The organism is Ruegeria sp. BG10, assembly GCF_056538575.1.
The window spans coordinates 1-84,224 of record NZ_JBQFTI010000009.1 but is presented as its reverse complement, the minus strand read 5'-3'; the positions used below and the strand labels follow the sequence as shown (position 1 = coordinate 84,224).

Here is an 84,224-nt window from a genome sequence, read left to right as displayed (position 1 = left end):
ACCCCGGATACTGGCACAACCACTCCGGACACCGGGACGACGACCCCGGATACCGGCACAACCACTCCTGACACCGGGACGACAACCCCGGACGCAGGGCAAGGCTTCGGCATGGTCTTTGATGACTACGTTCTCGATATCGCCAACCTGCCGGGCAGCGGCCAGGCCGCTCTGAAAGGGGATGCAACCGTTACCAATTCAGCGTCCGGTCCGGCGATTCAGTTGGACGGTCGGGATGACTTCGTGAAACTTGGCCGGCTGAAGGAATTCGAATCTTCAGAGCAGATCGCCTTTACGGTCGAATTCACCAGGGATGAGGCCGATGGCAGCGCCCAGCGTCTTGTTTGGAACCACACAAATATCGGCCTCACGCTTACGGGCGACGGGCTGATCGCGCATGTGGCCAACGAAGACGCCAAGTTCAACAAGGGCTTCAAGGCGTTTGACCTGGGTCTGAACGATACGGATACGCATGAAATCTCGCTTCTGGTGGACCAGAATGCGGACCGGCTTCAGGTGATCGTGGATGACGAAGTTGTCATCGATGAAAGTGGAGTTGATTTCGACTTTGTCGGCGGCCGTGAATACGGGTGGACACTCGGAACCCCATGGGGTCGTGACGTTGATGGCGAAATCAGCGCCTTTGCGATCGACGATGAGGTTCAGTTTGTCGATACGTCCCCGTTGTATGACGGGCTGATCGCTTGATGTTCAAATTCTGAACAATTTGGAATCTTCCACCTGAATTGTTTTTGCGGGGCGCACAAAGTGGCGCCCCGTTTGCGTTTGCCGGGCCATAGTGCTGGTCAAATCGGATTGCGTACCGCCAACTGCGCTGAGCAACGGTATTATCGAGCTCAGTCTGTGACGCGACAGGGGAGGCGCAAGCTTTGCACTCACCCGGGTATCAGGAAGCAAAACGCAGTGACCGATCCGCCAATTTGTGGCGCAGGCAGCAACGATATTGCATAGTAACAATTGTTTGCATTCGGAAAGGTACTGGATGAAGACCTTTGCAGTTAGTCTGATTTCTGAAAGCAATTTTTCTTTGCCGGGGCAGCAAGGGCTCTGGTCGCGCGGGGGAACCGGCCCCATGAATTCAGGCACAGGAGGCATGTAAGTTTCAGTGGTGGCATCGCCGGATATGACAAGAGTGGTGCAGACGACATCCAGGCCGTTTGTCATACCTCTGCTTATTTTCGGCTTCATTCTTCCGTTCTATTTCGGAATCGCCGGAATGCAGATCAGTATTTACCGCCTGGTATTACTGATCTTTTTTGTTCCGGCGATGATACGCTGGCTTGACGGTTCGGGGCGGTTCTATGCACCGGATTTTCTTATTATTGGCTTTGCATTGTGGGGTGGCCTGGCGATCCTGTTCCACCACGGTTTTGCCAGATGGGAATACATTGGAATTGCCTTTGTCGAGACGCTCGGCCCGTATTTTATCGCACGCTGGATGATACGGGACGCGTATGCCTTTCGCGTCTTTGCTGTCTGGATGCTTGTCGTGATCGCGATAATGCTGCCATTCAGCCTCCATCAGTTTGTTGCCGACAGATCTCTGATACTTGAGTTTTTCGCCAATATCGGCAGGGTGCCAAAGGTCATCCACGATGCGCCCCGACTGGGATTTTACAGGGCGCAGGGGTCGATGCCCCATCCTATCCTGTTTGGCATTTTCTGCAGCGTGGCGTTTTCCCTGACATGGTATGTTCTTGGATATGACAAAGGGCTGACCTACAAAGCCCCCCGGATTGGAATAGTGCTTGCTGCGACCTTTACGTCTCTCTCGTCGGGGGCGTGGCTCTCCATCGCGGTCCAATTCGCATTGATGACCTGGAAGGTCGTTCTTGCCTCTCTCAAGAAGAAGTGGAACCTTCTGCTCTATCTCTTCGCAGGGATGTATGTGCTTGTTGATATCGTTGCGACTAGGCCTCCGATTCAGATCTTTGTGGCCTATCTAACCCTCAGAAAATCCACCGCCTGGTATCGAATTCACATTTTTACGAATGCCACTGACGATGTTATGAGAAGCCCGATACTTGGGATCGGGCTGAACACCTGGACGCGGCCACGATGGATGTTCGGAGGAAGTATCGATAACTTTTGGTTGGTCGTGGCCATGCGCTATGGGTTGCCGGCGCTTGCCCTAATTCTTGCCGCGGTATTGTTGATCTACCTGAAGATAGGCCGGGCCCAGCTGTCCGGGCGACTGGCAAGCTACCGATTGGGGTATCTTTTTGCCTTGACCGGAATTTGTATTGCGGCCGTTACAGTCCACCTTTGGGAGTCAACATATTGCCTTTTGATGTTCATGCTGGGGGCGGGCCTTTGGATGGTTGATGCGCAGGACGAAAGCGATCAGCCGGAAACGGGTCAGAAACCGCGTAACCCGCGGCAGATAAGATATACTCGATTTGGGCCGACGAAAGCGCAGCCGGATAGCTGAAAACGGCAAGGCGCACGGCGCTGGGGAAACTGTACAAAGGGAATTCGACGGGTGTCAGCTCAGCCAGAAAAGATCATGACCGATGCCGGGATTGGCCGTAAGCCAAAGCGGTCGAACTTTCGAAAGGCCGTCACCCAGGTCCCCATCTCGTTCCGCAAGAACTATGGCCTTCTGACAAACCCCGAACTGTGGCGGATGCTGCCGTTGTTCCTGGCCTGCAGGCGCAGCGCCAAAGGTTCCGGGAAGCTTCAGCACAAGATTTTTGTCGGAACGCACCACAAGGCGATGACGACCTATTTCAAGGCGGTGCTCAGGCTGCTGGCCTTTGGTCTGGGGGAACGGTTCGAGGATATCTCGCGGCAGGCACCAAACCCGAAGGCACGGGTTTTTCTGTCGATACACAGCCAGACGCCGCTGTCCGGGATCGGACCATACCGGGGCATTCACATCATGCGCGATCCACGCGACATGATCGTGTCCTCTTATCATTACCATCTGTGGACGAACGAGCGGTGGGCCCATGTGCCCGATGAAAACGGGCAAACCTATCAGGAAAAGCTGCAGGCGGCGGACAAAACCGAAGGCTTGTTCATGGAGATCCGGCATTTCATCTTTTTCAGCCGCGAAACGCTTGAAAACTGGGATCTGGATGACCCCGATATCCTTGAGGTCCCATATGACGCCCTGATGGGTGATCAGCGCGATGCGCTTTATGCCGAGATGTTCACGTTCCTGGGGCTCAGCGGCACGGCGCATGAGCTGGGCGTTCGCCTGATGCGTCTGTTCGAGGCCGGAAAACGCACCAGGGTCTCGGCCACCAAAACCAACGAGCGCGCGCATATTCGCAGCGGGCGCAGCGGGCAGTGGAAAGACGAGCTGGAGCCCCAGCATCTGGCCTATATCGAACAGGAGCTGGGGCATATTCTGGATAAGTTCGGGTATGCCCGTTCATCTGCCGATGGGCCGAAGGACGTGGTGTAAACGGTACTCAGCGCAGTGGTAAGACGCGTTTCCTGATCATGCCCGCCGCGCGGCGCAAACGTCGGGCAGCCGGCATATGTCCGGCAAATATCGCGTCAATCTCAGCCTGGTTCATATCCCCGCGCAGGGATGTGCGGGGACGCAGAAAGGCGGTGTCGTCCATATAGCCCGCATCACTTGAAAACGCTGCCCTGTAACCGTTCCTGTGCAGGGCGCGCAGGACGCGGGCGTTGTATTTGCCGAACGGTATGCCGGCCTCGGTCACCGGGCGGCCGCATAGCGTCTGCAGCATATCGCGTGACCGGACAATCTCCCGCTCAAGCGCGGCCGCGTCCAGATCGCTCCAGGCGACATGCGCAATCCCATGGGTTCCAACCCCCATCCCGGCCGCCAGCAAGGCCGGAATGTGGTCGCGCGCCAGCGATCCGGGCGCATCCAGCCGCCCCGTCAGAACAAAAAACCGCGCGGTCAGGCCCCGCTGCGTCAGGGCGGGCAGGGCGATCTCATAATCTGACAGGTTGCCGTCATCGAAGGTCAGAACGAAAGCTGACGGATCAGGGCTGGCCGCCACCCGGTCCAGTATTTCCGTAAACTGCGCCTCTGACAGCCAATAGGGGGCCTCGCCATCCTCCAGCCCGCGCGCCGGAGGGCTTATGCCGTGAAAGTTGAGACCGATCCGCCGCGCCATATCAGGATTTCAGCTTTCTGTGCAGGGTTTCGGCCAGATTGACCAGATCAGCCCCAATCCCGTCTGGCCGGGCTTCGTAAGGGCCGGATGCGGTGGCCTCGGTGCCGCCTGTTCGCAGTTTGAAACGGGTGACGCTTGGATTTGCCTCGGCATCGATCCCGCCCAGATCGAAACATCGCGCCCCCCGCTCGCGGCAATACAGCATGGCCTGCCACATCAGGTAGTGCCCGGCATTGAGCCGCCGCCCGGCATCGGATGTGGCGCCAAACAGGTAGGTGGCGTTCGGCCCGGACACGCCGATCGTCATCGCGCCGATGTCTTCGCCGTCCTTGCGCGCAATCAGAACGTCATGGTCGAAATCCGGCCCCGTCAGCGCATAGTAGAATTCCGGGGGGATGTCGGGCTGAAACCCTTTAGCGTCCCGCACCTGTTCGTAAAGCCGTGAAAAGCGGTCCGACAGGTCCCGGAGAGGGCCGGTTTCAAGCTCAAGCCCCGCCTTCAGCGCGTTGCGCAGAGGATTGCGCCACTTGCCATGCAGGGCCCGCATCAGGTTGTCATCATCCCGATCCGGGTCGATCAGAACCGTCCGGTATGGGTCGGCCCGCCGGGTCGGCGAAAACCCTGCGCGGAGGATTGCGTCTTCGGAAGGCGACACCTGTACCGGAAACCGCAGGCGCAGGACATGGCCCGCGGCATGCATGTGATCGCGAAGCCCGGACAGGATGGCCTGGATTATGTCAGGGCCGGGTTCCGGCCGGTCTGTTGCCTGTGTCAGCGGCCCGGCTGCAATCCAGGCGATGCCCCGGTTCAGAACCGGGACCTTTTTGATCCTCAGACAGGCGGCGGCAACAGGTTCATCCTGCGCGTCGTACAGGGCCACGAATTCCGCCGATGCCCCGATGCGCCGTGCGGCCGCCTGCGCATAGGTCAGGCTCTGCTCGTAGGTCAGGTCATCGAACAGGCAGCTGATCCCGGGCCAGTCTTCAGGCGCGACCGGGCGCAGAGAAAGCGTGCCATGCGCCATCAGACAGTCACCCCGGTTGCCGGGCGCGCAAGCAAACCGGCCATGACGGCCTCATCCTCTGCGGAAAGCGGCCTGGACGGGTTCAGGGTGAATTTCATCGGAACAGGGTCTTGTTTCAGGGGCAGGGCGGGGACATTGCGATCGGCAAGAAACCGGGCGACGCCGGCCAGAATGTCCCGGGGATCGGCGCAGAGCGCTGCGTAATCGACCCTGAAATGGCGGTCCGCTCCGACATGGGCGCAGTCACGCCCGATGTCCTGGGCCACGCCCGTGACCTGCCGGCAGGCGCGTTCGATATCCGTATCACCCCCGGCGTTCGAAGGGCGCACGGACCACCAGTCCTGCTGATCCCGCTGCGGGCCCTTGTTGCGCCGCTGCGCCCGGATGATGGATCTGGCGGTGTCTCTGGCGTCGCGCTGGACCTCCAGAAACAGGCAGCCGGGGAACAGGGCATCCAGCAACCGTACGCGGTTCGAATGCATCACGTTCTTATTGACGAAGGGTGCGGCAGACAGGGCCGACATGCCAGCCAGCGTTGCCCGGATCTCATCAACCGGCAGCTCCGCAAGCCTGCTCTCATCCACCCAGGGGCCGTCTTCCAGCCAGCGTTGCCAGATCCACCCGCCTTCGTTCGGGGCGGCCCAGCCTGAAATATGGCCATAGTCGCTTTGATATGCCGGTTTATGCCGAGAGATGAAGGGTCGCCCAAGCTTTGTGGCGGCCAAAGGTGTCCTGAAAAACCGGTGCGCCAGATTGGTGAAATAGGCAAACCGGAACTGCGTGACCATGAGCTCGTAAAACAGTGAGGTTCCCGACCGCGGGGCGCCCAGAATGAAAATGTGGGGCCATTCCGCCTCGGTCTGCCGGGCAAGCATCTGCGCCTCAAGCGGAGACAGAACGGTATGCACCGTCGCGCGCAGGGCGGATTTGGCCAGTGCCTTCATGCCGCCATCCCGGTGTCAGGCTGTGGCGGGGTCTGCCCTTTTGGTTGACGGAACAGGGCCCCAAGCAAAAACGCAAACCGGGCGCGCCAGGCCTGCGCCCCCTTATGTCCGGGCCGGATCAGGCCGAGAGGCAAGAACCAGACCGCGCGCAACAGATCCGCCAATACCATCAGCCCGGTTCCCAGCCACGCAACCGCAGGCCCCCGCGTGAAACGCAGGAAAAGAATATGCCCTTTGGCGATTTCGACGGATTTCCAAGGGGATGTCTGACCGGTCGATACCGCCCCGTAATGCATGAGGCGAACCTCGGGGTTATAGCGCACTTTCAGACCGGCCTGCCGGACTCGCCAGCACCATTCGGATTCCTCGCTATACATGAAAAACCGGTCATCCATCATGCCGACCTTCCCGACGACCTCTCGCGCAATCATCATGAAACACCCGGCGACAACCTCGACATCCTGTGCGGTGTCGCGCGCCAGAGAGGCATAGCGCTGATCCCCGAACAGCCGGCTGCGCCGCAGGATGCGATTTGGTACGACAAGGCCCCAGAACAATTTGCTGAGCGACACCTCGCGAAACAAGGTCGGCTGCTGTGTTCCGTTTTCAAGCGACACATGCCCGCTCAGGATGCCAACATCCGGGTTGTCCTGCATATACGCCACCGCGCGCTCAAGCGTGCCGTCATACACCAGCGCATCGGGGTTGAGAACCAGCAGATAGCGCCCCCGGGCCCGCCTTATGCCGACATTGTTGCCCCAGGCGTATCCGCCGTTATGACCGGCCGCCAGAACCGTTATCTGTGGGAAGGCTGCGCGCAATGCCTCGACACTGCCGTCCCGTGAATCGTTGTCGACCACGATCACTTCGACATCCAGACGGCCCGGATGATCCAGAACCGACTGTATCGCCTTCGATGTCACGTCACATGTCTTGTAATTCACGATGATGACGCTGAGATCGGGTTGGGAAGGGGCTGAGATTACCATCGTCCGGCGACATTTCTTAAATGGACCCTCAACATTGCGCTACTGGCATCCCGATGTTTTGGGTTTGTACATTCGTTCTGGGTCTTTCAGGCATGACGGTGTTGAAATTGCGAAGAGCCTTAATCGGGACATACAACTTAGCCCTGTTAGATGTTTTCATTATTACGCTGCTGAGAGAAATGTCGACGCATTCGCCCAATCAGCCCTAAAACTGCGCTCTCTACGCCCTCGGGCTGTTTGCACAGGTACCAAAGCAACAGATGTGTGCCCAAATAGGCCCCGGCCCCTACCAGAACCTTCACGATGAACCGGAACCGCAACAGGGGCAGGTCATCAAAGGATGTATACGCCCAACCGATCACCTCGGTGCTGCCATAGGCGCTGCCGACAAACAGGACGGCGGCGATCATGACCAGCGTCGAGATAAAGGACCGCCAGGCAACGGTCAGAGGTCCGGCAAAGGTGCGTTTGCCATATCGTTTCGCCAGGAAAAGGGTGGTCATGATGGCGGCGGCGCTGCCGGCCCCGGCCCCTGCCAGTGCCCCGGTAAAGCCGTACTGAACCCCGATCCACATGAGCAGGCAGACAAGCGCCAGAAGGAAGGTGTTGCGCACAAGCAAAATCCTGGTCGACCCCTCGACATATGAGGCGGACTGGACATTCTCCTGCAGGGTTTCCAGCGCCTTCAGGGGGGCGAGAACCCATATGACCTGCGCCGCGCCCAGCCATTGCGGGCCCAGCACCACGATGACGACATGGTTGGCCACAAGCGCCATCCCGACCGAAACGGGCAATACGATTGCAAGCAGCAATTCGTTCAGCCGGTTAAAAGTCTCGTCCTGCCGGTTGGTGTTGCGCGAGATATCCGCAAGCCCGGGATACAGCACGCGTTGCAGCGGAGCGAACAGCTGCGTTGTGACTAGCGTGCTCAACCGGTTTCCCAGCCGGAAAACCCCGGCATCCGAAAGCCCCAGTGTCGCGCCAACGATAAGTTGCGGCATGTTTCTGGAAAAGAACTGGGCGACCAGGGCGCCGGTTGACCAGATCGAAAACGAAAAACAGTCCTTCCAGCGCGCCAGCGACAATCGCGGAACCATCGGGGCAAAGCTGAAGGTCCAGATGCAGCGCGTGGTCAGGGCGCAGAAATTGGCAACGACGATCGCCCAGAAATCCCCCCAGTACCAGGCCAGGCTGATCGCGATGATCGAATATATGACCCGGCTCAGGGTTTCTTCTCCGGCAGCGAAGCTGAAGCGCAGATTGCGTTCGTACAGAACGAAACGGGGGCTTTTTACGGCGATGACCAGAGACAGCACGCAAAGAAGCGGCGTCAGCGGTGCCAGCTCGGGCAGCCCGATGAAGGCAACAAAGGGTTGGGACGCATAAAACAACAATCCTGCGGCAACGCCGAGGATCACCTGAAAGGTGAATACCGTTTCGAGATGTTGGGGCGTGGCATCGTCGAGCCGTATGAGAACATTCGAGATCTGCCGCTGCATCATTTCAAGAAAGGCGGTGGCGACAAGGAAATAGGCGGCAATACCAAAATCCGTGGGCGTCAAAAGCCGTGCGGTCACTATCAATGTGATCAACCCGAGGACCTGCCGAAACAGACTGGACGCGAGCATTGTCGTTGCCCCCACCGCAAGAGCAGAGGTGCGGAAGGATGAACTTTTATTCGGAACAGGATTGGGCGGCTGCTTCAAAATGTTCTAACTTTCCATACTCATTACAAACAACGCTTTAGCGCATCAGAGGTTTCAATTCCACGTTCCTTGGAGTTGGTTCAAAGGCGGGAATCACCTCAGAAGCCGGAAAACTCTGCTTACCGCTGGTCCAAAAAACGGGCATCGCTCCAACCATCATACACCGACTCTCTCCGTGGTTGAGAAAACTTAAAGCCGAGTCGAACGCGCTGCTCGCCGCCAGTGCGGATGAGGGAATGGAAGCTGGAAAGGCGCGCTTTGCGCCTCATGGCCACCTGCCGGAGCGCGACGTCATGACCGGACTCGCTCTTCAACCATTTGACGCCTGCACCATTTGGCGACTTCAATTGCCAGCCCGCCGCTCCACTCTGCGTTCGAAGCCTGCGGTCGCTGTAATACCGCGTGGAAGGCGGACGTGGTCGTGGTGTATCTGTCCCATGGGGCGTCCGTTCATTCCACCGGTTAGAGCACGCCATCAAACCCAGGGATCAGCCATCCGGCGAAGGTTTCTCATGCTCTGCGGATTGCCATGATCGACTTGGTCATAAGCGCAAAACGCTCTTTTTCGATGCGCGCGTCGGGGAAGAGTTTGCACATAATGCCTTTGGAAATAATCTTAATATAGTCGCCTCGTCCCATTGCGCGCTCGAAATCGACCTTCGGTACGTAGCCAAGAGACGTGCGTTGGAAGAGCCCGACCCGGAGCGGGCCGGGGAGCCAATGAACGAAGGGTCGGCCATAATGTGGATCAACAGGAAACCAGAAGTTCGGTGTTTGAACAAAATACGCCCGGCCGACACGCCGGACCTCGTGGGCAAAGGAGATCATGTTCGTGTATGATCCGACATGTTCCACAACCGAGTTCGAGTGAACCAAGTCGAAAGACCCATCTTCAAACTCCGGCATGTTGCATGCGTCTCCGGTTGCGCACTCGACCAACAACCCGTCGACCGTGTTATCGAACTGAGCCAGATCCTTATCGAAATTCAGCACAGTGACAGATACCCGGCTGCGCAGTTCCATGGGGAGCAGCTTCCAGTAACGCGCGCGACCGCCCGCATCCAGAATCTTAATATTGGCGCGATCTGCAAGAAGTTCGCGTATCAGACGCTCCACATGTACAAATCGCTTTCCGCGAAAACGCTGTTGCGCAGCAAGAAACAATTGGCTTTTTTTCACCTAACTCTCCAAAAATTGCTTAAATAGTCCCGGTTTAAGGCGCGGTTCTGGAACCACAATCGTAAAATAATCCCGGCTTCCGCGCGACATTTCAATACGGGATTCCAGATACAGAAGACCAAGCGGCCTGACCCCCGTAATATGCCGCAAAATTCATGGCTTGATCCGCGTGAGATAGGCAATCCCGTTTCGGGACAATGTACCCGATATCACAGAGTGCGGAATGCAACGTATTCGCCGGTTCAACTCGCAAACAAAGAAGCCGCCTACGAGCCTGATCGGCGGCGCCGCTTTCCGCCGCGCTACAAAAGCCCGACAGCGGCAATCGTATACCTGAACTAATTCAGGACATTCTTTTCGTCGACGGGACCAAGCAACTTTACCGTGCCGCCCGATCAGCCCGTCACCAACTTTTGGACATATCTCTGTGCCCAGAGAAGCTACGTATCTCGTAGCGGTGCGTTGAATTCTGTTTAAAAGTGTATTCTCAATCGGTGTCATGAGTTGGACACTCAATACGCAAGGAAGCCAGGCGCACGGTGATTTGAATTTTCTACGGCTACGGCTGGAAATTGGTTCTGAGTTAATGATGGTGTAGCAGTATGAAGATTGCGATTTTCGGGTTGGGCTATGTGGGGTTCACGGCGGCGTGTTGCCTGACCCGCGAGGGACATGAAGTGATCGGCGTTGATGTGAATGCCGACAAGGTCGCAGAAATCAACTCCGGGCAACCTCCGATCAAGGAACCGAAAGTGGCCGGGCTGCTGACCGAAGCGCTCGGCAAGAACCTGATCCACGCCACTGTTGATATTCCGGACCCGTCCGATGTGGACCTGGCCATTGTCTGTGTTGGCACACCCAGTTCGACCGATGGCTCGCATAACATGAACTTCGTGGCCGAAGTGACCCGCCAGATCGCCGCGGCCGTTTCACCGGACCGGGGGCGGCCGCTGACGGTGGCCTATCGGTCGACCTTCCGGCCCGGCACGGTGCGGCAACTGATCGAGCCGATCTTCCGGAATTGTCTGGGGGACCGGACGGCGCAGGCGGTCGAGATTGTCTATAACCCCGAATTTCTGCGCGAGGCTTCGGCGGTGGATGATTTCTTCAACCCGCCCAAGATCGTTGTCGGTACCGCGGATGGCAGCCGGTCCGCGGTGATGGACGAGATGCACGAAGGTCTGGACGCCCCGGTGTTCTACACCGCCTATGAAGAGGCCGAGATCACCAAATTCGTCGACAACACCTGGCATGCGACCAAGGTGGCTTTCGCCAATGAGGTGGGCCGGATCTGTCACCGGATGGGCGTTTCGGCGAAAACCATGCACGAGATTTTCGTCTCGGACACCAAGCTGAACATCTCGCCTTATTACACCCGCCCGGGGGGCGCGTTCGGGGGATCGTGCCTGCCCAAGGATGTCCGCGCGCTGCAACATATCGCGGGTGAGGTGGGCGCGCATACGCATCTGATCGACAGCCTGTTGCGTACCAATGACGCGCATAAGACCTATCAGGTGCAGGACATCATGGCCCGGCTGCCCGAAGGGGGCAGGGTGCTGATGGCGGGGCTGGCCTTCAAGGCCGGAACCGATGATCTGCGCGAAAGCCCCAATGTCGATATCGCCCGGCGGCTGCTGGACGCAGGTCATCAATTGTCGGTCTATGATCCGGCGATCGAACCGGCCGATCTGCGCGGGCAGAACCTGGGCTATGCCTTTACCCATCTGCCCAATGTGGGCAGCCTGCTGGTGGATCGTGCCACGGCCGAAGCCGGGCCCTGGGATCTGGTGATCGGATCAAACCGGATCGTGAATGACTTGACCCTTGGGACTGCAGAGGTGGTGAGAACCTATGAATATGACTAGCGCACCCTCTGCCGTTCAGCCGGTCTCGTTCGAGGAGCTGCGTCAGAGCCAGCCCCTGAAGGGGCTGAAGGTTCTGATCGTGGTGGAGAACCTGCCCGTCCCCTTCGACCGCCGCGTCTGGATGGAGGCGCGCACGCTGGCCGCAGCCGGCGCGCTTGTGTCGGTCATCTGTCCCACCGGCAAGGGCCACGAGGAACGCGTCTGGGAAGATGAAGGCATCAGGGTCTATCGCCACCCTCTGCCTTTGGATGCCAGCGGGGCGCTGGGATATCTGCTGGAATATGGCGCGGCGCTGTTCTGGGAAAGCTGGCTGGCGCTGAAGATCAAGTTTTCGCGCGGCTTTCACGTCATCCATGGCTGCAACCCGCCCGATCTGATCTTTCTGGTGGCGCTGCCCTTCAAGCTGTTCGGCGTGCGTTATCTGTTCGATCACCACGACATCAACCCCGAGCTTTACGAGGCCAAGTTCGACAAGCGCGGCTTTTTCTGGAAGCTGATGAAGACATTCGAACGGCTGACCTTCGCCTCGGCGCGGGTGTCGATTGCGACCAATGAAAGCTATCGCAGGATCGCCATCGAGCGCGGAGGCATGGCGCCCGAGGATGTCTTTGTCGTCCGTTCCGGCCCCGATCTGAGCCGGTTGCAGCATCTGCCCCCCAACACGGGCTGGCGCAACGGGCGCAAGTATATGGTGGGCTATGTGGGTGTGATGGGCGATCAGGAAGGCATCGACCTGCTGCTGGAATCCGTGGCGCATCTGGTGCAGGTCCAGGGGCGCGAGGATATTCAGTTCTGTCTTGTGGGCGGCGGCCCCAGCCTGGACAAGCTGCGGGAACAATCCGCCGCGATGGGCCTGTCGGATTACGTCACCTTCACCGGCCGCGCACCGGATCATGATCTGTTCGAGGTCCTGTCGACCGCGGATGTCTGCGTGAACCCGGACCGGGTGAACGAGATGAACGACAAATCCACCATGAACAAGATCCTCGAATATATGGCCTTCGAAAGACCGATCGTTCAGTTCGACGTGACCGAAGGCCGCTATTCGGCACAGGAAGCCTCGCTTTACGCCAAGGCCAACGACCCGGTGGACATGGCCGACAAGATCACCGCGTTGCTGGCGGATGAAGAACGCCGCGCCGCCATGGGCCGCTATGGCCGGGCGCGGGTCGAGGCCGAGATGGCCTGGCCTCATCAGGTGCCGGCCCTGATCGCCGCCTATAAGCGGATCTGGAAAGGGTAGGGGCGCGCGGCCTCTATTTCACGGCCTGTTTGGTCTTGACCGGTTTCTGCCGTTTGTACCGGTGACGCAATTTCATCGCCGGTGCCTCAATCAGATGCCAGGACAGTACAGCGCAGATCAGGGTGAAGGGCAGGGAAACGGCAATATTGATGACGGGTGCCGTTACGCCGGATTGTGCGACCAATTGCTGGATCGGAAACGCATAGATATAGACGCCGTAAGAATAGTCGCCCAACCGGTTGTAGAGCAAAAGCCGGGGCGTTGGGGCATACCCGAAAAAGAACACGGCATAAGACAGGCTGACTGCAAACACGGGCATGAATACAGGGGTGAACCAGGCCGCGACCGTCACGGCCGTTGCCCCGGCAAGCACCGTCCAGGACAGCGGTATGCGGTGGCGGAAAAGATAGAAAATCATCCCGGTCAGGAACGGCAACCCAAGCCGCGCAAGCTGTTCGATGCGTGGGTTCAGCTCAAATATCATCGTCGCGGCGTAGGCGCACAGGAACACCAGGGTCACGCCGACAAAGGCTTTGCGGTTCCCAAGCAGCCCGAGCATTCCGCACAGGAAGACGCCGGCGTAACAGGTGACCTCGTATGACAGGGACCAGAGCGAACCATTGATCCCGCCGCCGCCGGGATTTCCGACGAAGACGCCGGGCAGCGGATATTTCAGATTGAACAGCAAGATATTGCGGATGAAATATTCGCCCGTCGCGGCCCAGTAGACGGAAGGGGCCGCTTCGGTCAGCAGCAGCCCGGCCACCAGAATGGTGATGATCAGCACCGTGGCAAGGGCAGGGAACAGGCGCAGGGCCCGGGCGATCAGGAATGATTTCGCCGACGGTGTCCGGTCAAAACTGCGGGTGATGAAGAACCCGGAAATGGCGAAGAAGATCCAGACGCATACGGTGCCCAGAGCCATGCCGTGCAACAGGGATTCCAGAGGTTGACTGGCGTCGATGCCCCGGCTCAGAGGATAGGCATGTGAGACCAGCACTCCGGTGGCGGCCAGAATGCGGATCAGATTGAAATTGTTGTCCCGTCCATCCGCCCGGTCCGAAATCCTGAGCGATGATTGTCCGGAAAGGGAATGTGAAACCTGATGTGTCATCGGCAACCCAAGATCAAAACGGCACAAATTGTGGCAGGCGGTTCAGGCTGGGTTCCATGAACCGCTGAAGCCGCGCATCTGCGTCGGCCTCGGTTTCTCCGGGCCGGATCGGGGTCACAAAGCGGACCAGCGCGCCATCGGTTCGGCCCATGGTGAACCCATCCTGAACGACGCTTATCTTGGCGCGGAAATCGTTGACGATGCGTTTGCCGCGCTGTTCGAACCAGTAATAGACCAACTGCTTCGACAGCTCTTTCTGGATCACCGCGCGGTTCACCGTGAAGCTGCCATATGGGGTGTTGCCCGGGTTGATCCCATAGGGTTCGAGGCTGAAGATTTCCCAACCGCCGACCGGCAGGCAGACCTCGGGCGAGTGGATGCCGTCGCCGTCAGTCTGCTTGTCGTAGAAGGCCACGAACATGTTCACGTAATCGCCGGACCCGGTGTCGATATAGGTGGCATTGAGATAATCGCTGGCCCCCAGCGTCTGTTCGACCTGCGGATCGAGGCTGGTTGTTGAGCCTGACCAGTCCCCGAGCTGTCGCGGGTAAAGGACAAACGGGTCCCGCTCGATGGGCCGCACCTCCGAGGCGGGCCGCAGGGCCCAGGCTGTTGACACCGCCAGCGTCAAAATGGCCGCCGTTGCCAGCGCCACCGAGGCGCGGATGCCAAAGAGGCGCAGCGCGACGGGGCCAAAACCTTCGGTATCCAGATCGATGGCCTCGGCAAAGGGCTTCGGCTCGGGGGCCAGCCGTTGCAGCCCGAGCGCCATGAGAAACAGAACGGCCACGCAGAGCAGAAAGATAATCCAGCCCTCGAAGAAATGCATGAACCCCTCGGCCTGTTCGATGCCGTTATGATTGACCAGAACGCCGATCACCCCGATGCGGATGGAATTCATCAGCACCGTCAGCGGCGCGGCAGAGACCAGCAGAACCACCTTGTGCCAGATCGGGCCACGATAGAGCAGGGCGAACAGGTACGAGAAGCTGAGGATCGGGAACAGATAGCGCAGCCCCGAACAGGCTTCGGCCACCTGCAGCTTGTAGACGCCGAGGTCGATGACATTGCCTTCGATGAAGACGGAAACGCCGGCAAGCTGGACAAACCAGACGCCCAGTTCCGACGACACCCATTGCAGGAAGATTGTGAGCTTCCAGTAGATGAACTGAGGCAGCGGCAGCATGAAGACCAGATGGATCACGGGCAGCTGGTGATGTATCCCGCGGTTCCAGCCGAATACGGTCAGCATGACGCCGCCGGTCCAGATGATCATCGCATAGGTGACGATATCCGGAATGCGGGTCAGATTGCCCAGGATGGCGATGGCCAGGGCCACGGCAATGACGGCGATGCCGGGCCAGCGATCACGGACAGCCGGGTTGGGCGGTGGCATGTCCCGCAATTCGCGCAGGAACAGGTACAGCGAAATGATCGGTATCAGCGGCCCGTGGCTGTATTCTGGCGTGCTCCAGGCCGCGCCCAGTGAGACGATTCCGATCCAGAAGACAGGGAGTGACCCCAACAGCAGAAGGGCAAACCAGAACAATCCGGCCGCATTGACGTTCGGCGTGGCAGTTCCGGCTGCCCCGAAGGGCTTACCGCGCTGGTTTTGCGAATCGAAACGAAACATTGGTGACAATCATGCACACAAAAACGGGTTATTCGGTATCACCGGGGCCGGCTCCGGGCATTTTGATCGGAGATCGACACAATATGTTTGTATGGGCGCCTTTGTTCACACCCTTCGGTTCCAATCAGGGCTTCAGGAAGAACTGCCGCCCCAGCGTGATGAAAAGCGAATTCGAGCTGGCCTTGAAGCCGCTCTGCTCATCCATCTCGTACTGATAGCCCATGGTCATGGCCCAGTCGTTGGTAATCGCACGGGTATAAGACGCATTGATCGTTCCGCGCTGACGGGGATTGGCGGCGTTGGATCCTTCGTTTTCCTGGTCGATAAAGTTGACGGCGAATGAGAGGGCAGAAACCGGATTGACGAAGTAGTCATAGGTAATGAACCCCAGCGTCTGGCGGGTTTCCTGGCTTTGGGTGCTGGTGCCGACCCGCCGCTGGATCGTTGCGCCGATCCGGGAGTTGACCCACTGCTGCGTATAGTTCAGCTGGCCGATCGGTGTTACTTCGTCAAATGGGCCGCGGGTTACGCCCACATTGAAATTCAGCGACGCGTTCGCCCGCTGGAAACGTCGCCCGGCCGTGGCATTCACCCGGCTGCCGTTTACCCCGAAGGACTGATTGATGCGAAAATTCGCAGCGCCGTCAGGAAGGTTTCTGGTCCAGTCGAAGCTCCAGACAAAGCTTTCGGTCACGTCGTTCGTGTTGTTGATCCGCTGTGTTTCATCGACCTGAGAGTAACCGACATTGGCGTTGACCGTGGTGATGGCGGATATGTCATAGGTCGCGCCGACGGATGCCGTGGTTGTCTGCCTGTCGGTCTGTACGTTGTCGTCGGCCACGAAATCCCGGTACTGAATACGTAGATTGCCCTGCAGGACAGGCGAAACCCTCACCAGGCCGACCGCCGTATAATCGCTGTATCTGTTGTCGAACAGAGACGGGTCGATCGTGTTCTGATATGTCCGCTCGCGGTAGGTATAATTGAAACGAAAACCCAGGGGATCGTTGATGCCTGTCTGAAAGTTCAGATTGGCGCGCTGGTTGACCTGATCGCCGGTGGTGCCGATGACATCCGCCGAGTCAATGATACCATCCAGATTGACATCGGTCAGGGACCGATTGAAGGCTAGGTCACGCTCACGATATTCCAGCAGCGCTCCGAGCTGGCTGTTGGTGCCGGCGCGTTGATACCGCAGCCGTGCAAGCGGATTGTCAAACTGGGTATCCGTGCCGATGATCGGCTCATTGGCGATCCGGTACAGGCCGGAAAGATCAAGCGCCAGAGTCGAAAGCTGCGTCTGGTTCACGATTCCAAGGGCAAGGGTGTTTTCCCACCAGGTCGTGGACCCGAACGAAGGGTCGGTCAGGCGGAGGTTGTCGTCATGTCTGAGCGATGAGAAATAATCGAGCGTAACGTTCAGCCCCGGGCTGACCCCGCTTTGCTGAGCCCCCAGCCCCAGCCGTCTTGCCGGATTTCGCTGGGCCTGCTGCTGGATCAGCTGCTGGCTGGACGTGATCGTCTGAACCGACGTTGACTGTATTGTCGTTTGTTGCGTGGTTGTCTGAGGTGTGTCGACCTGCTGCCCCACGGCCGGGGCGTTCAGTGCTGTGCAAGCTACCCCGCTCGCCAGGGCGAAGGATAACGTGTTCCGAATTTTCCCCACCAATATCCCCTACTCGAACAAGCGGCGAGATGGTACGACGATAACGTCTCCCGGAAGAAGCACTGTGTTGCCCTGAATGCCACCGCCCGAGGTTTTGTAATTGTAGAGAAATCTCTTCATCACGCCTGTGTTTTTGTCTACCCGACGCAATTCGATGCGTTTCTGGGCTGCGAATCTGTTCAGACCGCCGGCCTGTGCCAGTGCCTGAAGAATGGTTGTCCCCTCTGAAGCGAGCAGTTTGCCAGGAGCGCCAACTTCGCCCATTACGAAGACGTCAATTGTGGGCCCGACCGTTGCCGCTCCTGGTGCGACGGGGCCCGCAAGCGATGCGATGGAAACGAACACGGTCGGCGTCGTGTTGAAATTGCCGGACAATGCCGTCGCCAAAGAGGATTGCAGCCCGTTGATGGATTGGCCAGACGCTCTGATCGAACCCGCAAGAGGGAAGTTGATGGATCCATCCGGCAGCACCAGAACGGTCCTGTTGAGGCCCGGATCTTCCAGAACTTCGACACGCAGGGCATCGCCCGGCTGTATCTGATAGGAACTTTGCGCGAAAGCACCCGTTGTCAGCATCAAGGCTGTGACCAGGGCGACCAATGAACCAATAACTGTCCGCATATCCAAATCTTTCTTTTCTCTATTTATGCCTTCATTCAAAAAACGAGACAATCCACAGGATACCAAGTAGTTGCACCATGCGGCAGAAATGCAGCGCATTTCTACTGCCCCGTGTTCAGTTGCGCGTTGAGTCGCTCTATTTCCGCCTCCAGGGACGGCGTGACATCCAGATGCGGCATCAATGTCCCGGCGATCCGATAGGTACGCAAAGCGTCTTCCGGTCGCTCGGCTGCCGCATAGGCCCGCCCCAGATGATACAGAACCAAAGGATGGTCGGGCATGGCTTCGGCGGCTGATTCAAGATAGATCAGCGCCTCCCGATAGTTGCCCAGCCGATAAGCGACCCACCCATAGGTATCCTGAAACATGGGAATACGCGTGCCGCGTAGCCGCCGCGCCAGATGTTGAGCGCGCCGCAGGCTTTCGTCGTCATTGCGGTGGGTCGTCAGCAGGCTTGCGAGATTGTTGGCCACAACCAGAGACCGGTCGCTGAGTGGGAACAGCATTTCATAGACGCTGATTGCCGCGTCCAGTTCCCCGGCCCGTTCGTATTCTTCAGCCTGAACCATCAACAAATCCGGGTCTTCGGGCAGGGTTGCCAAAGCCTCGGTCAGAACGGTCCGGGCCGCTGCCGGGCCATTCCGTTCGGCCTCCAGCGCAAAAAGCGCGAGCCATACCCGGGGCGCATCCGGACGTTCCGTGAGGATTGTCCGATAGATGCGTTCGGCCGTGTCATATTCCCCTGCGCCGGTCAGGATGCGCGCCTTTACAAAACGCAGGATCACCGAATTGGGGTCGTCCTGCAGCAGCTCGTCCAGACGTCTGGTCGCGCCCGCCACGTCGTCCTGCGCCAGCATCAGGCGGATCAGGGCGATATCGGCCGGCAATCCAAACTCCGGATCATTCGCCAGCTCACCCAAAAAAGAGATCAGCTCATCGGTCTGCTGCCGGGCTGCCAGCATTTGCGCCCGAAGCTCCTTTGACTGGCGCACCGCGCCGGCGTCATCCTGCGCGTCAATGGTGTGCAGAACGGCCTCAAGGCGGGCCCAGTCCTGCAGGTTCAGATACACGTGCCCCAGTGCCGTCAGCAATTCCGCATTGTCAGGGTCCTGACGCAGGGCATCGACCAGGACGCGTTCGGCGATCTGCGCATCATCGCCTTCCAGCAGGAAGCGGGAATAATTCAGCGCTTCTTCCGGCGCGTTTTGGGACACCTCGGTCGCAAGCGCCAGCATTTCACCGACAAGTTCCCGGTCGCCGTTGCGCTCATGCGCCCTGGCCATCAACGTCATCAAATGCGAGTCGCGGGGCGTTTCATGAAGCGCCTCGCGCAGCAGGATGATCGCGTCCCCGGTCCGGTCGTCCTCGATCAGCCACGAAGCCTTCAGCTTCACGGCCTCCACCTGTGCGGGATCCTCGTTCAGCACTTGCTCGACCAGGACCCGTGCCGGCGCGGGCTGGCCGACCATGAACAGCATCCGCGCATATTCCACCTCGCTGGCCCGGATCTGGGTGGTCCGCTCGGCTCCGTCCAGCAATTCCCGCATCTCGGAAAGTGCCACATCCGTGTCGCCGGACTGGAATTTCAGCGCCGCGCGCATCGTCCTGAAGCGGGGGGTGTTGACCCCGCCCGCAGCGATGATCGCATCCATTTCCGCAATCGCCGCCTCTGCACCGCGATTTTCGTTGATGAACGCAATAAGCCTTTGCACCGAAGGGGAATCCTGCTCTAGCAGTTCCGCCTTTTCGCGCAGGATGGCCTCGGCCGCGTCCAGATTGCCATGGTCGACATGATGCTCGACAAGCATCTGCTCGACGCTCGGGTCGCCGGGGAAAATCTGCATCATTTGCGTAAGCTGCGCAGCGATGGCCTCAGGGTTTTGCAACTCCTGCAGCGCACGGAGCCGGATGGCATACAGTTCACCCAGTTTCGCATTCAGGGCCAGGGCTGCGTCGGTTTCGTCCAGAACGGCCGCCCAGTCCTGCGCGCGGATCAAATCATCGATGATGATCTGTCGGGCAGTCATCAGGCTGGGATCGGCGTCCAGCAATTCATGGGCGGAGTGGATGGCGAAATCCACCTGGCCCGCATCCCCGGTCCGGATGGCCTCGGTATAGGCCAGCGTGTTGTTGAGGGACTGGATGCCGATATCGTCGGGGGCAAGTTCGATGGCCGCCTGCGCATAGCGTTCCAGATCTTCCCAGTTTCCAAGCTGCAGCGCCATCTCGGCCATCGCGCGATGGCCTTCCAAATTGTCCGGATATTGTTCGATCAGCATCAGATACTGGTTGTAGGCGATCTGAACATTGCCGCGGTCGCGTTCCAGCCGGGCAAAGGTCAGGCGGGCCTCTTTGTGCTGGTCGTTCAGCTTGAAGACATTCCTGAATTCAATCAGGGCCCGCTCGACATCGCCCTTTTCCAGATGGGCCATCCCCGCCTGGAAATGTGCCTCGGCACGTTCTTCGGCCGAGTCACATGCGCTCAGCAACAGGGTCGCGGAAAAAAGCGCGACCGCCAGCCGTTTGCCGAGAGAGGGGCTTGTTCCGCTCAATGCCGCACCCCCGTAAGAATGACGAACAGCGCGCGACGTCCGGACATCCCGGTCTCAGCAGCCTGTGCCGCGCAGAACGACGAAAATGGTCCGGATCAGAATTGAGGCATCCAGTCTGAACGACATGCTTTTCCAGTACTCAGTATCGTGAAACGCGCGTTCGGCGAATGAAGACTGGTTGCGTTTGGACACCTGCCACGGCCCCGAAATACCGGGACGCATGGAATTGTAGAATTCGCCGGGATAAAGCTTTTTCTGGTTCACCATCATCGGGCGGGGGCCGACCATGGACATCTCGCCCACAAACACGTTCCAGAACTGCGGCAGCTCATCCATGGAGGATTTGCGCAGAAACGACCCGAACTTGATGATGCGCGGATCATTGCGGAGCTTCTGATTGCGGTTCCATTCTTCCCGCGCCTCGGGATTGGCCGCCAGATGTTCTTTAAGGACCGTCTCGGCATCATGCACCATGGTGCGCAGCTTGAGCATCCTGAAGGTTTTGCCGCTCTTGCCGACCCGATCCTGCCGGTAGAACGGGGTCACGCCCTGACAGGCCAGAAACACGGCCAGACAGAAAACCATCGGCACGACAAACGGCGCTGCAAGCAGAACAAAGGTGATATCAAAAACGCGTTTCCCGACGCCCCTGTAAAATCCCGGGTAGTTCACCGAGGCGGGCACAACAGGAATATTAGAGTAGCCGGTGTCGGCCACGTCCTTCGAATGAATTGTCACTATTTAAACCCCCAACACGCACAAAAACCCAAGAACCACCTACCAAACTCAGAAACTGACTACGCTCAACCTCAGTCTATATGTAATAAATTCTATATTTTTATGTCTTTTGCAGCCTTGCAATTTCACACACGCTGGCAGGCTGCTCTGCCTGCAATTCTTAACAAATTCCGGTCGGCTTGCAAAACATTAATCCTGACGGGCCTGTCCGCCTCGGTCGAAAAGGAAGGGCATACCGTGCTGTCAGGGCCTGGAATGCACATTGATCCGGTGGGGGATCCGAAGATTCTGTTGCGAAATTCGATACAGTGGTAAGCTTTGGGCTGATTTGGTTCTTGAAAGGGGTTTGTTGGAAGGCGTCAGGATTTTTCTCTGGGGTGTCGGTTTTTAACCTGCCTGCTACTTTTCCGGGCAGTTCTCTCAGGCATTTAACGGAAACAATCACTGATAATCACCCCAATTGAAAGGACAGCAAAGTCAAATCATTACGTGTGAAGTTTAATGCTGATCGCTACATTGGATTTGTGGCAATGTAGCACCCAAGTACTTTTAGATTATGTGATATGTACGTAGGTTAGGGATTTCTGGTGGTTAAGAGTATGAGTTTGGGTAATCTCCGGGGGGCCAGTACGAGGTTCGACAAGGCGGAAGGCAACCGTGGTGCAATGGCGTCCAGTGACGGGTTTTATCTAGAATTCTTCGGTCTTGACCGGCGGCCTTTCACGCTGCTTCCGGACCCCGGCTTCATCTATTGGTCCCCGCTGCACAGGCGCGGCTATTCCGTCCTGCAATTCGGCATCATGAGCTGCGCGCCGATCACGGTGCTGACGGGCGAGATCGGCGCCGGAAAGACAACCCTGGTTCAACAGCTTCTGAGCGAAATGGAGCAATCGATCACGGTTGGATTGATCTCGAATGCGCAGGGCGGGCGGGGCGAGCTGTTGCAGTGGGTTCTGCACGCCCTGGGCCTGACGATCGAAAAGGATGCAACCTATGTGCAGATGTTCCAGGCGCTGCAGGATTTTCTGATCTCGGAATATGCTGCGGGGCGGCGCGTGGTTCTGATTTTTGACGAAGCGCAGAATCTGACGGTCGAAGGACTGGAAGAAATCCGCATGCTGACCAACATCAACGCAAACACGGACGAGCTGCTTCAGCTTGTTCTGGTCGGACAGCCCGAGTTGCGGGATATGGTTCTGGATCCCAAGATGCGGCAACTGACGCAAAGGGTGGCAACAAGTTTTCATCTGGAACGGATGGATGAGGCCTCGGTTGAACATTATATTAATCACAGAATGAAGATCGCCGGCGGCTCGGGCGAGGAATTCACGGAAGACGCCTGCAAGCTGATCTTTCGGCAGACCCGCGGCGTTCCGCGGCTGGTGAACCAGTTCTGCGATTTTGCCCTGCTCTATGCCTGGACAAATGAATCGGACAAAGTCAGCGAAGATATCGTCAGCCAGGTGATCAAAGACGGTGTATTCTTTGGTGGCAATTCCCTTGAGAAGGAGCTGACAGTCTGAGATGGGTCCGGTTCGTTTCTATATCTCCATTTTTCTGCGGCGGTTCCCGTATTTCCTTGTCGTCGCCCTGATCGTGTCGGCCACGTCGATAATCATCGCCCGGGCTCTGCCGCCGACATATGTTTCGCTCATGCGGCTGATTGTTGAATCGCCTCAGATCCCGGGCAGCCTGGCGGCCAGTACGGTCAACACATCGGCGGCGGAACAGCTGCGGATTGTCGAACAGCGCTTGCTGACACGGCCGGTCTTGCTGGATATCGCCAAGAATTTTGATGTCCTGCCTGACCAGGAAAACGCCAGCCCTGACAAAATAGTCGACACCCTGCGCCGAAATACGCAGATCCGGACCAATACGGGCCGGAACCAGCCCAGCCTCATGACAATCACCTTCGAGGCGCAGTCAGGTCAGGTCGCGGCCGGCGTATTGAACGAATATCTGACGGAGATTCAAAAGCTCGACGTGTCCTACCGCAAGGAACGGGCCTCGGACACGCTGGAGTTCTTCGAACAGGAAGTAGACCGTCTGAGCGGAGAGCTCGACAAACGCAGCGCACGGATACTTGAGTTCCAGAACAGCAACTCGGATGCGCTGCCTGCCAGCCTGCAGTTCCGCATGGCGCAACAGGGATCGTTGCAAAGCAATCTGCAACAAACCGACCAGCAGATTTTTTCCCTTAAGAGCCAGCGGGAAAAGCTTTTGGAGGTTTACAGCACCACGGGGCAGATTGTCGGTACCGGACAGCAGCCGCAGACACAGTCGCAGCAACAGCTGAGCCAATTGCGCAATCAGCTGGACAATCAGCTGGTGATCTATTCTGAAAGCAATCCGCAAATCAAATTGCTCCGAGCCCGAATAGCACGGCTCGAAGATGTTGTGGCGGCAGAGCAGGCGACCAGTGCGGCGACAACCAATCCGCAAACGGGAAATTTGTCGCTTGATCTCCAGCTGGCTCAGCTGGATTCACAAATCGCCGCCCTGGAAGATCAGCGCCGTGTGACCGAAGAACGTCTTGAGAAAGTGACGCTGACAATCGATCAGACACCGGCCAACGCCATCATGCTGGCGGAACTGCAGCGCGACTACAACAACATCCAGGGTCAGTACAACAATGCGGTTGGCCGCCTTGCAAGGGCATCGACCGGGGAACGGATCGAGGTGACGTCTCAGGGACAGCGTATTTCGGTGATCGAATATCCGGTGGTGCCAAGCGCGCCGTCAAAGCCCAACCGTATGATGATCGCCGGAGGCGGAACGTTCTTTGGCATTGCACTGGGGATCGGTCTTGTCGTGCTCCTTGAGCTTTTGAACCGATCTGTGCGCCGCCCCGAGGATCTGGTCAAAAAGCTTGAGGTCTGGCCGATCTCGACCATACCTTATGTACGCTCCCGAAAAGAGGTGATCATGCAGCGCGTGGCTTGGATTTCGGTCATCCTGGCTATTCTGATCGGTGTTCCCGTCGCGGTTTGGGCGGTGCATACTTATTATCTGCCCCTCGATCTGATTGCCGAGCGCGTGGCCAATAAATTGGAGACTTTCTGGTGATTTCTGTTCTACAAATCTCAGGGTGGTTTTAATGGATCGTCTTCAACAGGCGATTCAGAAAGCCCGTGCAGAACGGGAAAGCCGCCGTCGCCCTCCGCACCCCGCACCCGCTTCGCCGCAACCCCAAATGCGCCTGGCTTCGGCAGAGGCGCCGGAGGTCGATATTTGGCGCAGCCTGCCTGAGATCGAGATCGATCCGCGTCTTATCTCCAAGAACCGCCTGATATCGTATGAGGGCGGTTCCGCAGCCTCCCCTTATGACATGTTGCGTACCAAGATGTTGCAGCAGACTTTGTCCAATGGCTGGCGGCGCGTGGCGCTGAGCTCACCCTATAGCGGATGCGGCAAGAGCACGGCCGCGGCCAATCTGGCATTTAGCCTTGGCAGACAGGCGGACCTTCGCACCATCGTTATCGATCTGGATATGCGGCGCAGAGGGCTGGCCGATATCCTGCAGCAGACCGGCAGTACCAGCATGGCGGACGTCCTGCAGGGAGAGCTGCCGTTTCATCAGCACGCTTTGCGCTATGGCAACAACGTTATTTTCGGGCTCAATTTTTCACAGACGCGGAAGCCGGCCGAGATTTTGCAAAGCCGGCAATCCATAGAAGTGCTGGAGCAAATCGAGGATGAGTTCAAACCGGATATCATTCTGTTTGATACGCCGCCTTTGTTGGTGAGTGACGACAGTCACGGGTTTCTCAAGAACGTTGATTGTGCGCTGCTATTGGCTGCGGCCGAGGAAACCAGCCTCGATCATATTGATGTGGCTGAGCGGCAATTGGCGGACCTCACGCAGGTTATGGGCATTGTGTTGAATAAGTGCCGCTATATCAGCGGAGCCTTTGGTAATGAGCATGGCTATTACTGAACAGCCTCCGGCCGATGCAGTTATCATTCCACATTACAATGACATCCCCAGGCTAGAGCGCTGTTTGAACGCGCTCAGTGAAAATGACATCGCCAATACGGAAGTCGTTGTGGTGGACAACGCTTCGCCGGTCTCGCTGGACGGGGTGAGCCGCGCGTTCCCCGGTTTCCGCTTTATCGTCGAAACCCAAAAGGGCGCGGCGCATGCCCGCAACAGGGGCGTGGCTGAAACCACGGCGCAACGGTTGTTCTTCATTGATGCCGATTGTGTGCCAGACCCGGACTGGCTGACGGTGGGTCGCGAAATCGCCGACCGGGCCGATCTGATTGGCGGGCGTGTGGACGTCTTTGACGAAACTCCGCCGCCGCGCAGTGGTGCCGAGGCGTTCGAGGCCGTCTTTGCGTTCAATTTCCGCAGATATATCGAAGTTCAGGGGTTTTCCGGGGCGGGCAATCTTCTGACCCGGCGCGATATATTTGATGCGATCGGCGGGTTTGTGAACGGCGTTTCGGAAGACCGGGAATGGACCATGCGCGCGGTGGCCCGGGGCTATAGCCTGATCTACGAGGACCGGCTCCGGGTCAGCCATCCATCCCGGCAGGACTGGCCCGCGCTCAAGGCGAAATGGCGCCGGACGACCCAGGAAGCCTATCAACTGAACGGCACGGACCCGGCCGCGCGCCTGCGTTGGGCCGTGCGGGGGCTGGCGATGCCCGCGAGCGCCGTGGTGCACACACCCAAAGTGCTGGCCAGCAAAAAGCTGGCGTCACCGGGCGAGACCTTGCGGGCGACGGCAACTCTGATCCGCCTCAGATGCATGCGCATGATATGGATGCTGCGCCAGGCGATCGGAAAACCCATCTGATCCAAACGCAAAACAAAAGGACCGGAAAACGGCCCTTTTACCATAACAACTCTTACTGGTTTTATTTATCCGCCCCGGCCGGGGCCGAAAGACAAATCCGGAATTGCGCTTTTACGCGGGTCTGAATTTGCGGCGGCGCACCATGAACAGACCGCCAAGGGCTGTCAGAAGCAGCACACCGCCCGCGGGCAGCGGAACCGCGGCCACGTCAAAGTCAAACGAGACGTTTGATGCGGAGGCCGACCAGGAAAACACAAGGTTCTGGCTCAGAATATTGGGATTCACGCTTCCGAAAATTGTTTTGAGTGTTGTCGTCACGCCGCCCAGAACAGATGTCGAGGCCAGAACATTGGAGGGGTTATTCGCATCAACCCATTTCACGGTCAGGCCAAGCGGGAAAGCGTTGGTCAGCAGGCGGATGCCAATGGTTGCCTCTGCGGATGCCGCCAGCGGATCAACAGGCGACGTGAAATTGACCGAGTAGAACCCTGCGCCACCTGCGCCCGTGTTCACGGCGCCGTAAAAGAGATTATCGGAAGTGATGTCGTAGCTGCCTCCGGCGGAAACATGTGTCAGAGCACTGGCCGAGCCGGCCATAAACACAGCGGCAACAAGCCCCGCGAACATCATTTTCAAAGATCTAAACACCAGAGGACCCACCTTACATCTTTACACATGGAGTCCATGCACACCCCGAGCACGGCACCTACTGAATAGATTAATAACCTATTTCCATTTGTTTGCTAAGGCTTTTTGGGAATTGTGTCATTTTTAAGGCAGCTAAGCGTGATCCGTGACACAATGCGGGTCTAGACTTTGGTTTGCTTCCTGAACGTGAACAAAGTGAAACCCGGCAGGGTTACCACCCCAACGAGATTTCGGCACCCCCCTGAGTGGTCATGCGCATTCCGGCCCCATGCAAACAGGAAACAATCCCGTCAAACGGGCTTTACTGCTTACGTTCAAATTCCCGCCGGTGGCTTGCGAACCTCGTTTGTCGGGAAAAAGGCGCGAAACCCGCAGCGCGCCATATTTCTCCTTAGACGAACCCGAAGTTTCGTGTAGCTTTGGGCTGTTGTTGTACCAAGTACAGGCACTTATTTTCGATCGGAATTTGCATTTTGGCCGTTTGTTAGAGTGCCTGCCTATGAGCAGGGAGATTATGCGAATGGGTGTTGTGCCAGAGATGGCGTTTATTGCCGAGACCGCCGATGAACGCGTCTGATTTTGATCCCAATGATATGAGCCTCAACGCCAAGCGGGTCCTGGTTACAGGGGGGGCCGGATTCCTGGGCTCGCACCTGTGCGCGGCGCTGTTGGAGCAGGGGCACGAGGTTCTGTGCGTCGATAATTTCTTTACCGGGCGGCGCGGCAACCTGCGCCACTTTCTGAACAATCCCCGGTTCGAGGTCATGCGCCATGACGTGACCTTTCCGCTCTATGTCGAGGTGGACGAGATCTACAATCTGGCCTGCCCGGCCTCGCCCTTCCACTATCAGCACGATCCGGTGCAGACGACCAAGACAGCGGTGCACGGGGCGATCAATATGCTGGGGCTGGCCAAACGCCTTGGCGCGCGGATTCTGCAGGCCTCGACCTCCGAGATCTACGGCGATCCGCAAATCCATCCGCAGACCGAAGAGTATGTGGGCCATGTCAATCCGATCGGACCGCGCTCGTGCTATGATGAGGGCAAGCGCTGTGCCGAGACGCTGTTCTTCGACTACTACCGTCAGCATAACCTGCCGATCAAAGTGGCGCGGATTTTCAACACCTACGGGCCGAACATGCATCCCGATGACGGGCGCGTGGTGTCCAACTTCATCATGCAGGCGCTGGCCGATGAACCGATTACGATCTACGGCGATGGCAGCCAGACCCGGTCCTTCTGTTTCGTGTCCGATCTGATCGACGGGCTGATCAAGCTGATGGAATCCCCCGAGGATGTGACCGGACCCATCAATCTGGGCAACCCGGTGGAACTGAGCATCCGGGAACTGGCCGAGGCCGTGATCCGCCTGACCGGCTCGAAATCCGAACTGGTGTTTCATCCGCTTCCGCAGGACGATCCGATCCAGCGCCAACCGGATATCACCCGCGCCCGGGACCAGCTGAACTGGGCGCCGCAGGTGGCGCTGGAAGACGGGCTGAAGGCAACGATCGGCTACTTTCAAAGGATTTCACCGATTTCGGCGCAATATGCGGCCGCACCGAAATGAGTCACGAGGACACAACAAAAGCACCGCGTTGGCTGGCCTCGCTTTTGTTACTGGGTGCAACCGTGGCCGCGTGTCTGCTTGTGCTGACGATCAATCGCGGCCCGCTCGTCTATTTCGACACGGGCAGCTATTTCCGGCAGGGCAATGTGGCCTTGTCGCTGATACTGCCTGAACCCGCACGGTCGGACGAGGGGGGTGCGCAAACCTCTGGCGCGGCCGAAAAAGCGGATGACGACCAGACCGCGGGCGGGTCGCGCTCGATTGTCTATGCATTGCTGGTCGCTGCGTTTTGGCGGGCTGATGCCCTTGGGGGCGTTGCCTTTGTGCAAACGGCGCTGCTGCTGCTGGCGGTCTGGCTTGCCATGCGAATACTTCAGCGCAGCGCACCGTCAGGGCGTCCGGTTCTGCAACTGGTCACTATTCCTCTGCTTGTGGCGGCCACGACCTCGCTGCCATTCTATGTCGCTTACATGATGCCGGATATCTTCACATCGGTAATGCTGATCCTGATTGCCGCGGTGGTTGCATCCGGCCGCAACATGCAGATGGCCGAGACGCTGGCCATATTGGCGCTTGGTGCCTTCTCGGTTGTGCTGCACCCGTCACATCTGGGCATCGCCGTTCTGATGGTTCCTCTGGTCGTGCTGGCCGCATTGCTGCGCGTCGGGCTGGGCCGCTGGATCGCAGCGGGATTTGCGGTGTTTCTGGTGATCATTGCGCTTGCCGAACGCAAGGCATTCGAGGTTGCCGTCGAAACCGTCACTGAAAAAGAAGTGGTCTATACACCGCATATCACGGCACGGTTGATCGTGGACGGTCCCGGAATGGCGTATCTGGATGATGTTTGTCCAACACCCGACCTGGCCACATGCGCCCTGCACGAAGCCCTGTCCTGGTCCGACGATCCCTACCGCTTTACCGCCTCGCATATCATTTTCGAGCGGTCCGAGAACCTTGGATCGTTCCGGTTGATGACACCCGAAGACCAGCGCGCCGTGGCCTTTGAGCAGCGCCAGTTCTTCCTGCGGGTTCTGTCCGCCCGGCCTTTTGGTACGGTTTTCGCGCTGGCGCAGAATGCGGCGGAACAGCTTGCCTCGAACAGCGTGGTAATGACGATCCCCTTTGACGCCAGCCTTCAGAACACAAAATCCCTGTCCGGATTGCCCGATGAGCGGCTTGCGTTTCTGGACAGAACCTTGCTGACCCGCGAGCAGCCGTGGCTTCCGGCGGCAAATATCATTCATCCGGCGATCTACGCGATATCCGCCCTGGTGGTGATCTGGCTGCTTGTCCGCCCGAAACAGGTTGCCCCGCCTTTCAAGGTGTTTGCGCTGTTTCTGCTGCTTGGGGTTGCCGTCAATGCCCTGGTTTGCGGAGGCGTGTCACAGCCGGCCCCACGATATGGCGCGCGGGTGATGTGGCTCTTGCCTTTTGCGGCCACCCTTCTTCTTCTTGTCAGGCGCTCCGGGGCGCTGCAATCCGCCAGCACAGAGGACCGATGATGCCGAACGACCCTTCCATCAGTGTGGTGATGCCGGCCTACAAGGCCGAGCACCTGCTGCCACGCGTCTTGCCGCCGCTGATCGAAATGCTGAAAACCGGTCAGGTGCAGGAGGTTCTGGTGGTGGACGACCAGTCCCCCGACGGCACGGCTGCGCTTGCGCGCGAGATGGGGGCGACGGTTCTGACCACGCCGGTCAATGGCGGACCCGGTGCGGCGCGCAACCTGGCCGCAGAACATGCCGCGGGCGATATTCTGTGGTTTGTGGATTCCGACGTCATCGCCTGGCCCGATGGCCCGGACCATATCCGCCGCGCCATGGCCGAAGACAATGTCGGGGCGGTGTTCGGATCCTATGACGACGCGCCGGACGGGCAATCGTGGTTTTCTCGCTACAAGAACCTTCTGCACCGTTATCACCATCAGCGCGCCCGGCGCGAGGCGCGCACCTTCTGGGCAGGCTGCGGCGCAATCCGGCGCAATGTGTTTCTTGAGGTCGGCGGGTTCGACGTGAAAACCTATGAGGTTCCGTCGATCGAGGATATTGAACTGGGCTACCGGATCGCCAATACCGGCCGCCGCATCCTTGTGGAACCACAGTTGCAGGGCAAACATCTGAAGGTCTGGACCATACGCAACAGCCTGAGCACGGACATCTATTGCCGCGCCCTGCCCTGGGCCCGGCTGATGATTTCGCGCGAGGGGCTGACGGACGATCTAAATACCTCGACGGCCGAACGTGCGCGGGCCGCAATCGCCGGGCTGCTGCTGTTGTCAATTCTGGCCCTGCCGTTCTGGCCAGGGGCATGGCCCCTGCCCTTGCTGCTGCTGGCTGCCGCCTTTGTCGCCAATTTCGACCTGGTGCGCACAATGGCGGGGCATGGCGGGGCGTGGTTTGCCTTCAAATGCCTGCTCTATCACCAGGTCTACTATGTCTATTCGGCCACCATCTATGTCTGGTGCCTGTTCGAATACCATGTGCTGGGGCAGAAGCAGAAACTCCATGTCAGCCGGAACTGAAACTGCGGATCAGACTGCCGGCGCGGCAAGGATGCCGGATTTCCTGATCCTCGGGGCCGCGCGGGCCGGTACGACCGCGCTTTACACTTATCTGCGGCAAAACCCGAGTATCTTCATGCCCTCGTCCAAAGAGCCTAATTTCTTTGCCTTCGAGGGTGAGGCCATGAACTTTTCAGGCCCGGGCGCAGATTACGTGAACAACTCGGTCACGCAGATCGGCGACTATCACACCCTGTTTGCCGATGCGCCGGCGGGCTCTGTCTGCGGTGAGGCTTCGCCGCTTTATCTCTACGCCCCCAAAGCGCCGGAGCGTATTCACCGCCGTATCCCGCAGGTACGAATGGTGGTTATTCTGCGCAATCCGATTGATCAGGCGCTGTCTCACTACCTCTATGCGGTGAAACAACGGATCGAGCCGCTGGAAGATTTCTCAGCGGCACTGGATGCCGAGGACGAACGGCTTGCCGCAGGCTGGCAGCCCCTGTTCGGATATTCGCGCTTTCCGCTTTATGCGCAGCAATTGTCGCGCTATTTCAACCTGTTCGACCGCAACCAGTTCCTGATCCGCACCTACGAGGAATTTCAGAACGACCCGGAAGACGTCATCGACAGCATCACCGCATTCATCGGCGCCGACACAAGTTTCCAGCCCGATCTGTCCTCGCGTGTGAACGCAGGCGGTGTGCCGCGCAGCCGTCTGTTTCAGGACTTTCTGATGAAACCCAACCCGATCACCGGCATGATCGCGCGCGTCATGTCGCAGGAACTGCGCTGGAAGATCAGGGACCGCCTGTCCCAGTTCAACCTCAAACGCGAGGTCGAGATGCCGGACCGCGCACGCGCGATCCTGCGCGAAAGGCTCCTGCCTGAAATCGGGGATCTGGAACACCTTCTGGATCGCGACCTGAGCGCCTGGCGGGGCTGATCTATGGTTTACGGTCCCAATTTGCCGCCGGATACCGTGCTACAGGCGCAAAACCGAATATTCATCGGCAACAGTTCTGCGAAAAGCCGGGGAATGTCTTTGCATAATTCAGGAGTCATTTTCCATCTCGCAGGCCCGGGCCGACAATACTTTGAAATTGAGCGATATGCTTTAGGATAGGGCCGAGTGTTTAGTGTTGCTTCCGTGGCAGGTGTTGAATTCTGTCGGAAGTGGTTTTGGGTGGTGATTTTTTATGAACAATTTTGACAGAGCAACTGTGTCGCCCGAACCGGTCCCGCGGCCCCATTCACCGGCATGGTGGGCCCCTGCCGTCGTGATGTGCGGGTTGCCGGCCAGAGATGGCATTGTTCTGCATCTGAACCGCCGAAACGCCGGTTCACCAATTTCCTGGTGACACATATGAATGTCTTCACAGCTTCAGGAACCGGACCTTTTCGGCGATGGCGGATCGCAATAGCCTTCTTTGCCGGTCTGTTGGCGATTTTATTGTTTGCCCTCTCCCTGCAGGACACCATGACCAGCCTCCGTGATCTGGCGCGCTGGTGGGTGCTGATCGTGGCATCGGCGCTGATCGTTTTTGTCGTCTTTGCGCTATTTGACCTGATGCTGAGCGGGTTTTTGGTGGTGGTGCTGTTTGTGGGGGGCGCATCGCAGCTTTATGTGACCCAGCCCCTCTGGTATCCCGAACTTTATTTGCCGCCGAGATCCACGATCGAAGCAGCAATGTTCGGCATGATATCCCTTCAGGCCGCGATCTCGGCTTTTGTGCTTATCCGGCAAGTGGGGCGAGCGTCACTCCGCCGGATTCTGGATGTCCTGGACGTCAAAAAAGCGGTGCTGCTTCTTGTGTTGAGCGGCGCGTTTACAGTGCCGATCCTCAACTATCTTCGCCTGAATGAAATCGACGCATATTTCGTGCAGCTCGCGGCCGGAACTGGCCTTGTGCTCACTAATTTCATGACAATGGCCGCAATATTGGCCACCTTGCCCAGGGGTCTGAAACTGCCCTCGGGCTGGCGATGGACATGCGGTCTGGCCATCGGATTTCTGATTGCGACACTCGTGCTGGAATGGTTCGCATTTGAGCGCGTCTTGCATGTTCAGGACGAGCTTGCCTACGTATTCCAGGCGCGGACCTATGCCGGCGGCGCCCTGTATGTTCCCCCCCTTCCGGAAGCCGCTCAGGGCGCTTTTGGCCACTATCTGCTCGACATACATGACGAGCGGTGGATATCCATTTTCACCCCCGGCTGGCCTGCGATACTGGCATTGGGCGTTCTTGCCGGAACCCCGTGGCTGGTGAATCCGATCCTGGGTGCCGCATCCATATTTCTTGTTCATGGTGTTGTCCGAAGACTGGCGAATGTCGGGCTGGCAGATATCAGCGCCCTGCTGTTGGCAACGTCGCCCTGGTTTATTGCGATGTCCGCATCGCTGATGGCGCACACGCTCACGCTGTTTCTGCTTTTGCTCGCCTGGTTTTTGATCCTGAAAGCCGAAGAGGCGGCGCTGAAAAAGGCTGCCTTGCTTGTATTTGGCGCAGGGCTGGCCATGGGGTGGATGTTTCTGTCAAGAAACCTCGATGGCCTGCTGCTGGGGATCATGACGGGTCTGTTTCTTTTGTGGCGCGGCGGCGTTTTACGCCACCCCGTTACAGTCATCAGCTTTTGCGCCGGATGTGTGGCCACCGGCGGCCTGATCTTCGTTTACAACTACTACTTCACCGGAGATCCGCTTCTGACAACATTGTCGGATTATTATCAGCGCACCTGGGGAGAAGGTGTAAACGCCTTCGGCTTTGGGCAGAACATTGGCCCCCCCGAGGGATGGGGTCATATGGAACTATATTCGAACGAACACTCTGTGTTCGAAGGTCTGGTGAATACGCTCACCAACATAAGTGCCCTGCATACGGACTTCATGGGATGGGGCGTCGGCTCGCTCATATTCTTTTGGGCGCTGCTGGTCTATGGCCGCACCGATGCGACGGACCGCATGATGCTTGCGGTCATTTTTGCGATTGCCGGTGTCCATGCGTTTTACTGGTTCGCGTCCAGTTTCTACATAGGTCCCAGATATTGGTACATGACAATAATTCCCCTGGTGTTTCTAAGTTCCAAGGGGTTTCTGGAAATCGGCAATCGGCTGGAGGCCGCAGGTCTTTCAGCTGCGAAAGACAGGTTGAATGTCGTGCTCCTGGTGCTTTGCCTGTTCTCGACTTTGGTTTTCCTGAGCTATCGCGGCGTCACAAGATATCACGACCACAGGGCCTATAACGACCATTACCGCGCGTTCAAATTGCCTGTAGCAGAGAGTTCCGCACAGCCGATAGTGCTGATCAAACCCGCAAAACAGATCGCTTCGGCCTATTTCTTCAATGACCCCTGGTTCCCGTCCGGCAAACCAATCTACGCTGCGGATCTTGGGACCCAAAGCAATCAGGCGGTGATGGATGCGTTTCCGGATCGGCCCGTACTTTATTACAACGAAAGTGAACGCGAGTTCCTTCAGAAGTAACCGCTGCGTTGGTCCCGAACCTGCGCCGAGCCGTTCCTGCAGGAGATGTGCGTGACGGTCTTACCAGGCTTCGTCGCGACAGGACGCGACCCAGGCCTGCGTGAACAGGATTATCGCGGCCACCAGGAACAGCATCGGCAAGCTGCGGGTGCCAGCGATGAGCAAGGGAAACCAGGTCTCATCCGAAACCGGCAGTTTCAGTAACTGCCGCAGGATCAAAAAGTTCTGAATGGGCGCGACAAGCACGGCTGCGACGATCATGGCCCATGAAATCGGCGGAAACGCGCGTCGGAATGCGATGATGTGTGCGATCGGAATGAAAAGCATCATCAGATAATGCCCCCAGACCACCGGTGAATAGACAAGCGAGGCGATCATGCACACCACGAAGATATGATTGCGCACCGCCCGGGTGTCTCCTTCGGCCCTTCGAAGGCGGATGGCCCCCAGTGCCAGAACGGCGATGACGGCAAGCCGCAGCGCAATACCCAAAAGCCGCAGGGATGGCGGCAGCGGGTCATCGGATGCGTAATAGCTCGGTGGCAGCAACAGCGGCTCAACCCAGGCGAACATGTTACTGTTGAAAACCGGCTGCGGCACCTTGGTGCTTTCTTCGCGCATCAGGTCCAGAAACGCCTGATGTGGTGACCAGCCCAGAAGCAGCAGCGACATTGCAAAAACGGTTGTCCCCAAAACCAGGGCACTGATCCGAAACCGCGACGGGGCAAAAAGAAACAGCAGCACCGCGCCCGACCCGAAGGCCGGTTTGATGCAGACGATCAACCCCATCAATACAGCCGTTGTAATGTAGTATTCCCGCTCAAAGGCAAGCAATCCCAGCACAAAAAGCAGGAACAGGAACGGTGTCGTCTGACCGCCAATCTGGAAAACTGTCCAAAATGGCTGAAAGAACATCGCAAATACCCAAAACAGCGCGAAATACAGGGCTTGAGCCCGGTCATCCTGCCCGGCAAATGCCCGGTAATGCCGGTACAGAAGCCCCAGCCCGGCAAAAATTGATCCGGCCGAGAAGACCTTGAAGGCAATCGCGGCATTGACCGGCCCCATCTGCGCCAGCGGCCAGTAGAAATAACTGGTGAACGGCAGGCTGAAAAACGTCATGTTGCCGAAAGGCGGTTCGCCGGCAATCGTTGCGAACGGGTCATAAAGGCTGCCGAACTCTCCGGCCTTTGCCTTGCGGCCGGCATCATAGAAATTGGCGAAATCAAGCCCCAGACCGCGATGCACAAGAATACCGTGCAGGGTTGCCGCAAGGATCACCGCGACCGCCACCCATCCTGTGATGCGTATTGCCCGGGGTGAAATCGAGCCCAAGGTCTTAATCCTTCCCTGCATTCGTTGAATATGCCCGGTAAGCTGCCAGCAGCAATTCGTTGTCGGAACTGGTCGGATGCCAGTGCAAATCGCGTTTGACGGCTGTGGTATCCAGGGCAACTTCCAGATCGGCGATCTCGTATTGTTCCGGGTCCATCGGAGCAATCTTGATCACGTTGAGCAACCGCAGGACACCTTTGACAAGCCACCCCGGCGTACGGATGAGCCGTGAAGACGACCCGGCTTCTTTCAGAAACCGATCCAGCAGGTCATAGGAACTGGGTGAATCGTCAGAGCCCAGATTATACACCCCGTTCGGACAACCGCGCCGGGCCGCCAGCAGTGACGCCGCCGCGCAATCGTGCACGGCGACGAACTGAAAGCAATTGCGCCCCGATCCGATCAGCGGGATCGGCCGGCCTGAATCCACGGCTCTGAAAAGCAGTTCGAAAATGCCTAGCCTTCCGGATCCCAGGATCAGCCGCGGGCGAAAAACCGTGGCCGAAACGTCTCCGGCGGCTACCGCATTGGCGATGATGTCTTCGGCCGCCACCTTCGAACGGCCATAAGGTCCGAACGGAAGCTTCGGATGGTCCTCGGTTCTGGGCTGTTCCAGCACCGGCCCATAAACCATGTCGGTGCTCCAGAAGACCAGGTTTCGATTGGCGTTGCGCTTCATCCAGGCCAGAATTTCGGCGGTCCCGTCCACCGCGCATTTGCGAAAGAACGCGTCCCGCCCAAAGCGCGGTTTGTTGGGCGTGATCAACTGCGTCGCCATATGATGAACGACGTCATCGGCGCCGAGGGTGATCGGATCCAGCGATCCGGGTTCGGACACATCTGCCGGATGCACGTCCACGCGCGGGTGATCAGTTGGAGGATTTGCGGCAAGAGAGCCGGGCAGATCCACCACCACAACCTCATCCGTCCCCTCTTCTATTATCCGGGCGACGGTTTCGCGTCCGACAAAGCCGTTCCCGCCGATAACAACATGTCTCATGCGCGCAATTCCAAATTTTGCAGCATCAGCTATAGGCCATGATAATCGTGCCCAGAATGATGGTTCCGATACCCACCAGCCGCACGGCGTTCACGTCCTCGCCCAGAAAGAAATAGCCCCAGCCCGCGACGATCACATAAGCGAGGCTGATGAACGGAAAGGCAAAGCTGGCATCAAAGCGTGACAGGGACAGAAGGTGGGTGCCCATCGAAATCGTCATCGTGATCAGCCCGAAGATGATCAGCGGATTGGTGATTGCGTCCGCTGCCATCGCCGTGATCCGCGATACAGAGAACTCGGCCTGCCCAACCCTGTTCATCCCGGCCTTCATCAGAATCTGCGATGCCGCGTTCAGGCACACCGTAACAATGATGAAGATGAAAAACTTGGACATGATCTGATCTCCGACCTCAGAAATACGCTATTTGATACGAACATCGCGAATGACACTGTGATCCATCAGATACTGAAGGGGTGGCAGCTCGATGAAAAACAACACACCGACGAGCAGGCAAAGGAAGATGACATAGGCCATGAACCGCGGTTCCTGATAGAGCTTCTCGGGGCTCACGGCGGTACTGTCCAGCGCATTGGCGATGCGCTGATACCAGACAAAAAGCAGCGCAAAGAACGGGAAGGTGACAAGGAATTCGATCTTGTACTTGATCAGGAATATGCCAAGGAAAAAGCTTGAAGTCAGCGCATAGAAGAACGCCGACAGAAACAGGCTTTCCTCAGTATAATGTATGAAAGAACGGCGATAGAGACCCGCGCGTTCGGGATCGTCAATCATCCGGTATTCCGCATACCGCTTAATCGCCATCAGATAGGCGCCGCCCATCCAGTAGGCGATCAGCATGCTTGAGGGCGGCAGGATGATTGTGGTTATCGCAGCCCACCCAAGAACCAGCCGAATTGGGTTGTTGAAGGACTCGGTCAGGACATCCACATAAGCCCTGTCTTTCGATCTTATCGGCTCGACATTGTAAATCAGCCCCATCACCAAAAGCAGAAGCGCGGCGTAAAAGAAGACCGAGTTGAGCAGCGTCGCCAGCCCCAGGCCAGCGGCGGCCAGCAATACATATTGCACGATCACAAATTGAGGGCGCAGCCGCCCCTGGGCGGATGGCCGGGCAGATTTGGTTGGATGAAACCGGTCAAATCGCCCGTCAAGGTATTCATTGATCGTGTAATTGGCCGAAGCGATCAGGCATGTGGCAATCAACCCGATCAGCAGGTTTGTCAGATCGGAAACATTGGCATCCTTGTCGATAGCAAAGGCCAGCGCCGCGCCGGGCAGCATGAACATGTTCTTGCCCCAGTGATCCGGCCGGGCAATTGAAACATAGTCACGCAAAGTGCCTTTTTGTGCTATCGAACTCATCACTTCCTACTCTCCGCAAAATACCCGGCAGAGGTCAAATCGCGCATCATGTGACCTGGGTGAAACCAGCTGACAGGGCACATACCCGCGATTTGACAGTCGGGAGTTTTGGAAAAGCGAACCTCGCCCAAAAGATGTGCGGCTTCCATGCGGACGAAAAGGCCCTGTTTCGCTTGCGACTCTGACACCGGAAGCCAAGCGTGACAGGGCACGCTTGCATCTCACTCGACCACAGCTCCCCTTTTGATCCGCTTGTTTGACGCGCTCTTTTTCTTTGGCTTGGTCTCGAACTCTTCGTGATAGGAGCGTTCGACATTCACGTCCCAGACGTCGTTTTTCTCACCCATGATGTTGCGCGCCGCATACATCGCCGACAGCATCGAATGGTCCTGATTGTTGTAACGATGCAGGCCGTTGCGGCCCACAGTCTGGAAATTTTCAAGCGTCTTCAGCCACGCGCTGACCGTGTCAAGCGCGTCCTTGTATTCCGTATCATAGACCGGATAGGCCTTGGGCTGCCGGATTACGGCGAAATCGACGACGTCGCTGGCCTTGGCCAATCCAAGCTGCTCCAGTTCTTCGCCGGCAAGTTTCCTGAGCTCTTCGTCTGAGGAAGACCACAGCCCGTCGCCCTTCTGGCAGAAATACTCCATCCCGATCGACGCGGTATTCTGGTCGGGCAACATCTCTGCGGACCAGGCGCGGAAGTTCTGAATGCGGCCGACCTTTACCTTCGGGCTGTGGATGTAAATCCAGTTGTCCGGGAACGGGTCGGCATGGTCGAGGATCAGGGTCACGATCAGGAAGTCGCGATACTTCAGACGGTCTGCGGCCTCGACGACCTCGGGCGGCGGCGGCGGATCGAAAGCGTGGATCAGATCGCGCACCGCCATCGAGTTGACGAACTCTTCGCCCTCGACCCGTTCGATGCGCTTTTCGCCGTCCTCATTCCAATGACGCACATCGATCGAGGTGACCCGGTTGCCCTCCCGGTTCACCCGCACAACCTCGGAACGGGTTTCGACCGTGCCGCCCTTTTCCTCGATCAGGTCGCGGGTCTTTTCCCACATCATGCCGGGCCCCAGGCGGGGATACTGAAACTCTTCGATCAGGCTGGCCGTATCATTGGCGCCGGAAATCGCATTCCAGACCGCTTTGGGCAAGGACAGGTTCTTGATCCGCTGCGCGGCCCAGTCGGCCTGAATTTCCGAAGGCGGAATGCCCCAGACCTTTTGGGTGTAGCTGCGGAAGAAGTGCATATAAAGCCGCCCGCCAAAGCGGTTGATCACCCACTCTTCAAATGTGTCTTCCTGCGGCTTGGGCCGGATCTTCCATTTGATGAAGCTGCCGACGATCTTGTAGGTCTCGTACGGCCCGATGTTACCGAGCGCGTTGAAGATGCGCAGCGGGTAGTCGTAGAACTTGTTGCGGTAGAAGATGCGGCTCAGGCGTTGCACGGTGATGAAATCATCGCCCATCACCTCATGCCACATGTCTTCGACTTCGCCCACTTTGGTAAAGAACCGGTGCCCGCCGATATCGAAGCGGTACCCCTTGTGGGTCTCGGTGCGAGAGATGCCTCCAACCATGTCCGAGGCCTCATAGACCTGCGGAACGTGTGTATCACTCAATTTCTGAAGTTCATAAGCGGCGGTCAAACCAGCCGGTCCACCACCAATGACGACGACTGGAACAGTATCTTTGGTCAAATCACTCACACCCACACTAAATTTCACACAAAATCTCTCAGGTCAGGCTACAAGAAATTACCCGAGATTCACAACAAATTCCCAACAATCATTCAGCATGAAGCTCAAATCCTGTAAATGACCTGCCGCTGTGTCCGAAAGATGAATATGGCGCCGGCGAAGCAACGGGGGAAAAGGTGCCAATGCCGGAAACGGCGCCCTGCTTCACGCAAACCCGGACCGGCGCGGCGCGCGACGGCACCCAAATTCCACGCGCGCAGGTGAGGCCGACATCGCATATCTGTTTGAATTAAATCCGTATTCCCGCAGGAAGCCCAGGCTTACAGCCACCCGGGCAAGGCGGCCAGCAACTGATGGCTTTGACGGATTTCCGTTCCGCCCCGCGCTCTGCCCTCTTTTGATCCCATGAATACCTCCGGGTTCATTTCAGCCGGATGCAATCACAGGCCTGCCACCCATTCCGCCGTATTCATCAACAATGTGGGCAAACTTCCAGCATTGTAAGCGCGCGGTGACTCTATCGGGCAGAATCTCGGGCCAGAAAAGCGGCCCCACCGACCCGTTGCGCCCGATACCAACCAGGCCACAATTCAAGGATGCGGGTCGGACGCATTCCGCCCTCGTGCAACCAGGGAAAGCTCAGAAACGATAAAACGAGATTCCGGCGACAAAACCATCCAGCCCGACAGACCGCGCGAAATTGTATAAATCGCTGGTTTTGTTAATGAAACCAGAGCGTTTGAAGTTCAGGGACGTGTTGCACAATACACCGACCCCGGACACCGCCTTAAACGCCGCGAGCAGTTCATAAAGCATGGCGTTCTGGGTTCTGGTCACCGTCTGTACGCGGGCCGACCCGTCGATATAGCTTACGGCTTTCAGCCTGGGGTCTGTTACCTGCTGAAAGTGAAGCATGTGCGGGGAAGGGCCGCTCCAATCGAAATGCATCGAAACATCTTCTTCCATGCAAACCGGCGATACCGGCGCAAGGCACGCGCGACCTTTGATATTGTTCAGCCGGTCACGTGTTTCGGTGTGGAACGGCGCCGCCAGGATCGAGCGGTTCCCAAGCGCTCGCGGGCCAATTTCACAATTTCCCATGACCCAGCCGATAACCATTCCGTCACGCAGGGCCGTTGCAACCTGGTCCAGGTTCAACTCGGATCTCCTGACATCCTGCATGTCGATCCAATTGTCGTTGAAAGGCTGGCCGGCATACACGGACCAGTCCAGCTTGGCCCGCCCCGTAAAGTGGCGCATGGCATCGACAGCGGTGCCGATCGCGCAACCTGAATCATTGGTGCATGGCGGGATAAACACATCGCGAAATAAGCCGCAGTCCCGCCAAAGCGTGTTCCAGCGATAATTCAGCCCGCATTCCCCGGCAATCAGCAACGGGTAGCGTTTGGGCAGGTTTCTTTTTGCAAAGTCATGAAAGCGGGAAAAGATTGCGTTGGAATATCTTGCCGCAAGGTTCTGAAACCTTTGGGATTCAACGCCAATATTGTAAAAAGGTGAGGTTTTGAAGGCGCTCTTTTTCAGGTCGCTGTGTCTGACGTCCGCGTCTAACAGCGTCTCGATGAGATCCTGCGCCGCGTCATCCACCGCGCTTGCGTCCCCGTAGGCGCTCGCCGATTGCAGCTTGCCGGGGTAGTCCTTTCTGAGATTGCCGGCCGTGCCCGAAAAACTGGAATCCGCAAGCGCGTAAAGAAACGAAAACCGGCGTCCGGGCGCGGTTAGAACCCGCCCCCTGTGATGTATCTTAAGATCACGGTCGATTTCATAGAAATCGCCCAGTTCATCTTCCCAGACCAGCACATAGCAGGGTTCCCCCTGTTCGAATGGCGACATCGCATAGGCCGCCCAGATGAGCGACCGTTCATGCGAGGAGGAATAGTAGTCCAGCCTCTTCCCGAAGAAATTCTTCGTCCCGACAATTTCAGAGCTTTCGTCGATGCCGATAGTTCCGGCGCCGGAGATGGCAGTGTGGTTTTCGCCCCGTGTTGACCAGCCGCTAAGCGCCAGAACGTCAGGGAGTTCATTGAACCAAAGCCCGGCGTCGATCAGCGTATTCGGATCGATCGGCGAATTTCGGGGCAAGCTGTCCTTCTCTGCTTCATAGGAAAACATCAGTTGCTGATTTGCCGCGTCGATTCCGGCAACTGATCCGTCATGCCCCGATTTGAAGGAAAGAATTTTCATACCAACACTCTAATCCAACCAGCCTTCTGTCGTCAGGTGATCGACAACCGTGCGCGCGACGATCTGGTGCCCTTCCGGGGTCCAATGTGCATCGTCCAGAAAGTAGACCAGGGTTCCTTCGGCGGCAGCCTGCTGCAATGCGGGCGTCAAATCCAGGTATTCCATGCCGTTCGCACCTGCCCAGACCTCAAGCGTGGCGGCCAGTTCCAACGGCTCCCAATCCGGAACAACGCTGTCATCCGGGAATGTCAGCAGATCCCGATAGACGTCGATTTTCATCGGGACATGCGCAACCAGAAGCCGCCCGCCATTTTCCCGGACAAGGGCATCCCCCTGCAACAAAAGCTCCTTCAGATAAGGCAGTCGCGCCTCGGCTCTTTCCGGGGGGGAAAAGTCAAAATACATCGCCGTTTCCGACGACCACGCCGCGTCAGGGAAATTGCCCGAGCGGGTGCGCGCATAGTTTTCCTGCTGCAAGGTGCGTATCGCCAGCGAACTCCACGAGGCCAGACTGACGGACAAATTGCCAAAGAACGACCTTTGGCTGAACCGGGCCGGACCGGCAAGAGACGCGCTCCGTGAAACAAACTCGTCATGGCTGATTGGAAAGAACGGCAGATCGTTGCCTTCGAAAAGGAACCAGACCACAACCTTTGGCCTGTAGTCATCCAGATAGCGAAGCATCGCGCTCAGCCCGTGATAAAGCGAGTAGTCGCTTTGGGCGAGGCTTATCGCCGTATATCCGGAGCCCTGCATGACCTGTTCGGTGACGGTCGCATCCTGGCCGACTTTGTATCCTTCGATAAAGCTGTCGCCGACCAGCAGCAGATCGGGGTTTGCGATCGGTGCGCTGTTGCGAAAACCGTTCTGATCATAGGTGTAGTCTGCCTCGTACAGGCGGTCCGTGCGCGCGCCCAGCGTCAGAACGGAATCCCCCGGCCGCACCTCGCTGTACTGGTCGTTTTCGGGGCGGTGAAAAAAGCCGCTGGGTTCGTGGACCCGATTGTGAGGCCCTAAAAGGCCAACCCCTTTGGGTATGAAAACCTGCCGGTAGTCGATGACGCCGATCAGGGCGGGCAGTTCGATCAACAGGGCAACAAACCCAAATGTCCCCACACACAACGCAACGTTCTGAGCTATGTCCCGGCGTCGGTCATTCCGGGTTGTGAAAACATATGCCAGCAGCGCTGCAATGCTGAGCAGGACATTGAGGTAAAAGCTCTGTGCCGGGTACACCAGAAAGAAATTGTCAAAACTTTCGGCAGGCTGGCGTGTTGCGACCCAGACATAAAGACCAAACCCGAGCAGGATCAGACCAAACCACAAACGCCTCTGCCCAAGCTTCAGGACGAACAGCCCCACAGATCCAAGCAGGATCTGAATCCCGATGATCGTGTAGGTGAACAGCTCTGATTCAATCTTTCCGTCCGACGCAACCAGCGCCTGCACCGACCATTTGTTGAAGGCCAGGCTGACGACCAGCAGGAAAACCCCAAGCAGTTTCCCATAGCCGGATTTGGGTCGTGTGAACGTCATTTTTGTCTCATGCAACTGGTAAAACCCCGCAATCAGGCAGGCAACATATTAAAGGCGTCAGCAACAACGCGATGAGAAATGCCTGCGCTAGTCAAGCTCAAACGCTTCTTTGTAATCCTGTTTCAGCGCCTGATCCTGATCGGGTTTTCGCAGAACGCACCGGCCGATCACCAGCATATCCAGATCCGTGCCCATGAAACAGCGGAACGCGTCCTCCGGCGTGCAGACGATCGGCTCCCCCCGGACGTTGAAGGATGTGTTGACCAGAACCGGACAACCGGTGCGCTGTTTGAATTCAGTGATCAGCGCATGATACAGGGGGTTGGTTTCGGCATGAACGGTCTGCACACGGGCGGAATAATCGACATGGGTCACCGCCGGAATCTCCGAGCGGACGACGTTGAGTTTCTCGATGCCGAAAAGCTGCTTTTCCTCTGCGGTCATCGCACGGCGCAGTTTTTCCTGAACGTCCGCCACCAGCAGCATATAGGGGCTGTCATAGTCCAGTTCGAACCAGTCGCTTACATCTTCGCGCAGGACTGACGGGGCGAACGGGCGAAAGCTTTCGCGGTATTTCACCTTGAGGTTCAGCGTCTTTTGCATCGACGGGGACCGCGGATCGCCGATAATGGACCGCCCCCCAAGGGCGCGGGGACCAAACTCCATCCGGCCCTGAAACCAGCCAAGCGCCTTTCCATCGACCAGGGCCGCCGCCGCCTCGGCGATCACGGCCTCGGTCTCGAATGTCTGGTATTTTGCCCCGATGGCGGTCAGGCGCTGTTCAATATCATCCTGCGCAAATTCCGGGCCCAGATAGGACCCTTGCATCTTGTCGGACGCGCTGTCGCTTTGACGCTCGTTTTGCAGTTCCGTGTGCCAGGCCGCCAGGGCGGCCCCAACCGCGCCGCCGGCATCCCCGGCGGCAGGCTGCACCCAGATATTCCTGAACGCGCCGTCGCGCAGGATATGACCGTTGGCCACGCAATTGAGCGCCACCCCCCCGGCCATACACAGATTGTCGATGCCGTATTCCTGCGCGGCCGAGCGGGTCAGCCGCAGAACGATCTCTTCGGTGACGGCCTGAACCGAGGCCGCGATGTCCATGTGGAACTGGGTCAGCGGGTCTTTGTCCGGTTGGCGCACGGGCTCGCCAAACAGGTCCGCGAAACGCTGGTTGGTCATCGTCAGACCAACGGCGTAGTTGAAATACTGCATATCCAGCCTGAACGACCCGTCCTCCTTCAGGTCGATCAGATTCTCCAGAATGACATCCTTGAAACGGGGCGTGCCATAGGGGGCCAGCCCCATGACCTTGTATTCACCGCTATTGACCCTGAAGCCCGTGTAATACGTGAACGCGGAATAAAGCAGGCCGATCGAATGGGGAAAATGGATTTCCTTTTCGATCTTCAGTTCCCTGCCGCGCCCGATCGCCAGTGTTGTTGTCGCCCATTCGCCGACCCCGTCCAGTGTCAGAACCACCGCTTCTTCGAAAGGAGACGGAAAGAACGCGCTGGCGGCGTGGCTAAAATGGTGCTCGCTGAACATCAACCGGTCGCCGGGACGATACCCGGGATCGTGCCGCCGCAGTTCCCGGCCAAGCAAGTCCTTCTGAAACAGCTTCTCACGCAGCCAGACCGGCATGGCCATCCGAAAGGATTTCAGCCCGCGCGGCGCGTAAGAGACATATGTTTCCAGCAGGCGCTCGAACTTGAGAAAGGGCTTGTCGTAAAAGGCGATGTGATCGACATCGCCAATTTTAAGGCCGGCCTCGCCCAGAACATATTCGATGGCGTGAAACGGATACCCCGCGTCGTGCTTCTTGCGCGTAAAGCGTTCTTCCTGTGCTGCGGCAACCAGAGAGCCGTCGACGACAATGGCCGCGGCGCTGTCGTGATAGAACGCGGAAAGTCCGAGAATTGCAGTCACGGGCCGAACCTAGAACAGTGTATAGATGAACGGGGCGATGGCCGAACCCTGGCTGAGCACAATCAGCCCGCCGAAAATCACCATCATGATGAGGATCGGAAGCAGCCAGAATTTCTTTCGAAATTTGAGAAATTGCCACATCTCTACCAGAAACGACATCCGATACTCCTAGAATTGATTTTTCATCGAGCCCACGTTTTCCGTGCGCTCAATCCAATATGTATTGGTATCTTTGTTTAGCTTTTGCCTTAATAGGTCTTTCCCCAAAGCTCTCATGATCAGCCCGGTTGGCGTCACGGTCAGAAAGTAGACCAGCGCCATGACGATGGGGGCGACAATCGCACCCAGAAGCAGGCCGAACCTTGTCCACAACCGGTTTGCGCCGGACAGCAGCGACGGGCGCAGCAGGGCGAACAGCAGAAATGCGGCCGCGATGGCCAGCGACCAATACCGCAGACCCCCGCCATGGATCAGCGGCCATAGCCCGACGATTGCGAAGACGAAGGCAAAGACAAATCCGAAATTGCGGTCGCTACCGCCCTTAACTTTGTGGCGAGCCTCAATATCGATCATGATAGGGTAATCTCGTCCAGGGAACTCTAAGAACTGTTACGTTACCTTGCACTTCTCACCAGAAAAAATCTATTTTTTTAGTCCGCCGCCCTGAACCGCCTCTCAATCGCTCGACAATCGCCCGTAAAGCGATGGATTGTCGCCGACCGGAAATCCGCAGATATGCACCGGATTTCCGGCAGAAATCCGGCTCTTGTTTCATTGGCCCGATATATGCGGTGTTCTTGCGTTTTACGTCCAAGTCGCCTTTAAATGCGGGGCGTCCCTTAGCTAGTATCCATTTCAAATGAACCGTGAACTTCGCAGACGTATATTCGTTCTCCACAATTGGCTGGGTCTGCACCTGTCGATCTTTTTTACGTTCATGTTTTTGACGGGTTCTCTGCTTGTCGTGGGCAATGAGCTTGAATCCATCGGGCGCCCTGAAATCTGGACCACGGCGGCCCAGAAAGACCGGACCGCCAGCTTCGGCATGATTTACGACGGCATCAAGAACACTTTCCCCGACAGCAAGATCGTCGTGATGGAAAAACGCCCCGCTCCGTGGTTTGTCGATCAGACCCTTGGCCGTACAGGCTGGGGTGAGCGGGTGAATTTCTGGACAGACCCGAACAGCGGCGCGGTTGTTGAAGTGACCGCCGATATGGGCTTCAAGAAAATCGTGCGCGAGTTGCACGACAATTTTCTGAGCGGCCAACTCATAATATATCTCGCGATATGCGCGACATCTGTCGTGCTTATGTATCAGGTTGTCAGCGGTCTCATTACCTACCGGCGGTTCTGGAAAGGGTTTTTTCGAGGGCCAAAAGGGTCGATCGGTTCCAGATCCTGGTCCGGCGCGGCCCATCGGCTGGTCGCTGTCTGGGCCACGCCCCTGCTTCTGATCACCGCCGTGACCGGGTTCATCTTCTTTCTGATTGCACTGGGGGTTGAGGGCAGCAGACCGACCCCCCAACCACCTGTTGAGCGTGACACCATACTGCCCAATGATTTTTCCATGGCCACACTGGACCTGGCCGAGGAACGCGCCCGTGCCGCTCTGCCGGGTTTCCAGCCGACCGTCCTGAGGGTTCCGGTACGCAAATCCGAAGGCTTCAAATTCTTCGGACACGTTCCGGGCGTCGCGGATATTCGGGGCATGAGTACAGTGGTCGTTGACCCCGAAACGCTTGAGGTCCTGGGGGCTTTCACCCCTGACGACAACACCGGCATGGCGCGCTGGATCCATGTCGCCGAAATGCTGCATTACGGGTTTTGGGGCGGTGCGTTCTCAAGAGCGATATGGTTCCTTCTGGGTTTGGCAGCAACGGGCGTCGCCCTTACAGGAGCGATGATCTTTGCCGCCCGCCTGACTCCGGATGCGCCGCGTTCTGGTCCCCTGAAACGCATCTGGCGTGGGCTGGGGCTGTTTCGATGGGCCTACTTCCTGGTGCTTCTGGGTATTCTTGCGGCCAGCTATGTGCGCTTTGGCCCCGACTCCTATCGCGCAACCCGGGTTTACACGACCGACATCGTTGAAGCGGGGGCCCACCTGCTGCTGCGTGACCCTCTCAGGCGGGACACGCCGATCGAAATCGAACTGCGCATTGATGAGCCGGAACTGCGTGCCGCAAGGGTTGAGTTCAATGGTGACGTAATCCTGACAGCCAATTTGCAGCAGGATGGTGGAAACACCCCGATACAGGTGGCGTTCGATCCGGCAAGCACGGCCAACGACCTCACGGCCCGGCTGGAGAAAACGGACGGAAGTGAAAAGACCTACACGTTCCGTCTGGGGCGCCTCATCTGGTAGGAGAGCCCGGCATTCGCCCGCGCTGCAGATCCGGGCTTTGCAACGGCATCGGGATCAAACCGGCGCTTTGGCCCCGATAAGTGCGAATCCGGAAACATTCGCACGGTGGCGCGCAGGGGCCAAAACGCCCGAACTTCCTGAAAAACCTGCCGTTACACCGGCACCCGTTTGCAAAGACCGTTGAAAGCATTGAAATACAAGGTGAGATTACGGACCCTCGGCGAGGTGTAAAACCTGACGCCAGAAAGATCGAATTTGGTCAAAATTATTGTCTATATTCAGCCAGTCTGTGTTTGAATACTATAAGCGGCAGAGTGAATTGAGCCTGTCGCGCTTTGAATATCGCGCATGCCATGCGGACGAGGCGGGCAGAATACATATTAAGTACGTAAAGGGTTTCCATTTTCATGAACAAGGTTGCCGAGCAGATCACCCCGGACAACACCACAACCGGTGCGCCGGACACATCGGGCATGAGCCTGAGCGTGGTCATCCCTGCCTATAACGAAGAAAACGCCGTCCGCCACACCGTCGAGGATGTGCGGACCCATCTCGAACCGCTGAACATTCCCTACGAGATCATCGTGGTGGACGACGCCAGCCAGGACAACACGCGCGCCGAGGCCGAGGCCAGCGGCGCCACCGTCACCTTCAACGACGTCAACTCCGGCTATGGCGCCAGCCTCAAGCGCGGGGTGCGGATGGCGCAGTATGAATATGTGGCCATTCTGGACGCCGACAGCACCTATCCCGCGCGCTATCTGCCGGGCATGCTGGCGATGTGCCGCGATCAGGACATGGTGGTGGGCGACCGGGGCGCGGCGATGAAAAACGTGCCGCTGCTGCGGAAACCGGCCAAGAAATTCCTGTTCGCCTTCGCCTCGTTTCTGGCCGAGCGCAAGATCAACGACCTCAACTCCGGCCTGCGGGTGTTCCGCAAATCCGAGCTGATCCCGTTCCTGCCGCTCTTGCCGCAGAATTTCTCGTTCACCACCACGATCACGCTGTGCATGACGTCGAATGGCAAGCGGATGATCTATACGCCGATCGAATACGGCAAGCGGGTGGGCAAATCGAAAATCCGGCCGATCGACTTTCTGAACTTCATCATTCTGATCCTGCGCATCAGCACGCTGTTCAATCCGCTGCGGGTGTTTATCCCGTTGGGGCTGGCGTTTTTCACGCTGGGAACGGTGAAGTTCATTGTGGACATGTTCTACTGGAACCTCAGCGAAACGGCAGTGTTCTCGTTCCTGGCGGCGATCATGATCTGGTCGCTGGGGCTGATTGCCGACATGATCTCGCGGCTGCACCTCAGACCCTGACAGGAGCGGCAGCATGCTTTCCGATCCAAGTCAAAGGCGCTGGCTGATCCGGGTTGCCGGGTCTGTTGTGGTTCTGGCGATCCTGTTCTGGCTGCTGCCTGCAGATGCGATCGTGGCGGCGCTGAAGGCGATCCCGATCTGGGTTTTCCTGTGCGTGCTGATCCTGTTCCTGCTGGCCCATGTGGTGGCGGCGCTGAAATGGTGGCTGCTGCTGGGGCGCGGGTTTCCGGCCCTGCTGGCGATCCGGGCGCATTATGCCGGTCTGGCCGCCAATCTGTGCCTGCCCGGAGCGATTGGTGGTGACACCGTGCGCGCCGGTCTGGCGCAGGCGGCCATGAAGGACGGGGCGCGGGTTGTCGCCGGCGCGACCGTTGACCGGCTGATCGACATGGTGGCCCTGCTGACCCTGTCCTGTCTGGGGCTGGTCCTGACATGGGAAAGTGCCGAGGGCGGGCATATGATCTGGCCTGTCGCGCTGATCCTGCTGGGGGCACTGGCGGGGATGGTGGCGCTGCCGCGCCTGCTGCCCCTGCCCTGGCGCTATGTCCCGTCCCTGCCCGGCAAGGGCTTTGCCCATCGTCTGGCCGATGCGCTGGCCGGGCTGGGCCGCAGGCCCGGCACGCTGGCGGTGGCATTCATCGCCTCGGTGCTGATCCAGCTTTTGCTGGTCCTGCTGGCCTGGTGGCTGGCCATCGCGGCAGGCGTCGATGTGGCGGCCGGGCCGTGGATATTCGCCTGGCCGCTGGCCAAGATCATCGCGGTTCTGCCGGTATCGCTGAACGGGCTGGGCCTGCGCGAGGCGACGCTGGCCGGATTTCTGGCCCCCTTTGGCGCCAGCGCGCCTGCGGTCGTGGCCGCCGGGCTGGTCTGGCAGGTTGTGTTGTTTACAGCGGGCGGGTTTGGCGCGCTGGTGCTGACAATGTCCGGGATGCGGTTCAGCGCCCCGGCAAGTTCCCAAAAGGAAGAGTGCAAGTGACGGATGTTTCCCGACCAACAGGCGACGAAAAGCCTGAAATCATCATACTCGGTGCCGGCCCCGCCGGTCTGGCAGCGGCCCATGCTCTGGCCGGACAGGCCAGGGTAACCGTGATTGAGAGGGCCCCGGTGGCAGGCGGCAACTCGGCCTCGTTCCCGGTGGAAGGCGTGATCTGCGACTATGGCTCGCACCGGTTTCACCCGGCGGCCGAACCCGAGGTTCTGCAGGATGTGAAAACCCTGCTGGGCGACGATCTGCTACTGCGCCCGCGCCATGGGCGCATCCGGCTGGGCGGTAAATGGATTCACTTCCCGCTGAAACTGACCGATGCGCTGATGCGCCTGCCCAAACCTTTTGCCGCGTCGCTGATCGGGGACATGGCACTGAAACCCTTCCGTAAGAAAAGCGCAGGGCCCGAGACATTCTCGACTGTGCTGTATGACGGGCTGGGGCCGACGATTTCGGACAATTTCTATTTCCCCTATGTGCGCAAGCTCTGGGGTCTGGATCCCGACAAGCTGGCCGTCAAACTGGCCGAACGGCGGGTCGGCAGCGGCTCGGTCGGCAAGATCCTGATGAAGATGCTGCGCCTGCTGCCGGGGCTGCGCAGTGAAACCGCCGGGCGGTTCTTTTATCCCCGAAGGGGCTTTGGGCAGATTTCCGATGCGATGCTGGACAGCGCCCGCGCCAATGGTGTCACGTTCCTGTTCGACACCGAAATCACCGGGATCGACCGGCAGGGCGACCGCATCACGGGGTTGACGATCCGCGACGGCGAAGACGAACGGCACATGACCGGCGATCTGATCCTGTCGACCATTCCGCTGACCGGGCTGACGCGCCTGATCGACGCCCCGCCGCCCGAGGTGGTCGAGGCCGCCCGCGCCATCCGGTTCCGGGGCATGATCCTGCTCTACCTGGTGCTCGAGACCGACCAGTTTACCGAGTTCGACGCGCATTATTTCCCCGAATTGTCGATCCCGATCAGCCGCATGTCGGAACCCAAGAACTATAACGCCAGCGGCGCGCCAAAGGGCGTCACCGTGCTGTGTGCCGAACTGCCCTGTGATCCGGACGAGACATGGTGGTCGATGTCCGACGAAGAACTGGGGCAGGAATTCACCAAATGGCTGGGCCAGCTGGGGCTGCCGGTCAATGTTCCGGTGCGCCGCTGCGAAACCCGGCGGCTGAGCCATGCCTATCCGGTTTACGATGTGGGCTACGAGGCGCGGTTCGATTCCGTCGACAACTGGCTCTCGGGTCTGGACGGGTTGCTGGTCTTCGGACGGCAGGGCCTGTTCGCCCATGACAATACGCACCACGCCTTTGCCATGGCCTATGGCGCCGCGGATTGCATCGACAGCAAGGGGCAGGTCGACCGCGCGAAATGGAACAAGTATCGCGAGGTCTTTGCCACGCATGTGGTGGAAGACTGACCATGCCCGCCTGGCAGGCCGATATCCTGATGTATCACTCGATCTCGGATGCGCCGGGGCCGACCTCGATTGCGCCCGACATCTTTGCCGCTCAGATGCAGGCGCTGGCCGCCTCAAACCTGCCGGTGGTGACCCCGGATGCCCTGGCCAACCCGCCCGCCCCCCGCGTGGTCATCATCAGTTTCGACGACGGGTTTGCCGATTTTGCCGATACCGCCTGGCCCATCCTGCGCGATCACGGGTTCTGCCCGATCGTCTATCTGCCCTCGGGCCAGATAGGCGGCAGCGACAGCTGGGCCGGGGGCAACATCCCGGCCCGCCCTCTGATGGATTGGGACAGGATCGTCTCTCTGGCGGGTGAAGGCGTCCGCTTTGGCGCGCACAGTATCACCCATCCCGACCTCACCACACTGAACCCGGAATCGCTGGAAGAGGAAGTAACCGGGTCCGGTCAGGACATTGCCGCCCGGCTCGGCCAGCCCATCCGGCATTTCGCACCGCCTTACGGTGCGTCGAACCCGGGCGTGCGGGCGCGTATCGCGCAGCATTACGACACTGCGGTCGGTACCCGGCTGGGCGTGGCCGGGCCGGGAGACGACACCCACGACCTGCCGCGGCTTGAAATGTTCTATTTCACCGATATCGCCCGCTGGCAGGCGCATCTTGCCGGGCGGGGCAAAACCTATCTGGCGGCGCGCAAGGCAATGCGCGGCGCCCGTGCGATGATGCGGGGAAAATCGTGGTAAAATTGATTCTTACACAGTGACTGGTACAAACAAATGCATATTCTGATTACCGGCGGCGCCGGGTTCATAGGCTCCCATTTAACGGAACGGCTGATCGGGGATGGCCATATCGTCACTGTTCTTGATGATCTGTCGACCGGGTTGATATCCAACCTTGGCGCTGTCGCGGATCACCCGGATTTCACCTTTGCCGAAGGCAGCATCCTTGACCGTCAGCTGGTCGCCGAACTGGTCGGCCCGGCGGATGTGGTGTTTCATCTGGCCGCCGCCGTGGGCGTCAAACTGATCATGGACGAGCCCAGCCGATCGATCCTGACCAATGTGGCAGGGACCGAGAATGTGCTGGATGCCGCGCTGGTGGACAAGACGCACACCTTCATCGCCTCCAGTTCCGAGGTCTATGGCAAAAGCACGAATTTCCCGTTTCAGGAAGAGGGCGATCTGACCATCGGCGCCACCCGCAACCTGCGTTGGTCCTATGCCTGCGCCAAGACGCTGGACGAGTTTCTGGCGCTGGCCCATGCGCGGGAATCCGGTCTGCCGGTCACGGTTCTGCGGTTCTTCAACACCACCGGCCCGCGGCAAACCGGGCGCTATGGCATGGTGCTGCCGAATTTCGTGAAAGCCGCGCTGGAAGGCGCGCCGCTGATGGTGCACGGCACCGGCGAGCAGTCACGCTGTTTCGGCCATGTGGCGGATGTGGTCGAAGCCATGTGCCGGCTGATGACCCTTCCGGACGCGCGTGGCGACGTCTTCAATGTCGGCACCGATCAGGAGGTCACGATCCGCGCACTGGCCGAGCAGGTCATCCGGACGACCGGCTCTGCCTCGGAAATCCAATGCGTGCCGTATGATACGGTCTATCCCGAAGGGTTCGAGGACATGCAGCGCCGCCTGCCCGATGTCTCAAAGCTGGAACGTGTCACCGGGTTCCGCCCGATGCGCCCGTTGCAGCAGATTATCGACGACATTGTCGCCGAGATGAAGCACCCGGTTTCCGCATGAGCGTCTGTCTTCCGGCGCAGCCAGGACCCTGAAACGTCGTCACGCAGACGAGGTCCCCGCCGCGCCGCTTTCAAACGCCCCCGCCTCCAGCGCCGTGGCCAGCTTGCGGTCGCCTTTGTCATGCGCCGCACGGGCCAGCGCGGCCCCATATGCCTCCAGCACCGCGGTCTCGTGCCAGATCTCCTGAAACGCCGTGCGCGCGGCGGCGCCCTGCCCTGCGCGCCGGTCGGGCTGATGTTGCAAATCGCGCATCGCCGCAATCAGATCGTCTTCGGTCTCAAACAGCGATCCGCCCCCGGCCCTTTCCACGATCTCGGGGAAGGGTCCCAGCCGGCGGGCGATCACCGGCGTGCCCAGCCGGAAGCTTTCGATCAGGATGATGCCGAAGGTTTCATAACAGACCGAGGGCACGATCAGCCCGATGGCCCCACGGTAATAGGCGTTGAGCTCTTCCAGCGTTTTGCGGCCCAGGAATTTGATCCGGTCATTGCCTGCGGCCTGATTCTTCAGCTCATCCGCGTAATCGCCATCGCCGAGGATCAGCAGATCGGCATCCGGATAACGGTCAAAGGCCGGGAACACGTCCTGCAACCCTTTGATCTTTTCCAACCGTCCGACAAACAGGAAATAAGGCCGCTCATGCGCGGCCGGTTCCGGCAGGGCCGTCTGATCGAGATCGGGCAGGAAATAGGGCAGCACCTGCATCTCCTGACGCAGGCCGAATTCGCGATGCTTGGCGCGGCTGAATTCACTTTTGGCGATGATCAGATCCATATGATCCAGCGCCCGGTCCAGCGCCCCCGTATAACGCCAGAGCTGCGGTGGACGCCTGTAGCTCAGCACGCAGCGCAGGCATTGGCGGTCATCGCACAGCTCGCGCCCGTGCCGCCACAGAACATGGGTGGGGCAGACCAGCCAGTGCTCATGCGCCTCATAAACCTTCAGCCCTTCGCCCATCGGCAGCAGGCCGGGCCCGCCGATCAGCGAGGTGTTGTTGTGCCAGATGATGTCCGGTTGCCGCTCGGCCAAAATCTCGCGGATGCGGGCGGCATGTACGACGGGTCGGCCCAGCTGTTGGGTCAGCAGGTTCGACATCATGCCATTGCGGCTGCGCAGCCCGATCCGCCGCACCCCGTCCGGTGCGCCTTCGGGCTGGGGCTTGCCGCCGAGGATCAGATAGCTGTCTTCGTCATGCACCACCGTCACGTCATGCCCCCGCGCCACCAGCGCCCGGGCCATGCGCTGAATGCCCACGGCGTCACCCCCAAAGGAATAAGGTGGATAAAATGTGGTGAACATCAAAATGCGCAAAGACTGCATGCGGATCGTACCGGCTACTAATGACTGTCCGGCATGAAATACGATCTCTGCAACAATCGAAAGACCGAAGCCACACGGCCCCCCGGTTCATACCCGGTGTTGCGGACATGCTGCAGATGCCGGCAGGCTGCGGTGGCCCGTCATCATGACATGGGCAAATACCAACCGCGTGTTATGATCGCGCGATTGTTGAGAAATTTGGCCCAAACCCACATAAGATGCAGAACGCCCCGCCTTCAAACCCCCTTCATGTCGTCGAGATGGGCACCCAGTTCGGCATGGGCGGCATCACCCGGCACATCCTGGGCCTGAGCGATTGGCTGCAGGCCCGAAATCATCGCGTCACCCTGGCCGGCACCGCCGATATCTGGGCCGGACCGGAGCAGCAACCGGATTTCCTGGATCTGCCCACCCGCTATGTCGCGGGTGACGGTGGCAGCATCGCCAATCGTTTGCGCCATACCGCCGGCGCCGTCTGGCGGTTGCGGCGCTGGATGGCGGCCAATCCCGCCGATCTGATCCATTGCCATGAATCCGCACCCGCTCTGGTCGCCAATCTGGCCCGCACCGGACGGCGCATTCCCGTCGCTGCCACCTATCACGGGTCCGAACCCGAACGGATTGCCGCCTTTGGCCGGATTGCCGCGAAATGCGATCTGGTGATCACGCCCAGCCATCGCTCGGCCGAGGATCTGGCCACGATTGGCAACGTGCCGCGGGACAAGCTGAAGGTCATCGGGCTGGGTGTATCCCCGCCGCCCGAAGACAGCGCAGAAGACATTGCCAAACTGCGGGCCGAACTGCTTGGGGGCGGTGACCGGCTGATTGTCACGCTGGCCCGCCTGCTGCCGCAGAAGGGGATCGACATCCTGATCGACTGCGTTGCACGGATGAAAGAGACGCATCCCGGCTATCGCTTTGTCGTTGCGGGCGACGGCCCGGACGAAGACCAATTGCACGCGCTGGCGCGGGACAAGGGGCTGGGCGAACATCTGCACTTCATGGGCCGCACCGACAAGCCGATCCGGTTGTTGCGGGCGGCGGACCTGTTCCTGTTGACCTCGCGGTGGGAGGCCCTGCCCTTCACCATCGCCGAGGCGTTTCAGGCCGGAACCCCCGCCGTTGCCACCGCCTGTTCCGGCGTGGTCGAACTGATTGATGACAGTGTCGGCGCGGTGGTCCCCATCGGCGACATCGATGCGATCTGCGCAGCGGTTGCGGATGTCCTGTCAGACGAAGACCGCCGTCAAACACTGGCGGAAAACGCCCTGAAACGCAGCCGTGAAGACCGGTTCGACCCGGATTGGGTGCACCGGCAATTCGAAAAGACCTATTACGATCTGGCGGGTCGCCAGCGGTGACGCGCTGCGTCAGGGGCGTTTGGTGATATAGCCCCAGACCTCGCCCAGCGTCCAAGCCGTCGACAGCAGCATGACATAGGGCAACGTCTTGAGATAGCGCATGCCGCGCCCCTTGCTGGCCTGCAGCTTGTAGTGGCGCACCCAGAGCAGCGGCGGGATCAGCGGACCGGCCAGGATCAGCATCAGGCGCTTTGCGTTGCTTTGATTGCGCACCCGGATTTCACCGAACAGGCGGCCCCAGTCGAACCGTTCGGGCAGCAATTCCCGGAAGGTCGCCTTGGGACGGTGGTGGTGCACGACCACTTCGTTCGACAGCCATAGGTCCTCGCCCTGTTCGATCAGGTGCCAGTGGACGATCGGTTCGTGATAGCGGTCCTTCCACAAGTGCTGCGTCTCATCCAGCGCCTTGCGGCTATAGGTCAGGTTCACGTCTGAAACCCAGTCGGCCGGGCCGGTCTCGAACGGTCGTCCGTAGCGGCCAAAATCGGTGACGTAAAAGGCCCAGTTCAGCGGGCTGACCGGCTCCATGCATTCAATCGCGCCGCCAATCACGTTCTTGCCGGTCTCCGCATAAAGCCGCACGATAGTGCGCGCCCAGTCGGATTGCGGCAGGCCGCGGTCTTCGAGAATGCCGATGATGTCGCCCGTGGCCGCAGCCAGACCCGCCGAACGGCGGCGGTCATAAAGCTCGTGCTTGCCCGCCTCAGACGTGATCGGGCGGATAGGGTCGATGACGCCCAGATCCAGAAACCGCACCTCGGGGTAATCTTCGGCATATTGCGCCACATCCGCGACGCTGGCGTCATAAGGAATGATCACATCCAGCGGCGGCGGATCATCGAAACTGCGCACCGCTTCGAGGAAATCCCGCACATAGCTGCCGCCTTGCACGATGGTCAGAACGATGGAAAGGGTCGGATCGCTGCTCATCAGATTGTCATGTCCCCAAGATTGTCCAGTTCGACCGGCTGGCCGCTGCGCGTGCTTTCCGGCACGGCCGCCGCGATCTCGACCGCGCGCAGGCCCGCATGGCCATCGGCGCAATTCAGACCGGTTTCACCCCGGGTCAGGCGGATGAAATCGGCCAGCTCCGCGCCAAAGGACAGAAGGGCCGTCGATTTCCAGGATTTCAGCTTCTCGCGCACCATGATTTCCGGGTAAAACTTGCGCACCTTCTTGGGCGCCCCACCCGGCTTGTCCATGGTGATGACAAGGTTCTGCATCGGCGCATAAGCCCCGCGCACCATACCGCGCGAGCCATAGACCTCGATCACGCTCTGATAGCCTTTCCAGTCATTCCAGCAGGCCTGATAGATCGCCGGAATGCCATCGGGGTTCTTGAAGATCGCCACCGCGTTATCCTCGGACCCCGGCACGTTCCAGACTTTGTTGGTGGCCACGCCGTAGACGCTGGTAATCTCGCCCAGAATAAAGCGCGTCATGTCGGTCATGTGGATGCCCACATCCCATAAGGCACCGCCGCCCGAAAACTCCGCCCTGTATTCCCAGTCATGGGTGAAATGACCCAGCCCGTCATGGCCACCATAGACGCGCACGTGGTCGATCTCTCCGATCTCACCAGATGCCGCCACCTCTTTCACATGCGCGAACGAGGGGTAGTAGCGCATGTTGAACCCGGCCCCCAGGGCCTTGCCCGCCTTTTTCGCGGCATCGACGATCCGCCTTGCGCCTTCGACCGTCGGGGCCAGCGGCTTTTCGGTCAGCACATGCAACCCTTCGTCAAAGGCGCGCAGGCACAGCGGTTCGCGCACATGCGCGGGGGTTGAGATCACCACCGCATCCATCGGGGTTGCAAAGAACCGGTCGAGATCGGTAAAGGCCGGTGCGCCGTCCGCCACGGCCACGGCGCGGTGAAACTCCAGATCCAGGGCCGCCGCCAATTCGGCGTCAGGAGACTCGTGAATGTTCTGAACCCGCATCTGGCCGATCTTTCCGGCCGCCCCAATCACGCCGATCTTCATTCAATTCCTCATTAACAATCGCGGGTGCGCAACAGGGCTACATCCGGCATCTCTAACAACAATTCACCTGCAAGCGGAGTAGCATAGGCTCTGCCGCCACGCTAGGTTTCTGAAAGACAACGCTTGCCGAAACGGCAGCTGCCTGCGCAACACGAGATGCATCCCGACCGCTATATGCCTGAGCTGTTCTCGGCCAAGGGGCACTGCCGGATTGATCATGCACATGCCCATCCGGGCTATGCCCCCAGCCACGGCCTGCAGGCCGGACTGGCCGCCACCCGTGCCTATTTACAAGCCCGCTATGGAAAATAATGGGGCTGTATATAAAGTTACTCCATCATTTCAGGGGTAAAGAGATTTGATCCATATCGCCGTTGACGCCACGCCTTGGGAAAACGAACGCGGCTTTGGCCGGTTCACCCGCAATCTGATCGCCGCACTGGCCGCCCGCGATACCGGGTTCCGCTATACGCTGTTGTTCGATCAGGAACCGACGCGGCCTGTGCCCGAGGGTGTCGAAACCCTCGTTGCAGGGTCTGAAATGTCGATGTCCGAGGCCTCGTCGGGGGCCAAGGTGCGCGGCGGGGCGGATCTGCTGACAATGGCCAAAGCGGCCCGGCGCATCGACTGCGACGTGTTCTTTTACCCGGCGGTCTACTCTTATTTCCCGCTGCCCGCGCGGCGCCCGACAGTGGTGTGTTATCACGACACGATCCCCGAGCGGTTTCCCGATCTGATCTTTCCCAAACGCCTGAATTTCCGGCTGTGGCAGGCGAAATGCTGGCTGGCCAAGATGCAGGCAACCCGGGTGATGACGATTTCGGATGCCTCGGCAAACGACCTGATGCGCATCCTGCGCATCCCCCGCGACCGGATCGACACGATCACCGAAGGGGCCGAAGGCGTCTTTCGGCCCCTTCACGAAAATCAGGCTCTAATTCAGGCCCGGCAGGCTTATGGCATCCCGGCCGACGCGCCGCTGCTGGTCTATCTGGGCGGGTTCAACCGGCACAAGAATGTGCTGCGCCTGATCGAGGCCATGCCTCAGATTCTGGCAAAAGTGCCGGATGCGCGTCTGGCCATCGTCGGGCGTACGACAGGCGCGCGGTTCTGGGACAATATCGAAGACCTCAAGGCCAGCGCCGCCGCTGACGCAGCCCGGTCCGAAAGCATCCTGTTCACCGGCGAAATCGACGACCCGGACCTGGCCGCCCTGCTCAATACGGCCGACGCGCTGGTCTTTCCCTCGCTCTGGGAAGGGTTCGGACTGCCGGCGCTTGAGGCGATGTCCTGCGGCACGCCCGTTCTGTCCTCGGATCGCGGCAGCCTGCCTGAGGTGGTGGGCGATGGAGGGCTTTATTTCGATCCACTGTCCAGCCAGGCGCTGGCGGATCAGACCATCCGCCTGCTGACCGAACCCGGTCTGCAAAAGGCGCTGGCGCAAAAGGCGCTGGCGCAGGCTTCGAAATTCAGCTGGGACAAAGGCGCGGACCTGGCCGAAACGTCGTTTCGGCGGGCTTTGGGCGCAAATTAGCAAAAATTCGGCCCGATCATCTTTTTAGCGATTTTCTCCACAATTCTGCGGACATCCGCAAATTGCACCCATTTGGGAAACATCGCACTGCGGCCTCGAACAGTGCTGACAAAATTGTTGGATTCGGACCCAATCCGCCCTATCCGTGGAAAGGGCCGGATTTTCCGGCCGCGGCACCGCGCGTTGTTTTCAGTGTGACTTTGTACCATCAGGATTGATTATGAACTACGAAATTTCACACCATCAGACCCTCAAACAGCTTATCGCGCAACGCGACGCACGGGTCGCTGTTGTGGGGCTGGGTTATGTTGGTCTGCCACTGGCGCTGACCGCCTATGACGAAGGCTTCGACACCATCGGCGTTGACCTCAACTCCGACCGGGTGGCGCGGATCAATCAGGGTGATCAGGTCATCTCTTACCTTGCACCGGACCGGATCGCGCAGGCGGTGGACAGCGGCAGATTCCGTGCGACAGAGGACGCCGCCGCGCTGGCCGAGGCCGATATCGTGCTGATCTGCGTGCCGACCCCGCTGACCGATGCACAAGATCCGGACATGCGCTTTGTAACCGCCGCGTCCGAAACCATCGCACAGCACCTGCGCCCCGGTCAGATGGTGGTACTGGAAAGCAGCGTCTGGCCCGGTGCCACGACGACGCTGGTGCAACCGATCCTCGAAGCGGGAGGCCTGCGCGCCGGCTTTGATTTCTTCCTGGCCTTTTCGCCCGAGCGCGAAGACCCCGGCAATGATAAGTTCGACACGCACAGTATCCCCAAGGTGGTGGGTGCCGACGATGCTCTGTCCCGGCAACTGGTCGAGGATTTCTATCGCGCCATCGTCACCCGCGCGGTGCCGGTCAGCTCGGCGGCCACGGCCGAGGCGGTGAAACTGGTCGAGAACAGCTTTCGCACCGTCAATATCGCGCTGGTCAACGAACTGAAAACCGCGCTTGAGGCGATGGATGTCGATGTCTGGGAGGTGATCGAGGCGGCGGCCACCAAGCCCTTTGGCTTCATGCCCTTCTATCCCGGTCCCGGCATTGGCGGGGCCTGCATCCCGGTGTCACCCGCCTATCTGGCCTGGCGCGCCGCGGATGCGGGGTCTGACACCCCGATCATCAATCTGGCCCGCTCCAGCAACGACGCCGTGCCGTCGATGCTGGCCGCGCGGATGGCGGCGGAACTGACCGCGCGCAACGGCTCGGCCATGGCGGACACCGGGCAGCCGCTGACCGGCCAGCGCATTTTGCTGATGGGCATTGCCTATAAGCGCGACGTCGAAGACACCCGCCGCAGCCCGGCCCTGGTGCTGCTGGATGAGCTGGAAAAGCTGGGCGCCGAGGTGGACTACCACGACCCGTATTTCCCCCGCCTGCCCGAAGGCGGCGAATTCCCGCAACTGGCCGGGCGCACGTCCGAACCGCTGACGGCGGAAAACCTGAAACGCTTTGCTGCGGTGGCCGTCATCACCGATCACAGCGCGCCGGATTACGATCTGGTCGCGCGCGAGGCGGCATTGATTTTCGACACACGCAATATCTTTGAAAAGCGCGGGATCCAGGTGGCGGACGGGCGACTGATGAAGATGTGAGCCATGCCACCCCTCTTCTCAGAACGGTGTCTCCCACTTTTACACGCCATGGCATAGCATCAACGGCAGGTTCGCTTCCAAGTGCGTGAAAATTGAAAGAAGAACACCTGTAATGAGTGACAAACCGGGAAAAATCTTTGTCGACCTAGACGGAACGTTGGTCAGAACGGACCTTTTTGTCGAAGCTATCCTGCAGTTTCTGAGACGAAATCCCTTCAACATCTTTCCCTTCTTCATGTGGCTGTTGCGGGGCATTCCCTTTGCGAAGGAACAGATTGCCAAACAGGTCGGGATCAGGGCCGAGGCGCTACCGTTCGAAGCTCCGCTGCTTGACTATCTGAAACTGCAAAAGGAACACGGCAGGCATCTGGTCCTGGCGACGGCTTCTCATCGCATATACGCCGAGAAAGTCGCCGCGCATCTGGGGATATTCGACTCTGTCCTGGCCACCGACACCGACCGAAACCTGAAAGGCTCCAACAAACTGGCTGCGATCCGCGACGAAAACGGCAGCGACGCGTTTACTTATGCCGGCGACAGCACGGCGGACAGCCCGATCTGGGCCGCCGCCGGGTCGGGCATATTCGTCAACGCTCCGGCGCCCGAAGTGGCAACCGCGCAAGCCGCCGGGACCGCTGAGAAGGTCATCCGCTCGCGCCCGCCCCAGTGGCGCGCCTTCCTCAGATCAATGCGCCCGCATCAATATGCCAAGAATGCGCTGATCTTCGTGCCGCTCTTCACGTCTCAGGAGGCTCTGCCGTTTTCAGGGCTTCTTTCGGCCCTGCTGGCTTTCGTCTGTTTCAGCCTCTGTGCATCGGGCGTGTACTTCCTGAACGATCTGGTAGACCTGCCTGCGGACCGCGAGCACGCAAGCAAGCGGTTTCGCCCTTTGCCCGCAGGGGACCTGTCATTGCATGCAGGTGTCGTGGGAGCTGTCGCACTGCCCATGGCGGCCTTTATCCCGTCCCTGATCTTTCTGCCGGCCGCTTTCACGATGGTGCTGATCGCATATCTCGTCATCACCATGAGCTATTCTTTTTGGCTGAAGCAGATTGCAACCGCGGATGTCATGGTACTGGCGTCGCTTTACACTCTGCGTGTCATTGCCGGGGCTACGGCCACGGGTATCGTTCTGTCCTCATGGCTTCTGGCCTTTTCAATGTTCGTCTTTGTCAGCCTCGGGTATCTCAAACGCTATATCGAAGTGGCCGCCGCGCCGGCAAATGATACCAATGTGCGGGGCCGCGACTATTCGCATGCTGACAGCGAAACCATGTTCAGCCTCGGCGTGTCCAACATCACGGCGGCCGTGGTCATTCTGGCGCTTTATATCAACAGCCCCGACGTGCGGAGCCTGTACAACTCACCGGATATCCTTTGGCTATTGTGCCTTCTGCTGCTCTACTGGGGAAACCGGATCTGGGTCGGAGCCCGGCGCGGCTACATTTCCGACGATCCGGTTCTGTTCGCATTGCGGGACCGGATAAGCCGTTTGATAGGCGCAGGCTTCATACTGACGACCATAGCCGCCAAATACCTGACCCTTTGATGAAGCCATGAAGCTGCTGCCAATATCACAACACAGGTGTTCCCCGCAGACCTGAAACGAAGGAGAGAAATATGTCATTCTACTGGTCCGCCCTGCTGTTCGCCGTGTGTGCGAATATTTGCACCAATGTGTCGTTCAAACTGGCGGTGCAGCAGTTTACGGGCGCGTTTGACATGCGCGCCTTCATGCTCTCGCCATGGGCATGGGCCGGGCTGGTGAGCGGCCTGCTGCTTCTGAGCAGCTTCACCGTGGCCATCCGCGGCATCGAGCTGAGCATCGCGTATCCGGCGGTCACGGGCCTGGCGATGGTCGGCATTCTGATCGTGGGCTATTTCCTGTTTTCCGAAACGCTCAGCTTTCAGAAAATTGCAGGAATCGGGCTGGTCATCGCTGGTGTGATCCTTCTTTCCCAGGTCAAACCAACCTGAAAAACGCCCCGGCAGGCGGCTCTTTGCACGTTTGCCACAGGGCTTGCCGTCCTTTATTGCTTTCGTGCGAAAATTGAAGAACACTGCGTTCAGGCTTTCTCAGGCTTCAAAACAAATGCAGTGTCGAACGAGTAGTGGGGCTAAAGCCCCGTCAGGTAAAAATAATCAAATTTTAACCTAAGGTGATCCAAAGTTTTGCCATGATTCCGCTACGGAATTGGTATTAGGCATCTAGCCATGGCATAGACTATCGCCTACCTTAGGTTGTATTCAGACCACGGCCAAAACCGGAGGACCGGAGAATATGATGGGAATTATCGGAGCAGCAATCCTGGTCGGCCTGAGCGCTGGCGGGATCACTTTGTATTCCGGTTCTTCCATCCTGACGGCACTGGGGGCTTATGTCCTGTTCGGCTGGATGTTCATTTTGGCGGCCATCACCGTTACCGTCGCGGTGAAAGTGATAAAGATACGGGCCGGGAAACAAAATCACGCCTATTCCAGCTGAGTGTCTGAAACGTTCCGGGTTTTGCCTGAGACCATTTCACCAAAATGCGTGTCCGACCGAAGGGAAAGGCTGCGCATTCCGATCATGATCTGATCAACCGCAATGCGCTTTAATCCCGTCCGGCGGCCCTCTTGGCCACATATCCAAGAAACGCCCGCTGCGGGTTCCTGATCTGTGGGCGGCCCGACGCCGCCCAATAGGCCAGCCAGTCCGCCTCCAGCGCATAGACGTCCCGCCCCGGCGCCATCGCCCTGGCCTCTTCCAGAGCGTCCGGCGGCAGGACCGGCTTGTCCGGCCCCTCGACCACCTGACCGCGGCGCGAGAACCGGATCAGGTCGCCCGCCTCTTCGGTCATCTCGTAATCGGGAAGGTGATCGGCTGCGATCATGTCGCGGATCATTTTCCGGAACACCCGCCGGGGTGAGGCCGAGCCCGATTTCTTCAGCAGCACCTCGACCGAAATCCGCCATTCAGGCTGACGCCCGCAATGTTTGCGCGCCAGCTCATAGATCCGCCGCTCCAGCGGCTTGCGCAGACGGAAATAGTCCCGGCTGAGGGTCAGCACCGATTTCGCCAGCACCGCACGGAACAGCCAGTCCGACAGTTTTACGCTGACGCTGACCATCCGGCCTGCCCGGGTGCGGCGCACAATCTCCCAGCTTTCGATCAGGCCGAATCCGGTGGTGGTCTCTTTCTCACCGGTGACGATGTTGGTGGTGATCCTTGTACCGGCCAGCCTCTCGAACGCCTCGCGCAGGCGCTTGTAGCCGTCGCCGCTGGTCTCACGGTTGGTGGCCACCATCAGATCATGGGCCGTCAGATGCAGCACCTGGCTGACGGTCCGGCCCGCGTTGATCGCCGCCATCAGCTGACTGATGCAGAAGATCAGGACGTCCTTGTCGTGGATCGTCGCCAGACCGCGCACCGACGGCGTCACCGTGATCTCGACCCCGTTATGTTCGTAATTCAGAATCCGCCGGTCCGGTCGGGTCGACAGCGAAAACATCGGATGCTCCATCGACCCAAGATCATTCTTGGGCAGCGCATCAAAAATATCGCAGACAAAAAAATCGCCCGTTGGATGCCGGTCAGGCAACAACGCCCCTGCCCCGCTCATACTGCCCTGCCCATATATCCTGCCCGAATCTTCGTTCGTGGTTTTATTGACGCCCACCGTAAAGTTATCCACAGGAGGCGTAAAGCCGCCGGAACGTGGGTTCAGAGTCAGTCCAACGTGGGTTCAGAGTCACCGTTTCGTGGGATCAGATTCACCCTGGAGATCAGAAATCGCAAAAACCTGTTTTTTTTCTTGAGCTTAGTAGGACCGATTGAATGCCGTAACTAATAAGATAACAGGATTCTAACAGAACAATTTTTTGCAGCGCGCCAAAATACCATCCCTCAACCTGCCCCTACCCATTATTTTTGCTTAGAAAATCCGGCTTTGTGCTCATAATGCTTTCACATGCTGCCTTTTGTGGTATATTGAGGAAAACACAGCACACGGGCAGCATTTCAATGCGAGCAGGCACATCAGAGGGGCTCCCTCCGTATTTCAATATAGACCCGGATCTGGCTTATGAAGAGCTGGGCGATCCCACCGGCACATATGATTTCTCAGAAATTGCGGATGCCTGTGCCCGGGGTCGCGCAGATCTGGCGAGCCGGGGTCTGGAAGAGAACGGTCAGAAAAAGCTGCGGCTGTTTTCGACCTGGGAAATCACCAAATATCTGATCCCCGTGGCCCCTGCCCATTTTCGCCGGGTCCTGAAAAGCAACCCGGATTTGCCACAAGGCCAGTCGGAAACCGAAGGCGGTGCCAAGTGGTTTACGCTGGACGAGGTTCTGCGCCTGCGTCTGCATTTCGCCTCGGAAGGGTCCAAGGCCAAGGAGTACCGCCCCTATCGCCCCAAGGGGCTGCCGGCCAAGATCGTCTCGGTGGCGAATTTCAAGGGCGGCGTTGGCAAGACCTCGACCTGTGCCCATCTGGCCATGTCAGCGGCATTGGACGGCTACAAGGTGCTGGTCATCGATCTGGACAGTCAGGGGTCGATGACCTCGATCTTCGGCGGCAAGGTGACGGATGAATGGCAGACGGTGTTCCCTCTGCTTGCCCGCCACTATGCCACGCATCTGCGCCGCGACAATCAGGGGCGGCTGGACCGGGGCGAGGCCCCTCACCCGATCGATGATACGCTTTCCGAAGCGCTGAAGGTGCGCAGCGGCGACCTGATCCAGACAACCCATTGGCCGAATATCGACCTGATCGGTGCCCAGCTGAACCTGTACTGGGCCGAGTTCCAGATCCCGGTCTGGCGCATGCAGGGGCGCAGCTGGAAGCTGTGGGATGCGCTGACGGACACGCTGGAAGAGGATGGCATGCTGGATCAGTATGACATCATCTTCATCGATACACCGCCCGCATTGGGATATCTGACAATCAACGGGTTGGCGGCTTCGGACATTCTGCTGGTGCCCATGGGCGCGTCGTTCCTGGAGTTCGATTCCACCGGCCGGTTCTTCGACATGCTGCATTCCACCTTCCAGTCGATCGAAGAGGGCGAGAACATGGCCGCCCGCGCGCTGGGACGCCCCGAGATGACCTTTCAGTGGGATGCGGTGCGCACGGTCATCACCCGCTATGACGGCAGCCAGCAGGCGGAACTTGCCGGGCTGATGCAGGCTTATCTGGGCCGCACCCTGTCGCCGCACTGGCAGGGATACACCGCGCTGATCGGGCAGGCCGGGGAACAGGTCAACGGCATCTACGAGGCGGATTACCGCGATTTCAACCGCGAAACCTATGTGCGCGGGCGGGAAACCTTTGATGCCACCTATGCCTCGTTCAAGCGCCTGCTGATCGGGGTTTGGCGGGGCGAAGAGCTGACCCAGCAGAACGAAAAGGCAGCGGCGCCGGAACTGACGGTCTGAGCGCGATGTTTCGCACGCGAAACACAACTGTTGCGCCCGTGAACAGAGTCTGATCCCCGCCGGAAAAGGAGAAAGTGATGGCAAAACGCAAACGACTGACCCCTGCCCGGCCGGATTACCTGGCGGATGGCGCCTCTGCCTCTGGGGTGAAATCCATGTTCCCGGCAGAGACGCTCCGGTCCGCGCCCCCGGTCGCACAGGTGGCCGGTGCCACGGCCGCTCAGGCCGCGCTTGAAGAATTGTCCGGGGAATTGCGTGCCGCCCGTGCCGAGGGGCGTCTGGTGCAGGACCTGCCGCTGGAAGTCATCGATGAGACCTATCTGGTGCGCGACCGGATCGCGGCCGATGATACGGAAATGGAGGCGCTGAGGGAAAGCCTGAAAGCGCGCGGGCAGCAAACCCCGATCGAGGTCGTGGAACTGGAGAACGGCCGTTATGGTCTGATCTCGGGGTGGCGGCGTATGACCGCGCTGCGGGCGCTGGTGCAGGAAACGGGCGAGACGCGCTTTGCAACCGTCCGCGCGTTTCTCAGGCAGCCGCAGAGCGCCTCGGACGCCTATGTGGCGATGGTCGAAGAAAACGAGATCCGCGTCGGGCTGAGCTATTACGAGCGCGCCCGGATCGTGGCGCGGGCGGCCGAGCAGGGCGTGTATCCGGATGAGGCCTCTGCCCTGCGTGGGCTGTTCGCGTCAGCCAGCCGGGCCAAGCGGTCAAAGATCGGCTCGTTCATCGCGATCTATCACGCGCTGGACGATCATCTGCGCTTTGCCTCCGCCATCCCCGAGCGGCTGGGCCTGTCGCTTGCAAAGCTGGTGAAAGACGACCCGAAGGCGGCCCGGAAGCTGGCCGGGAAACTGGCGCAAAATCCGGCCAGCGCCCCGGATCAGGAAAGCCAGGTTCTGACACATGCACTTATGGGGCTGAAGAACAACGATCCGGCATCCTCAAAGACAGAGCCTGCCGGGTCACAGTTGGAATCGATCGGTGGCATTCAGCTGAAACAGAGTCGAAACGGTGCACAGATCACATTGTCCGGAAAGGGCGTTTCGGATGCGTTCCTGGCGGAATTGCGGGGCTGGCTGACAGATCGGGCCGGGTAATGTTTCGCGCGCGAAACAGCGCGGATCTGCCGGTGCACAGGGATTTGGCCGGTGCCACCTGCCGCCCCGGGCCGGACCTTGGCAGAAACAGTCCACCTGGTATTACGGCACTGTGCTGGCCGTTATAAATATACGGCATCTCTGATCTATTTTTTTTGAGTTAATTGAGATGTGATGCTACATCTTGCGAAGGTTTTCAGACTGTCGTGCCATTGAAGGATCGTTGCAGCCGACTTTTACCAGTGAGGTGTTCATGCGTATTTGGATTAAAGCCGCCCTTTTGTTGCTTTTGGCAACACCAGCCCATGCCTATATCGGCCCGGGAGCTGGGCTAGGAGCTATTTTCACCCTGATTGCGATTCTTCTTGGGGGGCTTCTCCTCATTGTTGGTTTCGTGTGGTTTCCGATCAAACGGGCCCTTCGGAAAAAGCGGAACGGCGCGCTGAAAGGCGACGAGGCTGACGCTCAGCGATGATGATCGCTTTTGTCGTTTCGTTGCTGGCCGTTGCCGGTTTCGGATACGGGCTTTGGTACCTGAACATCCTAGCCGTTACGAAAAGCCTTGCTGATGATGCGATGCAGGGCATCTCGGCCATGCTTGACAGCGAACTGGATGACGATGCCAAGGAGGTTCTGGTCCGGCGGTCCGGCTGGTCCCTCATCGTGCACGGATGGCGGGTGTTCTGGCGGTTTGGGGCCGCGCTTCTTGCCGCGGCGCTTCCTGTCCTGATAGCCGAGGCATCGGGCCTTGCCAGCAGCGCACAAATCGTTTCGCTGATGCTGCGGCCTGACTACATCATCGGTGTTTCGGTGGCGGCCATTTTCGTCGGGCGGTTTTTGTTCCGGAAAGGGGATGACACGCCGCAGCAAACCAGCGCGCCCGGAACCTACGGGTCCGCCGACCGGTTCGCGCATATGCTGGCCTTTTCGGGCCCGCGATTTCACCGGACAACCGCCAGGGTCGACGATTTTGCTTTCAGAAAACGTGTCGGGGATTTCGATGTCGGGCCGCCGGTATTCATTACATCGCTGGCACGCGGCGGTACGACGTCGTTGCTGAATGCCCTGTCCGAAGTCGAGGGGCTGGCGACGCATCGCTACAGGGATATGCCGTTCATCTCGGCGCCCTATCTGTGGAACGGCATGGGCAACATACTGAACCGCAAGGTCACACAGGTTGAACGGGCGCATGGGGACGGGTTGCAGATCGGCCTCGACAGCCCGGAGGCGTTTGACGAGATCTTCTGGCACCTGTTCTGGCCGGAAAAATATGACGGAGGCCGCATAGATCTTTGGCATCAGTCGGATTTCCGGGAAGATGCGCAGGCGTTTTTTTACTCGCATTTCAGGAAGATATGCCATTTGCACGCGGCCGGTGCACCGGCAGGCAAACAGGTTTCGCGGCGCTACCTGTCGAAGAACAACGCCAATATTGCCCGGCTTCGGCTTTTGCCGGACTACTTTCGGGGATGTGAAATCGTTGTTCCATTAAGAAGCCCAGGCGCGCATGCCTGGTCGCTTCTGCGCCAGCACAGGAACTTTCTGAAGCGTCAGAGCGAGGATGAGTTTGTCCTTCGCTACATGCGCGATATCGGCCATCTGGAGTTTGGTCTGTTGCATCAGCCGATGGCATTTCCGCACCTGTCCGTGGACAGCTATGCGCTTGACGATCCCAACTACTGGCTGGCCTATTGGATCGCGGCTTTCCGGGATGTCGCCGAACATTGCGACAGCTGCCATATCGTGGTGCAGGACGACCTGCGCGCCCGCCCGAACGAGGTGCTTCCCGCACTTGCCGAGCGGCTGGATATCAGCACGGGCGACATGAATTTCAGGCCGTTTTTTCGCGCCGAACCCGATGTCAGCATCGAAGAGGGGTTTTCGGACGAACTGATAAGGGAAGCGACCGCGATCTACCGGGATTTAGCGACCCGAGCCGTGAGATGACTTATGTTTCAAACAATTTTGTCGCGGCTCGTGAAAATATGCGGTGTACCGGAATCTGTGTTTCATGATGGAAGTCTGTAGTGGAAAAGTTACTTTTTAAGAAAATTGAGTTGTGGGTTCTGGGGCTGGTTTTGGTCGCGGCCTTTCTGGGAATGGTGCTGTTTGGCGCCATCGTTCTTGATGAGGAGCGCCAAAAGGACGAAATAGATGGCGCCAATTTTGGCCCCCTCGGCAAAGCGGTGCTGGCGTTGGCCGAAGCCCCCGAAAACGCACGTCAGGCGCTGAAAAAGGTGGGGCGGCCGGATCCGACCATGATGATCTGGCCCAAATTGCCGGCTGATATGGATATGGCCGCCGGCTGGACCTGGCTTCAGCCTGCGGGATCAGGCGGGTTGGACGGGTATTTGCTGCTCAGCCGGTATGACGGCGATCTCACGCAGCACGTGGTTGAAATGGTGTCGCTTGCAACCGGCGAGGTTCTTCAGACCTGGGCCCCCGAGCCCGAAGCCCTGCTGTCTCAGGTCGCGCGGTTTCCGGAGGAGTTCAAGGAGCGGGCCCCGTATGATCAATGGAACAACGCCTATTTCCGCTATATCCATCCCTATCTGACCGAAAAGGGTGAAATGCTGCTGAAGGATCATGATTCACCCCTGTTCATGCTGTCGGCCTGTGGTGATGTCCAATGGGTGCAGGAGGGGCATCTGTTTCATCACTCAACGACATCCGATGGCGAAGGCGGCTTCTGGATTCCGAGCAATATCTGGAATGATCGCCCCGAAGATATGGGGCCGAAGTTTCGCCGCAACTCTGTTGCCCGGGTGAATGCAGATGGTGAGGTCATTTTCGAAGAAGCGCTGGATGTGGTTTTTGAAAACAGCGGTTTGGGCCACCTTCTCTTTATGGCGGGTGGATATGACAATGATCCCATGCACCTGAATGATATCGAACTGGCCCAGAGCGACGGACCGTATTGGCGCAAGGGTGATTTGTTTCTGAGTTTTCGCCACCAGTCTCTCGTTGCGCTCTACCGTCCCTCAACCGGGAAGATCGTATGGTCGAAAGCGGGCCCCTGGCTGTCGCAGCATGACGTAGACATCCTCGACGACCACAGGATTGCGATTTTTAACAACAATACTTTCAACCGGGGGCTTGGCCCGCGGGTGGATGGTATCAGCGAGACCGTGATTTATGACTTTGCCACCGATTCAGTGGAAAGCCCGTTTCGCGGGGCGCTGGAAAGCGTTGATGCATTGACGGCGACAGAGGGTTTGCAGGATTTCACAACGTCCGGGCATCTGGTTTTTGAAGAAACGAACCGGGGACGCGTTTTCGTCATCAGTGAAGCGGGCGAGCTCGTGGCCACCTTTGTGAACCAGGCAGAAAACGGTGAGTTCTATCGACTGGGGTGGTCGCGCTATGTGCCGCAGTCCCACGGTGAGAAGGCGCTGCAGGCAATCGCAGCCGGTGGTTGCTGAGGCCCGTATTGCGCTATGTACCGCAAGTGTCGCTGAAAGCCGTGCGCTTACGTCAAAGGCAAGCGTTGGGAAATGATGCCCGGTTCACTTGCGCCGGTAGATAAGAACCCTTCCATCGCCAAGGGTGCCCGGGAATTCATGAATAAGTTCCAGCGGCCCTTCGATATCGACCCCCAGATTGGGAATGGCGCGAAACATCCGGCCCGGAAACAAGACAACCAAAGTCACGGATCCGGGTTGGTTCATCGCTTTGGCGTAGCTTTCGCTGTCACCGATCGTTGGCCAGTCGGCGTTGAAATGGGTTTCAAAGACCGGGCCGCCGGGATTGATGGCATAGACCCGCTCGGAGGGGGTGCGTGTGCCCTCTACGAACTCAAAGGCTCCGGCCAGGTCCTGCTTTGGGGCAACGTAGTTTCGTTGCACGAGATATGCGGACACAATCACCATTGCCGCAACACAAACAGCGAACAGAGGCTGCGTAAGGCCGGGCCGCCTGACGACCTGTGCAATCAGCCCGGCCCCGTATCGACAGCCTGAAACGGCAAGGATGATGACCAGGCCGATATCGACGAAAAAGAACCGGGGCCAGATCCTCATATCAAGCGACATGAGAATGATCAGAACCACGCCAATATGCATCAGGATGGACAGGGAAAACAAAGGTTGTCTGGAGTGCACATCTGCTGCGCCAAACCCGATGGCGACCAGCCCGCACAGAGCAACGGCCAGAGAGAGCGTTCCGGTGTTTCCTATCGCCGTTCTCAGACCTTCCAGCACTGTCCAGACCGGGTTCTGATAGACCTGCATCGGATCAATGGCGGATGACGCCGAAACCTGACCTACGGTGCTTGCGATACTTGGCAGGATCGGCAGATAGGCCAGAAAGATCAGAACGGCCCCGATCGCGGCCCCGATCAGCGGCTGCAGCACCCATTGGCGGGTCAGGGGGGCACGGCCAATGCCCGTGGTCAGTGACATCAGCCAGATAAGGCCGAGGGCAACAAAGAAAAACGCGCCGGTCAGATGCGTGAAGACAGCGGCCGCTGCGGTCAGCCCGAAGGCAATCCAGACACCCATGGTGGGGCGGCGTATCCCGCGCAGAAAGAACACAAGCCCGAGCGTGCTCCAGAACGCAAGTTCGGTATATCCCCGGGCGTTCTGCGAGAACCAGACCTGATGGTAGGAAAGAGCCACAAGAAGGGCCGAAACATGCGCGACCCTGATGCCGGCCACGTCTTTTGCCAGCCACCAGATCGCGCCCACGAGCCCGACGCCAAACAGCACGGCCGGGGCGCGATATACCCACGCTTCACCTCCGAATACCTGGGAAAACAGCTTTGCCTTTATGCTGAAGAAATAGTGATGGTTCATTGAATATTCGCGCATCATCTCGTTCCAGGGAAGGCGGACATGCGTGTCGACGGTCCAAATTTCGTCGTACCATAACGGGGCATTCAGGCCGGTGGCCCTCAGCACTGTCGCCAGAAGAAGGATGAACAGAAGAATTGCCAGATCGGTGCGGGCAAGGGTGGGCGATGCCTGGTTCATCTCAGCTTCTCCGGTCACAGTAGTGCCGATGCCGGGCACCAATTGAAAACTCGACTTTGCGCGGGGCGGGCTCAGATGCCTGGTGTCGAGATTGCAATTATCCCTTTTCCCGGCGCGCGCGTCGAAACGATTGTAACGGTACGGGAATATTTCCATAAGAATTGTCGCCAAATTGCGAACGATTTCGGCAAATATCTCTAATTGGTGAAGCGACCGGGGCAGGACTCTCTGACCCCGCAGGCCTGCTTTGGATCAGATATTTCAGGGGCATAGGGGCCATGAAAAATGGTTCCGGTTGGTTGAATGTCCGAATGTAAGGCAACATTTTATGATGTGATCGGCACTGACAAGGAATGATCGACTTCATGGGGGTGTAAATTTCGGGATCCGACCGTCAGAGGCGGCTGTCCTCCGGGCGAGGATTTGCCCTGGGTTTGCGACCGTTGCACCGGCGAGACCAGTTGCAATTGGCCCTATCATTGGCCACGCTGCGTGCCAGTCGCGTGGCTTCAGGACGTAACAGTTAATGAGATTTTCCAAGTTCACCAGGTGGGCCAAGAAAGCCGATTTGCCACTTCTCCTGTCCGTAACGTGCGGCATGGCCTTGGCGTTCCTGGTCGGTGTTGCCTTTGGCCATTTTCGGATCCCGCCCCAGCCGCAGCTGGAACTTGGGCTTCGGACGCTGAACACCGTCCGGAAAGAAGGTGCCGCAATGCTTGGCATCCGCCCTGTTCAGCATATGGGAGAGATGACCTTTCCCGCGGATCACGAGCCCAGGTTCGATCCGAACGCGATGCAGCCGGGTGTCACCTTTGTCGTAAGTGTGTTTGATAACCGCCTGACTGCGCGCCTGTATGGAATGGACGGGGCAATTCTGCACGAATGGCCCGTCGATTTCTTTGAGCTTGAACAGGAAAATGCCGCGCACAGATTTCATGCGCTCATACATGGTGCAGTGCTTCTTCCCAACGGAGACATGCTTGCCAATCTGGACGGGCGGGGGACCTACCGTATTTCCGCTTGCGGGGACATAGTCTGGAAGAACGAAAGCCGCGCGCATCACGCCCTGACCCTTGATGACTCCGGGGGGTTCTGGACGCCTGTATACGTGGACCGGTATCCGCCAAACACGTTACTGCCAAACGGAGACGGCTTTAACTTTGATGCGATCGCCCGGTTTGATCTGGAAACCGGCCAGCAGACAGATCTGGTGGATCTCGTGAAAATCCTGACGGATGGCCGGTACGAGGGAATGATCGGCACCCGGCCAATTCGTGGCGATGTGGCGCATCTGAACGATGTCGACGTCCTGAGCGTTGAGATTGCGGATGCGTTCCCGGATTTCGAAGCGGGTGATCTTCTTCTCAGCCATCGGCATTTCAACCAGATCTGGGTGCTTGACGGAGAGAGCTACGCGTTAAAGTGGTACATGACCGGGCCGATGAAGGGGCAGCACGACCCCGATTTTCAGGCCGACGGGACAATCACCGTATTCGACAACCGAACCGGCGGCAGAGCGGACGCGGCAAACGGATACAGGGGCAAATTGGGGGGAAGCCGGGTGTTGAAGATCGACCCTTCCTCACGAGCCGTCACGACGATCTTTGACGGGGCGGGCGATGAAGCCTTTTATTCCCAGTACCGTGGCAAGCATCAGGTGCTTGAGAACGGGAATATATTGCTTGCGGAAACCGACAGGGGGCGTGCATTCGAAGTTACCCCGGACGGCAAAGTCGTTTGGGAGGTGATTAACGCCTATAACGACGAATCCGTGTTTTGGATGATGGATGCCTTGCGTTATCCCCTATCCTTCGGTGATTTCGTGAAAAACGGTTGCCCGGATACCTGAACAGGTCAAGCGCCGGGGCGGACAGCCGGGGGTCCTACTCAGAGGCAGGGCGGCGGACCCGGATGAAGTATTGCAGGTAGATGAAGTTTCTCAGAAGGCCCAGGGTCAACCAGTTCAGCAATTGCTTTCGCCGGCCATAGAAACGCCCCTGCACCAGTTCCAGTTCCAGCCCGGAACCCGTCATCAGCCTGATCGCGGTATCCCGCACGAACCACCGCAGATGGGTGCGGTCCAGGATACCCTTTTCTGTATAGTCAAACCGCCCTTTGAAAATCAGCGGTATCAGCAGCCTGTGGTTTCGGACATTCGGAATACTTGCGACGATCACACCGTCGGGCTTGAGCAGCGCATGGCAGGTTTCGATCACGGACCAGGGGTCTGTCAGGTGCTCAAGCACATCGAGACACAATATGACGTCAAATGTGCCTTGCTCTTCCGCAATCGTGGCCAGAAGTGACGGGTCTTCGAGGTTACCTGAATACGCTGCATCGACACTTGGGTGCTTGGCGTCGGCAACCAGATCAACCACAACGTATCGCGCCGCCTTGCCCGTTTGCTTAAGATAGCCGGCCGAAGCGCCTATGCCGCCGCCGACATCAAGAACAGTGTTCTGACCTTCCGGAACCAGGCCAAGTACATCTTTGCGCACTAAGGCATGATAGTCTTGGCGGACTTCTTCGTTTTCCATTTTGTGCAACTGGTTACCTGATTTTACGCGCTGAGCATATTCGGGGCCGTTTTGGAAAACAATGCTGCCCGGGAGTTGCGGTCACAAGAAACCGGATAAAAAACGATCCTGCCGCTCAAACTCAATTCGGGCACCCGGCCGGGCCTTCCACATTGGCCCCGGGACGTTTCAAATTATCCCTCAAGGTGTTGTTTAATATTGATGATATTTCCGGATTTCTGCGCTATGGATATACAACACCCTACGATCAAATACAGAGAGCCTGCCAAATAGCATTGTTGCGAAAATTCAGAGATTGATGTGTGGAATGCGCCGGTATGACTGAACGATCCGTCTTATTCGCGTCTCACCTATGACAGCCCCTTATTCAGTTGTTATGAACATGTTGTGTTAACACGGGTTTTGAGTGCATGCAGATTGAAAAAACCGCTTTGCTGGGGGTCCTGATCCTGACGCCAGAGCGGTTTGGCGATGTGCGCGGGTTCTTTTCCGAAACCTGGAACCGCAAGACCCTGCGCGCGCATGGGATCACCCTTGATTTCGTACAGGACAATCATTCGGTTTCGGCCAGTCCCGGCACTCTTCGCGGGTTGCATTTCCAGTCACCGCCCCATGCGCAGGACAAGCTGGTGCGCTGTGGGCGGGGGGCGCTGTTCGATGTCGTTGTCGATATCCGCAGGGGGTCGCCAACCTACGGGCGCTGGCTGGGTGTCGAGCTGACGGCAGAAAACGCAAAACAACTCCTGGTGCCCAAGGGGTTTCTGCACGGCTTTGTGACGCGGCAACCCGATACCGAAATCTGCTACAAATGCACCGACTACTACGCGCCCGATTGCGATGGGGCCGTGCGCTGGGACAGTTGCGGTATCGATTGGGGGCTGACCGGTGATCCGGTGCTGTCCGATAAGGACACGGCCGCACCTGCGCTTGCGAATTTCGACAGCCCGTTTGTCTGGGAGGGTACGCTGTGAAGCTTTTGGTGACGGGTGGGGCGGGGTTTATCGGTTCGGCTGTGGTGCGCCGCGCGATCCGGGACGGGCACCAGGTGGTCAATCTGGATGCGCTGACCTACGCCGCCTGCCTCGACAATGTGGCCGAGGTGGCGGATGACCCGAATTACACCTTTTTAGAGGCTGATATCCGGGATCGGGCCGCCATGGACCGGGCGCTGGCCGACCATTCACCGGATGCGATCATGCATCTGGCGGCGGAAAGCCATGTGGACCGGTCGATCGAAGGGCCCGGCGCCTTTATCGATACCAATGTTACCGGGACCTACACATTGCTTGAGGCGGCAAGAGGGTACTGGGAAGGGCAGGGGAGGCCGGACGGGTTCCGGTTTCACCACATCTCGACCGACGAGGTCTATGGCTCGCTGGGGCCAACCGGGCAGTTCACCGAAGAAACCCCTTATGATCCGCGCTCTCCCTATTCGGCCAGCAAGGCGGCCAGCGATCATCTGGTGCGGGCCTGGTTTGAAACCTACGATCTGCCGGTGGTGCTGACGAATTGTTCGAACAATTACGGCCCGTATCACTTTCCGGAAAAGCTGATCCCGGTCATCATTCTGAATGCTCTGGCAGGTAAGCCGCTGCCGATTTATGGCGACGGGTCCAATGTCAGAGACTGGTTATACGTGGAAGACCACGCCGAAGCGCTGCTGCTGGTGGTTCAGAAAGGCCAGATCGGGCGCAGCTATAACATCGGCGGCGAAAACGAATGCTCAAACCTGCAGCTGGTGCAGATGTTGTGCGGCATTCTGGATCGCCTGCGCCCCGGGGCCACGCCCTATGCCGACCTGATCACCTTTGTCGCCGACCGCCCGGGCCATGATGCGCGCTATGCCATCAATCCGGCGCGGATCCGGCGGGAACTGGGCTGGCGCCCTTCCGTCAGCCTCGAAGAGGGATTGGAAAGAACCGTTCAGTGGTATCTGGACAACGAAAGCTGGTGGCGCGCCCTGCAAGGCCGCGATGGTGTCGGCAAGCGGCTGGGTGTGAAGGCATGACCATCCTTGTCTTTGGCCGAACCGGGCAGGTGGCGCGGGAGCTGGCCGTCCATGACGGTGTGATATGCCTAGATCGCCTTGCCGCAGATCTGGAACACCCCGCGACCTGTGCCGCCGCCATCCGCGCCGCCGCGCCACAGGCGGTGATCAACGCGGCCGCCTACACAGCCGTGGACCGCGCCGAGGAAGAAGAGGCGCTGGCAACTGTGATCAATGCGGATGCCCCCGCTGCGATGGCGCGGGAATGTGCGGCCTTGGGGGTCCCATTCGTCTCTATTTCGACGGATTACGTGTTTGACGGGTCAGGTGACGCCCCCTGGAAGCCCACGGATCCGACCGGGCCGCTGGGGGCGTACGGGCGTTCGAAACTGGCCGGAGAGCAGGGGATCGCCCGGGCCGGAGGGACCTGTGCCATCCTGCGCACGTCCTGGGTGGTGTCGGCCCATGGCAACAACTTCGTCAAGACGATGCGGCGGCTGGGGGTTGAACGGGATCAGTTGTCGATCGTGGCGGATCAGATCGGTGGCCCGACCCCGGCGCGGGACATTGCGGCGGCCTGCCTGTCCATGGCGCAGCAGATGGTCGAGGATACGGGCAAGGCAGGTATCTACCATTTTGCAGGTGCACCGGATATCAGCTGGGCCGGTTTCGCGCGCATGATTTTTGCCGAATTAGAGACTGAATGTGACGTCAAAGACATTCCTTCCACCGACTATCCCACACCTGCGCGGCGACCGTTGAATTCCCGCCTTGATTGCTCCTCACTGGAAACAACTTTTGGCATTACACGTCCGGATTGGCGGCAGGGTTTGAGCGATATTCTGAAAGAGTTGGAAAGCGCATCATGAGTACACGAAAGGGCATCATACTTGCAGGGGGATCGGGCACCCGGCTCTATCCGATCACGATGGCCGTCTCGAAACAGCTGCTGCCGCTCTATGACAAGCCGATGATCTACTATCCGCTGTCGGTGCTGATGCTGGCTGGCATTCGCGATATCTGCGTGATCACCACGCCGCAGGACCAGGATCAGTTCAAACGCACGCTGGGGGATGGCAGCCAGTGGGGGGTCAGCCTGACCTATGTGGTGCAGCCCAGCCCCGACGGGCTGGCGCAGGCCTTTATTCTGGCCGAAGAGTTTCTGGCCGGGGCACCCTCGGCACTGGTTCTGGGGGACAACATCTTTTTTGGTCACGGCCTGCCAAAGCTGCTGGCCGCAGCGGATGAGCAGGCCGATGGCGGGACGGTGTTCGGCTATCACGTGGCTGATCCCAAACGTTACGGGGTGGTTGCATTCGACGCAGACGGCCGCGCAAGGGAGATCATAGAAAAGCCTGCCGTCCCCCCGTCGAATTACGCGGTGACAGGTCTGTATTTTCTGGACGGCACAGCCCCCGGGCGCGCCCGGCAGGTCAGGCCGTCATCGCGGGGCGAGCTGGAAATCACCGACCTACTGCAGATGTATCTGGAGGAGGGCCGGCTCAGGGTCGAAACCATGGGGCGCGGATACGCCTGGCTGGATACCGGCACCCATGCCAGCTTGCTGGATGCGGGCAATTTCGTGCGGACGCTGGAAGAACGTCAGGGGCTGCAGACGGGTTGCCCGGAAGAGATCGCGTGGCAACTGGGCTGGATCAACGAAGAGCAGCTGCGCCAACGGGCAGAGATGTTCGCCAAGAATGAATACGGGGCCTATCTGGATGGTTTGCTGAGGTAGAGGAGATTGCCGGTAGAAAGTTCGATCCACCTTGCATGCCTGCATAAAATCACTGTGCGATTTGATTAAAGAGGGGTGAGATTTGAAGAAAACTACTCACAATGATTTCCCATGAGCAATGCACCGGGCCTTTCCTACAGATCAGACATTGACGGCCTTCGTGCCGTCGCCGTTGTGCCGGTCGTGTTGCATCATGCCGGCATTGCCGGGGTTCCGGGCGGGTTTGTCGGCGTCGATGTATTCTTTGTGATTTCCGGATTTCTGATTACCAAAATCCTGGCCCGGGAAATTCTCGAAAACCGGTTCTCGCTTATTTCATTTTATGAGCGCAGGGCCCGGCGTATTCTTCCGGCGCTTTTCGTGATGCTGGCGGCGTGTCTTGTGGTCGGATGGTTTCTGCTGTTGCCAGGTCAATACGAAGACCTGGCACAATCAACGGTCGCGACGCTGCTGTTTGTCTCCAATGTCTGGTTTTGGCTGGCGGATGGCGACTATTTTGGAAAGGGCGTCGAACTGGCGCCGCTTCTTCATACATGGTCCCTTGCGGTGGAAGAGCAGTTCTATCTGTTTTTCCCGCTTTTGCTGTGGGGATTGGCAAAACTGCGGCGCCGCATCTGGATCACGGTTATCGCATTGATTTCTTTCGTGTCGCTGATCGCCTCGATATGGGCGACACAGGCGATGCCAGTGGCAAATTTCTATCTTGCCCCCACACGGATATGGGAGCTTGGGATTGGTGCCTTGCTGGCGATTGGCGCGTTTCCGACACTTCGGCAGCGGTTTGAGTTCGAAGTGTTCGGAGGGGTCGGGCTGGTGCTGATCATCGGAAGTATCATTTTACTCTCCGACGAAACGCCATTCCCCGGGCTGACCGCTGTGCCGCCATGTTTGGGGGCCGCGTTTTTGATCTGGGCGGGGATGCATGGCACGTCGCTTGCCGGGAAGGCGCTTTCCTTACCCCCGATGGTTTGGGTGGGTAAGATCTCTTACTCTCTGTACCTTTGGCACTGGCCAATCCTCGTCGCCGCCAGATTGCAACATGGCAGTGCAGACTTGCCCATGGCAACGGCACTGGCCTGTGTCCTGCTGTCTGTTCTGCTTGCAACGCTCAGCCTGCATTTCGTCGAACGGCCATTCCGGAAACCCGCCGCCAAGGGCGGGTTTTCAAGGCCTGAGATCTTTACGGGTGCCGGGGTGGGCATGGCTTTCCTGATGGCGGCGGCCCTTGTTCTGTTTGTGAAGGACGGCATGCCCGGCAGGATCCCTGCCGACCTGGCGGAAGAAATGCGCAAATTCGAAAAGCCACATCATCTGATGAATGCGTGCAGGGGGTGGCAAAGTGAAAAAGAGCCCTGCAAAATTGGAATTGCCTCCGGCGAGAGCGCTGGCAATGACGTCGTTGTGTGGGGGGATTCACATGCCGGCGCCTTGCTTCCCGGCGTTGATGCCTGGCTGAAGGCAAACAACATGGCGGGCAAGGCTTTCGTAAAACCCGGCTGTCCGCCACTGCTTGGTGTTTGGCGTGTCGACATGGCCTCTGACCATGGATGCGACACTTACAACGAGATGGTGGCCGAATATGTCGAGGAACTGTCCGATGTCGGCGTGGTCATCGTAGCGGCCCGATGGGCACTGGCGACCGAGGGAACGCGGGCGCAGGGTGAGAAAGGCAAACCGGCCATACTCGCGGCCTCGGGAGAGCGCTCGACGGGGATCGCGGATAACCCGAAGCATGTCGAGCGCGGGCTGCATCGTCTTCTCGACCGGTTCAGGAACCAGGGCATCCGCGTTCTTCTTGTCGGGGGCATACCGGAAATAGGCTTCAATGTTCCTCAGGCGATTGCCGGCAGCATCGCCTTCGGGACCGAGTTGCGCGCGCCGCCGACACGGGAAGAGTTCGATCACCGCAATGCCCGCGCGCATACGATCCTGTCCGAGGTCAGCCGGGATTTAGGGGCCATATTTGTGCAGCCGGCCGATCTGCTGTGTGACGTATCCTGCCGCATCCAGCTGGACGGGCAGCCACTTTATCAAGACGATGATCATCTCAGTGAGATTGGCGCAAACTGGATGATACCCATTCTGATGGATCAGTATTCTCGGCAGCTTCAGTAGGTGTCACATCCTGCGCCCGGCCGGATTGCCGGCGATGCTGGCCGTATCCGGGCCCCGGCACAAGGCCACGTTCAGCGGCGGGTCGGATAGTGCCTGACGAGCGTCGAACCGGCGTCGAGGCGATCGATCTCGCTGCCGGGGCGCACCCCGTATTCATGAAAGCCGTTCGCCGCGCCGGTTGCGTAAACGATAAACTCGCGATCGTAAAATCCGCGGGCCGACGGCCGCTGGTCCTGGATGATGGCGTTATTCAGAACGGCCCAGTCGCTCTGGTTCCGGTATCCGTTGATCTCGCTGACGGCGTTCTGCTCGATCACGACCGAGGTCGACGCCGTTACGTTGATGCGCGGGATCGTCACCTTGCCGCTATTGGGCAGGGGAACCCGGATGATGGAATTTTTCCGAATGGACAGATCATCCACCCCATGGACCGAAATGCCATGAAGATGGGCGTTATAGATGACGTTGTTTTCAATCAGAATGTTCTTGTGGCGCAACAGCGGATCGCTCGTATTCTTGCCGCTCCGGCCCATGAAGATTGTCTGGGTGTAATCGCCGGCCCCCTTGTCGAAAACATTGTCCCGGATCACGATATTGCTGCTGCCGGTGTTTGTGGTCCGCATGAGCTGTATCATGTCGCGATGGTCGCGGCGGTTGGGTTTGGCGCGAAAATTATGCAGCCTGTTCTGTTCGATCACCACGTCGTCAATGCCGCTGAAAGCCATCCCGTCGGCGCGAATGTCGTAGATCTGGTTCCGCCGGATGGTGAGATATGTGCAGTGCGCACCGACGATGGCCCTCATCCATTTTCGAAATATGCTGTTGGAAATGGTAACCTTGGAACTATCCCTGATAAACAGACCGCGACCATGCCCGATGCCGGCGTTGTAGTCCCCGTCGAACACGGAATTGGAAATGGTGATATTGTGGCTGTTTCGGATGTCGAAGCGGTTGAAGTGGCTTTTGTCGCCGGAAGTATAGGTATAGTCAAAAATTAGCCCATCAAGCGTGACGTTGCCGGCGCCACGCAGGCGTAATTCAGTCAAACAGGCCGGCGATCGGGCATCTGCGGACCGGATTGTGACGGGGGTCTTGAAGGACCTGTTGATTTTCAAAGAGCCAAAATTCTCTCCGGCCAGAATGAATGTTTCGCCACCCCGGGCATTTTTGATCGCGGCAGATAGTTCTTTGGCGTTCCGGATGACCTGGCCACCGCCTGCGTCTGGTATCTTCGCAGCGATTTCCATGCTGCCGCAGGTTGGGGTGGCGAGGAGCGGTGCTGCTGGAGCCAGTAAAAAAAGACAGGCCCAAAACAGCAGGCCAATGGGATTGTATGTGTTTCGCATGGGCGACCGCTCTCCATGGAAATGGTGGAAAAACACTATGGGCAAACAAATGCCTTGTCCATGATGCGGCCTGGTGGGGTGTTCCGGGGCCGTTCTGCGGGGGTGACGCTACGGCACCGGGCAATTCATCGCCGATGCCTGTGCGAAATACGCGGGTGCATGCCTGAATAATGGCATTTTTGTGGCCATTGTTGCCTTGATGGAATCAATTTGCCAAACCCTTCGTGACCGCCAAGGGAAGGGGAACAATTCCCGGTATCGAGTATCGAGTTCACTCGGAAATGAAGGCATAGGGACATTATTGTCCCGTTGCAGGCAACAATTTCCAAACATAGCCGTATTTTGGCCAACCTGTCGCCGCTCTGCGACTGTTCCCTTCGTCCTGGGTGAGCGGGATTCTCGTGCGCTGCCACTCACAGCGCCTATGCAAAAAGGTGAAATATGTCGACGACAATCACGGTAACCTCTGCGGCCGAGCTGAATCAGGCTCTGTCACAGGCGTCAGGTGGGGAAACGATACTGCTTGCGGCGGGGGACTATGGCCGCGTGAACATAAAAACGCAGTATGCATCAAACGTAACGATCAAGTCGGCGGATTCGAACGCACCCGCTGAAATCTCGGAGCTGAGAGTGACCGGCGCTTCGAATGTCACGTTCGAAGACGTGATTTTCGACTATACCTTCAGCGGGCAAGCAAAGAGCTATAGCCCCTTTCAGATCAGAAGCAGTTCCAACATCACGATCAAGGATTCGATCTTCGCTGGTGATGTGGCATCAGGGGTATCCGCGGTAGATAACGGCTATGGCACGGGTAACGGGCTGTACGTCCGGGGCAGTTCAGACGTTGTCGTTGAAAACAACGAGTTCTTTGACTGGCGTGTGGGCGTACATGTAAGCGCCAGCAGCGACGTGGCGGTCTCGGGTAACAATATCCATTCGATCCGGGCCGACGGAATGTATCTTGACGGCAATCAGGGCATTCTTGTCGAAGGCAACTATCTTCACGATTTCGAACGTTCGTTCCAATCCGGAGATCACGCCGACTTCATCCAGGTCTCCAAGACCCATAGCCCAAGCAGCGATGTTACCATACGCGGAAACATCATTGACATGGGGGCCGGCGACTATGCTCAGGCGATTTTCATGGGAAATGCGGGCACCAACCCCAATGATCCCGCCTTGTTCTATAAGAACGTCCTGATCGAAGATAACGTCATCTTCAATGCACATACGCACGGTATCTCCGTGGGGAGTGCGCAGGATGTGACAATCAGCAACAACACGGTTCTGGCAGTGCCCGGTCAGCTGACAGGCGGTGTGTCGATCCCGGCGATCCGGGTCGGCGGCGCGTCCCAGAACGTCACGATTGACCAGAACGTCACGTCCGAAGTCATCGGCTACAACAGTCAGCCCAGCTGGAATGTCACCAGCAACGTGTATGTCCAGAATACGAACCCGAATGCGCCGAACTACTACAACGACGTGTTCACGATCTATGCGACCGGCGCGCAGGACGGCTACAATCAGTTTGGTGTCCAGCCAGGTAGTGTCATTGACACGACGGGCGCGGGCTCGGGTCTGGTGCAGCAGTTTCCGATGTCATACGACTCATGGGTTGGTACCGGCACAACCGGGTCAACTGGTTCGAATACCGGCACAACCACTCCGGACACCGGAACGACGACCCCGGATACCGGAACGACAGTCCCGGATACCGACACGAACAGCCGCGATACCGGGACGACGACTCCGGACACTGGCACAACCACTCCGGACACCGGGACAACAACCCCGGATACTGGCACAACCACTCCGGACACCGGGACGACGACCCCGGATACCGGCACAACCACTCCTGACACCGGGACGACAACCCCGG

At 58.5% G+C, this 84,224-nt stretch carries 71 protein-coding genes; 39 read left to right on the top strand and 32 right to left on the bottom strand.

Going from position 1 to position 84,224, the window contains the following annotated elements; genetic code table 11:
- Positions 1 to 708, top strand: a 708-nt coding sequence (locus ACR0D8_RS21815; protein ID WP_480649630.1) for a hypothetical protein, incomplete at its 5' end; no start/stop codon positions are given.
- 3 nt (positions 709 to 711) lie between these two features.
- Here ACR0D8_RS21815 and ACR0D8_RS21810 read toward each other — a convergent pair.
- On the bottom strand, positions 712 to 1,209 hold the full coding sequence (locus tag ACR0D8_RS21810) for a hypothetical protein (RefSeq protein ID WP_480649629.1): 498 nt from the start codon (positions 1,207 to 1,209) through the stop codon (positions 712 to 714).
- 28 nt (positions 1,210 to 1,237) lie between these two features.
- Between ACR0D8_RS21810 and ACR0D8_RS21805 the strand changes: the two genes are divergently transcribed.
- Both ACR0D8_RS21805 and ACR0D8_RS21800 read left to right on the top strand, forming a co-directional pair.
- Entirely contained in the window at positions 1,238 to 2,452 is a 1,215-nt protein-coding gene (locus ACR0D8_RS21805; RefSeq protein ID WP_480649628.1) for a hypothetical protein, read from the top strand.
- Positions 2,453 to 2,503: 51 nt separating this feature from the next.
- Complete coding sequence (locus tag ACR0D8_RS21800; protein ID WP_475163666.1) at positions 2,504 to 3,433, top strand: sulfotransferase domain-containing protein; 930 nt, start codon at positions 2,504 to 2,506, stop codon at positions 3,431 to 3,433.
- Between the two features lie 7 nt (positions 3,434 to 3,440).
- On the opposite strand, the gene ACR0D8_RS21795 is transcribed toward ACR0D8_RS21800, so the two are convergent.
- The 6 genes from ACR0D8_RS21795 to ACR0D8_RS21770 all read right to left on the bottom strand — a co-directional run bounded on the left by ACR0D8_RS21795 (position 3,441) and on the right by ACR0D8_RS21770 (position 9,963).
- Positions 3,441 to 4,121, bottom strand: a complete 681-nt coding sequence (locus ACR0D8_RS21795; protein WP_480649627.1) for a polysaccharide deacetylase family protein — start codon at positions 4,119 to 4,121, stop codon at positions 3,441 to 3,443.
- A gap of 1 nt (position 4,122) precedes the next feature.
- Positions 4,123 to 5,145, bottom strand: coding sequence for a lipid II:glycine glycyltransferase FemX (locus tag ACR0D8_RS21790; protein WP_480649626.1), 1,023 nt, complete (start codon positions 5,143 to 5,145; stop codon positions 4,123 to 4,125).
- Positions 5,145 to 6,089, bottom strand: coding sequence for a sulfotransferase (locus tag ACR0D8_RS21785; protein ID WP_480649625.1), 945 nt, complete (start codon positions 6,087 to 6,089; stop codon positions 5,145 to 5,147). The genes ACR0D8_RS21790 and ACR0D8_RS21785 overlap by 1 nt, the downstream gene beginning before the upstream one ends.
- On the bottom strand, positions 6,086 to 7,078 hold the full coding sequence (locus tag ACR0D8_RS21780; RefSeq protein ID WP_480649624.1) for a glycosyltransferase family 2 protein: 993 nt from the start codon (positions 7,076 to 7,078) through the stop codon (positions 6,086 to 6,088). The genes ACR0D8_RS21785 and ACR0D8_RS21780 overlap by 4 nt, the downstream gene beginning before the upstream one ends.
- 146 nt (positions 7,079 to 7,224) lie before the next feature.
- Entirely contained in the window at positions 7,225 to 8,706 is a 1,482-nt protein-coding gene (locus ACR0D8_RS21775; RefSeq protein ID WP_480649623.1) for an oligosaccharide flippase family protein, read from the bottom strand.
- A 588-nt stretch (positions 8,707 to 9,294) separates the two neighbouring features.
- The gene (locus ACR0D8_RS21770) at positions 9,295 to 9,963 is read right to left on the bottom strand and encodes a class I SAM-dependent methyltransferase (RefSeq protein WP_475163685.1); all 669 of its coding nucleotides are present in this window, start codon (positions 9,961 to 9,963) and stop codon (positions 9,295 to 9,297) included.
- Between the two features lie 602 nt (positions 9,964 to 10,565).
- Here ACR0D8_RS21770 and ACR0D8_RS21765 point away from each other — a divergent pair.
- Together ACR0D8_RS21765 and ACR0D8_RS21760 are read left to right on the top strand one after the other, a co-directional pair.
- Positions 10,566 to 11,828 (top strand): nucleotide sugar dehydrogenase, encoded by a 1,263-nt coding sequence (locus ACR0D8_RS21765; protein WP_480649622.1) that lies wholly within the window; start codon positions 10,566 to 10,568, stop codon positions 11,826 to 11,828.
- Positions 11,821 to 13,071: a glycosyltransferase family 4 protein gene (locus ACR0D8_RS21760; protein WP_480649621.1), complete on the top strand. Its 1,251-nt coding sequence runs from the start codon at positions 11,821 to 11,823 to the stop codon at positions 13,069 to 13,071. Before ACR0D8_RS21765 ends, ACR0D8_RS21760 begins: the two co-directional genes overlap by 8 nt.
- Before the next feature lie 13 nt (positions 13,072 to 13,084).
- Here ACR0D8_RS21760 and ACR0D8_RS21755 read toward each other — a convergent pair whose 3' ends face one another.
- The 6 genes from ACR0D8_RS21755 to ACR0D8_RS21730 form a co-directional block, all read right to left on the bottom strand.
- Positions 13,085 to 14,185: an acyltransferase family protein gene (locus ACR0D8_RS21755; protein WP_480649620.1), complete on the bottom strand. Its 1,101-nt coding sequence runs from the start codon at positions 14,183 to 14,185 to the stop codon at positions 13,085 to 13,087.
- 13 nt (positions 14,186 to 14,198) lie between these two features.
- Complete coding sequence (xrtD, locus tag ACR0D8_RS21750; RefSeq protein ID WP_480649619.1) at positions 14,199 to 15,818, bottom strand: VPLPA-CTERM-specific exosortase XrtD; 1,620 nt, start codon at positions 15,816 to 15,818, stop codon at positions 14,199 to 14,201.
- A 124-nt stretch (positions 15,819 to 15,942) separates the two neighbouring features.
- On the bottom strand, positions 15,943 to 17,484 hold the full coding sequence (locus ACR0D8_RS21745) for a hypothetical protein (protein ID WP_480649618.1): 1,542 nt from the start codon (positions 17,482 to 17,484) through the stop codon (positions 15,943 to 15,945).
- 9 nt (positions 17,485 to 17,493) lie between these two features.
- Positions 17,494 to 18,204, bottom strand: a complete 711-nt coding sequence (locus ACR0D8_RS21740) for a polysaccharide biosynthesis/export family protein (RefSeq protein WP_475163534.1) — start codon at positions 18,202 to 18,204, stop codon at positions 17,494 to 17,496.
- Between the two features lie 2 nt (positions 18,205 to 18,206).
- Entirely contained in the window at positions 18,207 to 20,657 is a 2,451-nt protein-coding gene (locus ACR0D8_RS21735) for a tetratricopeptide repeat protein (protein WP_480649617.1), read from the bottom strand.
- A 54-nt stretch (positions 20,658 to 20,711) separates the two neighbouring features.
- On the bottom strand, positions 20,712 to 21,395 hold the full coding sequence (locus ACR0D8_RS21730; RefSeq protein ID WP_475163537.1) for a sugar transferase: 684 nt from the start codon (positions 21,393 to 21,395) through the stop codon (positions 20,712 to 20,714).
- A gap of 605 nt (positions 21,396 to 22,000) precedes the next feature.
- On the opposite strand from ACR0D8_RS21730, the gene ACR0D8_RS21725 reads away from it, so the two are divergent.
- Genes ACR0D8_RS21725 through ACR0D8_RS21710 form a run of 4 tightly spaced genes read left to right on the top strand, consistent with a single transcriptional unit; the run spans position 22,001 to position 26,197 of the window.
- Positions 22,001 to 22,918: an ExeA family protein gene (locus tag ACR0D8_RS21725; protein ID WP_480649616.1), complete on the top strand. Its 918-nt coding sequence runs from the start codon at positions 22,001 to 22,003 to the stop codon at positions 22,916 to 22,918.
- Position 22,919: 1 nt separating this feature from the next.
- The gene (locus tag ACR0D8_RS21720; RefSeq protein WP_480649615.1) at positions 22,920 to 24,461 is read left to right on the top strand and encodes a GumC family protein; all 1,542 of its coding nucleotides are present in this window, start codon (positions 22,920 to 22,922) and stop codon (positions 24,459 to 24,461) included.
- 31 nt (positions 24,462 to 24,492) lie between these two features.
- Positions 24,493 to 25,332 carry a CpsD/CapB family tyrosine-protein kinase gene (locus tag ACR0D8_RS21715; protein WP_480649614.1) on the top strand — a complete coding sequence of 280 codons (840 nt, stop codon included), beginning with the start codon at positions 24,493 to 24,495 and terminating at the stop codon, positions 25,330 to 25,332.
- On the top strand, positions 25,319 to 26,197 hold the full coding sequence (locus ACR0D8_RS21710) for a glycosyltransferase family 2 protein (protein ID WP_480649613.1): 879 nt from the start codon (positions 25,319 to 25,321) through the stop codon (positions 26,195 to 26,197). The genes ACR0D8_RS21715 and ACR0D8_RS21710 overlap by 14 nt, the downstream gene beginning before the upstream one ends.
- Positions 26,198 to 26,308: 111 nt before the next feature.
- Here the strand turns inward: ACR0D8_RS21710 and ACR0D8_RS21705 are convergent, their stop codons facing one another.
- Positions 26,309 to 26,845 (bottom strand): VPLPA-CTERM sorting domain-containing protein, encoded by a 537-nt coding sequence (locus tag ACR0D8_RS21705; RefSeq protein WP_475163546.1) that lies wholly within the window; start codon positions 26,843 to 26,845, stop codon positions 26,309 to 26,311.
- Between the two features lie 563 nt (positions 26,846 to 27,408).
- On the opposite strand from ACR0D8_RS21705, the gene ACR0D8_RS21700 reads away from it, so the two are divergent.
- From ACR0D8_RS21700 to ACR0D8_RS21680, 5 genes are all read left to right on the top strand, one after another.
- Positions 27,409 to 28,416, top strand: a complete 1,008-nt coding sequence (locus ACR0D8_RS21700; protein ID WP_480649612.1) for a UDP-glucuronic acid decarboxylase family protein — start codon at positions 27,409 to 27,411, stop codon at positions 28,414 to 28,416.
- On the top strand, positions 28,413 to 29,918 hold the full coding sequence (locus ACR0D8_RS21695; RefSeq protein WP_480649611.1) for a hypothetical protein: 1,506 nt from the start codon (positions 28,413 to 28,415) through the stop codon (positions 29,916 to 29,918). The genes ACR0D8_RS21700 and ACR0D8_RS21695 overlap by 4 nt, the downstream gene beginning before the upstream one ends.
- Positions 29,918 to 30,937 carry a glycosyltransferase family 2 protein gene (locus ACR0D8_RS21690; protein WP_480649610.1) on the top strand — a complete coding sequence of 340 codons (1,020 nt, stop codon included), beginning with the start codon at positions 29,918 to 29,920 and terminating at the stop codon, positions 30,935 to 30,937. The genes ACR0D8_RS21695 and ACR0D8_RS21690 overlap by 1 nt, the downstream gene beginning before the upstream one ends.
- A complete protein-coding gene (locus tag ACR0D8_RS21685) occupies positions 30,921 to 31,862 on the top strand; it encodes a sulfotransferase family protein (protein WP_480649609.1) in 942 nt (313 codons plus the stop codon). Before ACR0D8_RS21690 ends, ACR0D8_RS21685 begins: the two co-directional genes overlap by 17 nt.
- A 534-nt stretch (positions 31,863 to 32,396) precedes the next feature.
- The gene (locus ACR0D8_RS21680) at positions 32,397 to 34,400 is read left to right on the top strand and encodes a glycosyltransferase family 39 protein (RefSeq protein WP_480649608.1); all 2,004 of its coding nucleotides are present in this window, start codon (positions 32,397 to 32,399) and stop codon (positions 34,398 to 34,400) included.
- Positions 34,401 to 34,460: 60 nt separating this feature from the next.
- On the opposite strand, the gene ACR0D8_RS21675 is transcribed toward ACR0D8_RS21680, so the two are convergent.
- The 10 genes from ACR0D8_RS21675 to ACR0D8_RS21630 all read right to left on the bottom strand — a co-directional run bounded on the left by ACR0D8_RS21675 (position 34,461) and on the right by ACR0D8_RS21630 (position 46,068).
- Entirely contained in the window at positions 34,461 to 35,735 is a 1,275-nt protein-coding gene (locus ACR0D8_RS21675; RefSeq protein ID WP_480649607.1) for a glycosyltransferase family 87 protein, read from the bottom strand.
- A gap of 4 nt (positions 35,736 to 35,739) precedes the next feature.
- The gene (locus tag ACR0D8_RS21670) at positions 35,740 to 36,735 is read right to left on the bottom strand and encodes an NAD-dependent epimerase/dehydratase family protein (RefSeq protein ID WP_480649606.1); all 996 of its coding nucleotides are present in this window, start codon (positions 36,733 to 36,735) and stop codon (positions 35,740 to 35,742) included.
- A 25-nt stretch (positions 36,736 to 36,760) separates the two neighbouring features.
- On the bottom strand, positions 36,761 to 37,129 hold the full coding sequence (locus tag ACR0D8_RS21665) for an EamA family transporter (RefSeq protein ID WP_475163563.1): 369 nt from the start codon (positions 37,127 to 37,129) through the stop codon (positions 36,761 to 36,763).
- Between the two features lie 27 nt (positions 37,130 to 37,156).
- Positions 37,157 to 38,119: a UbiA family prenyltransferase gene (locus ACR0D8_RS21660; protein WP_480649605.1), complete on the bottom strand. Its 963-nt coding sequence runs from the start codon at positions 38,117 to 38,119 to the stop codon at positions 37,157 to 37,159.
- A 221-nt stretch (positions 38,120 to 38,340) separates the two neighbouring features.
- Positions 38,341 to 39,837, bottom strand: coding sequence for an NAD(P)/FAD-dependent oxidoreductase (locus ACR0D8_RS21655; RefSeq protein ID WP_480649632.1), 1,497 nt, complete (start codon positions 39,835 to 39,837; stop codon positions 38,341 to 38,343).
- A gap of 630 nt (positions 39,838 to 40,467) precedes the next feature.
- A complete protein-coding gene (locus ACR0D8_RS21650; RefSeq protein ID WP_480649604.1) occupies positions 40,468 to 42,030 on the bottom strand; it encodes a carbamoyltransferase C-terminal domain-containing protein in 1,563 nt (520 codons plus the stop codon).
- Positions 42,031 to 42,039: 9 nt separating this feature from the next.
- Positions 42,040 to 43,566 carry an alginate O-acetyltransferase AlgX-related protein gene (locus ACR0D8_RS21645; protein ID WP_480649603.1) on the bottom strand — a complete coding sequence of 509 codons (1,527 nt, stop codon included), beginning with the start codon at positions 43,564 to 43,566 and terminating at the stop codon, positions 42,040 to 42,042.
- 87 nt (positions 43,567 to 43,653) lie between these two features.
- A complete protein-coding gene (locus tag ACR0D8_RS21640; RefSeq protein ID WP_480649602.1) occupies positions 43,654 to 45,495 on the bottom strand; it encodes a carbamoyltransferase family protein in 1,842 nt (613 codons plus the stop codon).
- Positions 45,496 to 45,504: 9 nt separating this feature from the next.
- Positions 45,505 to 45,654, bottom strand: a complete 150-nt coding sequence (locus ACR0D8_RS21635) for a DUF5989 family protein (protein ID WP_475163577.1) — start codon at positions 45,652 to 45,654, stop codon at positions 45,505 to 45,507.
- Between the two features lie 9 nt (positions 45,655 to 45,663).
- Positions 45,664 to 46,068, bottom strand: a complete 405-nt coding sequence (locus tag ACR0D8_RS21630) for an SxtJ family membrane protein (RefSeq protein ID WP_480649601.1) — start codon at positions 46,066 to 46,068, stop codon at positions 45,664 to 45,666.
- Between the two features lie 286 nt (positions 46,069 to 46,354).
- Between ACR0D8_RS21630 and ACR0D8_RS21625 the strand changes: the two genes are divergently transcribed.
- The 6 genes from ACR0D8_RS21625 (at position 46,355) to ACR0D8_RS21600 (ending at position 53,348) form a co-directional block, all read left to right on the top strand.
- The gene (locus ACR0D8_RS21625) at positions 46,355 to 47,860 is read left to right on the top strand and encodes a PepSY-associated TM helix domain-containing protein (RefSeq protein ID WP_480649600.1); all 1,506 of its coding nucleotides are present in this window, start codon (positions 46,355 to 46,357) and stop codon (positions 47,858 to 47,860) included.
- Between the two features lie 407 nt (positions 47,861 to 48,267).
- Positions 48,268 to 49,185 (top strand): glycosyltransferase family 2 protein, encoded by a 918-nt coding sequence (locus ACR0D8_RS21620; RefSeq protein ID WP_475163584.1) that lies wholly within the window; start codon positions 48,268 to 48,270, stop codon positions 49,183 to 49,185.
- Positions 49,186 to 49,198: 13 nt separating this feature from the next.
- Positions 49,199 to 50,161: a lysylphosphatidylglycerol synthase transmembrane domain-containing protein gene (locus tag ACR0D8_RS21615; protein WP_480649599.1), complete on the top strand. Its 963-nt coding sequence runs from the start codon at positions 49,199 to 49,201 to the stop codon at positions 50,159 to 50,161.
- Positions 50,158 to 51,597 (top strand): protoporphyrinogen/coproporphyrinogen oxidase, encoded by a 1,440-nt coding sequence (locus ACR0D8_RS21610; RefSeq protein ID WP_480649598.1) that lies wholly within the window; start codon positions 50,158 to 50,160, stop codon positions 51,595 to 51,597. The genes ACR0D8_RS21615 and ACR0D8_RS21610 overlap by 4 nt, the downstream gene beginning before the upstream one ends.
- A gap of 2 nt (positions 51,598 to 51,599) precedes the next feature.
- Positions 51,600 to 52,343, top strand: coding sequence for a polysaccharide deacetylase family protein (locus ACR0D8_RS21605; RefSeq protein ID WP_475163589.1), 744 nt, complete (start codon positions 51,600 to 51,602; stop codon positions 52,341 to 52,343).
- A 33-nt stretch (positions 52,344 to 52,376) separates the two neighbouring features.
- A complete protein-coding gene (locus ACR0D8_RS21600) occupies positions 52,377 to 53,348 on the top strand; it encodes an NAD-dependent epimerase/dehydratase family protein (RefSeq protein WP_480649597.1) in 972 nt (323 codons plus the stop codon).
- A 39-nt stretch (positions 53,349 to 53,387) separates the two neighbouring features.
- Here the strand turns inward: ACR0D8_RS21600 and ACR0D8_RS21595 are convergent, their stop codons facing one another.
- A complete protein-coding gene (locus tag ACR0D8_RS21595; protein ID WP_480649596.1) occupies positions 53,388 to 54,647 on the bottom strand; it encodes a glycosyltransferase family 4 protein in 1,260 nt (419 codons plus the stop codon).
- A gap of 281 nt (positions 54,648 to 54,928) precedes the next feature.
- Between ACR0D8_RS21595 and ACR0D8_RS21590 the strand changes: the two genes are divergently transcribed.
- Positions 54,929 to 56,029, top strand: a complete 1,101-nt coding sequence (locus tag ACR0D8_RS21590) for a glycosyltransferase family 4 protein (protein ID WP_480649595.1) — start codon at positions 54,929 to 54,931, stop codon at positions 56,027 to 56,029.
- 9 nt (positions 56,030 to 56,038) lie between these two features.
- Here ACR0D8_RS21590 and ACR0D8_RS21585 read toward each other — a convergent pair whose 3' ends face one another.
- Together ACR0D8_RS21585 and ACR0D8_RS21580 are read right to left on the bottom strand one after the other, a co-directional pair.
- A complete protein-coding gene (locus ACR0D8_RS21585) occupies positions 56,039 to 56,959 on the bottom strand; it encodes a glycosyltransferase family 2 protein (RefSeq protein WP_480649594.1) in 921 nt (306 codons plus the stop codon).
- Positions 56,959 to 58,011: a Gfo/Idh/MocA family protein gene (locus ACR0D8_RS21580; protein ID WP_480649593.1), complete on the bottom strand. Its 1,053-nt coding sequence runs from the start codon at positions 58,009 to 58,011 to the stop codon at positions 56,959 to 56,961. Before ACR0D8_RS21580 ends, ACR0D8_RS21585 begins: the two co-directional genes overlap by 1 nt.
- A gap of 123 nt (positions 58,012 to 58,134) precedes the next feature.
- Between ACR0D8_RS21580 and ACR0D8_RS21575 the strand changes: the two genes are divergently transcribed.
- The 6 genes from ACR0D8_RS21575 to ACR0D8_RS21550 all read left to right on the top strand — a co-directional run bounded on the left by ACR0D8_RS21575 (position 58,135) and on the right by ACR0D8_RS21550 (position 63,621).
- Positions 58,135 to 58,323 carry a hypothetical protein gene (locus ACR0D8_RS21575; protein WP_480649592.1) on the top strand — a complete coding sequence of 63 codons (189 nt, stop codon included), beginning with the start codon at positions 58,135 to 58,137 and terminating at the stop codon, positions 58,321 to 58,323.
- Positions 58,324 to 58,369: 46 nt separating this feature from the next.
- Positions 58,370 to 59,545, top strand: coding sequence for a glycosyltransferase family 4 protein (locus ACR0D8_RS21570; RefSeq protein WP_480649591.1), 1,176 nt, complete (start codon positions 58,370 to 58,372; stop codon positions 59,543 to 59,545).
- A gap of 220 nt (positions 59,546 to 59,765) precedes the next feature.
- The gene (locus ACR0D8_RS21565) at positions 59,766 to 61,136 is read left to right on the top strand and encodes a nucleotide sugar dehydrogenase (RefSeq protein ID WP_480649590.1); all 1,371 of its coding nucleotides are present in this window, start codon (positions 59,766 to 59,768) and stop codon (positions 61,134 to 61,136) included.
- 112 nt (positions 61,137 to 61,248) lie between these two features.
- On the top strand, positions 61,249 to 62,685 hold the full coding sequence (locus ACR0D8_RS21560) for a UbiA family prenyltransferase (protein ID WP_480649589.1): 1,437 nt from the start codon (positions 61,249 to 61,251) through the stop codon (positions 62,683 to 62,685).
- A gap of 71 nt (positions 62,686 to 62,756) precedes the next feature.
- Positions 62,757 to 63,113 carry a DMT family transporter gene (locus ACR0D8_RS21555; RefSeq protein WP_475163620.1) on the top strand — a complete coding sequence of 119 codons (357 nt, stop codon included), beginning with the start codon at positions 62,757 to 62,759 and terminating at the stop codon, positions 63,111 to 63,113.
- 304 nt (positions 63,114 to 63,417) lie between these two features.
- Positions 63,418 to 63,621, top strand: a complete 204-nt coding sequence (locus tag ACR0D8_RS21550) for a hypothetical protein (RefSeq protein ID WP_480649588.1) — start codon at positions 63,418 to 63,420, stop codon at positions 63,619 to 63,621.
- Between the two features lie 109 nt (positions 63,622 to 63,730).
- On the opposite strand, the gene ACR0D8_RS21545 is transcribed toward ACR0D8_RS21550, so the two are convergent.
- The gene (locus tag ACR0D8_RS21545) at positions 63,731 to 64,738 is read right to left on the bottom strand and encodes a replication initiator protein A (protein WP_480649587.1); all 1,008 of its coding nucleotides are present in this window, start codon (positions 64,736 to 64,738) and stop codon (positions 63,731 to 63,733) included.
- Between the two features lie 401 nt (positions 64,739 to 65,139).
- Here ACR0D8_RS21545 and ACR0D8_RS21540 point away from each other — a divergent pair, with 401 nt between their 5' ends.
- The 5 genes from ACR0D8_RS21540 to ACR0D8_RS21520 all read left to right on the top strand — a co-directional run bounded on the left by ACR0D8_RS21540 (position 65,140) and on the right by ACR0D8_RS21520 (position 71,074).
- Positions 65,140 to 66,552, top strand: a complete 1,413-nt coding sequence (locus tag ACR0D8_RS21540; RefSeq protein WP_480649586.1) for an AAA family ATPase — start codon at positions 65,140 to 65,142, stop codon at positions 66,550 to 66,552.
- Positions 66,553 to 66,629: 77 nt separating this feature from the next.
- Positions 66,630 to 67,652, top strand: a complete 1,023-nt coding sequence (locus ACR0D8_RS21535) for a ParB/RepB/Spo0J family partition protein (RefSeq protein WP_480649585.1) — start codon at positions 66,630 to 66,632, stop codon at positions 67,650 to 67,652.
- Between the two features lie 253 nt (positions 67,653 to 67,905).
- Positions 67,906 to 68,127 (top strand): hypothetical protein, encoded by a 222-nt coding sequence (locus tag ACR0D8_RS21530; RefSeq protein ID WP_475163631.1) that lies wholly within the window; start codon positions 67,906 to 67,908, stop codon positions 68,125 to 68,127.
- Positions 68,124 to 69,599, top strand: coding sequence for a hypothetical protein (locus ACR0D8_RS21525; RefSeq protein ID WP_480649584.1), 1,476 nt, complete (start codon positions 68,124 to 68,126; stop codon positions 69,597 to 69,599). Before ACR0D8_RS21530 ends, ACR0D8_RS21525 begins: the two co-directional genes overlap by 4 nt.
- 80 nt (positions 69,600 to 69,679) lie before the next feature.
- Positions 69,680 to 71,074 (top strand): arylsulfotransferase family protein, encoded by a 1,395-nt coding sequence (locus ACR0D8_RS21520; RefSeq protein ID WP_480649583.1) that lies wholly within the window; start codon positions 69,680 to 69,682, stop codon positions 71,072 to 71,074.
- A gap of 84 nt (positions 71,075 to 71,158) precedes the next feature.
- On the opposite strand, the gene ACR0D8_RS21515 is transcribed toward ACR0D8_RS21520, so the two are convergent.
- Both ACR0D8_RS21515 and ACR0D8_RS21510 read right to left on the bottom strand, forming a co-directional pair.
- Positions 71,159 to 72,622, bottom strand: a complete 1,464-nt coding sequence (locus ACR0D8_RS21515) for a glycosyltransferase family 39 protein (protein ID WP_480649582.1) — start codon at positions 72,620 to 72,622, stop codon at positions 71,159 to 71,161.
- 523 nt (positions 72,623 to 73,145) lie between these two features.
- Positions 73,146 to 73,571, bottom strand: coding sequence for a hypothetical protein (locus ACR0D8_RS21510; protein ID WP_480649633.1), 426 nt, complete (start codon positions 73,569 to 73,571; stop codon positions 73,146 to 73,148).
- Between ACR0D8_RS21510 and ACR0D8_RS21505 the strand changes: the two genes are divergently transcribed.
- Positions 73,482 to 74,471, top strand: a complete 990-nt coding sequence (locus tag ACR0D8_RS21505; protein ID WP_480649631.1) for an arylsulfotransferase family protein — start codon at positions 73,482 to 73,484, stop codon at positions 74,469 to 74,471. The genes ACR0D8_RS21510 and ACR0D8_RS21505 overlap by 90 nt on opposite strands.
- Positions 74,472 to 74,505: 34 nt before the next feature.
- Here ACR0D8_RS21505 and ACR0D8_RS21500 read toward each other — a convergent pair whose 3' ends face one another.
- On the bottom strand, positions 74,506 to 75,120 hold the full coding sequence (locus tag ACR0D8_RS21500) for a class I SAM-dependent methyltransferase (RefSeq protein ID WP_475163640.1): 615 nt from the start codon (positions 75,118 to 75,120) through the stop codon (positions 74,506 to 74,508).
- A 449-nt stretch (positions 75,121 to 75,569) separates the two neighbouring features.
- Between ACR0D8_RS21500 and rfbC the strand changes: the two genes are divergently transcribed.
- The 5 genes from rfbC (at position 75,570) to ACR0D8_RS21475 (ending at position 80,999) form a co-directional block, all read left to right on the top strand.
- Complete coding sequence (gene rfbC, locus ACR0D8_RS21495; protein ID WP_480649581.1) at positions 75,570 to 76,130, top strand: dTDP-4-dehydrorhamnose 3,5-epimerase; 561 nt, start codon at positions 75,570 to 75,572, stop codon at positions 76,128 to 76,130.
- Positions 76,127 to 77,167 (top strand): dTDP-glucose 4,6-dehydratase, encoded by a 1,041-nt coding sequence (rfbB, locus tag ACR0D8_RS21490; protein WP_480649580.1) that lies wholly within the window; start codon positions 76,127 to 76,129, stop codon positions 77,165 to 77,167. The genes rfbC and rfbB overlap by 4 nt, the downstream gene beginning before the upstream one ends.
- On the top strand, positions 77,164 to 78,015 hold the full coding sequence (rfbD, locus tag ACR0D8_RS21485) for a dTDP-4-dehydrorhamnose reductase (RefSeq protein ID WP_480649579.1): 852 nt from the start codon (positions 77,164 to 77,166) through the stop codon (positions 78,013 to 78,015). The genes rfbB and rfbD overlap by 4 nt, the downstream gene beginning before the upstream one ends.
- Complete coding sequence (rfbA, locus tag ACR0D8_RS21480; RefSeq protein WP_480649578.1) at positions 78,012 to 78,884, top strand: glucose-1-phosphate thymidylyltransferase RfbA; 873 nt, start codon at positions 78,012 to 78,014, stop codon at positions 78,882 to 78,884. Before rfbD ends, rfbA begins: the two co-directional genes overlap by 4 nt.
- A gap of 111 nt (positions 78,885 to 78,995) precedes the next feature.
- Entirely contained in the window at positions 78,996 to 80,999 is a 2,004-nt protein-coding gene (locus ACR0D8_RS21475) for an acyltransferase family protein (protein ID WP_480649577.1), read from the top strand.
- Positions 81,000 to 81,070: 71 nt separating this feature from the next.
- On the opposite strand, the gene ACR0D8_RS21470 is transcribed toward ACR0D8_RS21475, so the two are convergent.
- Positions 81,071 to 82,345 carry a right-handed parallel beta-helix repeat-containing protein gene (locus ACR0D8_RS21470; RefSeq protein WP_480649576.1) on the bottom strand — a complete coding sequence of 425 codons (1,275 nt, stop codon included), beginning with the start codon at positions 82,343 to 82,345 and terminating at the stop codon, positions 81,071 to 81,073.
- Positions 82,346 to 82,786: 441 nt separating this feature from the next.
- On the opposite strand from ACR0D8_RS21470, the gene ACR0D8_RS21465 reads away from it, so the two are divergent.
- On the top strand, positions 82,787 to 84,224 hold a 1,438-nt coding region (locus tag ACR0D8_RS21465), incomplete at its 3' end, for a right-handed parallel beta-helix repeat-containing protein (RefSeq protein ID WP_480649575.1).

What these genes read in the sequence shown, in the direction of transcription:
- ACR0D8_RS21810 (WP_480649629.1), bottom strand. Translation starts at nt 1,209, where the DNA reads ATGAAGCCGAAAATAAGCAGAGGTATGACAAACGGCCTGGATGTCGTC.
- ACR0D8_RS21805 (WP_480649628.1), top strand. Translation starts at nt 1,238, where the DNA reads ATGCAGATCAGTATTTACCGCCTGGTATTACTGATCTTTTTTGTTCCG.
- ACR0D8_RS21795 (WP_480649627.1), bottom strand. Translation starts at nt 4,121, where the DNA reads ATGGCGCGGCGGATCGGTCTCAACTTTCACGGCATAAGCCCTCCGGCG.
- ACR0D8_RS21790 (WP_480649626.1), bottom strand. Translation starts at nt 5,145, where the DNA reads ATGGCGCATGGCACGCTTTCTCTGCGCCCGGTCGCGCCTGAAGACTGG.
- ACR0D8_RS21785 (WP_480649625.1), bottom strand. Translation starts at nt 6,089, where the DNA reads ATGAAGGCACTGGCCAAATCCGCCCTGCGCGCGACGGTGCATACCGTT.
- ACR0D8_RS21780 (WP_480649624.1), bottom strand. Translation starts at nt 7,078, where the DNA reads ATGGTAATCTCAGCCCCTTCCCAACCCGATCTCAGCGTCATCATCGTG.
- ACR0D8_RS21775 (WP_480649623.1), bottom strand. Translation starts at nt 8,706, where the DNA reads ATGCTCGCGTCCAGTCTGTTTCGGCAGGTCCTCGGGTTGATCACATTG.
- ACR0D8_RS21765 (WP_480649622.1), top strand. Translation starts at nt 10,566, where the DNA reads ATGAAGATTGCGATTTTCGGGTTGGGCTATGTGGGGTTCACGGCGGCG.
- ACR0D8_RS21760 (WP_480649621.1), top strand. Translation starts at nt 11,821, where the DNA reads ATGACTAGCGCACCCTCTGCCGTTCAGCCGGTCTCGTTCGAGGAGCTG.
- ACR0D8_RS21755 (WP_480649620.1), bottom strand. Translation starts at nt 14,185, where the DNA reads ATGACACATCAGGTTTCACATTCCCTTTCCGGACAATCATCGCTCAGG.
- xrtD (WP_480649619.1), bottom strand. Translation starts at nt 15,818, where the DNA reads ATGTTTCGTTTCGATTCGCAAAACCAGCGCGGTAAGCCCTTCGGGGCA.
- ACR0D8_RS21740 (WP_475163534.1), bottom strand. Translation starts at nt 18,204, where the DNA reads ATGCGCTGCATTTCTGCCGCATGGTGCAACTACTTGGTATCCTGTGGA.
- ACR0D8_RS21720 (WP_480649615.1), top strand. Translation starts at nt 22,920, where the DNA reads ATGGGTCCGGTTCGTTTCTATATCTCCATTTTTCTGCGGCGGTTCCCG.
- ACR0D8_RS21715 (WP_480649614.1), top strand. Translation starts at nt 24,493, where the DNA reads ATGGATCGTCTTCAACAGGCGATTCAGAAAGCCCGTGCAGAACGGGAA.
- ACR0D8_RS21710 (WP_480649613.1), top strand. Translation starts at nt 25,319, where the DNA reads ATGGCTATTACTGAACAGCCTCCGGCCGATGCAGTTATCATTCCACAT.
- ACR0D8_RS21700 (WP_480649612.1), top strand. Translation starts at nt 27,409, where the DNA reads ATGAACGCGTCTGATTTTGATCCCAATGATATGAGCCTCAACGCCAAG.
- ACR0D8_RS21695 (WP_480649611.1), top strand. Translation starts at nt 28,413, where the DNA reads ATGAGTCACGAGGACACAACAAAAGCACCGCGTTGGCTGGCCTCGCTT.
- ACR0D8_RS21690 (WP_480649610.1), top strand. Translation starts at nt 29,918, where the DNA reads ATGCCGAACGACCCTTCCATCAGTGTGGTGATGCCGGCCTACAAGGCC.
- ACR0D8_RS21685 (WP_480649609.1), top strand. Translation starts at nt 30,921, where the DNA reads ATGTCAGCCGGAACTGAAACTGCGGATCAGACTGCCGGCGCGGCAAGG.
- ACR0D8_RS21680 (WP_480649608.1), top strand. Translation starts at nt 32,397, where the DNA reads ATGACCAGCCTCCGTGATCTGGCGCGCTGGTGGGTGCTGATCGTGGCA.
- ACR0D8_RS21670 (WP_480649606.1), bottom strand. Translation starts at nt 36,735, where the DNA reads ATGAGACATGTTGTTATCGGCGGGAACGGCTTTGTCGGACGCGAAACC.
- ACR0D8_RS21665 (WP_475163563.1), bottom strand. Translation starts at nt 37,129, where the DNA reads ATGTCCAAGTTTTTCATCTTCATCATTGTTACGGTGTGCCTGAACGCG.
- ACR0D8_RS21660 (WP_480649605.1), bottom strand. Translation starts at nt 38,119, where the DNA reads ATGAGTTCGATAGCACAAAAAGGCACTTTGCGTGACTATGTTTCAATT.
- ACR0D8_RS21650 (WP_480649604.1), bottom strand. Translation starts at nt 42,030, where the DNA reads ATGAAAATTCTTTCCTTCAAATCGGGGCATGACGGATCAGTTGCCGGA.
- ACR0D8_RS21645 (WP_480649603.1), bottom strand. Translation starts at nt 43,566, where the DNA reads ATGACGTTCACACGACCCAAATCCGGCTATGGGAAACTGCTTGGGGTT.
- ACR0D8_RS21635 (WP_475163577.1), bottom strand. Translation starts at nt 45,654, where the DNA reads ATGTCGTTTCTGGTAGAGATGTGGCAATTTCTCAAATTTCGAAAGAAA.
- ACR0D8_RS21630 (WP_480649601.1), bottom strand. Translation starts at nt 46,068, where the DNA reads ATGATCGATATTGAGGCTCGCCACAAAGTTAAGGGCGGTAGCGACCGC.
- ACR0D8_RS21625 (WP_480649600.1), top strand. Translation starts at nt 46,355, where the DNA reads ATGAACCGTGAACTTCGCAGACGTATATTCGTTCTCCACAATTGGCTG.
- ACR0D8_RS21620 (WP_475163584.1), top strand. Translation starts at nt 48,268, where the DNA reads ATGAACAAGGTTGCCGAGCAGATCACCCCGGACAACACCACAACCGGT.
- ACR0D8_RS21615 (WP_480649599.1), top strand. Translation starts at nt 49,199, where the DNA reads ATGCTTTCCGATCCAAGTCAAAGGCGCTGGCTGATCCGGGTTGCCGGG.
- ACR0D8_RS21605 (WP_475163589.1), top strand. Translation starts at nt 51,600, where the DNA reads ATGCCCGCCTGGCAGGCCGATATCCTGATGTATCACTCGATCTCGGAT.
- ACR0D8_RS21600 (WP_480649597.1), top strand. Translation starts at nt 52,377, where the DNA reads ATGCATATTCTGATTACCGGCGGCGCCGGGTTCATAGGCTCCCATTTA.
- ACR0D8_RS21595 (WP_480649596.1), bottom strand. Translation starts at nt 54,647, where the DNA reads ATGTTCACCACATTTTATCCACCTTATTCCTTTGGGGGTGACGCCGTG.
- ACR0D8_RS21590 (WP_480649595.1), top strand. Translation starts at nt 54,929, where the DNA reads ATGGGCACCCAGTTCGGCATGGGCGGCATCACCCGGCACATCCTGGGC.
- ACR0D8_RS21585 (WP_480649594.1), bottom strand. Translation starts at nt 56,959, where the DNA reads ATGAGCAGCGATCCGACCCTTTCCATCGTTCTGACCATCGTGCAAGGC.
- ACR0D8_RS21580 (WP_480649593.1), bottom strand. Translation starts at nt 58,011, where the DNA reads ATGAAGATCGGCGTGATTGGGGCGGCCGGAAAGATCGGCCAGATGCGG.
- ACR0D8_RS21565 (WP_480649590.1), top strand. Translation starts at nt 59,766, where the DNA reads ATGAACTACGAAATTTCACACCATCAGACCCTCAAACAGCTTATCGCG.
- ACR0D8_RS21560 (WP_480649589.1), top strand. Translation starts at nt 61,249, where the DNA reads ATGAGTGACAAACCGGGAAAAATCTTTGTCGACCTAGACGGAACGTTG.
- ACR0D8_RS21555 (WP_475163620.1), top strand. Translation starts at nt 62,757, where the DNA reads ATGTCATTCTACTGGTCCGCCCTGCTGTTCGCCGTGTGTGCGAATATT.
- ACR0D8_RS21550 (WP_480649588.1), top strand. Translation starts at nt 63,418, where the DNA reads ATGATGGGAATTATCGGAGCAGCAATCCTGGTCGGCCTGAGCGCTGGC.
- ACR0D8_RS21545 (WP_480649587.1), bottom strand. Translation starts at nt 64,738, where the DNA reads ATGAGCGGGGCAGGGGCGTTGTTGCCTGACCGGCATCCAACGGGCGAT.
- ACR0D8_RS21540 (WP_480649586.1), top strand. Translation starts at nt 65,140, where the DNA reads ATGCGAGCAGGCACATCAGAGGGGCTCCCTCCGTATTTCAATATAGAC.
- ACR0D8_RS21535 (WP_480649585.1), top strand. Translation starts at nt 66,630, where the DNA reads ATGGCAAAACGCAAACGACTGACCCCTGCCCGGCCGGATTACCTGGCG.
- ACR0D8_RS21530 (WP_475163631.1), top strand. Translation starts at nt 67,906, where the DNA reads ATGCGTATTTGGATTAAAGCCGCCCTTTTGTTGCTTTTGGCAACACCA.
- ACR0D8_RS21525 (WP_480649584.1), top strand. Translation starts at nt 68,124, where the DNA reads ATGATGATCGCTTTTGTCGTTTCGTTGCTGGCCGTTGCCGGTTTCGGA.
- ACR0D8_RS21515 (WP_480649582.1), bottom strand. Translation starts at nt 72,622, where the DNA reads ATGAACCAGGCATCGCCCACCCTTGCCCGCACCGATCTGGCAATTCTT.
- ACR0D8_RS21505 (WP_480649631.1), top strand. Translation starts at nt 73,482, where the DNA reads ATGGACGGGGCAATTCTGCACGAATGGCCCGTCGATTTCTTTGAGCTT.
- ACR0D8_RS21510 (WP_480649633.1), bottom strand. Translation starts at nt 73,571, where the DNA reads ATGTATGAGCGCATGAAATCTGTGCGCGGCATTTTCCTGTTCAAGCTC.
- rfbC (WP_480649581.1), top strand. Translation starts at nt 75,570, where the DNA reads ATGCAGATTGAAAAAACCGCTTTGCTGGGGGTCCTGATCCTGACGCCA.
- rfbD (WP_480649579.1), top strand. Translation starts at nt 77,164, where the DNA reads ATGACCATCCTTGTCTTTGGCCGAACCGGGCAGGTGGCGCGGGAGCTG.
- rfbA (WP_480649578.1), top strand. Translation starts at nt 78,012, where the DNA reads ATGAGTACACGAAAGGGCATCATACTTGCAGGGGGATCGGGCACCCGG.
- ACR0D8_RS21475 (WP_480649577.1), top strand. Translation starts at nt 78,996, where the DNA reads ATGAGCAATGCACCGGGCCTTTCCTACAGATCAGACATTGACGGCCTT.
- ACR0D8_RS21470 (WP_480649576.1), bottom strand. Translation starts at nt 82,345, where the DNA reads ATGCGAAACACATACAATCCCATTGGCCTGCTGTTTTGGGCCTGTCTT.